Genomic DNA, 115,343 nt, shown 5'->3' with positions numbered 1-115,343 from the left:
CTTGATAGATTTAACAATTAATTTGGTTTTACCCCACGGATTGAAATACTTGTTTGGGGTTTAAAAATCACCCTGTTCTTTCATAGAAAAAGAGCAGTAATAGAAGAAAGCTGGCGAGAACAAATACCCTATACATAACATCTCGCTGAAAAATGGAAGGTCATCTACCATGAACAAAACGTTTCAAAATCACAGCTTAGAGAATTTTTTCTCGACTAACCTTGCTGCTACAGACGACGCTGTTTTCGCTGGTATCCAAGCAGAGAACACACGTCAAAACGAACAAATCGAATTGATCGCTTCTGAAAATATTGTCTCAAAAGCGGTTATGCAAGCTCAAGGCACCTGCCTAACCAACAAATACGCAGAAGGTTATCCTGGTCGCCGTTACTACGGTGGTTGTGAACACGTTGACACGGTAGAGGCTATCGCCATCGAACGTGCGAAAAAACTTTTCAAATGTGAATACGCAAACGTTCAACCGCACTCTGGTGCACAAGCAAATGGCGCGGTAAAACTTGCACTTCTTCAACCGGGCGACACAATTCTGGGTATGTCTCTAGACGCCGGCGGTCACCTAACGCATGGTGCACGTCCTGCGCTTTCTGGTAAATGGTTCAATGCCGTTCAATACGGTGTTGATCGCGACACGCTAGAGATAGATTACGATGCCGTTCGTGAACTGGCTCTAGAGCATAAACCAAAAATGATCATCGCTGGCGGTAGTGCAATTCCGCGTACCATCGATTTTGCGAAATTCCGCGAAATCGCTGACGAAGTTGATGCAATCTTGATGGTTGATATGGCACACATTGCTGGTCTAATCGCAACTGGGGCTCACCCTAGCCCAATTCCTCATGCTCACGTTGTAACAACGACTACTCATAAAACACTACGTGGCCCACGTGGCGGCATGATTCTTACTAATCACGAAGACATCAACAAAAAGATTAACTCCGCGGTATTCCCTGGCCTACAAGGCGGCCCATTAATGCACGTTATTGCGGCTAAAGCCGTGGCATTTGGTGAGGCTCTAGGTCCTGAATTTACGACTTATATCGATTCAGTGATCAATAACGCAAAAGTTCTAGCTGAAGTATTGCAAACTCGCGGATGCGATATTGTGACTGGCGGTACTGATACCCACCTAATGCTGGTAGACCTTCGCCCTAAAGGCTTAAAGGGAAACAAAGCAGAAGAAGCACTAGAACGTGCTGGGATCACATGTAACAAAAATGGCATCCCATTTGATACGGAGAAGCCTATGATTACATCGGGCATCCGTTTGGGGACGCCTGCGGGCACAAGCCGCGGCTTTGGCGCTGAAGAATTCAAACTCATCGGTAACTGGATTGGCGATGTACTGGATGGGTTGGTAGAAAACCCAGAAGGCAACGCAGAAGTAGAACAACGCGTTCGCAAAGAAGTGAAAACGTTGTGTAACCGCTTCCCTCTTTACCAATAAACAATTTAATCAAAGTTATTTTTTGGAGATTAAGCAATGGACAAAACACTGAAATTTGCAGATAGCCACGAGTGGGTACGCGATAACGGTGACGGCACAGTAACTATCGGTATTTCTGAGCACGCTCAAGAGATGCTAGGTGACGTTGTATTCGTAGACCTACCAGAAACTGAAGATGAAATCGAAGCTGGCGAAAGCTTCTCTTTGGTTGAATCTGTAAAAGCAGCGTCTGACATCTATGCACCTATCACTGGTGAAATCGTAGAAATCAACGAAGAACTAGAAGATAGCCCAGAGCTTATTAACGAAGAACCGTATGAAGGCGGCTGGATTGTAAAAGTGAAGATGTCTGATGCATCTGAGCTAGATAATCTAAAAGACGCAGAAGAATACCTAAACTCAATTGAAGACGAGTAATTAGGACGATTAGGAAGGCTGCCCCTGTTTCAGAGGCAGCTTTTTTTCAAAGTTCGGACGTATAATTAACATTATCAGTAATACCCGGACGATGGAGTAGGTAAAGGACAATGACTGAATTACTTCAAAGCCTCAGCACACAAAACGAGTTCGTTGGACGCCACAACGGGCCGAACAAATCTGATCAACAGAAAATGTTGGATGCGATCAATGCCGTAAGCCTTGACGCACTAATCGAAGAAACGGTTCCAGCGCAAATCCGTCTTGAAAAACCAATGACGCTAGCAGAAGCGAAAAGTGAAGCGGACATGCTAGTCGCGATGCGCGAGTTTGCTGACCAAAACCAGATCAAACGTACTTTCATCGGTCAGGGTTACTACAACACATTTACGCCAAATGTCATTCTACGCAACGTTCTTGAAAACCCAGGTTGGTACACAGCTTACACGCCATACCAGCCAGAGATCTCTCAAGGCCGACTTGAAGCACTACTGAACTTCCAACAGATGGTTATGGACCTCACTGCGATGGATATTGCTAACGCTTCTCTACTTGATGAAGCGACGGCGGCTGGTGAAGCAATGACGCTTTGTAAACGTGCAGGCAAGAGCAAAAGCAAAGTCTTTTTTGTTGCTGACGATGTTCACCCACAAACACTAGAAGTGGTTAAGACTCGTGCGAAATACATCGGCTTTGACGTGATGGTTGGTTCATTAGAATCTCTACCTGAGCAAGACGTATTCGGCGCACTGGTTCAGTACCCAGGAACAACAGGCGAGGTTCGTGACCTAACGGACATCATCGCAAAAGCACAAGCAAACAAAACGCTTGTTACCGTTGCAACGGATCTACTCGCTTCTGCCCTACTGAAACCAGCAGGTGAAATGGGCGCAGACGTTGTGATTGGCTCTGCCCAACGCTTCGGTGTACCAATGGGTTACGGTGGCCCACACGCAGCATTTATGGCAACGCGTGACAAGCACAAGCGTACTATGCCAGGCCGCGTTATCGGTGTATCTATCGATACTAACGGTAACCAAGCACTGCGTATGGCAATGCAAACTCGTGAACAGCACATCCGCCGCGAGAAAGCGACATCTAACATCTGTACGGCTCAAGCACTGCTAGCGAACATGGCCTCTTTCTACGCGGTTTACCACGGCGCAGAAGGCCTACGCACGATTGCTCGCCGTACTCACCACATGACAGCAATTCTTGCAGCAGGTCTAACTAAATCTGGTTTCGAATTAGCACACAACAGTTTCTTCGATACCATCACTATTAACTCTGGTGAGCAGACTGAAGCGCTATACGCAAAAGCACTAGCGTCTGACATCAACCTGCGTAAGCTACCAAGTCAGCTAGGTGTGAGCTTAGACGAAACAACAACGACAGCAGACATTAAAGCGCTATTTGCTGTATTCGGTGTTGAAGAAACGGTAAATGCCCTTTCTACTGAGATTGCAGGCAACGAGTTTGCTGCGATTCCAGAAGCACTACGCCGTACTTCTGAGTACCTGACTCATCCAGTATTCAATACGCACCATAGCGAAACTCAGATGATGCGTTACCTAAAGCAGCTTGAGAACAAAGACTTCTCACTGACTCACGGTATGATCCCGCTAGGCAGCTGTACGATGAAGCTAAACGCAGCTGCTGAAATGATCCCAGTAACTTGGCCTGAGTTTGGTTCAATTCACCCATTCGCACCAATGGAGCAAGCAGCAGGTTACTCTGCTCTAGCAAAAGATCTGAAAGAGAAGCTATGTGAAATCACAGGCTACGACGCATTCTCACTACAACCAAACTCTGGTGCATCCGGTGAGTACGCAGGTCTTATCGCCATTCAACGCTACCACGACAGCCGTGGCGAAGGTCACCGTAACGTATGTTTGATCCCAAGTTCTGCACACGGAACTAACCCTGCTACCGCTTCAATGGTTTCAATGAAAGTGGTTGTGGTGAAGTGTGATGACGAAGGTAACATCGATATGGCCGATCTAGCGGCTAAGATCGAGAAGCATGCTGAGAACCTATCAAGCATCATGATCACTTACCCTTCTACGCACGGCGTATACGAAGAGCAAGTGAAAGAAGTGTGTGAGATGGTACACGCAGCAGGTGGTCAAGTATACCTAGACGGCGCCAACATGAACGCGCAGGTTGGTCTAACATCACCTGGCTTTATCGGCTCTGACGTATCGCACCTGAACCTACACAAAACCTTCTGTATTCCACACGGTGGTGGTGGTCCGGGCATGGGTCCTATCGGTGTTAAATCGCACCTAGCGCCATTCCTACCAGGCCACATCGAAAACGGTGTTGAAGGCGAAGGTTATGCTATCTCAGCAGCAGACCTAGGCAGCGCTTCTATCCTACCGATCTCTTGGGCTTACATCGCGATGATGGGCGAAGCTGGCCTAACAGACGCAACGAAAGTAGCAATCCTAAATGCGAACTACGTGATGGAGCGTCTACGCCCTCACTACCCTGTTCTTTACCGTGGTACTAATGGCCGCGTCGCGCACGAATGTATTATCGATATTCGTCCGCTTAAGGAAGAGACAGGCATCAGCGAAGAAGATATCGCGAAGCGCCTTATGGACTACGGTTTCCACGCGCCAACCATGTCTTTCCCGGTCGCTGGCACACTGATGGTTGAGCCTACTGAGTCAGAAGATTTAGAAGAGCTTGATCGTTTCTGTGAAGCCATGATTTCAATTCGTGAAGAAATGACAGCAGTGAAAGAAGGCGCTTGGCCGTTAGATAACAACCCACTAGTAAATGCACCACACACACAAGTGGATCTAGCAAGCGAAGAGTGGGATCGTCCATACCCTCGCGAAATGGGTTGCTTCCCTTCACCTGCGACTAAGCAGTGGAAATACTGGCCAACAGTAAACCGCGTAGATAACGTATACGGCGACCGTAATCTAATCTGCTCGTGTCCAAGCATCGATAACTACGAAGATTAATTTTTGTAGATCTTAATAAACAAAGGCGAACCGATTGGTTCGCCTTTTTGTTTTTGAGTGGGTTTAGTCGTTAGTTCGATGTGACTAGTTATTCGACAAAAGTGAGTCAGCGCTTTTACTGAATTAGGATGTAACAGATTAGCTTACGTATGGCAAAGTAACGCGCCAATAAGGAGCAGATAGTGCTTAGCTTCGCTGTGTAGAGATGCAGAACTAGCATAGGGGTTGTTCTTTGCGTACTTGTATGCTCCTTACCTGATATAAAAACTTAGCGTGATAGTCTTTAGGTATTCATGGGGTTATTGATTCATGTCACCTATACTCAATTAAGTGAACCTATCACCTCACTAATGAATGGACGTCAACACGACTACACATGGGACAAGCGTCATGGCAAACATAGATACCTCTCAATTAATCGTTCCTGATTCGGTATTCAAGAGTTGGCAAGAAATCGTAGATTTAGTCGCCAAAATGACGCAATGTCCCGCGGCTCTTATCATGCGTATTCACGAAAGCGACATTGAGGTGTTCTCCAGCAGTCGAAGCGACAATAACCCCTACGCGCAAAACGCGAAGGACTCGCTTGGGCATGGTCTTTACTGTGAAACCGTGATTAGCGAGAGGCGTATGTTGAACGTCCCCAATGCGCTCAATGACCCTGAATGGGATCACAATCCAGACATCAAATTGGGCATGATTTGTTACTGCGGCTTGCCTGTGTTTTGGCCTGATGAGACTCCCTTCGGCACCATTTGTATGCTTGATAGCCAAGAGCGCTACTTTGATGAAGACGCGATGTCACTGCTTGGTCGTTTTCAAACTGCCATTGAAGGTCAACTGGAAACCTTATACCGTAAAGAAGAACTTGCCCAACTCAACCAAGAACTAGAAAATAAGGTCGCAGAAAGAACCAAGACACTCGCCGATCTCAGCAGCCGATTGCTCACAGAAGTAGAACAGCGAACAGCTGCGGAAAGCCACTTGGATTTCCACCTCCATTACGATCCGCTCACTAAGCTCCCCAACCGAATTACATTGGCGGACGACCTCGCGAAACAGATGGTCACTCTAGAAGATGATGAGCAAATCACTCTGATCTATTTCAGTTTGAAAAACTTTAAGTTCGTCAACGCAAGCTATGGTTATATGTTCGGTGATCAGATTTTGTCATCGCTGAGCCAACGGATCTGCTACAAACTACCTCAGAAGTGGAAACTGGCAAGAATTGTGGGTTCGGATTTCGTCTTAGCAGCCCAGCATCCACGTAAAGCCGAGATACAAGAACAAGTCATCGAACGCATTACCAAAGCATGCACTCAACCTTTTAACGTCAACGATATGACTGTCAATTTGCAATGTCATTTAGGGGTCGCGTTGGCCCCAATGGATGCAACAGACTCATTCAGCCTTATTCAGAGAGCATGTTCTGCGATGAGTGAAGGAAAAAATGAAGGATTGCAGGTCTCTTACTTTAATTTTGCAGCGCAAAAAGCCGCAGAAGAGCGCTTACGACTCGAATCACACCTTTCTGAAGCGCTGATAAATAACGAACTTGAAGTACATTTTCAACCGATCATTTGTTTGAAACAAGGAGGAAAAATCATCGGTGCAGAAGCGCTACTAAGATGGAATAATCCAACGCTGGGGCAAGTTTCTCCAGACCGATTTATTCCTTTAGCGGAAAGTAACGGCCAAATTATTGAAATCGGCTACTTCGTTTTGCATCGAGCACTGAAACAAGCCGCAGAGTGGCATCGCTCATCACCGCATTCGTTCAAAATGGCGATTAACATCTCACCAATCCAGTTCCGAGAGCGACACTTTGTTCAACATTTGCAAGACATCATTGATCTTTACCAATTGCCAGCAAAATGCATTGAATTGGAATTAACGGAAGGCGTTCTGTTACAAGATGAAGAGTATGCACAAAATGTACTCGCTCAGTTACGTCAGTTCGGCGTCAGCATTTCTCTTGATGACTTTGGTACAGGTTACTCTTCACTCAGTTATTTGCAGAAATATGCTTTCGATACACTAAAAATTGATCGCAGCTTTATCAATCAGTTGGAACACAATCAGCACAACCGTGAGCTGACAAGAGCCATCATCGCAATGGCACACAAACTCAATATGATGGTGATAGCAGAAGGTGTAGAAGAACGGTACCAAGAAGACTTCATTCGAACCGAAGAATGCAACTATGCTCAAGGGTTTTTGTATGGTAAAGCCGCCCCGGCTGATAGTTTCTCTCAACAATTAACAAATAGTTAGATGTCAGTATCTTGTTCAAGCTTTATATCTAGACTCGCAATCTAAAGCGTTAGATTCTCACCACAAGCTCAAATCACTTTCTTTGATAACCGCGCTCACGATTTTGCCGCGTATCGTAACTGATTTGCTTACCTACGTTCTTTAGTTGGACCCCAACTTTATTAAACGCATTTCGGATCGTTGCTGAGACATGCTGTTGGCCTTCTCCCACCAAAAAGTTTGCTCTATCTTGGTTCGTTTCAAATACGCAGACTATTTCTAAGCTTTGTGGAAAAGATGAGAACTTGACCGTATGAGTCACCCAAAGAAAACCCTCATAGCCTTTTAACGTATCTTCACAAACTTCGGTTAATACATCTCGAATTAGATTTTCGATTTTCTTATCTGTTTTACGCATAGAACAAACTTCCTATAGCCTTAATGTAACTCGCCTATCAGAGATGCTAGTAACAACATTAACTTGCTTTTGAAGCTTCGTGCTGCTCTACCATGAACGCGATCACTTCTTCATTTAAGCAAGATTTGCTGATGTATTGGCGTTGCTTACCCATATGCAGAATAAATCCTAAACCAGTTTGTTCGAGTTGGTCGATTTCTTTCCAAGCAATGCTACGGTCGATTTTACCGCTTTTGTAACCCACGCCGTTCGCATTCACTTGAAACGTCACTTTGCTACCACGGCTTGAGCTGATCGTTTGTCGCCATAGCCACCAAGTTCTCTTGCAGTAAACACTGAACGCTTCAATCACACTCAATACGATAAAGAACCAACCGACGTAGCCGTTAGGGAGCAGCTCAAACTCTAATAACACCACACCAAAAATGAGAAAGAGTATCCCTTTCAGATATGCGTGAGGAAACTTGGCAGGCTGACTAGTTTGATCATAACACTCGGCAAAAAAGGGCTTGTCGAGCGTGTATTCTGTAGTGAAATCGAAATCTTTGGACATGAACGGTTACTTTATCTCTGTGAATGAGTGTTTCATGTTGTGATTTTGCAACGCCCGCATTGTATCGTTTCTTGAGGCTTAGCTTTAGTCATTTTGATCCTGATTTGTAAATCAATAATTCCTCATCTCACTTAGACTCACTGCAATAACCGTATTGCTCTACGCCATGATCAAAAAAGGCGAACCAAATGGTTCACCTTTTCACATCATTAAAGTGTTTATTTAAGAGGATCATTGTCTGGCAGCGCACTATGAATCCACAGTGCTAATCTGTGTTTGATATTCGCACCATCAAGCTTGTTGTCAGGTAACGGTGTGATCTGTTTGGCGTCAACCAAGAATAGATAAATCGCTTTCACTCGTACGGGTTGTGGTGACTGAGGAAGTTCAAAGCCTTGCATCTTTGCCATCTTCCCGGCAATCTCAAGTGCCTTTTTAACCAGTTTATCTTCATTATGAAGCTTGGAGCTTTTTGACATAGATAGAATCCTCTTCTTCGCTTGAGCTAAGAATACATGAAGTGTCACAAAGGGCGTGTTAGTAAGCTCTCATATTGATGAGATTACACCGCATTGTCTAACAACTGATTGAAAAACGACCTCAATTGTTCATCTTCTATATCGAGTAATTGGTCTCCCACATACCACTCCAGAATAGATTGATTCGGATGAGCGGTTACTTGAGGATGACCAAACCAAATGCCCTCTTCCTTAGCAAAAGTTTTCTGAAGCTCTTTCACTTTCTCACAACTAAAAGGAAGTATAAGGTGCAACATGTTGGAATGGGGCTGGGTCGGACTCACCGATAAAGCAGGGAACTCTTCTATGATCTTATAGATCTGCTGCGTTCGTTCAAAAAGTGCAGGCAGTTTAGCTAACCTGTCATCAAACTGCATGGCAGCAGAAACAACATAAGGCGTTCTATGATATAAGTTTCCACCCTGACGCTTCATCCACATGGAAGCAAGTTGAACAAATTCTTTTGACCCAAGTAGCATAGAGCCACCTAGCCCGTTGATGCCTTTGTAGAGTGACACATACGTGGTATCAAACCCTGATGCAATTTCACGATATTCTTTCTGATAGTAGGCCGCAGCTTCCCACAACCTAGCGCCATCCATATGTAAATGAATGTCCTTTTCTGCGCAATACGCTTTGATTTCTTCAAGCTCTTGCCATGAAGGTAGCTGACCGCCAATTTCACGCATCGGTAGTTCATACAAAACCGCAGCAATTTCATCAGGCCACGCTTTTAAATCGCTGAGCTGCCATGTTTGGTAAGGATTCCCAATTGGCATAACAGTAAAGCGATTTTGCAATTGATAACCTTGTCTTTCGTGAACATAAATATGACTAGATGGGTGCATCGCCACAATAGGGTTACGCTTTTGTTTCGTCACTAACTCCAGCACCGTTGGCTGTGTCATTGTGCCAGTTACGACAAAAAGGCCTGCCTCGTAACCCAGCAGATCTGCGACCTTTTGTTCGAAAGCTTGTATCGTTTCGCCGTCTCCATAGACATCGTGACTGACTTTATTGTCCTCACACCATCGAGCCATTTTTGAAAAATGCTCAGCTGGTGAATCTTCTTTATTCCCAGGAAAGTGGGTATGACAGAGCTCTTTTAGGTGGGTACTCATCGTTCTATCCTTCGAATCTAAGTCCCAATAATGTAACGGCTTAAAAGTTAAGCGTAAACCGCACTGTCTATACTTATTTGGCGATTCACCCTATCTATCGCTACACATTTTTGTAAGCAACTCTCCAGAAAGAACATCCAATTTCTTATTTCTGTTCAATATCCACCAAAATCAAGATCAGTACAGTATCAATGAAGAGCTCATTTATCTCTTCTATAACAGTAAAACAGATACTCTCTCAAGATCGTAACTTCTTGATTCAGTTCCAACGATTTAAGCAACAAAGCCTCGAGTTAGTGGTCGATATATAGATAACCAACTGATAAGATTTATAAATAAAAATCTTTAGGATAGTAGTTTGTTTTGTGAACTCACGCCGAGCGAAGGCACATTTTGGTTTTTTTTAGTTCTTATAGGGTATGGATTTATCAGATTTTCGGTTGTTGTAAAAACAGGAAAGTGGCCGGGGGTTAGCGCAGATCACCCTACCTCGCCGAAGGTATTTAAAATTTGTGCGCTGATTGCATCACTGGTTTGGGGGTTCCTAATCGTTATGCTGATAACACAAAAGGTCCTCGGGACATGTGGGTATTAACTTGTATCTTGCCAAGATAGCCGTAATCCGCTTACTAACGCTTAGGTAAATCCAATATCGAGCCAGCGCCATAGACACTGACTCGTATATTTATCAACACACCTAATTTATGCCAACTCTCAGGTTCATTATTTACATTGTAAATCTTATATTACTGTTCAACTTTAACTCTAAAGAACAGAGCATAGAACAGTGGAATAACGACCAATGTTAAGATCGTAGCGAACAGCAGACCAAACATTATGGTCACTGCCATGCTCTTAAAGAATGGATCAATAAGCAATGGTGCTACACCCAAGATCGTGGTTAAAGCCCCTAATAACACTGGCCGCGCGCGACTGGTTGCCGCATCAATGATCGCAAAATATGGTCGCTTACCTTGGGCAATCTCTACATCTGCTTGATCCACCAGCACAATCGCGTTTTTTACCATCATGCCTATCAGACTCAAGAAACCAAGAATCGCCATAAACTCAAACGGCGTTTGGAATACAATTAAACCAACAGTTACGCCGATAACTGCAAGAGGTGCTGTTAGCCAGATCACTAAAGGTTGACGCAGAGCGTTAAACATAAAGATTACCGACAAGATCATCGCTGCAAAGCCATAGGGCGCAGAGATAGCCAATCCCTCATTGGCATCTTTTGACGCTTTGTATTCGCCATACCAAATCAGTTCGTAACCGGCAGGCAAGTCAATCGCTTCTATCTTACTTCGGACGGCATTAAACGCATCAGAAGTCATAACGCCTGGTGCTGGATCCGCTTGTACCATGATTGTAGGCACGCGATTTACTCGTCGTAAAATCGCATCTTGCCAAGCCATATCGACAGAATCAACCAACTGGCTCACTGGGATATAACCGCCAACTGTTGCGCTATAAACTTCGGTGTTTTCAACCGCTCTTTGATGGCTACGCTCATCTATTGGTGCACGAACCACAATAGGAATCAGGTCATCACCTTCACGATAAACGCCGACATTACGGCCTGTTAACGTTTGTGCAATGGCTTGGTTTATCTCTTGAGTGGTAAGGCCAAAACGCTGCGCTTTTTCTGCTGAATAAACAGGACGAAGTACAGGTACTTGCTGACGCCAATCATCTTGAACCGCAATCAAATTGCTATCTGCTTGCATGATTGCTTTCGCTTGTTCAGCTAATTGGCGCAATACGTGACTGTCTGGCCCTTTAAAGCCCGCTTCAATCTTTTTACCGCCACCACGACCCAGCATGAACTTCCACACTTTAATCGATGCATCGGGGTATTTCTGCGCAAGCTCATCCTGCAATTCAACCAATAACGGGGCGATTTTCTTATAGTCGTCGATATCAATCAGCAACTGACCATAGCTAGTGTTACGCGCTTCTGGCGAATAAGTCAGCATAAAACGTAGACCACCACCGCCAATAAAACTCGCAATATTGGTTACACCTTGTTTGACTTTCACATCTTGCTCAATGGCTGCGATCATTCGCTCGGTTCGGCTAATGTCTGAACCTTGCGGCAAATAAACGTCCACCACAAATTGCGGTCTCTGAGAGTCTGGCATAAATCCCGGAGGCACATATTTAAGGCCGTATACTGCAACGCCCATCAAGCTAACAAGCATCATCATACTCATCGCACGATGCTTCAGAACCCAAGCAAGTAACGCTTTATATATCGTCATCATTTTACTCGGTTTCGCTTCACCTTTATTCGCCTTAATCTTTAGAAAATCAAAGCAAAGCATCGGGGTGATCGTCACGGCAAAAACCCAACTTAGCAGCATCGAGTAGAGAATCACCCAAAACAACGATCCCGCATATTCCCCCATATCGGAAGGCGATAATCCAATCGCACTGAATGCACAAATCCCCACTACCGTGCCACCAAGTAGAGGCCATTGCGTAGCACTGACAACGTCCGAAACAATCGTTTCTTTGTCATCTTCCGGGGTTTGTTGCAGTCGAACCAAAATGCCATCAGTCACAACAATCGCATTATCAACTAACATCCCTAACGCAATAATCAGAGCGCCCAGTGAGATACGTTGCATTGCGATATCTTCAATGAACATGATGCACAGTGTCGCGGCGACAGTCAGCAGCAGTACAAAGCCAATTATGATGCCGGAGCGAACCCCCATGAAAAGCAACAGGACAACAAATACAATCGCGACTGCAGCAATCAAGTTATCGATAAAATTAGCAACGGAAGCACGAACAGAATCAGACTGCATTGAGATGACATGCAGATCCATACCTAATGGTCGTTGATCTTCAAGCTCTGCTAAACGCACTTTAACTGCGTCACCCATATCAACGACGTTACCACCAGTAACATTCGAGATACCAAAACCAACTGCGCGCTCACCGTTGTAACGCATCAACATACTTGCAGGCTCTTGATAACCTCGCGTAACTGTAGCGATATCACCCAGTCGCATCACTGTATTCCCGCTGCCTAACCCTATTTGTAGGTTACGCAAATCGTCAAAAGAACGAATATTCGAGTTCGGAATAACTGGGATACGCATGTCCTTCGTTTCGATTGCGCCCGCAACCGTCACCATATTTTGCTTTTGAAGAACTTGAAATACTTGCTGCGCAGAGACGCCAAACTTTGCTAAACGCTCACTGGATATTTCAACGAAAATGGTCTCCTGTTGTTCAGCCAACGTTGCCGTTTTCGCCACTCCCGGAACAAGTACAAGTTGACGCCTTAAACCATCAACATAATCTTGTAGCTGCTTATCACTATAATCTTTACCCGTAACAGCAAAGAACAACGCGTAAACATCTGAGAAGTCATCATTAACGATTGACGCTCCTGCGCCCGGTGTTAGCTGACGCTGAACATCGGCCACTTTTCGTCTAAGTTTGTCCCAAACTTGTTGCAGCTCCGCTGAGCTTTTTGCAAATTTAAGTTTGATCTCTACCGTGACTTCTGACATCCCTTGTTTAGAGACCGATTTAACCTCTTTAAGCTCTTGTAATGACTGAACCGCTCCCTCGATGAGATCGGTGACTTCATCAGAAACCTCTTGCGCAGTCGCGCCAGAATAAGGGGTATTGATCACCGCTTGACGAATCACAAACTCTGGGTCTTCAAAACGCCCCAATTTAAGGTAACTGATATACCCACCAAGCAAAATCAGAGCAATCAATACCCACACACTGGTACGTTTAGCGATGGTATAACGTGCAATGTTCATCACAGAGTCTCGCTCGTACTGTTGCTCATTGGACGAATTTCCATACCTTCTTGCAAACTCGACATACCCGCGATGACCACCTTGTCTCCAATCGCAAGATTATCGTTGATCACAACGCGGTCACGGCTCAAAGCGCCAACATCAACATAACGTCTAGTGACTCGATCTCCCTCACCCACAACCCATACAAACTGCTGGCCTTGGTTATTTGGAACAACCGCTGTAATCGGTAGAGTGACGATTGATCGTTCAATCTGGCTGTCTTGCTCGGCTGGTACTACCTTCACTGTCATGCCAGGCAATACGCGATAACCATTTATGTTCTCAAAGCCTAATACCACCGCATAGGTTTGCGATACAGGATCCGCCTGCGTCGCATAAGAACGTAATGTTAGATCAAACAAATGATCCGCAATTGCGCTCACTTCCGCTTTTGCTTTCGTACTGTGTAAACCAGAAAGCATCACGCTATCTGGAATGTGAATAACCACCTCTAAGTCACTCAAATCATGCAATGTAAACACTGGCGTGTTTGCTTGGATTTGCACGTGATTATCAACCAGCTTTCGACCTATGATCCCACTGAAAGGCGCTTCGATACGGGTGTAATCCAACTGGCGCTGAGCCTCATCACGGCGGTTTTTGGCTAAGTTATAACGAGTTCTCAACTCATCTAAACTGCTTTTTGAGATCGCTTTGCTCTTTTCATAAATCGCCTTGGCTCGCTCATATTCCACCTGAATATTGTTGAGTTCCAGTCGCGCAGATGCCAATGCAATTTCAGCATCATGAGAATCCAACGTCGCCAGCAGTTGCCCCTGCTCCACACGATCCCCCTCTTTCACCAAAATACTGGTCAATCGACCACTCATTCGAAAAGAAAGGTCGGCACGCTCAGCTGCTCGAATGACACCATTGAACATCAAATGATCATTACGACTCGCCGCCACTGTTTCGGTCAATACGGGTCTAACGGTTTGCTTTACAACAGGTGCTTTCGCCTCGACACCACAGCCAGTTAGCGTCATACCTGAAATCGATAATCCAATCGCCAACATAAACGACTTTGATCTCACAAAATTGGCTTTAGCGTGCAATGTATTCACATTGTTCTCCTAAGAAACAAAGGTTGGGCCGACACCACGTCAGCACACAAGTAAACTCATGAGTTTATTTTTCGGATTCTATGCGAGCACTCTCTCAAAGTAAACTCAAAAGTTTACCTACAAGATCACTATTGTTAGACTAGATTGACACCAAAGGAGAAAGATAATGACCCGCTCAGAACAAAAGCAATTAGCGATCATCGGAGCAGCAAAGGAAGAGTTCATTCAAAATGGATTCCTAGCGGCTAATATGAACAATGTCTGTACCGCAGCGGGGGTCTCTAAGCGAACACTTTATCGTTACTACGAAAGCAAAGAACGATTATTTGAAGAAGTACTGGTGAAGATTCAGGAAAGTGTCACTCGCACTATTGAATATCCGTTTGATGAACACAAATCGATTGAAGAGCAGTTACGCACTGTCACTTTGCGAGAAATTGATGTGATGTACAACATCTATGGCATTGCACTCTCAAGAACTATTGTGATGGAATTTTTCCGTCAACCGGAACTGGCGAAAAGCATTACTCAACGTTTATACCGAACACGTGCGGTCAGCAGTTGGTTCGAAAAAGCACTCGCCAGTGGAAAACTTGCTGCGCCGGATATAGAAACTATTACCAATGTCTATGTCAGCATATTTCAAGGTCTATTATTTTGGCCTCAAGTTTTGGGAATTTTACCTATGCCAAATGAAGAAGAGCGCGAACATCAGGTTTCTATTATTGTAAATACCACATTACGTGCTTTTTCTGCTGAATCGATAAAGTAACCCTATTAAAAATATATATTCGAACGAGTCACTCATAATTTTCAATGCCAACATATTGTACTTAAAAATATTCAAACTCGCCAAAAATATTAGAATGATTCTTATTTAATTAGACATTTAAGTGTTATTAACGCCCTCTTAAACATATGCAACAAGATTATATTTATAATATTTTCGCTTATTGCATATGCAACTCAATTCCTTTAATTGAATAAGGTTTATTTAAAAAATAGTCCGTTAGTACTAGATTCAATTAGTTAGAACTAAATGATTAATGTGATCAACATTCCAGTTATTTATATATTACATAATTAAGAGCAAAAACATTTTTAAAAATTATTAATTGAATATATTTTAATCAGAGCGATAAATAGTTGTTTCATTACATTTTTTGTCGCAAATATAAGAATTAAGTAAATTCACGTAACCAATAATAGGGAATACCATGGATAAGATCCTTAAAGTAGCTGCTCTTTCTATCTTCACACTTTCTGCTACTAATGTACTGGCCGCAAGCGACACATTTAATGCAACATTGGAAGTTAAACAAGCAATCTCGATGAGTAAAACATCGAACCTAGACTTTGGTATTATCACAACTGACCAAGCAACAGATGTTGTTATTGCTCAAGGTGATGCCGGTGCTGCAGCATTTAACATTACAGGTGGTACTGGCGAAGTAGTCACAATTGCCATTTCAAACACCAACCTAGTCAACGGTGGTAACAACGTTGCTGCAGAATTTGACTTCCCATCAACACTAACGCTAACAGGTGGTACTGGCGAACTTAAAGTAGGTGGTACAGCTCGTGTTGCTAGTGCAACTTTAGTGGCAGGTACTTATTCTGCAACTGTACCAGTTAACGTAACGTACCAATAATTCATTGATGAATTGGTTTGATCAGTAAATCTATGGCGGTGATTAGCCGCCATGTTTAAAACAAATAATACAATGCCGTTCAAACTCGCTTTTTATTTAGGGTTATTTTTATTCCCTATACATTGTTATGCATTAAAAATAATTCCAGAGAATTTAGAAGTAAACTTCCCAGGACTCCACTTAACTGGTGTTGGTAAAAATGTCGTCTCTAAACCCGATAATAACCAGCTCTATGTCGTAAGGTTTCATGTCGAAGGAACACCTGGAAAACGAATTTTCGTTTCGGTTCCTAATGATCAATATCTACAACATGAGACAGACTCTAGTCGGGTAAAAATACGTCGTATATTCTACGGATGTGGGCTATCTAAGCGAGGCCGAACAAAAATAAAAAGTGATGGTAAAAGTAAAATGTTGTGTATCGGAGCCAAAGTCCGCCTTGGCAAAAATCATTCAGCGGGTCGTTACTCCGGAACTATTCCTTTTGAGGTCAATTACAAATGAAACGCTTTTCTTTATTTATTCTAAGCTGCATATTTGCCGTCCCAGTATTTGCACAACTGCTTATTGCTCCAACTCGTTTCGTTTTAGATGCAGATCGATCTATCACTGAGAAAATAGTGGTCGAAAATAGTTCAGATCAACCTTTGAGACTGGAAATAAAACCTGTCTATAGACCCATTACTTCTGCGGGCGTAACTCGTTTAACACAAGATATACAGCAAACCGAGAATATTGCTAACTGGATTCAAGTCTCTCCTCCTGTGATTCGCGAACTAAAACCAAATCAACGTCGTACTATCCGACTCAGGTTCAACGCCCTTCCCAAAGATATGACAGATGGTGAATATCGTGCATATTTATGGTTCTCTCCTATCGCAACTGGTCAGGAGCAAGCTAAAGATTCCAAGCAATTATCTGGTCCCGCTTTTGAGCTCGACTTTCGTGTAAATAGCTACATTCCAATCTATGCACAACGAGGAAAGGTCACTCAAAATGTTGATATTCAATGTCAAAAAGATGCCATCCATATTCAAAACAACGGTAAGTACCAGTTTAATGCAACACTAAACATCAACGGCCAAGATGAACGATTAGTACTACTACGAGATTCACAGCTGATTAAGCCAGTCGCAGCAAAAAGCCACGCGACTTTGCTTCAAGATCAGAAAAAGATCCATGAATGCTTCTTTTAAATAACTAGCGTTTATCCCAAACCCTCATGTTTGTTCGAGTTTTTATCCTCTTAGGGGTATTCACGGCTTCACTTTTTTCAGAAGCCATAGCCCGTCAAGCAGAAAGCACAGACCTATTCCCTGCCCATATCGAAGTTCGATTGGGCAATGTGGGGGATGGGTTTTATCGGGTCATGATGGATGAAACAGAAACCCCATACTTACCCGTAGAAAAAACTCTTTTCTATCTGCTAGAGGTGACAGGAGGCTGCTATGAACCACAATGTGAAGCCTTTTTGCCTCAAGATGCCACTCACGAATCTCCACCTTTCCTTGTCGATTTTGCACAGAGCCAATGCTACCGCTCTACCTCTCAGCCTCAAGCAATTAAGCTTCTGAACATTGAGGGGGAATGGTTCATACATTGGTATAGCTTGCATGCCTGCCTACCCATTGAGTTAGATTGGTATATTGATGACTATCGACTAACGATTAAACGACACTTTAAGTCTCAATCAGATCTTGAAGAAGAGATCCAAAAACTCAGACGGGACTCGCGAGAAAAAGCAAAACAACTGGAGAAATTGCGTCAACAACAGACGGTTGAGCCCTTAGATAAAATCGGATTTTCGACGCGAGTCTCGACAACCGCAACCTACGACAACGAAAATAATGGCACGTTACACCTGCTATCGGATTCATTGCTGAGTACCGAAAATACACTTTCTCGCGTATCGATAGATTCACGTGAAGAAAATCCTGTGGTCTATTACAACCTCGCTATGAATACCAACAATGAGCTAGGCACACTAGAAGTTGGTCACGTATTACTTGATGGGGGGCTCTATTCAAAGCCAGTCAGCCTTGAACACGGTTTCTACTACACGAACAGAACCAAGGCACCCGAGTTTGGTACCTTACAGTTAGAGCGTACCACTCAGCCCAACATCAGCGTTGATGTATTAATAAACGGTATTTACCGCCGTACTTATCAGTCAGATGATTTTGGTTACTTTGTCATTGAAGAAACAAACATAACACCCGGTGACACAATCACGTTTCGTTACTATCTAGCCAAAGGCGTTTGGCAAGAAGAAGAGATCGTCGTTGCTGGCTTAGAAGACTCCTTTTTACCACAAGGCCAATGGCGTACCGAACTGATCGCGAAACTGGATGGTGGTAAAGTTGGCGCAACAAACCTTGAGTATGGGATGGGAGATTACTTTACGCTCGGCGCGACCTTACTCACTTCTGAAGAAGAAAAGTTACTAGGCCTTCAAGCGCGCTACTTACCGGCACATTGGATGGCATGGAATATAGGCTGGATACAGCAGACTCGGCGTATACCAATCGAAATTGACGCTCTGCTAAATAACAGACAGTCGCTGATCATTGAAATAGATAAAACTGATAATTTCACGACCGATGCAGCTGTCTACGATGCGATCAATTATAATTTTTCTTTGGGCCGTTATACTTCCAATATCAATTTTCGCCGGGAAAAAAGCCAGTATCTGACCTCTGCAAGAATAAGCACCAAAATTGCCAATAGTCTGTTTCTCACCGCCGAATCCGACTATACCTATCACAGGAAAAATCATAATAAAGAGATGCGTTCTAGTCTCGAATTGGCTAAAAGTGGCTTTGCAGATACCTCGTGGAACCTAAGAGGAACGTGGGATCAAGATGGCGACCTCGAACACGCTTCAGCTTCCTTACGAAATATCTGCAGAGATTGTTGGCTCAATTATTGGCAATACTTTGATGAGATCACCTCCGATCTTTCGGCCAATTATCGAAGCAACTATTTTGATTTATCCGCTTCTCTAGAAGCCAGATTCAACTCTCACCTACGCATGAAACTGTTCGGCTCGCTGGATACCTATGGTATGGAATTTACCGGTGAATTCGGAGCGCGTAGCCATTTTGACCAAGATGTTGGTCAGTGGCTAGATTGGAGCAAATACAGCTTTGCCAAAGTCACGGGGAAAGTAACCGATCAACAAGGTCAACCGATCGAAAATGCGGTATTGCAGGTGTTAGATCAATACGCCACCAGCAACGAACATGGTGAGTTTGTCTTTGAGCAAGTACCGGCGCGTGACAACCTTTCTATTTATATTGATGAAGGCGCACTTGATCTCAACCTAACTCCGAAACGAAACCCCATTCTTGTAAATACCCGCCAAGCAGGAATTACTCGAGTCTCTATTGTGTTAGTCGCCTCATTTGGTCTGGATGGCACTATCGATGGACCGATTCAACCCAACAGCTATATCCATTTCAAACATATAGGCAAAGGGTTAGAGTATTCCAGTTCAGTTGAGAGTGATGGATTCTTTATGGTCGAAGGGTTATTGAAAGGGGCTTATATCATCACTCTCGAAAACGGTGATAAGAAAACAGTCATGCAAGCCTATCTGACCAGCGAGTTTTGGCTCAGCAACCTTGAATATCACGTGGACGATTTCCATTAAAAAAACAAACCCCAGTAACTGGGGCTTTGCATCTTGTGATCTCTAAACCAAAGCCATTAACTCTCTCTGGTTGAAGTCACGATCACACTAAAGAGAATCAAACCACCGCCTAGCAGCTGCATCATGTTTAGAGATTCTTGTAACCATACCATAGCAAAGATCGCTCCAAACAAAGGTTCGCTACCCATTAATAACGACACACGAGTTGGCGACGTTCTTCGCACCGCATAATTCTGAACATAAAACGCAAATAATGTGCAAAACAAAACGAGGTAAGAGAGCGTTACCCAAAACTCAATGCTGGTTGGAATGACCACTTCTGAAGCCGGTAGATAAGTCACAGCACATACTATCGCAACCGTTGCAACCACTAAGGATTGAAGAGAGGTCAACGTTGAAGTGGTGATCTCTTTACCTTCCGTAAAGCGCTTGGTTAAGGTGACCATCAATGCACGTAACAGAGCGGCAGTTAAAATAAAGTAATCACCGGAATTGAGAGAAACATCAAACCCTTGATCACCGGTAAGAAGTAATACACCAACGACGCTACATACCGTCAGCATCCAAAGCGTATTACTCACTCGTTTTTTGTTAATGATTAATTCTGCAAACGCAGTCAAGATCACCGATAAACTGATCAAGAATGCGGCATTCGATGCTGAGGTTTGAGAAACCCCGAACACTTCGCAGAAAAAAATCGCCGATAGGATAAAGCCGGTCGGTATTGCTATCTTCCAATCTTTATTCAGTCCTCGGCGAAAGTCTCGAATCACCACAGGTAGCATACATAGAAAAGTGATTGAGAAACGTATGGAAATGAAGACCAACACACTGGTATACACTAAGGCACTTTTGGTAAGCCCGTAACTGGTTCCCCAAAACACTGCAACGAGTAATAGTAGACTCTCAGTAATAGGAAACTTAAAACTCCCTTTCTTTAACGAACTTGCTGCCGTAGTCATGTTAGTTAGTCCTCCATTTTTGTAAAAGCGATCACGAGTACATCCCTGTACGCGCATTTATCTGAATTTTCTGGTCGAATCGGCGATACTTGGTGCATGGTTTTTTCATCGTTCGCCATCACAATATCAAACGACCTCTCTAGGGTAAGTGTTTCCAACTCATTCTTATCAGCGTCTGTCAGTGTTGTTTCGCCACCCTCAACATTAGTCCGATTAATCATCATCGAGGCAATATAAGTGACACCATCACGATGCAAACCTTCTGGTGTCGGCTGTCCCCACTCCAAATCATCAGCAACAATGCGATATGGATGCAGACGGATGTTCCACTTGGTCGCTTTTCCTTCAGCACCATCGTAAATATCACTCATCAACTGCAGTAATCTTTCTAGGATTGGAGAGGTCACAAACCGATCGGTTAAGGGCTCGAAATGACGCTCAATATCGCCATTCAACGAGTTTATATAAGCAGGCTGAACGTAAGGTTCATGGCAAAGCATCGTGATTTCAGAGGTATGAGGCAGCTTGACGAACTGACCATAGCGTCGGTAACGATAAGTCCCCCCATCCGCCATATATTGATCGCGTTCTAAGTGATTCCAACAATTACGAAAACGGATCACTTGATCAACATTAGTCTTGAGCAAAGCGGTCATCTGTTTACCACTGACAAAAACATACTGATTTTGTTTTAGTAACTCCGTGATGACCGAAGTGTTTTTTGACGTTACTTGTTTAACCATCTCCATCAAATACAACTCCCTACTACACTGTTTGTCTGGTTTGTTCTGATATACCATGGCACGCGAGAGAACGAGTCCCTCGCTCTTTTGCCACCTGAATTTCCCAGGTATCTCTATCACATAGATAACGGGGATTATCCGCTACAATACTTGTCGCTAGAACCGTTCCTCTAGTGAGATTGAATAGAACACTGCCAGAAACGAATTCCGCAGTGTGGGCAATGAACGCGTAGCTCGAACTTTGCATCATGCTGCCAAAGCGACCTTCAACGGCCTCTTGGGTCCACATTTGATTGTGCATTGCTTTTGCTTTGAGGACATCGGTAGGTAACGTTGCTGTTTCCAACAACTTATAAGCCTTCATCAAGAGAGTGGCAGCGGGTGCTTCTCGTACCTCTAATACCTTCTCGTCTTGATCGAGATGGTCAAACCCTACAAATCGACCTATCTCATACGCGCCAACGTGGTTGTTAATGAAGGTTATTAACTCGAGTAAATTGATCGGTAGATCATTCAGTGTTACTGGATAACCCTGTTTAAAACCGATCTTAATTTGATTTTTTTCTAACTGTTTCTCGGGCTGCCAACGAGACCAAGTAAACAAAGATTCAGATGCAGTAAAGCACTCTGGATTGTCTAGGGCGCCTGACTCAAACTCGCGGCACCATAAATTCGAATCGCCACTCACACTTCGGTTTTTAAAACCCACTAAGCCTGAGTGGAACAACGCCTGAGACTTGTCTTCACGAGAAACCGCGGAGTATTCATAAGGCGAGCCGTAAAAACCCTTAAACCCAGAGCGCTCAATTGCGCCATTTAGTCGACGCAAACTGTTTTGAGACTGATTAGCCGTATGGATAATGGCATCACACTCCAATATTTCCGCTAATTCTACGGCTTTCTTTACAATAATCGGACGAGAAAGAGACGAGCTCACTGGATAGTCACCAAGATATAGAGCTTGAGCCTGGATTGCTGAGACCAAACTGTGTTCAACAAACTCTTGCTGCGCGTCAATAATCTTTAAATCAAAACCATAATGATCGGTGATCAACTTCAATTTAGATTCATCAATGTCATCGCCTAGGTCGACAGCAAGAGCTGTTACCTTCGCTGAGCTATTTTTTAAAATTTCCAAAATGTATGAGCTATCTAGCCCGCCACTGAATAAGGTCAAAATATGCTTAGAGACATTGGCAACTGCCTGAACATCTTCGATGCTTCTGATCTTCTTCATGCTTCACGTCCTTGATTATTGTTGTTGTCAATTGACTTAATTAGTATCCATTAGTAACTTAGACGAAACAATATAGCCATTATGCAAAGGATAATTGCGCCATGGACACAAATAAGCTTATTCCTCTCCTATCGGAGATGGCAATCTTCGTTAATGTCGTTGAATCGGGTAGCTTCTCAAAAACCGCAAAGAAACTTGGCGTGTCTCCCTCTTCTGTCAGCCGCTCAGTAACGCGACTAGAAAATGCGCTAGAAGAGAAGCTCCTAGAAAGAACCACTCGCCAGATGCGTTTGAGCTCTACAGGGCATGAGGTTTATAGTTTATGTAGCGATATGATGAACTCTGCGAAAATGGCCGTATCCGCTGCTCAAGTTGATAAAACGGATGTCTCTGGATCTTTGCGAGTTGCAGCGCCAAAGGCGCTTTCCCGTCAGGTATTGATGCCCATCATTCTCGACTTTATTGATCAGTTCCCAAGTGTCTCACTTCAGTTAAAAGTCGCCGATCACTACATTGATCCTATTGGTGACGAAGTGGATGTCATCATCATGATTACTGACAAGCCTACAGAAGGATTAATCGCTAAACCTCTAGGGCAATGTCGTCTGGTTTTATGCGCAAGTCCAGGATATTTAGAGAAATTTGGAACGCCGATTCACCCAGAAGATATCGCACATCATAATTGTTTGTGTTTGGGGGAGAATCCCCGAGATCGTATTTGGGAGTTTTCAAACAATAATAAAAAACTTTCGACGAACGTCAGTGGCTCATTCACCGTAAACCACAGTGAAATCCGCAGAGAAGCCGTTTTGAGAGGTGTTGGCATCTCTGTTTTTCCAGAGTTTGCTATCCAGTCTTATTTAGATTCCGGAGAGGTTGTTGAAGTATTACGAGATTGGCATGTAGGGGGAAACTATCAAGGTAAGATCGTCGCACAGTATGCGCAATCAAAATACATCCCGGGGCAAATAAAAACCTTCATTGAGTATTTGCAGCAAAGACTCGTGTAGTTGAGAGATGAAAAGTGAAGGATTCGCTTCACTGTTCTGGCTCATCAATAGAAGCGACTAAGTCCACTTTAGCATTCGAACTTCATTGCCCTCTTCAGGCTTTTTCGGAATATTCAGGGACAAAGTCAACGAGACTAAGGCCATTGCCGCCCCAATGAAAAAGACCGCAGATGGCGATACTAACCAGATTAAACCAAAGCTGACTGGAATAAATACTGCCGCAATGTGATTGATGGTAAAAGCAACACCCGCTGTAGACGCCATATCAGCAGGATCAGCAATTTTTTGAAAATACGTTTTGATTGCTAATGCCAAAGCAAAGAACAGATGATCGACAACATAAAGCGCAGCCGCCCATTCTGCTGAATCGACAAATGCATAGCCGACAAACACACCAATCAGGCCTACATATTCAAAAACCAAAGCTTTACGCTCACCCACTTTGCCGATGAAACGCCCAATTCGTTTGGCAAACAAAAAGTTAAACAGGTAATTAATAAGAAAAAGTAAAGTGATGTCAGCCGCAGAGTAACCAAACTTCTCAACCATCAAGAAGCCAGCGAAGACGGTAAAGATTTGACGACGCGCACCACTCATAAAAGTAAGTGCATAGTAGAGCCAGTATCGCTTGCGTAGTACCAGCTTCTTATTCTGCTGAACTTCCGTTTTAAACTCAGGAAATGCAAAAGCCATCCAAACAACAAGCGCGAAACCTACTCCGCCAAATATTAGGTATACCCATTTAAACCCGAGCTGGACAATTTCCAGACAAAACCACAAGGCCCCATAAGTACAAAGAGAAGCCAGTGCCCCGATTGAAATCAGCTTGCCGAGCATCTCTGGTGCTTCTTCTTTTGAAAGCCATTGCAATGACAAGGACTGCTTGAGTGTTTCAAAGTAATGAAAGCCTGTCGACATCAAAAGTGTGGTCATTAAAAGCCCAAACAGAGAAGGAAAAAAGCCTGTAATCATGGTGCCTAACGTCAGTGCGGCAAGTGAAAGCAGCATGAATTTTTGTTCTCGGATAAACAGCAATACAAAAACGGCGGTAAAGGCTAAGAAACCAGGAATCTCTCGTACACTTTGCAACAAACCAATATCAGCACCATCAAAATTCGCCTTTTCAATCACGAAGTTATTCAATAGGGCCATCCAGCTTGAAAAAGCAATTGGCACAACAATGGAAACAATGAGCAAAAAGTTTTGCGGGGTTTTCCATGATGGAGCAGCAGTGGTCATCAATCCTTCCTTGGTTAATAAATAACGGTAAATCGCCTTCCCTTATTAAAAGCTCTGAAAGCGAACTCCATCAAAATGTGAAAAATATAAGCAGGCGTAATATTTTCGACTCTAACACGTTATTCACGTTTTATCCGTCTAATTATTAACCCCAATGCGTATCATACCCAATAGTCATTCAACCTAGTGGGCATTCCAACTAACACCTCACTTATAACAACAAAAATCCCCATTCGGCATTAAAGCGCAAATGGGGATTTCATCGTCATAAAATCGTGATATTGGCGAAGATACTTCCTACCAACACCAACTCATTAATATGATGTTAAACTATTTTTCATCCAGCTGTTTCAACAATGCTTCTACAGCCACTTCTAATTGTCGATCTCTGTTCTTTGCCACATCTTCCGGAGACTTATAAACTAAAATATCTGGCTCGATTTCTTGGTTCTCAAACCAGTTACCTTCATCGTCTTTAAAGCCTAACTGGGGAACACCATAGTTGATTCTTGGCTCTTGCAAGCTTGGCCAAATAACAGCGGTCCCTGTTCCTGGTACGCGTTCACCGACTAACTGCCCCAGACCTTCTCGTTTATAGAAAAATGGCGTAATAGAACCATCTGAATAGCTATTGGCATCCGCTATCATAATGCTCGGTTTAGCCCAGCGTCTCTCAGGGAAAGAAGTCAGTGTGTAACCATCACGTGTTTCGATGGAGCTATGGCGTACACCCGATAAAATTTCCATTAACTGACTAGTGAGGTTGCCCCCTCCATTGAAGCGAACATCAACAACTACCGCTTCTTTGTCTCGATACTTACCAAACAAATCGTTTTGCATCCGTTCGAAACTATCAGGCCCCATTTCTGCAAGATGCACATAGCCTAAACGACCATTTGATAGCTTTTCGGTAAGAGCTTGTCTCTGCTCAACCCACTCATCGTAAGCCAATACGCCTTCTTGCCTTAAACTGATCGGCACAATTTTAAAGTCTTGCGCTGACTCCTCTCCTGGCTTAAGAACACTGAGTTTGGTCATTCGACCTTTTTTGAAATTAAGCAGTGGATAGATATCTTGCCCTGGGGAAACATCCACACCATCAACAGAGTAAATAATGGCGCCTTTTTTGATCGGCGATCCATACGTATCGGCTGGTCCACCGGCTAACACCGACTTCACCCTCACCCCTTTTCCTCGGTATTGATCATCATAATAAAGACCCAGTGAGGACGGCTCTTCCCAAGTATTCACGTAGTCATCAAAATCAGAACCTGTATGGGAAGCATTCAGCTCGCCTGCTAGCTCACTGAGTAACTCAGCAAAATCGATGTAATTGTGTATCCCAGACAATTGCTCTCGGTAAAGTTCACCATATTGCTCCCAATTGACGCCATGCATATTAGGATCATAAAACTTAGATTTAGTTAGCTGCCAGACGTGGTCAAACATATAACGAACCTCACCCGAGAAGTCGTAATTGGCTTGAGCGGCATAATCAATATATTCGCTGTCGTTTGTCACAACGTTAAGCTTCTCGATCCCCTGATCTCCAATAATGATTAACGTCTCATCATCAGATGACATCACCGCTGCTCGTACATCAAAATAGCTACGGGTAAACAAGTGTGTTTGTTCACCTGTTGTGAGGTCGATTTCTGAGATCTCTGCATTGTCACCATCAGAACTAATGATCACCATATAGCGGTTATCTGATGATAAATGGAAAAACAGTGGCCACAGTGAACTTGAAGTTACCCTCTCAGTTCGATGCTTAAACCCTTTTTCTTCAACAAGGGTAGGATTAGGCGGTGATTGATCATCATCACTCTCTCTTCCTCCTGCGATTTCTTCATCCAACCATTTTTGTTCGTCACTTTTGTTCGCATCAAATTGGGCTTGCTGGTTCAAGTAGGTAATATAGATATCTTGCTGATTCGCAAACCCATCAATCCCATAGCTAGATTTCGCATTGCTTAACCAATAAACCGCTTGGCCGTCATGAGAAAACTTCGGTCTGTTTTCAGTAAAGCCTGTATTTGTTACCTGAATAGGCGCCTGACTACCATCCGATTTAAGCAAAATAACATCACTATCTAGCTCTGAATTATTGCGTGTTACTACATACTCGCTATCAGGAGACCATGAGTAAGTTAGGTCGCCATCCATATACGAATAGAGTGCTTGGCTGTCCAATAAGGTGTACGTTTGATCCTGCTCCAGGTCATAGACTTTTAGAGTATTGCGGTCTTCACGGTAGATGACCTTCTTACCATTCGGCGAGTACAGTGGTTGAAACTCATCCGCTGGCTCATCAGACAGTTGCTCTTCTTTGATATCAAACGAAGTCGAGAAACTTTTCCCTGTATCATTTACATAACTCTGGAAAATATCCCAATTACCGTTTCTCTCAGACGCATATCGAATTACATAGCCATCTTTTGAAAACGAGATATCACGCTCTGCGGCAGGCGTGTCAGTGATTCTCTTCGTCGCTCCTGACAAGAGTGAAACCACATAAACATCACCACGTGCGACAATAGCGACTTCAGGCGCATAAGGAGAGACCGCTATTTCTGTGGCTTCGTGATTGAGGGTGACAAATCGGCGCCCTGTATTGAGTGAAGTCTGGCGGATGAAAACATTAACGGGCTTAGATGCGTCTTGATTCGACTTTTTCAGCCAAATTTCACCATTGTAACCATAGGCTAAATCGCCAGATAAGCTTGTACTTAAGAAACGCACCGGTAGCGTGTCATGTTGCGTTACTTGCTCTGGTTTCGCACCTTCGATGAAGCTTTTTTTCCAAACGTTAAACGAGCCAGATCGTTCTGAAAGATAGTAGAAACTTGAGCCATCTTGACTCCAAACCGCATTTCTATCCTCTCCACGAAATGACGTGAGCTTCTGGTGTTTCTGTGTTTGCGAGTCATAGCGCCAAATATCGCGTGTCGCGTCAGAAATGGCTCTCTTTCTCCACTCCTGCTCGAATGAAGGCTCGTCAGTATAAAGGTAAGCACTGCCATCCGGTTTCACAGAAAGAGCACTGACTGGGTTCGATAACAGTAGTCTCTCACGCCCTCCTTCACTAGACACCGAGTAAAGATGTTTACTGCCGTTACCCATGAAACCATTGTTCAGCGTTGCCTCGCTATCACCTAACCTTCTAGAACTAAACAGAACTTCACTTCCATCTGAGCTGAATGCATAAGGGACGTCGGCACTCGAGTGGAATGTCAGCCTTTTAGCTTGACCTCCTACGCTTGGCACAATAAATACATCACCAGCCCCAAAGCGTTTAGATTGAAAAGCAATAGATTTTCCGTCCGGGGACCAAATTGGATGATCACTATATACATCATTACTTGTAAGTGGTGTCGCTTCTCCACCGGTTGAGTTGACCAACCATATTTGCCCAGAATAAGTAAACGCGATCTTCTGACCATCTGGAGAAATAACAACATCTCTCATCCATTTAGGGCTACGCTCTGACTCATCAGCCTGAGTCGGAGCCGAAACAGCAGCATTGGGTAACGCTATTAACAGTGAAAGTGCCAGCGCACCTCTCCTACAACGTGTTAGTAACATCAGCATTCCTTTTAACTTCTTTTCTTTAATCTAAAGCAATAAAAACTTATCGTATTACGATAAGTTTTAGCGAGCAAGCATTGATTTAAAAAATATTTTATAAAACAGATATAAGGTAAGGGAATTTCACTAAAATAGAAACCAACAAGCAGCAAAAGAAACTCGTGGTATAGCAAAGTAAAACACTTACTTAGTAAGCTTACGTCACGGCTTTCCCCCCTCTAATTAAGAACTTTTTTTCCATTCAAACACCCATCAAATCTCTATCCTTGCAAAAGAGAAACTTATCTATTTTTAATTAATTAAAATCAGGGCTTTAACTCGCATTAATTTCTCGTTATGGTTGAGTAATGTTCAACCAGTCGAGAGAGAAATATATGGAAATTATTATTCGCCCTACTCTAGCAAGCGATGCGGCCGCGTTATGTGAAGTTTACTCACAACCTCTAGCTCAACGTGAAACCCTTCAATTGCCGAAGCCGTCTGTTACCATGTGGACGCAACGACTGGAAAACATACCCACCGGCGTTTATAGCTATGTTGCAGAAGTGGATGGGAAAGTCGTGGGGAATATCGGTTTTCACCACTCTCAGCGCCCTAGAACAAGCCACTGCGCAAGTTTTGGGATTGGTGTACACGATGATTATCACGGCCTAGGAATCGGCAGTAAGCTAATTGAGACGATAATTGAACTTGCTGACAACTGGCTACAAATCAAACGAATTCAACTTGAAGTCAATGCTGACAACGAGAAAGCCATTGCGTGCTACAAGAAATTTGGTTTTGAAATCGAAGGGGAATGTAAGGCGGGCTCATTCCGAGATGGTGAGTACATCAATACCTATTATATGGCGCGAGTGATAGCTTAATTGGCGTCCCTTAAACGAATAGGCTTACCTATCTGGGTAAGCCTTAATTTGTTCTAGAGCTTTGATCGCTAGTCCTTCAGTATAAGGATTTATTTTCCAATGTTCTGGACTCCAGCCTTTTACAAAACGGTGAAAGTCAGCCCAGGCAACAGCAAACAACGGTCGCCAACTTTGCTCAATATGTTTGGCATCTAAATCCGGACGAAATAATCTCAACGCCTGCTTAAGGTGTTCAAAATATTCATCCAATATCCAATTCTCTTCTTTTGTACATTGCTCTGGCGATACAGCACTGCTCATAAATAGTGCGACATCTTTCATCGCGCAGCCCTGACCAACATATTGAAAGTCTACTGCCGCTGCAAACTTGCCATCAGAAGTAAAACAGAAGTTAGCCAACTTAGCATCGCCATGAACCAAGGTTTGGTAAGGAGCTTGGGTTAAGATCTTATCGATCTTTTGAGCTGCGCACCTTAGGTCCTCATCTGCCAGTGCCTCAAGTTCATCTGGCCTCGTGTCCAAGTGCCAATAAGTACCTTTATCCCATAGCCCCTTATGTGGGCTTTCAATATGTTGCGCATGAAAATAGGCCAACCAACGAAGTGAAGCGCTTATATGGGTAGATTGTGCCTTGTCCACCACATCGACGTAGCCTAACTGGTGAAGATCTTCCATCACCAAAAGCCATTCCGAACCATGCTGTTTTACTAGCAAAGCCTTAGGAGCAGGACTATTTGAGCTACAAAGGTTGGCGTAAGCTTGATAGAAGTTCAATTCCACATGATAGGAGTGGAGCTTACGCTGATGAGAACGGTTGGTATTCCATCCTTTGGGGTGATGTTCTGGTTTTGGCAAACGAATATGCTTAATCACAATCGAGCTATCATCGACAGACAAGCGAACTAACTCGCCATACCCACCCCATAGAATTTGTAATACGTCGACTTGGTGAATCGATTCAAAACCTAGTTCTTTAATGATCGGAAGATAGTCTAGATGATTCATATTATGCAAGTAGATGGGCCCATTGAGGATTACGATTAAAATAGTGCACCACGTAACTGCAGACGGGCTTCACTTTTACAGCCATTTTCTCTAATTCAGGTAATAGCGCTTCCATCATGACTTTGCCATAACCCTTGCCTTGCAGTTCATCAGGAACACGAGTTGAGGTAATAACATAGACATCCTGTTCTATCGAAAATTTGATCACAGCGTATTGGTCAGACTCGAGGTGTACGCGAAACTGGTTCTCATTTGGTTCAAAAAGAAGCGAATGTGACATAATAACTCCTAGAATTGATAAGTAGTTCAAATAAATTATTCCATTGGGATTTGAACAAATAGTCATGCATAAATAGAATTTATAACAGTCTGAGCATTTAGACTTTAAGATTATCGATCCCTGCAAATAAAACATAACATGCAGGAATAACGGAGGCTAGATGGGAACCCAGGCAGTAGCGATGAAGGATCAGACTTTAAGTCCTTATAATAAACAAAGAAATGTCCTCTCAATTAACAGTGTTGACGCTCTTGCTATGATCGAGCACGGCGGTGAATTCACCATGAGTGTCGCCACCCCTGTCGGTCAAACTTTTCGATGTAAAACTGCATTTATTGGAACACACTCTGACAGCATCATTTTAGCTGAATTGCCTAAAGTCTCTGACGACGACCTCAACTTTTACTTCCAAGAAGGGTTCTGGATAACCGTACGGGCTATTTCGCCACGAGGTGAAGGGGCAATCATCCATTTTCGCAGTCAAATACAACACATACTGAAAGAACCAGTACCTATCGTCATGCTCTCTGTGCCGCAAACGATGCAAGTGTCTCAATTGCGTAAAGAGCCGCGCTTTGATGTCAACCTTGATGCTAAAGCTTGCGCTGACAATAGAAAGCTAGATTGTGAAATTCGAGACCTATCCAAAAGTGGTTGTCGATTTATTACTCCACCACTTAGCCGCTCATTTCAAGTTGGCGATGAGATTGCGCTTGTCGTTCAGCTAAAAACAGCTAAACAAATACAGTTTGAGCCTCTGTTTGGCACCATTTGCAACTTACAACGTTCAATGCATTACGCTAAATATGGTGTTCAATTTAATGAACCGGGTAAAGGCAATGCAAAGCAGCTTCTTGCACATCTCAAATTCGACGGCACTAAGCTCACCCTTCGTTGATTCGAATTAGTTGTTCAAATAAACAAAAACGCCCTGCTAATCTTAGCAGGGCGTTTTTCTTTTCAACTCTACGTTATCCGATAAAGGAGATGTAACCTTGTAGAATAATCAGGTTTACAATATCAATGAAGAACGCGCCAACAATTGGCACCACCATGAAAGCTTGTGGTGAAGGACCGAACTTATTGACCAAAGAACCCATGTTCATCACAGCCGTCGGCGTTGCACCTAAGCCAAAACCACAATGGCCACCTGAAATAACGGCTGCATCATAGTTTGACCCCATAACCTTGAAAGTAACAAAGTATGAGAAGATACCCAACACAATTGACTGCACGACTAAGATCACAAGGAATGGAATCGCCAAGTCAAAGATATTCCACAACTTTAAGCTCATTAGCGCCATCGCAAGGAAAAGCGAAAGAGAAACTGTACCAAGAATATCGACCGTTTCAGCATCCACTTTATGAGCTTTCGTTACCTCAAGCAGGTTAGTGATAAATACCCCAATAAACAGAGCATAAACAAAATCAGGGATCATTAACCAGTCGATTTCATAGCTCGATACCCATTGTTCAAGATACTTTGCACCCGTGACACAGATAAGCAAAATGAAAAGGACTTCGATAACCTTTTTAGCGGTTACTTTGTCTTCTTCATATTCGTTGTATGTCACCAGTTCAGGGAACTTTTCGTGTGTCTGTGTACCGCGACCATATTCCGACTCAAAGCCATTTTTATCGATCAGCTTCTGTGCAACAGGACTACCAATAATACCGCCAATAATCAGACCAAACGTCGCAGAAGCCATCGCAATTTCTAATGTATTGCTAATACCGTAAGTTTCTGAAAATGTCTGAGACCAAGCCGCACCCGTACCGTGTCCACCAGACAGAGTGATTGAACCTGCGATTAACCCCATAAGAGGGTCAAGCCCCAACGCCGTTGCTAGGGAAACGCCCACGCCATTTTGAATGACAATGTAGAATGACGCTACCGCTAAGAAGATAAAGACCTTAGCCCCACCTTTCATTAGCTGAGTATAATTGGCAGCCAAGCCAACAGTGCTAAAAAACATCAGCATAAATGTCTTCTGCAGTGGCAGAGAAAACTGAAGATCGATCCCCTTAAAATGCATAGCTGTAATGACAACAGCCACAATCAATCCACCGACAATGGGTTCAGGTATGTTGAACTTCTTCAGGACGGGTAGTTTAGAATTTACAAAGTGACCCAAGAATAGAACGCTGATAGCGATTAAGAAAGATTCTAGTGGTCCAATTGAAATTATCTGATTCATATAACCTCTTAATTGTTTGTCACTCATCTTCCCTAACGAGTTAGAGCCTTAGTTTAGGCTCGCGCTTTAGTCGAGAATAGTCGCCTCTCGGCGGCAGTCTCCAGCGCAATTAGTCACATTTCTCTATTGAAAAATTTCCTCAATACAGTGGGCTACCCCACTCCATGTCACAGCAAATCCCTATAAATTTCGATAGGGTTCCGAAAAGAAAGCGGCCATTATTAATAAAAATGGGGCGATTTGTCGAGTATAGGCTGAAAAAACTTGTTTCAGCACAGTGTAAAGATAAATGTATCGAAGAGTCGCAACACTATGACAAAGGAGACAATTGGCTGCGTTTGTTGACCTAAACTCAAGGCAAAAAAATAGCCAATCGCAAAGTAGGCGATTGGCTTATATATTGTGTGAACAAATTACATTCACTAACAACGTCAGTTGGCTAGGTGACCCTCGGCTTAAGAAGGGTCGATTTATATTAAGCAGGAAGCGTGCCAACTTATAAAGGGCCTATTCTGATGATTTAGTCGCATTTTATAAGTGGTTTTTATTACCACAATGCAAAATGAAAATCGCAATTTGCAATTAATTGCAAATATATATAAAACTGCATTCTTATAAACACTTCTATCAGTTTATTTTTTCGTACTTTTTTATAGCCAGAGTAGATATACTCTCCCCACCTAAATTTACCAACTAAGTAGCATGAACTATTTTTCGACTTTTCTGAAAGGAATGGCGATGGGCGCCGCTGATGTCGTCCCTGGAGTCTCTGGCGGTACTATCGCGTTTATCACAGGCATTTACGACACATTATTAGAGAGTATTCGCCGTATTAACCCTAGCGTGCTAGGCATCTGGAAACGTGAAGGATTCAAAGCCGCATTCAACCACATAAACGGGTTTTTCTTGATTGCGCTGTTTGGTGGCGTATTAACCAGTATTGCAACATTAGCTAAGTTAATTTCTTGGCTGTTGGTTACTCACCCGATTCCAATCTGGTCATTCTTTTTTGGTTTAATTCTAGTTTCAGTGTTCCATATGCTGAAACAAATTGAACAACGCTCCATGAGCCGTTTGGTGTTCTTATTACTTGGTGTCGCATTCGCTTATAGTATTACGGTTCTTCAACCACTGCAGATGGACCCAACTAGCATCAATATTATCTTGGCTGGTGCTATCGCAATTTGTGCGATGATTCTCCCAGGTATCTCTGGTAGCTTCATTTTGCTATTGATTGGCATGTACACACCCGTATTAGGCGCAGTGAAGTCACTCGACATCCCTGTCATCATTTTGTTTATGTCTGGCTGTGTTATCGGTCTACTGAGCTTTTCACATGTACTCTCTTGGCTACTCAAGCGCTTTAGAGATTTTACTTTGATTTTCTTAACCGGTCTGATGATTGGCACACTGCCAAAGATCTGGCCTTGGAAGGAAACACTTACATGGCGTACAAACTCTAAAGGTGAGCAGGTTCCTCTAATCGAACAGAACTTGTCACCGTTTAATTTTGAGTCCATCACATCACAGCCAGCTCAACTTGGGATTGCCGTTGTGATGATGCTATGTGCAATCGCTCTAGTACTAGGTTTGGAGAAGTTTGCGGAAAATCGTGATATCTAATCTTCAGCAATAGATTCCAACAAAAAAGGCAATACCTAGGTATCGCCTTTTTTATTAGATTTATCTAAAAGGGCAATGATGCCCCTTTAACGCTTAAATTTACTCGTCATCCACTTTCGGTGCGACTTTCTTTTTCGGGATAAACACGCTGTCACCCACAGCCACATTTTGGTGGAAACTCTTATCACGCTTAACCGGTTTTTTCGGTGTCTTCTTCGCTTGAGGCTTAGCCGCTTTTGCTGTTTTCGCTTTGCCGCGGAAGTCAGGTTTACGCGGACGCAGGCCTTTAAACTTACCTTTTAGACCGTCTAGCTCAGAGAAACTCAGATCTTGCTGAAGATACGTTTCAACGCGTTTAAAGCTATCCCAGTCTTTAGGGCCAACTAACGAAACCGCATCACCTTTGTTACCTGCACGACCAGTACGACCCACTCGGTGTACATACTCTTCTGTGTGTTTAGGCATATCAAAGTTAATCACGTGCGTTACGTTTGCGATATCAAGGCCACGAGACGCTACATCTGTCGTCACAAGAATCTTAAATACCGCACGCTCAAATTGACTCATAATGGTATTGCGCTGAGTCTGATTCAAGTTACCACTTAGCGCGATCGCTTTAAGCTTTTTCTCGTTAAGCATATCAGTCAAACGATCGGTATCAGCACGAGTCGCAGTAAAGATAATCACCTGCTTGTATTCGGCCTCTTGAATTACGCGCTCAAGAATCGCCTCTTTGTGATCTAAGTGATCACACAAGTAGAATTTTTGCGTAATATCTTTGTGCTCTTCATTCGAAACACCTACGGCAATACGTTTTGGTGCATTCAGCATTTCAAATGCAATATCGTTCACTTCAGCATGATCCAATGTCGCTGAGAACATTAATGTTTGGCGACGACGGTGCTTAGCTGCATTGTGAATACGACGAAGTTCAGGAGCAAAACCCAAATCCAACATGCGATCCGCTTCATCTAGAACCAAGGTTTCTAAACCTTCTAGAAACAAAGAGCGATGTTCTAAGTGATCCGCTAAACGACCAGGAGTCGCGACGATAAACTTAGGGTACTTACGCAGTGCTTTCACTTGATCATTAAAGTTTTCACCACCAACAATCAAAGTCGCGTCATAAGACAGGCCAGCCAGCATAGTACGCAGCTCACCATATACTTGCTTTGCAAGTTCGCGAGTTGGAGCAAGAATCACAGCACGAGGATCTTTTGCAGAAAATGCCTTGCTCTTAAGTGACTTGTGCAGCATAGGAAGAACAAACGCAAGCGTTTTGCCAGAACCAGTCTTTGACGAGGCCAACAGGTCTTTACCAGCAATAGCTACTGGGATCGCTTTTTGTTGGATCTCTGTAGCTTTCTTAAAATCAAAGTGTTTCAAGGTTTTAAGTAAGCGGTTGTCTAAGCCTAAATCTTTAAAATGCAAAGTATTCTCCATCTGAGCGACAAGTATTTCCATTGGCTATGTTTTAACCAGCTGGAACATAAAAAATTAAAAACAGGCTATGATACCTACATTTGTCCAAAGTAGATAGTGATCACAGAAAATATAAGAATCATGGCCTATTTGCGCTTGATTTAATGACGGTTTATTGTGCAACCATTTCTCTCACTGATGAGACATAGGTCTACTTATTCGATAATTACTTAATTTTTTGGATTTTTTTGACTTTATACTGCTTTTGGAAGAATAGAATAAGCACTACACTATCCTCGTCACTATACGCAATAGAAGGTATAGGACAATTTATTGATACTTATTATGCAAGGAGTTCAATTATGAACAAAATGTTGATCGCAGCTGCAGCGTCTTCTGTACTATTACTAGCTGGTTGTGCTTCAGGTCCAGATGAAGCAACTACAGCTAAAATGGATGAGCTAAGCAACCAGGTTAGCCAACTAAGCCAAGACGTTCAAGCTCTTCAATCTGAAGTTCGTAAGTCTGGTGATGCAGCTATGTCAGCTCAAGAAGAAGCAGCACGTGCAAACGAGCGCATCGACAACATTGCTCAGTCTTACACTAAGTAATTACGTCCGCCTTCTATAAGAAAGGGTCTGCAAATGCAGACCCTTTCTTTTTTAATAATCTAAACGTTAAATTTCGTCTATAAATGTCGGGGCCACAATCTCTACAGGCACTCCGTTTTGAGCCAGAATCACCGCTTTTGCTTTAACATCCGAATGATCAAACTCTTCCAACCACCAACTCAGTTCTTGTGGAAGCGCTAAGCTTTTCTTCGAGCCGTCACTGCGTGTCAAAGGTTCATGAGCTTCAACAAAGACACTACGATCCGGTTCTAACGACACTTTAATTGGTTCATTGATCACTCTTACTTTTTCACCGAGTGTCACCTTCGGAAATAGCCAATCAATGTCTTTCGGATCCATTCGAATACAACCAGAACTCACCCGAAGACCGATACCGAAATCTTTGTTCGTACCATGAATCAGATAATCACCCGCACCATAGGCTAGGCGCAGTGCATATTCACCAAGTGGATTTTCTGGTCCGGCAGGTACAACCGCGGGTAGCTCAATACCTTTTGCCAAATACTCTTTACGAATCGATGCTGGCGGAGTCCAAGTCGGATTCGGACGTTTCTGGCTAATGGTCGTGGTCATTTCTGGCGTATCGCGCCCTACACGACCAATTCCGACAGGGAAAATATGCACTAAGTTCGAATCTGGCTGAAAGTAATATAAACGCAATTCAGCCAAATTAATTACGACACCTTCACGCTCAACATGAGGAAGAATGATCTGAGTGGGTATCGTTAGTACATAGCCCGCTTGCGGCAGAAAAGGATCAACCCCTTTATTCGCAGCCATCAAAGAAAGAAAACCTACATCATATTGCTTAGCAATCTCCGCAAGCGTCTCTCCTTCATCCACTTGGTGATACTGCGTACGTCCTACAATATTGCTGCCCTCGGGCGGGAGCTCATAGCTAGCTGCAAAAGCTTGAAAAGTAAAACAGCAGCTCAGCGCAATGAGTTTACGTAGCATTCATAATATCCTTAGCATCTTTGTAATTGGCTAAGGTTATCTCTCTTTGAACCTTGTGATCAACTATTGGCGACGGATATGACGCCTCTTTTACACGATTCCACTTCATTGGTTGATGAATATACTTCGCAGGTACATCGGCCAGTTCCGGTATCCAGCGGCGAACAAAGTCACCACTAGGATCAAATCGCTCTCCCTGTGTCGTAGGATTAAAGATGCGAAAATAAGGCTGGCCGTCGCACCCCGTTGATGCACACCATTGCCAACCTCCATTGTTTGCAGCATATTCACCATCAATCAGTTTACTCATGAAGTAAGCTTCACCAATACGCCAATCAACATGAAGATCTTTAATCAAGAAACTCGCAACAATCATTCTAAGACGGTTATGCATCCAGCCTGTTTGGTTCAACTGGCGCATTGCTGCATCAACAATTGGGTAACCTGTCTTGCCTTCCTTCCAAGCTGTAATGTACTCATCGCGATTTGGCCACATTAGCCTCTCTCCCCAAGAGAGAAAACAGCGACCTTTGCTTAGCTTGGGTTCAAAATGAAGCAGGTGTTGATAAAACTCACGCCAAATCAATTCACTTTGCCAAGTCTCCCTCCCTGCACTTAACGGTTGTATTTGTTGATACTCCACACGAGCCAAACACTGCCTAGCCGATAATGCGCCAATCGCCAAATAGGGAGATAAGCCACTTGTTCCCGATACCGCTGGGAAATCTCTTTGCTGCTTATAGTCGTCGACACCATCTTGTACAAACGAACGTAAGCGCCTGATGATGGATGTGCTATCTACCGCGAACTCCTCACTTGAAATACGCGGATATGAAAATGCAGAGTGCTCCCCAAAAGTATCTTTGCTGGGTAAATCAACCATAGGAACAGTCACCGCCTTGGCTTTACGTACGTGTAAAGGCGTTGTCTGCATAGCTTTCAGGTACGCCTTTTTAAATGGCGTAAAGACTTTAAAGTAATCGCCTTTCTGGTTAACCACATCGCCCGGAGCCAAGTGGCATTTATCATCATGGCGATGCAAAGCGATGTTGCTATTAGAAAGCAGTAATTCAAGATGATTGTCTCGCTGGATCTCATCCCATTCATACTCTTTGTTAAGATGAACAGCTGTGATTTGCAAGCAATCAACCCAATCAGAAATCTGAATCGCGCTCGAAGCGTAATCATCGACTTCTGCATACAATAGCGGAATGTTAAGTTGCTCTAGCTCTGCTTTTAAACAAAATAATCGACGATAGATGAGATCGGCTTGTATCGGTGCAAGATGATGCTCGCGCCAAGTTTCAGGCGTAGCAATAAAAGCAGCCACAACACGCTCACCAGATTCAATGGCTGAAATCAACGCGGTGTTGTCGTCGACTCGCAGATCTCGTCGAAACCAAATAAGCCTCATAACGGTCAGGTTCCTGAGTTCAACAAGTCACACAACAAAACTTCACCATCAAATTGCTGCTTTAACTGCTCAATTTCAAGGTATTGCTGTTCGCCAATAGGACGAGAACTATAAATAGCAATCGACGAATAAAGTCCTGTTAGCTCAAACTTTACCAGACCAGCAAGGTCATCAATGTTGTCTAATATGGCCACGCTCCAGCCATCTTCTGATAGCGTCGCTGCCCAAAGACGGCCGTCGATATCTCTATCGTTGTCCATATTCAGTAACATACATTGCCCAAGGTGTGCCGCCTTGTTTTCAGCGTCAATAATAGATTCCAACTTGCTGACAAGTAATCCGATAAACAGAGACATTTGCAGAGACTGTTGGCTTCGTTTAACCAACCTTAATGACGACATTGCAGGCCGAACGAACTGTTTGATCACCACCTCTAACGGGTACTCTTTGACTACAGCATGAATCACAGACTCTGCCTGCGGTTTGTGCAGACGAGATAAAGCAGTTAACAGTGGCTCTACCTCTTCAAGTTGAGAATTCACTATATCTTGTGATGTGAGCTCATCATTTTCAGCCCGCAATAGCCCCTTCACCTTACCAATCGAGACGCCTTTATTTAGCCACGTTTGTACAAGGCGTATGGTCTCTATATCTTCATCACTATATAGACGGTGGCCTTTCTCTGTTCTCTGCGGCTGGATTAAATTATAACGCCTTTGCCAAGCTCTCAGCGTTACAGGCTTTACCCCAGTGGCTTCTGACACTTCTCTGATCGCATAATACTTCTTCTCACAATCCATAACGTAACCGCAGCTCCTGAGGATAAGGTTGGAAAAATTTTTGTTGTTGTAAATAACTGTCTGGATGACTAGATAAATAGTGTCGTATCAAGGTTAGCGGCGCTAGCAAAGGCAATAACCCCACGCGGTAATCATCAATCACTTGGCGGAGCTCTGCTTTGCTTTCTCGATTTAAATCACGCTTAAAGTAACCTTGTAGGTGCATTAGTACATTGGTGTTGTTCTTTCGACTCGCTCTGTGGGCCATTGCCTTCATTAACCCTAAGCGATACAGCTGGAAAAACTCTTGCAAATCGTACTCTTTAATATTGGCAACCAAACGCCCAAGTTCTTTGTACGATACAGGGTGGTGCGCCATTAGGGTTAACTTATAGCGAGAGTGAAATTCAACAATCGCGCCTCGAGTGATATTTTTACCCACCGATTGATAGAAGTCGTGCAAAGTGTAGATACGAGTAATGAAATTCTCTTTGAGCACCGGATCATTCAATCGCCCATCTTCTTCAATAGGAAGCCAAGGCATTTGCTTCATTAACTCAGCGGTATAAAGACCAATACCGATATTTTCAGCCCCTTTCTCCGTGTAGACTTTCACCCGCTCCATTCCACAGGTTGGTGATTTGGCACACACAATGTAACCACACAGCTCTTCGTCACTGAGCTGTTCTACCTTGCTTCTTGAATATTCGAGCATGGCATCAGTATGACGAATTGAGTTCTGCTTTGTTTCAACAAGTTCGATACGTTCTTCGTTAGACATCAAACGAATCGTTGGTCGGGGTACAGGCATACCCATACCCACTTCAGGACAAACTGAAACAAACTCAAAGTAGGGAGAAAGTTCTTTAACGACAAATTTACTCTGCTTGTGTCCGGAGTCGAACCGTACTTGCTCACCAACCACACAAGCACTCACTCCAATCTTAATTTCATTGTTCATTGTTCAGTCCTCTAAAGTAGCTGTACAAGATTTTAATTTGTATAAGTATTAGCATCTTTTTCATTACTTATACAAAATATATTTTTGTACACGTCACCTTTGAGTACGACAATAATAAATATTTCGATCACTTTGAGTAAGCAATCGTTTTTCCGAATCGATTGCATTACCACTTTCAACAAAAAACGTTATCAATAGTCACTAAAGCCGTGCATCAGGCTACTTTTGTGACATACTTCTCATGGTCAATGGGCTTATCTAGCTAGTATTGCCTCAACAGATTAAACAGAATCAACAAAATTGGTAATCAGCATTCTGACTAACCAATAAACTTGGAGTAACAACTATGGCAACCCCACATATTAACGCTCAACCAGGTGATTTCGCAGAAACTGTACTTATGCCAGGCGACCCGCTTCGTGCTAAATACATCGCAGAAACTTTCCTGGATGATGTAAAACAAGTTTGTGACGTTCGTAACATGTTTGGCTACACAGGTACTTACAAAGGTAAGAAAGTGTCTGTTATGGGCCACGGTATGGGTATCCCATCATGTTGTATCTACGTTCACGAGCTAATTGCAGAATACGGCGTTAAAAACGTAATTCGTGTTGGTAGCTGTGGTGCTGTACGTGATGACGTTAAACTGATGGACGTTGTTATCGGTATGGGCGCATCAACGGATTCTAAAGTAAACCGCATCCGTTTCAACAACCACGATTTCGCAGCAATTGCTGATTACGGCCTACTAGAAGAAGCTGTAAACCAAGCTCGAGCTCAAGAAGTACCAGTAAAAGTTGGTAACGTATTCTCTGCAGACCTTTTCTACACACCTGAAGCTGACATCTTCGAGAAGATGGAAAAACTAGGCATCCTAGGTGTTGATATGGAAGCAGCTGGTATCTACGGTGTTGCAGCAGACCTTGGTGCTAAAGCGCTAACTATCCTGACCGTATCTGACCACATCATCCGTGGTGAGAAGCTAAGTTCTGAAGAGCGTCAAAAATCATTCAACGATATGATGAAAGTTGCTCTAGAAACAGCAATCAACATCTAATTTTATCCATATCGCTGCCGAGCCTCTGCTTGGCAGCCTGAATAATCCCGAGGGGGAGAATAGTGACAACTGGCAAACTGCCTCAGGAAGCGGATGGTTTACAGCTCAACTTTTGTAAAACATTGGCGTGTGACAACTTTGGATTGAGTGATGCACATCGTTACATCGTGCAACACGCGAACCCTAAGCGACCTGCGATGGTATGCCGTGAATGTGGCGCTTTCCCCCCCTTACTTAACAACCAAGAGGTTCTTAACGAACTTCATCGGTTGAGACACCTACACAGTGATGGCCTTCCTGCTTGTCGCAATGACGAGTGTGAAAACTTTGGCTTATCTGTTCATACCCACAAACACCTCTACCATGCTTTTGGCTACAGCGGCGATCGTCAACGCTATCGCTGTAAATGCTGCCAATCGACGTTTGTTGACAAATGGTCTGGGGCTAACAAGAAACTTCAATTCCAAGAAAACCTACTTGGTTTGCTCTTTATGGGTTACTCCGTAAGAGAAATCTGCCGCAAGTTAGAGATCAATCCAAAGACGTTTTATGACCACCTAGATCATATCGCTAGCCGTTGTCGTCGCAAATTGGCCATGTTCGATGCTCGATGGGTCAACCATGCGCAAAGCTACGAATTCGCGTCGCATTACATCCCACTGCAACCACAAAGTAACAATGGCGTGCTTTGGATTGCGACGGGCGAAGCGTACAGTGGCTATATTTTGTGCCAGCACGTGAACTATTCTGCTAAAGAAGAGCCAGTGGGAAGTGTCGATCACGACCCATACCAATTCCCAGCGCGTTTTGTATCACGCGAACATTCATCTGAAGCAAACATGCCGGTACCGCCTCCCTCTTCGATCCTGAAAGAAAGAATCGATCAGCAGTATCAAACTATCTTAGCTCGCGGCAATGTCGAAGACCCAATGGGCAATTTGTCCGTCTTTAACTACCCATCAAAAGGCGCACTCATTCGTCCTCCGTATACCTCTTACGCACACTTCTTACACGTATTGGATATGTGTCAAGAAGAGAGCCAAGTCTCTATCTTTCTGCCACAAGACCCGGTTTTACGTTCTGCAGCGCTCAGTGTCTGCTTACCACGCATTAAGCGCCAAAATATCGACTTAATGTACGTAGAAGAAGACAAAAACTGGCAGAGTGACAACGAGATCGACAAAATCGATATCGTACATATGGGATGGTGGCGAGACCGCTGGGCTATTAGTACCCAAGGTAATACATCAAAAGGGATTTGTTACCTCGCCGGAGAACATAACCAACCTAAACAATGGCTTCGTAAGGCATCTATTCAAAAAACGGCCTTCTATCAACAACGCTTTCAAACGCTATTTGAAAGCTTTATCAATGAACCTCGTCGTAAACTGCGCCCTGGTGGGCTCATGCCGATGCTAGATATCTTCCGCGCGTGGCACAATTTATGCTACCAAGATAAAAGCGGTAAGACAGCGGCACAGAATCTTGAGCTTACGCAGTCTCCTATGACACTTAGAGAGCTGCTTTCATAATTGTCAGTAATGTGACGAGTGCCCATAAACCGCTTGAGTTTTAATACTTTTAGTAGAGTTAAATTAACGGCTATTCTTATAATACCATTAGGGTTATAAATAGTGTTGCGGTAAGGGATTGATTCATTGGATAAAAGCCAAAAACTGTTAGAAATAGAGATAGATCAACTAAAGTCTCGCATCGAACAAGAGCCTGATAAGGTTCGTGCGATTGCTGAACAATGTGCTATCCGCTCTGCACAGATCCTCTATCCAGAAGGTGAAATCCAATGCTTGGTCATCATGTCTCGTTGTGCATGGAATACCATGGACTATCGCAAAGGTCTGAGGTTCATTAAAGAAGCTCATAGCAAACTCAATGCGCTAGACACCGACGATCTACTTCCAGAGATATTGCACATCCACGCACTCCATTATTGGGGACAAGCGAAATATTATTCAGCCCAACAATTCTGGATTAATGCTCTCGAACAGTCTGCGCTTGTCGATGAGGTAGAAATACAGCTTGAGGCTCTCATTGGCCTTGGTAACGTTTGGCGTATCACCCACGAATATCAACTTGCCAAAAGTACCCATGAGTTGGCCGTCACGGTCGCGAATAATACTAGAGTCAACTGGTTGGAAGGCAAAGCACGTATACTCCTTGCTTGGGATCACTACCTTCTCAATAATTACGTCGAGATGCTTTCCGTACTTGATGGCGCTGTTGAAGCACTAAAAGATCATCATGACAATACTTGGCAGGCGGAGATCTGGGACTTTCGTGGTTTAGCACTACTTGGATTAGAACGCTTAGAAGACGCGGAAGAGGCAACTAACAAGGCGCACTCGCTGGCGGTCAAGCACGACCTTCTGTGGATGAAAGCCCACTCTTACATCAGTCGAGCTAGGTTGGAGCTACTCAGAAAAAATCCGCAAAAAGCCTCTGAGCTTCTCAAAAATGCGGAGCAATCTGCAACAACGTTTGATAATGGCGAACTACTTTCTCAAATCTGCTTCCAGCAATCTCGCGTTGCAGAAGAGTGCGGTGAATTTAAAGTCGCTCTACAAGCATTTAAAAAATATCGTAAGCACTCCACTGAAATGTTGCGTGAGCAAACCGCAAGAGTCAGTAATGACAAAGCGCGCGCATCTAAACGCCAGTTGGAACAGCGTGCAAGAAAACTGATTAATCGCATTCGTGGACAGCACGAGTTCGACCCGGAAAAACACCTTAGCCAAATGGTGTCTGAAACCTATTGGTGGGAACAATTGGTCCTATTCAAGACGGAACTGAAGCGATCTAACCACGCCATAATCATGATTCAACACGCGGATTCTGGCTATTTAGATGTCTGTGCAGAAATTGCTCACTCACTATGTAACAAACAAGATTTACTCTCCCGTCTAAACAGTGAGCGGCTCGGTCTGCTGCTCGCTGATAAAGGAGATGAAGCACTCAACGTCTTCCAAGTATTGGCGAAAATGATCGAAATTTACCCATGGCACCGCAAAGGGCTCAATCAATCATTACCTAAAGTGATTTATCAAGACATTCTCTCGTTCCCATTCACTTTGGAACAACTCGAAGAAAACCAGCGACAGGAAGAGCAAAATGGAAGTTCTACTTAATAAGATTTCCGACTCCGGCTTAGATGCTTCCTCAGTCACTGGTGAAGAAGCGCTTATTTTTTGGAGCCACGTTCGTCAACATGTAGCCTCGACATCACAAGAAAAGGCACAATGTTTAATCATTAGTGCAGAGTTTCGCAGTGAACTTAAGCAACCAATGACCAGCATTGAAGAGCTAAGGGAAGCGCTTGGCTTACTTACGCTACCAGAAGACGCAGAACTCATTCTTGAAGTACGCAATAGCCTTGCTGATCGCTTGGTTGAAAGTGGTGACTACAGCGGAGCGCTAAACGAATATATCTCGTCATCAACAATCGCTGTCGACAATAGTTTTATAGATGAGTATGTTTTGGCCGTCTTAGGTATGGGTAATCTGTGTGATGCTTATGGCGATCATAACCGCGCTCTACGCTACTACCAAAAAATAGACAGTATTGATCACGCAATCAGTAGCCGTTCACTTCGCCTTCGTTATAAGCTTTACATGCTCTCTTGCTATATAGAGCTAAACCGTTTTACCGCAGCGCAGGATTTGATTAAAGAGTGCGAAGAGCTGAGTATTTTGGTCAGTGACAAAGTACTCGCGGGCCAAATCCTTCTCTATCAAGCAAAACTATACCGACACGAAAAGCGTGTGGATTTAGCGATGCAATCTCTTGGCAATGTACAGTATTCGTCAGGAAACATTCACTCTGTTTGGCTATCGAATATGATTCGCCTAGAGCTTGCTCATTGCTTGACTAAATGTGACAAGGCACATTGGGCGAATTGGGTTTTAGAAGCGGCTCATCGAAGAATCAACAAATACGCTTCGCCGATCTTAAACTTGCAGTTATGTAATTCTCTGGCCGAGATATACGAACAACAAGATGACTATGCACGCTCGCTTGATTACCAAAAACGGGCTTTTCGAATTGAAAGCGATCTAATGAAACGCGTGCCAATTGGTGAACTTGGAGCGAGCCAACTACGTCGCCTTTCGCGCTTTGAACTGCAACTCAAACTGATTCTATCAGAAATCGAAAATCGCGAGTTGAAAGAAACAACAGAGAATCAAAAGCATACTGTGGCGCAGTTACAGCAAGACGTCTTTACTGACCCGTTAACAAAACTGCACAACCGCCGTTGGCTTGACGTCAAACTAAAAGATCTCTTGCTGCATGATGTGCCATTTGCGCTTATGGTTATCGACATCGACCACTTTAAGTCCATTAACGATGAGTTAAGTCACTTAGTGGGGGATAAGGCGATCGTCAATGTTTCTTCTGAGCTTTCAACTTACTTCAAATTTCGCGGGGCATCTTGCGTCCGCTTTGGTGGAGAAGAATTTTTGGTCATTCTCGAACGTTCCACCATAGAACAAGCAGAAATGCATGCTGAAACGTACCGCGAACGAATCTTTAATTTCGGCTGGCGAGATATCCTCGGTGAGCGTGGTTTAACCGTAAGTGTCGGGATTACATTACACCGTGAAGGTGAAAATACTCAACGTACTTTCTATCGTGCAGATAAAGCCCTCTATCGAGCCAAAGCCAACGGTCGAAACCAAGTTTGTACTGAGTAAAATGTGGCTTTCCACTTAAGAGCATCACTTATAAGTGATGCTCTTATTCATTGAATAAAGAATAAAGATATCCCACCAATTGCCGCCAATGTGCCCAGTGCACTTTTTACCGTGACCTTCTCACCTTTAAACAAATAAATTAACAACATGAACAATGGACTTGTAGCGATAAGTGTTTGAGCGATTGCTGGATTTGCGTGCTTAAGGGCGATTTGCTGCAACCACAACGCCAAAAATGTTCCAACAAAAATCGCAGCGAGTAGCCATAAGAAAGAGGGGCGAGTGAGTTCCCGTACATGCTGTTTTATATCAGCAAAAGGGCGTTTTTCAATAAACTGAATAACCACAGCCACAGCGAGTACACCAACAGAAAGGCGAATCAAAGCACCAAGCAATGGCGGTAGATCGCCCGCCACCAGCGCATAGTGAGAAATAACCACACCCGAAGCTTGGCAAACACTGGCGAGTAATCCGTAGCCTATACCCACCCAATTCGCCTTACTTGGATTCACCGCATCTGGCTGAAAGATGACGAATGTCACGGCTAACGTAGTGATCAAAACACCTAACCAGCCCTGCATTGATAACACCGAACCCAAAGCAACTAGAGCTAGCACACCAGAAAGAGGGGGTGCCAATGATTCTAATAATAAGGTTTTGTTCGCCCCTATCCGTTTGAGTGAGGCGAAGTAGGCGCTGTCACCAATCGCAATACCAATCACTCCAGAAATGGCTAGAACCACTAAATGCGTTGTTTCTATCGAGGATTCCGGCATTGCACCAAACGGTAAAACCACTAACATCATCAATGAAGCAATACACCCCTTGAGTATGTTGAGCTGCATAGCTGTAAACCGATGGCTAAATTGGCTGTATATCCATGTTGCTAGTGCCCAGACAATTGCCGCACAAATGGCTGCTATCTCTCCTTGAAATGCCATATTGCCTCTCTGTTAATGATTAAAATATTAATTGAGAAGTGTAACCAAAATTTGTCTAATTTGTTGTTTTTATTTCTATACTTTACCAGCAAAGCACCGTACGATTTAATTTCTGGATATTCACAACAAGGATGTAGCTATGTTTTTGGATTACTTCGCGCTCGGTCTACTGGTTTTTGTTGCGCTAGTTATCTTCTACGGCATTATCGTCATTCACGATATTCCCTATGAAATAGCAAAAGAACGTGAGCACCCCCATCAAGACGCCATTCATTATGCTGGCTGGGTTAGTCTCTTTACACTTCACGCCATTTGGCCGTTCCTATGGATTTGGGCCACACTCTGGCGCAAAGAGCGTGGCTGGGGCTTTCAAAAGCTCGAAGAAGAGCAGCATGATATTCATCATCGTGTCGATACTCTTATCGACCAAGTGTCACAGTTACAGCAAGAAATCGCACAACTAAAGGCAGACGCAGCGTCTAAACCCTCCGTTGCGCCATCATTAAATGTCGATCGTCACGAGGAGGAGCAGTAATGGATTTACTATTAATTCTGACGTACGCCGCTCTGTGTATCACTATATTTAAAGTCTTCAATATTCCACTCAACAAGTGGACAGTTCCAACTGCCGTTTTAGGTGGTGTTGTACTCGTGGGTACAATGATCTTATTGATGAACTACAATCACCCTTTCACTCAAGTCGGTAACCAAGTTTTCTCATCTACTCCTATTGTTTCTGGTGTGCGTGGCAAAGTTATCGAAGTACCGGTAGAGGCAAACAAACCACTACATAAAGGCGATGTTCTGTTCAAGATTGACCCTATTCCTTATGAAGCCGAAATCTCAAAACTTGAAGCTCAAATCAAAGAAGCGAGCCAAGGTGCATTAGGATTGGAGTCGAAACTTCAGGCAGCAAAAGCGACAGAAATCAAAGCCATAGCAGAGCGTGATAAAGCGCAGCGAGAGTTTGATCGCTACCAACGCGGATTTGATAAGGGCGCATTCACTGAGCAACAACTAGATACGCGTCGCCAAGCCTACAAAGCGACTCAAGCTGCTGTAGAGTCAGCCAAAGCAGGTGTAGAGCAAGCTGAACTCGCGTTAGATTCAGAAATTGGTGGCGAAAACACCACCGTAGCTCGACTCCTGGCTGAACTCCGTAAGGCTGAGTTCGATTTAGATCAAACGGTCGTACGAGCGCCAACCGATGGTTTTGCTACTCAACTTGCTTTACGTCCTGGGGTAATGGCCGTCCCTCTCCCACTCGCACCCGTGATGACCTTTGTCCACACGGAAGAGAAAATCTATACCGCAGCCTTCAGACAGAACTCGCTCCAGCGTTTAAAACCAGGCTACGAAGCAGAATTCTTATTCCGAGCATTGCCAGGTAAAGTATTCAAAGGTGAAGTCATTGACGTATTGCCTGCCATTGGTGAGAGTCAGTTCCAAGCACGAGGTTCACTACTAGGCACAGAAGCCTTACGAACCAGTGGTCGTGTCTTTGTCACTCTTAAAATCACCGATGATTTAGCTGAATACAACCTTCCGATGGGAACGGCGGTAGAAGTTGCGGTTTACTCAGATAGGTTTACTCATGTCTCTATTATGCGCAAAGTGTTGATTCGCATGAAGAGTTGGCAAAACTATCTCTACTTAGATCACTAATACTCTCAACAGGCCTCATTCGAGGCCTGTTTTTTTTCCTCCAAGAGCCCCCATTTCACTGGAAAGTTTCTTATACATAAAATCTTAGCCATCTAGATAGTTAGCTTTCCAATAGACAACTCAAAAGGTATAATCTGCGCCTTGTTTTCATTGGTGTATAAAATTCAACCAAAATAAGCACCTGTGAATATGTTCTTTAAAGATTTTATTTCCATTCTGCTCGCTGGTACCAAGCTTACCTGGGTTAAAAGAGTGGCTGCAATACAAAGGGTTATCTATGAATCTTTCTGCAAAAACTGTCGTCGTTATTGCGATTGGCGCTGCACTGTACGGAATTGGCGGTCTACCTATGTTTGGTATTCCCGTTTTTGCTAATACGACTCTAAAACCAGCTATGGCGGTTTTGGCGCTATTCTCCGTATTGTTTGGCCCAATTGTTGGCTTCCTTGTTGGCTTTATTGGCCATTGGGTTACGGACCTATTTGCAGGATGGGGCGTTTGGCTGACTTGGGTACTCGGCTCTGGCATCGTGGGCCTTATCATGGGATTCTACCCAACACTAACCAAAAACCGCCTAGAAAAAGGCCAACTAAACCGCAAAGATTTCTTCCTATTCGTTGTACTTGCTTTAGTAGGTAACATTGTAGGCTACGGTTGCTCTGCATTCTTAGATACCCTCTTATACGCAGAACCTTTTACTAAAGTCTTCACTCAGCTTTCAATTATTGCTGCGGGTAACACATTGCTGATCGCTGTTGTTGGCTACTTCATTTTGAAATCTGTTGCTAAGCGTAATGCACAAAGCCGTAATTTAACTGAGGCTTAATTATCAATGACAATTGAATTTTCTGACTTCTCTTTTAGATATGAGTCGCTGGACAAACCGACGCTAAAACATATCAATCTAAGGATAGAGAAAGGAGAGAAAATCGTCATTATCGGTCCAAGTGGTAGTGGAAAATCTACCCTTGGCCAATGTCTAAATGGACTCATTCCTCATTCGGTGAAAGGCGAAACATCTGGCCAACTGTCTATCAATGGTCATAACTGCGCCCAGTTAGAACTTCATCAAATGACAGAGCAAATCGGAACCGTACTGCAAGATACCGACAGCCAGTTTGTCGGTCTAAGCATTGGTGAAGATATTGCTTTTGCCCTAGAAAACCAGTTGATGTCCACTATCGACATGTTCCCAATCGTTAAGTCCACGGCTAAAATGGTCGAGCTAGAAACCATGCTTGACCGCTCCCCTCATGATTTATCTGGTGGACAAAAACAACGAGTTTCGCTGGCCGGAATTTTGGTTGACGATGTTGATACGCTGCTTTTTGATGAGCCACTAGCAGCACTCGATCCTAAAACTGGTCGCCGCACGATTGAAATCATTGACCAGCTACATCAGGAATCCGGTAAAACTATCATCATCATCGAGCACCGCTTAGAAGATGTGCTACATCGCCCAGTTGATCGCATTATTTTAATGGAGCAAGGTGAGATTGTTGCAGACATGACACCTGATGAACTGCTGGCTTCTCCTCTACTCGCGAAACATGGTATTCGCGAGCCATTGTACCTATCAGCAATGAAAGCGGCACAATGCTCATTGAATAGCACAGACAAAATTGCAGATTTATCGAAGATTTCATTGGAACAATTTAAGCCTCAATTTAGTCAATGGCAGGTAGCTACTAACTTAGCTTCGCATCATGATGTTAACGAAACACTCATTGATGTCACAGATCTGACCTACTCTTACGATGGCGAAAAAAATGCGCTAGAGGATGTTAATTTCACCATTCAGCGCGGCGAGTTTGTTTCTATCTTAGGTAAGAATGGTTCTGGTAAATCAACCATTACTAAACTGATCATGGGTGTGATAGAGCCTGATGCTGGTAACATCCACTTTGCAGGTCAGAACCTTCAACAACTTTCTATTTTTGAGCGTAGTCAGAAGATTGGGGTAGTCATGCAAAACCCTAACCACATGATCTCCCATCATATGATTTTTGATGAAATAGCGTTTGGTCTACGTAATAAAGGATTGAGCGAAGCTGAAGTGACACTAAAAGTTGAAGCGACACTTGAACTGTGTGGTTTAAGTAAATACCGTAATTGGCCAGTAGAGGCGTTAAGCTATGGTCAGAAAAAGCGAGTTACAATCGCCTCAATCCTTGTTCTAGAGCCAGAGCTTCTCATCCTTGATGAGCCGACCGCAGGCCAAGATTATCGCAACTACACGGCGATGTTGAACTTTATTCAAAAGCTCAACAAAGAATTGGGTATTACCGTCATTATCATCTCACACGATATGCATTTGGTTCTCGAATACACTCATCGCTCAATTGTGATTTCTGATAGCAAGCTGATTGCGGATGCGCCGATGACAGAAGTATTTAGCCAGCCACTGCTGCTTGATAAAGCGAATCTCACAACAACCAGCTTATATGAATTGGCAGATAGACTGGCCATCGAAGACAAAAACAACTTTATGCAGTACTTTATTCAGCTAGAGAGCCACGCCGCATGAAAGCTTCAAAGATGAAATTTGGTATCAACTATATTGATACCAAATCACCGCTACATGCACTCAATGGCATCACAAAATTTGCCCTGTTTATTGCCTGGGTTACAGTAGTCCTAACTACATTCGATCTTCGACTCATTGCTTTACTGATCATTGTAGGTCTTGGTTTACTAAAAATGACTCAAGTACCACTCAAAGTATATAAACCACTATTGATCGGCACAGCAAGTGTACTATCACTCAACGCTCTGTTTATGTTCTTGCTCGCGCCTGGACAAGGAACCGTGTTTATGGGCAGCAGTACCGTTTTACTGGAGCTACCGGCTGGGTACTCACTGACTCAAGAGACACTGTTTTATCTCGTCACGGTTACGCTCAAATACTTCAGTATGTTTCCTATTGCTCTCGTGTTTGTTTTTACTACTCACCCAACTGAGTTTGCCGCTAGCCTGAATAGAATTGGCGTACCATATAAGATTGCTTATGCAGTCAGCCTAACATTGCGCTATTTACCTGAAGTCAAAAACGATTTCGTTAATATTATGCATGCTCAGCAAGCTCGTGGTTTAGATATCTCAAAGAACACACCTCTATTCCAGCGTTTACAGAATGTAGCTAAAATTCTTGGCCCACTGATTTTCTCCAGTTTAGATAGAGCTGAAGAGATATCCAATGCCATGACATTAAGAGGATTTGGACGTCATAAAAGCCGAACTTGGTACAGCCTGAGACCACTCGCTCGTCAAGACAAATTACTGCTGACCGCCATTACATTGGTTGTCATCGCTGCGATTACCAAACGTGTAATAGACCAACAGCTATTCTGGTATCCTTTCTAAATAAAAGGCCTGACATTGAGTCAGGCCTTTTTCTTTGCGAAGACACAAAACATTAAGCAACCACAAGCATTCGAGTCCAGATAAGTATGAGCGCCAACGCAGCCAGAACCCATACGCCAGTTGCAAATGAAAGCGTCTCTACCAACGAAAATCGGAAACTAAAATAGTAAACCGCCAACAAGTAGCCAGCGTAAGGTACTAGCGAATACAAACCAAAAAGTGCCGTTTCACGAAGCGCTGCCATGTCTCTCTCAGTACCAACAATGAAATGCGCTATCAAAGCAAATGTTGGAAACAGCGGTACTAAGCCCGCGATATAGAAGTTCTTACTTTTTGAAAGCAACGCTATAAAAACAACCGCAGCTGCACCAATTAAACTCTTTAAGAACAGCGTTAACATACGTCGAACTAAGCCAGATTCAAAAACAGTTCGTCGTCTGACATGTATTTATGCTTTGGTCCAAGATTTCGTACATGCATGAACATAAAATCAGGAAAACCAGGCGCTATCAGATCATTAGGCTGCCATACAACACCACCGACAAAGACGTAACGCCCTTGCTTTTCCTCGCAGTGAAGTTCGTTATTTATCTCAGTCGATAGCTCAGGTCTGACTCCTTCGATCACACAAACAATTTGCCCCTTAGCTACCCCAACAACTCGTTTTACCAAGTTCGCTTTAATACCGCATTTCCAAGCTTGTCGAGTAGCCATTTCAAAACCATGTTTACGGACATTCTTGTGAATATTGACGATCAAATTCATAGTATTGGTCGACCCTTCTAAAAGACTACCTTCAGATTAGAGCCTGACTAAATAAAAAACGAGCGAGGATATAGGCCACTTTCTCACTAGATGAAAAACACCCTCAATGGACACCACATTACCGCCCTGCTCTCTGTAACCAATTGTTAACAAGATCTAAGTCACATGAATGGAAATAGATTGCCGTCCGGTTACACGAAATTTGGACATAAGTCCCATCAGCCTCTCTCAATTACCGATAAATTTATAAACACTAAATGACTTAAATGGGTCAAATTAAGAGAAGGCACTCGTAGAGGTATAAAATGAAAGAAGTCGATTTCAGGACAATAGACCGACTGTTTATCAAAATGTCGATTAACGATAAGTTTTGGGTAATTGTTACGCTATTTTTAATCACTGTTTCCGCGTTAGCTGGCAGCCGATACATAAGCACCCTAGATATTGCGAAACATGCTGAAGTGAACGCGGCGGAACGTCAACTAAAGACTATTCTATCCATAAGTTCACCAACGGACTTAACACAGATTGATGGACTTAAATCAACTCACGCAGTTTTACCCTCAGCGGTTAATGATGGTGTTGTCTCTGTTTATCAAACCTCAGCTGATGGCCAAGCGTATCAATTGACGGTTGACATTAACTCTCACCTCGAAAAAATCGAATCACAAGCCCTCACCACTTTCTTACTTAGCTATCTTTGGCTGATTCCTTTCGGTATTTTTTGTTATTGGGTCACCACATTTATTGGCGGTGCTCTATGGGTGCTTTACACCACAACGCAGAAGATAGGAGAAGGTGACTTAACCTCTCGCTTAGGCTTTCATCCAGGCCGTGATGAATTTGGAACAATTGGCTGCGCTCTTGATAAAGCGATGGATACGTTAAGTTCACTGGTTGACAACGTAAACCAAAGTACCGAAACACTCACTCAAACTTCCGCTACCTTCGAACAAGATATGAAGCAAAGCGAAACACAAGTTCGCAGCCAATATAGTTCTCTTGACTCTGTAGCAACAGCAATGGAGCAAATGACAGCTTCTGCACGTGAAGTATCAAACATTTCGCAACAAGCCACTCAACAAACCGAGAATGATGCTTTGCACATTGATGGCAGTTACAAACGCGTAATCTCGGCCATCAAAGAAATTGACACATTGTCCCAGTACATTGGCCAAACTGAACAATCAGTAACAAGCCTCAATGATAACACCACCCAAATTAATGAAGTCATTACCACGATTAACGCAATATCAGAACAGACGAATTTATTGGCGCTCAACGCAGCAATTGAAGCAGCGCGCGCGGGCGAGCAAGGACGAGGGTTTGCTGTGGTAGCAGATGAAGTACGAACATTAGCAAGCCGCACGCAAGCAGCAACCGTTGAAATTCAGGCCATGATTGAGAAGTTGCAGACAGAGAGCCACAGCATTGCTTCTATTACATCAAAAACCGTCTCACAAGCACAAACCAGCAGTGAATTAGTTGCAGCGATTGGTGAGGATGTTCAGTCGATTGCGAATTCGGCACAATCTCTCACTGACATGAGTATCCAAATCTCTACATCAGCAGAAGAACAGAGCGCTGTTGCAAACGATATAGCCTCTGAATTAACAGACATTCGTAGCCAATCTAACGCGTTACGTACTGTAGCGGAACAATCCTCATCGGGCGTCGAAAACCTGTCACAAACCGCTCTCTCTTTATCGCAAATACTCAAACAGTACCGTACTCAATAACAAATGCCCCCCGCGCAGGCAGGGGGCTTACTACCTACCAATAGCGTTCATAAAGAATATGACCACCCGTTTTTCGGCGATACTTTTCTAATCCCAAACTTTGCAGTACTGAAAGTGTTTCTTTGATCATCTCAGGGTTACCGCACAGCATGGTAAATGTCGTTTCTGCAGCTAAAGGTAAATCCAACTTATCTTGTAAAATACCTTGATCAATTAGCTGAGGAATTCGCCCATAAAGAGCAAAATCACTTTGTTCACGCGACACGATCGGTAGATATATCAGTCGTCCTTCATATTGCTTCACAAGTTGGTCAATTAGATATCGATAAACAAGATCTTTCTCATGTCTTACCGCGTGAACCAATACAATCTTCTCGCATCCAGGGCGAAAATTAATATCATCAAGCAGTGATAAGAATGGTCCAATACCTGTCCCAGTTGAAAAAAGCCACAAGTTTTGCGTCTGCTTTGGAATACTATTGAAAGTCAGATCACCAAACGCTTTATCTGCGACATAAATACTGTCACCTTCGCGTAGATTTTGTAATCGAGGAGAAAGCGCACCATTTGGGTTCGCTATAACTAAGAATTCCATCATGTCACTGCTGTTTAAAGGAGCATTAACAATTGAATAGGGGCGACTTATCAGCTTATTTGTTTCATCATACAACGCCAATTTAACGTATTGGCCAGCCTGAAATCGGACAGGGACACCATTAACACGTAAACTAAATAGCTCAGACGTCCAGTCAGTGCGGCGCTCAATATAAGCAAGAGAAAAACCATTGAGTGCTGTCATCACAGATCCTCCAAGTGGTTAACTATTTTTTAACTTACGCTTCTCATGCTGACAAGTAAAATCCCTAGTCAATCAAATCGTTAAGGATCACACTTTTTTAACATTTCAACAACTTACTAATACCACTTTCACTGTTATCGACTACTTTGCCCTTTAGTGATTCGCTCGCTTTACGATATACTGCGTCCCCTCATTCTGTCTCACTGATAATTTGTAATGAATAAGAGCTTACTTACCAACATTATTGCCTTAGCCCTACTTGCAGGCGGCTACCAAACCGACAACCAACTGGCTTTTTACGCAGGTCTTTTTGCCTTTTCTGGTGCAATTACCAACTGGTTAGCTATTCACATGCTATTCGAAAAGGTACCGGGACTTTATGGTTCAGGTGTGATTCCCTCACGTTTTGAAGAATTTAAAGCCGCAATAAAAACATTAATGATGGAGCAGTTCTTTACTCAAGAGAATATAGACAAATTCTTAAGCAAAGAGATGTCAGGAGGGCAATCACTCAACCTCGAGCCTATCGTCGCAAAAGTCGACTTCAACCCGACCTTTGACTCACTGGTTGAAGTCATTGGTAACTCGTCTTTCGGCGGCATGTTGGCGATGTTTGGAGGTACCGAGGCACTGCAGCCTCTCAAGCAACCCTTTGTTGAAAAGATGCAAGAGTCCATGGTTGAGATTAGCCAAAGTGATGTAATCAAAGAAGCGCTTAAAGAGCAGCTCGAAGCGCCTGCCATGATCGATGAGATAAAAACCAACGTTGAAAATATTATCGATCAGAGACTTAATGAACTCACACCTCAATTGGTTAAAGAGATTGTTCAGAAGATGATCAGAGAGCATTTAGGTTGGCTTGTGGTTTGGGGTGGTGTTTTTGGTGGTTTGATTGGTATCGCCTCCTCATTCGTGGCCTAATAGACACGTTAAAGGGAAGCCATGAGCTTCCCTTTTCTTTTTCAGCTTGTCATCAAATTACAGCTTACTGATCAAATCCGCGTTCACGCCAAAGCTGGTTTTGTGCTCTTCAATCACTACCTCGCTTCGAGTTTGAATCACACCAGGTAAAGTTCCCATCTTTGTCGACATAAACGCCTGATACGCTTTCATATCTTTCACTCTTACCTTAATCATGGTGTCAAAGTCACCTGACAATGAATAACATTCTTCAATTTCTGGCATGTCAGAAACTGCTTGAGCGAACTTATCAAAAATAGAAAAGCTAGTTTGATCGAGACGTATATGAATAAAGACTTGGACGTCTAAACCTAATTTCTCAGGGTTAAGTTCAGCATGATAGCCTTTGATGTAGCCTTCTTTTTCAAGACGTTTGACTCGGTCTGAGCAAGGAGAAGTGGTCAAGTTGACCTGTTTTGCCAATTCAACAATCGGCAGTCGTCCCTTGAGATTTAGGGTACGGAGGATCTCACGATCAATACGGTCTAAGTCCATTTAGTGCTCTTATTATTGGTTTAGATTAAGACCAATAATAAGCGAAACACCCACTAGAAACCTAGAGAGAGAGGTTTTTGATATCAGGTTTTGGTGGTTTGGTCACTTGGCTCTATGGCTAAGCAGCTTTGACACCAGAAAAATCATTGGAACTCACAATATCTGCTTGCGTATTACATACTCGGCAAAAGCTTTGTTTTTCCATCTTCATGTAATGCGCACCTTGAAATAGGGTCCCAAAAAAACAAGCTAGACTTTTCACCATCGACTGTTCATTGCCCTCACATCGCTTCATAACAACTTTGTGTGCTGTCATTTTATTGCAGCAATGGCAGTAAATCTGTGGCATCTCGCTCTCTCCCTAAATATGGTGTGGTTATTGATAGTGGACATATTTTTAATACCTTGGTTCCGAAGGCTCAAACTTAAGTTCACAAACTGTGAACCATGTTCAATAAATAGCCGCAAAATAAAAAAGCCCCTGAAACTTTATAGTTTCAAGGGCTTTCAATAACAATTTCGTAATTAGTCTAATTCAACAAGCTGTTTCTGATATTTAGCATGTTGAGCTTTAACTGACTCCTCAGGCTCACCTGTCATCAAACTCACACCGATGATTGAAAGAGTAGAGAAGATGATTCCCGGTACAATTTCGTACACATCAAACCAACCGCCACTTAGTTGCTTCCAAACGACGATGGTAATGCCACCAACGAGAATACCTGCAAGTGCACCGTTACGGTTCATACGAGACCAGTACAAGCTAAGAATAAGCGCCGGACCAAATGCAGCGCCAAAACCAGCCCACGCATATGACACCAAACCAAGAACTGAACTATCTGGAGTCATCGCCAATACAAGTGCAACAATCGAGATACCCACAACAGCAATACGACCAACCATCACAATCTCTTCTGATGAAGCATCTTGCTTAAACACTTGCTTATAGAAGTCTTCCGCCAATGCTGAAGAAGAAACCAATAGCTGGGAATCCGCTGTACTCATCACAGCCGCAAGAATCGCCGCAAGCAAGATACCCGCAATCACTGGATGGAACATTGAGTTCACAAGCAGCATGAAGATCTTCTCACCGTCATCAACGGTTACACCCGACTTAGTCACGTAAATTAGACCAACTACACCAACAAGCAGTGCGCCAATCATAGACAATGCAGTCCAGATAACAGCAATGCGACGAGCTGTTGTCAGATCTTTATTTGAACGAGAGGCTTTAAAACGCGCCAAGATATGCGGTTGACCAAAGTAACCAAGACCCCATGCAACAAGCGAGATAATCGCAATTGCTGACAATGGTTCACCTTTCGAGTCGTTCCATAGTGTCAGTAGCTCAGGGTTAATTGTTTCTAGCTGACCAGTTAGATCGCTAAAACCACCTTCCATTGCTGCAATCGGAACAATCAATAGTGCTGCCGCCATCAACAGGCCTTGCACTAAATCAGTCCAAGAGACCGCAAGGAAACCACCAAATAAAGTGTACGAAACAACACAAACTGTGCCGATAATCACCGCTGTGGTGTAATCCAAACCAAAGACTGTCTCAAACAATTTGCCGCCAGCTACCAAGCCAGAACTTGTGTAGAAAAGGAAGAATAAAAGAATGAAGAAAGCAGAGATTACCTGAATCATCTTTGATTTATCATTGAAACGACGCGACAAGAACTCAGGAAGAGTCAGTGCATCCGTCGTAATGGAGTAAGTTCGTAGGCGTTTTGCGTTGATTAACCAGTTCAACCAAGTACCAACTAATAGACCACCGGCTAGCCAAAATGCCTCAATACCCGCTGCGTATGCATAACCCGGTAGACCAAGCAGCAACCAGCCACTCATATCAGATGCACCTGCAGAAAGCGCCGCAGGCCAAGGCCCTAACGAACGGCCACCCAAGAAATAATCTGATGAGTTCTTCGTTCGTTGATACGCAATTACGCCGATTGCAAGCATCAAAAGTAGATACGCAATAAACGTAGTTGTAATAGCAAAGCTATTTTCCATGTGATTTGTCCTCTTTTTAAAGATCGCCTTCCCTATATGCCCCTATCTGTAATTGTGTAATGTTGATAGGGGCGAGCACAGAAAAGGGTTAGTGGGTTTCGCTTCCAAGTTCTAACAAGGTCGCATTACCACCCACTGCTGTTATATTTATTGTTCGCGTTCGCTCAGTGATAAAGCGAAGCGATAAGTGCGGATCATGAGCTACCGGAATAGCCGCCAGATCCGTTTCTGAAACTAGGCCAACAATGGCACCTTCACGTTTCGAGAGTTGACGGTTGATACTAAGTTCAACCTCCGGATTACCAACATAACCAACACTACGTACATCTGACTCCAGCAGCTGATGATAAGCATCTAATGAGGCAAGCTGTACTAGGTTAGTTGGTAGAGAAGACTGCTTATAAGCAGCTTCAAGTTCTTTGCAAAACTCAGCATCATCACTGCAAAGAATGACGCTGTTGCCCGCGATCAGTGCCGCTGTCAGTTGAGAAACTACCGACTTCTGGGCTTGATTTGATTGGTCATTTTGAATAACAACAGCCACACCACGGCCTGCAGTATAAAGCTCGTTGGTTTCACCGGTTGGACCAACCAATTCGTGCGTTTCTGCAAGCAATGTGGATGCTTGCTCAATGTGGTAAGACACCACTGCTGCCAAAGGAGGCTGAGTCAAGTCAAGTGCCTGTTTAAAAGCAAGTACGCACTCACTTTTAGAATCAAAGTTTGTTAGGTTCCAATTTTCCCAAGCTGAAAAAGCATCAGAAAAACGAGTTACTTGATGAACCATAATGAATCTCCTGCTTAATCTTAAGAAAACTGTGTTTGAGTAAAGCGGAACAAGTAGTGTGGACCGCCCGCTTTAGGACCAGTACCAGAAAGGCCCTGACCACCAAACGGTTGGACACCAACAACAGCACCGACTTGATCACGGTTGATGTAGCAGTTGCCAACGCGGATGTGTTTCTCAATCCAACGGTAAGTCGTTTCGTTACGACTGTGGATACCCATTGTCAAACCAAAACCCGTGTTATTGATTTGATCGACGACTTGCGCTAACTCATTCGCCTTAAAACGAACGATGTGCAAGATAGGGCCAAACTGCTCTTCTTTTAAACAAGAGATGTCGCGAATCTCAAAAGCACTTGGAGCCACGAAGTCACCATGTTGATGCTCTTCAGAGAGTGCCAACTCAGCTACTTTCTTCTCTGTAGAAGTCATCAGCTCAATATGCTTAGTGAGTTTTGTTTTCGCTGTTGTATCGATTACAGGGCCAACATCTGTTGAGTGTAGATACGGTTTACCGACTGACAGCTCCTGCATTGCACCTTGAATCAATGAAATAATGCGATCAGCAATATCTTCTTGGACGTACAGTACACGTAGCGCACTACAACGTTGTCCTGCCGATGCAAATGCAGAGCGAATAACATCACGCACCACCTGTTCAGGGAGCGCGGTACTGTCGACGATCATTGCATTCTGACCGCCTGTTTCTGCAATAAATGGCACAGGAGCAGCATCGCGTGCCGCAAGCGTCTGATTGATACGCTGTGCAGTAGCTGTTGAACCAGTAAAGGCAACACCTGCGATGGCTGGGTGTGAAGTTAGCGCAGAGCCTATTTCTGCTCCGCGACCAGGAAGAAGTTGAACCGTACCAGCAGGGAAACCAGCTTCGTTCATCAACTCCATTGCGCGAGCCGCAATCAAGCTTGTTTGTTCTGCAGGTTTAGCCACAACGGTATTGCCAGCAATAAGAGCGGCAGTAACTTGACCTAAGAAAATCGCCAGCGGGAAGTTCCACGGACTAATACAAACAAACACACCACGGCCTTGGCGCGAAATCTGACGAGTCTCACCATCAAAGCCAGTGATCGTCAACTCACCTAAAGCATCCACTTGCTTCGCGTAGTAACGACAGAAATCAACCGCTTCTCGAACTTCATCAATGCTGTCGTGAATGGTTTTGCCAGCCTCTTGATGACAAATCGCAACCAACTCAGCTAGGTGATCTTCAAGAAGGTCTGCTAATTTCTCAAGCTTATCACCACGCTCTTTTGATGGCGTAGCTTGCCAAGCACCAAAGGCAGCTTGCGCACCTTCAATCGCTTCGGAAACATGATCAAGGCTTGCAAAAGCAACCTGACCAACTTGAATACGACGATCATACGGTGCAGTAACTGCTTCTACGTTCCTTCCTTCCTTGATCATGCTTTCGGCAAAACTCTGTCCATTGATGAACGGTGCCGCTGTCCATTGCGTATCAAGGAAACTTTCCACCTGTGCTTCAAATGGCTTCGCTTCGCTTTCCACATCAACGTTGACACCGATTGAGTTTTTGCGCTCAGGGAAGACTTCTGTTGGCAGTGGAATCTGGGTGTTATTCAGCGTGTCGAATGCTTTTAGCATATCAACAGGGTGTTGAGTCAGAGAGTCAACAGGACAACGCGCATCAACCAAACGGTGTACAAATGAACTGTTTGCGCCATTTTCTAGTAAACGGCGTACTAGATAAGGCAATAAATCTTTATGGCTACCTACAGGTGCATAAATGCGGACTGATTGCTTATAAGCTGCCATCGCGTGGTTATAAAGAGAATCTCCCATGCCGTGTAAACGTTGGAATTCGTAATCTTTATGTTTAGCCATTACAGCGATAGAAGTCACTGTCTGTGCGTTGTGGCTTGCAAACTGCGGGAAGATGTTGCCGCGAACATTGTCGCTTAATAGGAATTTCGCACACGCAAGGTAGGCAACGTCAGTCGCTTCTTTACGAGTGTAAACTGGGTAGTTATCGTAACCCGCTTGTTGTGACCACTTGATTTCGCTATCCCAGTACGCACCTTTCACTAAACGAAGAGGAATCAAGTCACCTTGCTCTTTCGCCAAGCCGTTTAGCCATACTAGAACAGGCAGTGCTCGTTTGGAGTAGGCTTGAATAACTAAGCCAAATTTGCCCCAACCTTTAACAAGATCGCTACGATATACCTGTTCGAACAACTTAAGGGATAACTCAAGGCGATCCGCTTCTTCTGCATCAATGGTGATCGCTACATCAAGCTCAACCGCTCTACGAAGCAATTGCATCAAGGTATCGCTGAGTTCAGTCAAAACGCGCTGCTCATTTGCCACTTCATAACGTGGGTGCAGAGCAGAAAGCTTTATAGAAACCGATGGCGCTGGGCTGGTTTCTTTACCATATTGGTCGCGACCCACGGCTTCAATCGCCATTAGGTAGTCTTTGAAGTATTTATTTGCATCCGCAGTAGTCAGCGCCGCTTCACCTAACATGTCATATGAGTAGGTAAAACCGTTATCACGGTTAGAGCGACCATTTTTCTGCGCTTCAGCAATGCTGCGTCCCAATACAAATTGGTGCCCCATTACTTTCATCGCTTGATGCATTGCATTGCGAATCACTGGCTCAGACATTTTATTGACCAAGCGATTCACTGCACTTACCGGGCTTTGAGACTCTTCTTCAGATAGGCCAACAACCTTACCTGTCAGCATTAGGCCCCAAGTAGAAGCGTTGACGAAAACAGAGTCAGAGTTTTTCAGGTGTGATTTCCAATCCGCAACGCTGAGCTTGTCTCTAATCAAGGCATCTGCGGTTGCCGAGTCAGGAATACGCATTAGCGCTTCAGCCAAACACATCAACAAGATGCCTTCTTGCGTATCCAAGCTATATTCTAAAAGCAGCGCATCAATCATCTGGATAGATTTCTTATCTGCGCGGATAGCTTCAATTAGCTCGGTTGTCTTGCTGGCAATTTGCGCTTTCTCAGCGTCAGTTGGAATTGCCAAAGGTAACAACTGCTCTAGCCATTGTGACTCGTCCACCATGTATAGTGGCGAGATCAGTGACCAAAGTTTATCAAGCGGTTGCTCAACAAACTCAGCATTCAACACATCAGTTGCTGTAAACATGCGTTTTCCTCAATCTCACACCTGAAATTCGATCAGGTTTCCTACAATGGCCTGCAGTGTATTTTGAGCTTGAGAGGAATACTTGTCAAAAACTCCGAGTTTTTTGCTAAAAACTCTGTTTTTTAACAAAACAAAAACAGAGTCACACTCAAATAAGCAATATTATATTCGGAATATGTTTTCAGTTTTAACCAATTCGTTTCTTGTATACGGAAGGAGAGATGCCTTGAAGGCGAGAGAATGTATGCGTAAAGGTACTTTGACCAGAGAACCCTGTTAGCTCTGCAACCTGCCCTAGTGACAAGTTACCTTGTGCAATTAATTGCTTTGCCATATCAATACGCTTACCCAATACATATTGGTGAGGTGTAATACCCATTTGCTCTTTAAACAGGTTGTGAAATTGACTTTCTCCTAAAAAGACACTGCCCGCTAGTTGAGCAACTGAAATTTTGTGGCTTAAGTTTTGTTCGATGTAACGATCAATCGCGTCCAAATCAAAGCGAGACTCTTTACGTAAACTATCAAAAGCCGACATGTGACGATGCAATAGCGCGATCACCGTATCGTTACATGCACGACTCAGGAGCAAATCTTCAGGGCTCGATTGCATTTCACAAACCAGCATTTGAATCAGCTTTTGAATTTGGCCATCAAGCTGAAAATAGGTATCACGCTGATTGAGCTCGTTAAGTTTGTGCAACATCAGCGGGTCGTCATCACTCGGTCGCGGCATGTTAAGTACCAAAATGTCAGACTGACCGATAACCCCACCAAACGCGTGTCCGGAGCCTGAAGTAACAACACACCCCTGCCCTGGCCCAACCAAGTTCCCTTGGCCATTAACCTCAAATTCCGCATGTCCTTTAAGCCCAATGACCACCTGAGTATAACTGTGATCATGGCACTCCATATAAGAAGGTAAGGTGATCAACTCTGCTGGTTTCGGTGACAAAACATTCGCTGCATCAGGAGTAATTAGTGGCTTAGGTGGAAGATTCATAGTAACCCACGCGGAAGAGTAGCAATAAAGGCAAATGGTATAACAAAATTATAGATTATCGAAACAATACCCTCCCATAAGGAAGTCCATGCATATTAGCTTCTGACAACTTTTTGTTGAGAAGCAGTCACTTAATCGTTGCGGCTTGTTAACAACTCCGTCCGGAAGAATGATCAAGTGCACATTATTTACGGTCAATGTCACTTCTATAGGCGAAGTTATTTACAGAATCGGATTTCTTACTTGAATATTTCGGCAATACGCACAGAATGACGGGAGCACTTTCCTTATTTTCTCAAAACTTGTGATAGAATCGCAGGCTGAATTTAGCCAAGCGTGCTAAAAAGGACGAATAGATATCTCTGAAAGGCAACTAGCACAAAGGAGTGTCAACTGTTTGTCTTTGACATCGACCTATCGTTTTAGCCAACGGACTGATTAAATAGACCGAAAGCGATAGTTTGAGTTTTAGAGATTTGTGAATTAAATATTATTTGTTGCAGGGACTTATGAACAAACGTCGCATCCCAGCGTTACTATTAGCGCTAGCCCCTTTTTGGGTATCGACTTCAACATTTGCGGAAGAATCTGCCTCGTCAGACCCTGTTACCGCAATCGAAAGTAAAATAAAACATAAAGAATCTGAGCTTGATTCCGTTTCGACCGAATACAGCTTAGAAGCAGAACAATTACTGCAACTTCAGAATGAACAGAGCCGACTACAACGTAGTGAGCAAGAACTGATCAATAAACGTGATCGCGCTAAAACCGCACTGGACACCCAATATACTCGTCTTCTTGAAGATCCAGAGATTGATTTAGCGTCCTACCAAACGGAATATCGCCAGTCATGGGCAGCAGTGAAAGAGACGCAAAAATCTCTACTGGAAAACAAGCAAGCCATTTCGGAGAACGAAATGCGCGTGTCAAACGTTAAGCAAAAGCAAGCTCGTTTGAAATCAGAGTTTTCTTACTTAAAAGAGCAAAAAGTCGATGCTCGTGTTAAACGCCTTGATCGTGAATTACGTGATAGCAGCGTTCTGGAAACCAGCTATACGACAACTTGTTCAGCAACAATGACGCTTGGTGAATGTTCTAACCAAGGCCAATATCTTACTAAGCAAAAAGCCGTTAAGATCTTCAAATCTCAATTGCTCGATAGTTTGACTGAAGCTCATGTAGCAAAACAGTTTGCTAAAGATGTACAACTAAACGTCATCGTACAAGAGTCTCAAGTTGTCCGCTCTAGCTTTGAAGGAACTAACCAGTACTTCACTCAAATCCAAGCGCAGTTAAGAGCTCGCCCAGATAAAACCACGGCATGTAAGCTATTGAACGTGTCTAACCGTTACTGTTTGAAGAGTGCGAAGAAGAACAGTAATAAAAAAGTAGATAAAAGCTGGGTTAACGTGACCGTTCGTTCAGACCAATATGACGACGCAGTTACCATCAATGGTATTAGTTACGGTAGTACTCCAGTTGAAGTGGTACTACCAAAAGGTCAGCACCAAGTGACTGTTTCAAAGAATGGTTACCAGTCATACAACCGAATTATTACCATCAATTCGAACGATACTGTTTGGGTGAAGCTTCGTCCTAATGGATAAAACTGTCTAAAAGACCAACATATTTCACAAAGATGAAGAAAAACGCCACTTTGGCTCGAAGTTATCTAATGATAATTTGAGATCAAAGTGGCGTTTTCGTTTAGAATGAGTCAATTAACATAATTTTGGATGTAGAAGAAAGACAATGCGATTCGGTTTCTCGACCCTTTTGCTAGCATTATCTCCAAGCTTGATGGTGTCGTATGCTGTAGCACAAGAAGCGCCAAAATCATTGATGGAAATCGATGATCAAATTTTTACTAAGCATTCGGAGTTAGTGACTTTTGAGCAGTTCAGGGATGGACAACAAGATTTAGTCATTCAACAGCAAAGTGAAATTAAACGCCTAAAATCTGAGGCGGGCACACTCACAGCTAATTTTGATGCCGCAAAGGCGAAGCTCAAACGCGATTATCAGCGAATGATCAACGATCCTAATATTGACATCGCTACCTCTCAGCAAGCTTATCAAGACGCTTGGCAAGCGGTTAAAAACAACCAAGACCAAACACTTTCTGCTGAGCATCGTTTAACTGAGCTTGAAGCTGACCTTGCGACTAAGAAAGCTGAAATCAAAACCATCAGCCGATTAATTGAAAATCTTGAGTCTGCCAAGTATCGCGCGCGCGCAGAGCGTTTGGCTCAAGAGCTGAATCAATCGAAAAAAATCTCTGTTAGCTTCACAAATCGCTGTGCAGATTCAATGACGTTAGCTCAGTGTGAAAACCAGACTAAAGAGCTCGCATTGCAAAAAGCGGTGAAAGAGTTCCGTCTATCACTGCTTGAGAAGCTGTCAGAAACCAACGTTGTTAAAACCAATCTGCACAAAGCGTCTATCAACATCCACGTGTTGGATCACCAAACTCTTGAGAGTGGCTTTAGCGATGGTATGCGCTACCGCAGCTTAATGGATGTTGAGATGGAGTCTCGCCCAGGCAAAACAACGTCATGTCGTTTACTGGGACTTGATAAAAAATACTGTTTGAATGAAAGCCAAAACGCATCTAAACCTGCAATGCAGCAAGAAATCGCGTGGGTCAATGTATCAGTACGCTCTAATCTCTATGATGACCAAGTATTGATTGATGGTGTGTCCTATGGTTCAACCCCAGTAGAAGTTATGCTACCTGTCGGTGAACACACAATCTTGGTTGAGAAAGAAGGCTACTATCCATTTAGCAAAAGTGTCGATGTTGGCTCTGATTATTCACTACGTGCTGAGTTAAAAGAACGAACCAACAAACCACGTTCTGGTGATAAGTTTGCTGACTCTCTAGCGAACGGTGTCAAAGCACCTGAGATGATTACCGTTTTACCGGGCCAATACAAAGTCGGCCTCAATGCATCACAAAGTGTTAGCCTTGATCATGCTTTCGGTATTGGTGCTACGCCAGTTACGGTCAATCAATTCAAATCATTCGTTGAACAGACTAAATATCAAACGGACGCCGAGCTCAAGAAGACTTGTACCGCATTAGTAGATGGCGAAGTAACACCACTGTCGAAAAGCAGTTGGCAAACGCCTGGCTTTAAGCAATACCCGAATTCACCTGTAGTTTGTGTGAGCCAAAATGATGCGAAATCCTATGCAAAATGGCTGAGCAAACAAACGGGAGCGAAGTATCGCTTACCAACGGCTCAAGAGTGGGAAATTGCCGCTCGTGCTGGCAGCCAAGCTAAATATTGGTGGGGCAATAGCTTCGAAACAGGTAAAGCTAATACCGGTTGGAGTGGTACACCATGGTCTAACATCAGTACCGCGCCTGTTAGCGCATTCGCACCAAACAAACTAGGTATGTACGACGCGGTTGGTAATGTTTGGCAGTGGACGAATGGCTCTAGCGGTATCGCTAAAGGCGGTGCTTGGAACTTCTCTCCAGATATGGCGGCAGCGGATCAACAATTGATTCTCTCGACTTTCACAGCCTCTAACTACCTTGGTTTCCGAGTCGTTCGAGAACTGAACTAACTTCTAGCAATATTTCACTCAATTCATTGTTTACAGGGGGGATTTCCCCCCTTTTTTATTTCTAGTATCCACGTAATATCTCCTTAGAGTCGCTCAAATGCGAGCACTCGGTATCTATTGGTACCTCTATGCCCTTTTGGGTTATAGAACCTCTTCTACACGTCGACAAGAGTAATCTTGTGTTTGCCAGCCACCTTAGTGCCTGGCATTTTTTTATCGTACACAATAGAGCCTTTCGCTAAAATACCCAAGGTTGTTCCATAAGGCACATATAAAAAGTGAATCCGCATTTAGTCTCTCTATTTAGCCAGCTTCCAGGCTACTGGGGCTGTAAAGACCAAAACTCTAACTTTGTTTACGCTAATTTGGCATATGCTCAACTTATTGGATTAGATTCTCCTGAGCAGTGTACCGGGCTCAGTGACAGAGAAATGCCAAGTCCAACCTCGCGTTGCGCAGACGAGTTTCGCAACCAAGACAGTTATGTGATGGAAACGCAAACCGATCTGAAAGTTCTCGATATTCACCCGTATCCAGATGGTCGCTGGCGAGCCCACATTTTTACCAAAACCCCCTGGTATGATGATCACGGCAACGTTCAAGGGACGATTTTCTATGGGCAAGACTTATCAGATACCGCTATTTTAGAAGTTGGCCATTGGATATGCCGGGCAACAGGCCTGCCAAGTGATGAGAGGTTACAGTTAAAACCTAATAACAATACTTCGGCTCAAAAGCTCACTCCACGTGAATCTGAAGCACTCTTTCTGTTGTTGTATGGGAAAAAACCGTACTTTATTGCTCAGGTGATGAATATTTCGATTAAGACTCTAGAAAGCCATGTTGCGAGGTTAAGAGCTAAATTTGGCGCGCACACGAAAGCGCAGCTGATTGATATGGCTTTGGAACAAGGTTACGGTTCTTCTATTCCTCATACTCTGCTCAAGACACAAATTTCTGTTGCCCTAAATAGCAAATACGCCGCTTAAAGCGGCGTATTTATTTTCATTATGGAGCAAGGCGGTCAATGTGCCACTCTTCTTGTTCTTTAGAGAATAAGAACCGGTCGTGTAGGCGATGCTCGCCCCCTTGCCAAAACTCAATCGACGTCGGCTTAATACGAAAGCCCCCCCAGAAAGTAGGAACAGGAATTTCACCTTTTTCGAACTTCTGTTTCAGCTCTAAGAACTTACCTTCAAGCACACCACGAGCCGAGATTCGGCTACTCTGCTTACTTGCAATTGCAGCAAGTTGACTCTCTTTAGGTCGTGATGAGAAATACTTCATGTTCTCTACCACAGAGAGCTTCTCAGCAACGCCAGTGATATGAACCTGACGCTCCATCGGATGCCACGGGAAGTGCAGGCTAACTTTCGAGTTCACACCAATCTGTTCCGCTTTACGGCTACCTAAATTGGTATAGAAAACAAAACCCTGTTCATCAACATGCTTTAGGAGCACAATACGCTGAAATGGTTGACCAGTACTATCGACCGTCGCAACAGTCATGGCGGTCGGATCCGTGAGATTGACACTGATCGCTTGTTTTAACCAAAGGTCAAATTGAGCAATAGGATCGAGCAGAAGATCTTTTCTTCTCAGTCCACCTTTACTGTACTCTCGGCGAATATCTTCAAGTTCCATCTTATCTCCTGACGAATTTTTTGCTGATTGTGCGCTCTAATTCACTAGAACTCAAGTATGAACAGCGTTACAAAAGCTACACTCAATCTATATGCTGCTTTACTATCAAAAGTGAAAGGCTCAGAATGCGATTATTACAGCAAATTCTTAACATTTGTACCAGACAGTAATAAAATCAATAAAATAACTTCAAATTACAAGGATCACCAATGAGTAAGAGCAGTTATAACAAGCTTACTCCCACAGAGTTGGATTATGTCGATGATAAAACCGCGGCATTACTGCTGAATACCCCGAATAGTGCTCGAATCATGCTATGGGTAATGGTGATCTTTTTCGTTCTAGCGGGCGTGTGGGCCTCTTGGGCTCAAATTGATAAGGTCACCGTAGGCCAGGGTAAAGTGGTACCCTCTTCACAAATTCAAGTGGTACAAAACCTTGAAGGTGGTCTGATTAAAGATATCTTGGTCCGTGAAGGTCAGAAAGTCGAAAAAGGCCAGCAACTGCTACTAATTGATGACACACGTTTTCGTTCAGATTTTCGCGAACGTGAACAGCAAGTGGCCAACTTAACCGCGAGCGTTATGCAGCTCTCCGCTTCTATTACCAGTGTGGTGATCAACCAAGATTTCAACAATAAAAACTGGCAAAACAACGTTCAACTGAATTTCAATAAACTCGCCTTTCCTCCGCAATTGTCAGAACTCAAACCTAAACTGGTGGCTCGTCAACGTGCAGAGTACAAGCAAGACCTCAATAAGCTTAGCAACCAAATTTCAGTTATTGACCAACAAGTTAAACAAAAACAGCAAGACTTAGTTGAAATTCAAGCTCGGGTACGAAACCTTCGTGACAGCTACAACTTTGCAAAAAAAGAGCTGGATATTACCAAGCCTCTCGCGGATGAAGGTGTCGTCCCAAAAATTGAATTGTTGAAACTACAGCGCCAAGTCAACGATACGCGCAGAGAGTTAACCTCAAGTGAGCTAAAAATCCCTGTACTTCGGTCTGCTATACGTGAGGCGATGCTAAGCCGTATCGACGTAGCAGAGAAGTTCCGCTCAGAGCAGCAGGAAAAGCTTAACCAAGCGCAAGATAAATTGTCAGCGATGACAGAGTCTGCTGTTGGGTTAGAAGACCGCGTAAATCGTACTATCGTGACTTCTCCTGTGACAGGCACAGTCAAAACTCTCAACATCAATACGGTCGGAGGTGTTATTCAACCCGGTATGGATATTGTTGAGATTGTTCCCAGTGAAGATACGCTTTTGGTTGAAGCGAAAATTGCCCCACAAGATATCGCATTCTTACGCCCAGACTTAACCACTATCGTTAAATTTAGCGCGTATGACTTTACAAAATATGGCGGTCTTGAGGGAACACTTGAACATATCAGTGCGGATACAACCACAGATGAAGAAGGCAATAGTTTCTATGTAGTTCGTGTTCGCACTAAGGAAACCAGCCTAAATAAAGATGCCTCATTGCCTATAATTCCAGGTATGACTGCGTCCGTCGATATCATTACTGGCAAACGTACAGTGATGGAATATCTACTAAAACCAATTCTTGGTGCGCGTGATAACGCTTTGAAGGAGTAAAGTTCAATATCCATGAAGAACATGTTTTTGTTACTACAGTCGAAGCTTAGTCTGCATTGATGAAATATATCCTCGCAGTGCTGCTCATGCTGATCGCCTCAACCACTTCGTTTGCTCTGAATACCCAAGAGCAACGTTGGGTTGAGGCTGTGCGTAAAACATATGGCGATAGAGCCGCGCGACGTGTTGAAACATGGCGCAAAGAGATCTCTGCGTACAGATCACTCAGTGAGCGACAACAACTTACGGAAGTGAACCGCTTCTTTAATCAACTCAATTTCGTTAACGATGACAGGCTTTGGGGAAAAAATGATTATTGGGCTACACCTCTTGAGTTTCTCGGAAGTAATGCAGGAGACTGTGAAGACTTTACGATCGCTAAATACTTTTCGCTGTTAGAGCTTGGTGTCTCTGATCGAAAGCTCCGTTTAGTCTATGTAAAAGCTATCGAGCTTAATCAATTTCATATGGTTCTCGCCTATTACTCTAAGCCAAGCGCAGAGCCGATACTACTCGATAACATCAACCCAGAGATAAAACGCGCCTCGAAGCGCCGAGATCTGTTACCGATCTACAGTTTTAACGGTAAAAACCTTTGGTTAATGAAATCGAAACAAGGACAACTGGCAGGAAAATCATCCCGTTTAAGTCTATGGAATGATCTTCGTGCTCGCGAGAAATCGCTCAAACTTAATAAACCAATAGTCAATTATGATGAGTAGGCAATATGACGTTATATAAACAACTTGTCGCAGGAATGATTGCTGTTATCTTGATGCTACTAATATCCGTTTTTATCATCGAGTTTAATACCACGCGAAACAACTTGGTACAGCAACAACAGTCCGAAGTGAATAACACCATCAACACGGTAGGTTTGGCACTCGCCCCCTATCTTGAAGATAAAGATACGGTCGCCGTTGAGTCCGTGATCAATGCACTTTTTGACGGCAGTAGCTACTCGGTTGTTAGACTGATATTCCTTGATAGCGGTGAGGAAATACTTCGCTCATACCCAGTTAAGCCCAACAACGTGCCTAAGTGGTTTACTAACCTGCACTTATTCGACAAAATCCATGATCGCCGCGTCGTGACGAGTGGATGGATGCAACTCGCCGAAGTTGAAATTGTCAGCCACCCTGGAACTGCCTACGTCCAGTTGTGGATGGCGTTTGAACGCTTAGTCATTGCATTCTGTCTGATTATGTTGCTTGGTTTATTCTCTATCTCGTTCATCCTGAAACGAGCTCTTCGTCCACTTAACCTAATTGTGACGAAAATGGAGCAAGTCGCGCGCAACCAATTTGGTGACCCACTTCCGCGACCAAATACGCAAGATTTGATCTACGTCGTTGATGGCATCAATAGCATGTCAGCTCAGCTTGAAAAATCATTCAAAGCCCAAGCAAAAGAAGCCCAGCAACTGCGTGAGCGCGCCTATGTTGATCCGGTATCAAGCTTAGGTAACCGTGCTTACTACATGAGTCAATTGAGCTCTTGGCTAAACGAAGGTGGCTTTGGTGGCGTCGCGATTCTCGAAGCGAGCTTCATTCGTGAACTATACGATGAAAAAGGTTATGAGTTTGGTGATGGCATGGTCCGCGAATTAGCTGACCACCTAAAAGTGTCACTCACTTCACCGAATGTGACCCTTGCCCGTATCTCAACAGAAGAGTTTGGCTTCATCTTACCAAATATGGATGACACTGAACTTAAACTGATCGCCGACAGTATTGTCACCTACGTACAAGACATCAACTCAGATCCAACCGGCATGGCAACGTCTAGCATCTCACTCGGGGTTGTTCACAGCGAGACAGCGATGAACACAGGTGAAATTCTCACCATGCTTGATAACGCCTTAGCGACAGCTAAATCGAACCCTGAGCTCTCTTACGGCTACGTTTCAAGTGCCACTAGCGATAATTTGATGGGTAAACAGCAATGGAAGAGCTTGGTGGAAGAAGCCATCAGCAATGATTGGATCACTTTCCGCTTCCAGGCTGCCAACAACTCTTGGGGGCAAACTTATCACCGCGAAGTCTTTTCTGCGATTGAGAAAGACGATGAACGTTTCAGTGCTAACCAATACTTGTTCGCGCTAGAACAGCTCAATGCGAGCCACTTGTTTGATGAATACGTCATTGAGTCTATGGTGAAACGAATCAAAGAGGGTGAGATTGCAGAACCCGTTGCGATCAACATTTCACAATCGAGCATTTCGCAGCCAAGCTTCATCCGTTGGGTTACCCAGATCCTCAACAAAAACAAAGCGTGTGCTTCACTACTGCACTTTGAGATCCCAGAGAACTGCTTCATCAATGCCCCGCACCATACAGCGCTATTCTGTAATGCGATTCGCACCGCAGGCTCAGACTTTGGTGTTGATAACTATGGGCGTAATTTCCAGTCTTTGGACTACATTAACGAATTCCGTCCAGCTTACGTTAAGCTCGACTACCTATACACGCACCACTTAGATGATGAGAAGCAAAAATTCACGCTAACGTCGATCTCTAGAACTGCGCATAACTTAGGAATTAAGACCATTGCCTCACGTGTTGAAACTCAAACTCAGCTCGACTTCTTGTCTGAGCACTTTATTGAAGTCTTCCAAGGCTTCATTGTAGATAAATAGGATAAAGGCATAGCATGCAGGACCCGCTATTAAATTCGCTTATCTACGTGAGCCGCTACTATGGCTTAGCAAACTCACCAGAGGCTTTAATCAACGGCTTGCCATTAGCAGATGGCAAGCTGACTCCATTTCTTTTCCCACGCTCCGCTGAGCGTGCTGGCCTCGTTGCTAAAGAGAACCGTGCGCCACTGAACGAAATATCCCAACTTGTACTACCTGTCGTTTTACTATTAAAAAGTGGTGACGCCTGTGTGCTAAACAGCATCAGCGAAGACAAGACAGAAGTCGAAATCGTGACTGGCGATTCTGGGCTTGTACCCGTATCAATCAGTTGGAGCGACTTAGAAGAGCAGTATATTGGTCGCTATTTCCTGGTGAAAAAGCAGTTTCGTTACGACGAACGCTCTCCAGAAGTATTGAAGACCAAAGAAGGTCACTGGTTCTGGAGCACCATTTGGCAATCCAAGCACATTTACCGCGATGTGTTAATCGCCTCGATTCTGATTAACCTATTTGCAGTTGCCGCCCCCATGTTTACGCGCTTGGTCTATGACAAAGTGGTACCAAACTTAGCATTTGAAACCTTATGGGTTCTCGCCAGTGGTATCTTTGTTATCTTCCTATTCGACTTAGTGCTCAAACTAATGCGAAGCTACTTTATTGATGTTGCAGGGAAAAAGTCAGACATTCTGATCTCTTCCAAGCTGTTTAGTAAAGTAATGGGCATTCGAATGGAAGCCAGACCACCATCGGTCGGTGCATTTGCAAGGCACCTACAAGAGTTTGAATCGATTCGAGAGTTCTTTACTTCAGCGACCATTGGATCACTGATCGATTTACCTTTTGCGGTTCTATTCCTTGTCCTCATTTGGCTTATGGCCGGCAATCTGGTTATCGTACCTATTGTTGGTGTTCTGATTTTGGTGGTGTATTCGCTACTGATTCAAGGACCACTACGCCATACCATAGAAGAAGGCTCGCGTCTTGCATCGCAAAAGTACGCTAACTTAATTGAAAGTTTGGCTGGCTTAGAAACGGTCAAGCTGTTTGGCGCTCAAAGCCAATTCCAGTTCCGCTGGGAAGAGGCTGTTGCTCATATGGCGAACTGGAATATTAAGAGCCGCCGTATTACCGATGGCATTCAAAATACCGCTGGATTTGTTCAGCAGGCCTCAAACATCGGCATGATCATCTTAGGTGTCTACCTCATTGCGGAAGGTGAGCTCACCATGGGTGGTCTTATCGCAGCAACCATGTTGAGTGGCCGTGCGATTGGTCCGATGGTGCAACTCTCTTTACTATCGACTCGCTACAACCAAGCTAAGTCGTCAATGACCATCATTGATCAAGTGATGTCGATGCCTGACGAACAGGAAGAAGGTAAGCGCTACATCCACCGTCCAATCGTACACGGTAAGATTGAGCTCGATAAAGTGACCTTCCACTACCCAGACTCTCCAGTAGCCTCAGTACGAGATTTGAGTTTAACCATCAACCCAGGTGAAAAGGTAGCCGTCATTGGCCGAATTGGTTCTGGTAAAACGACCTTGGAACGCCTGATAATGGGTCTCTATCAACCGACGGAAGGCCATGTTAGAATTGATGATACCGATATCAAGCAGCTACACCATATCGATATCCGCCGCAATATTGGTTGTGTCCCTCAAGATAGCCAACTGTTCTATGGTTCGATTCGAGACAATATCACGCTAGGCCGCCCACTTGCCGACGACCGAGATGTCATGGATGCCGCCAACCGCGCGGGTGTCACAGTATTTACTCAGCAAGATCCTGCCGGTTTAGAACGCCAAGTCGGTGAAGGTGGTCAGTTACTTTCTGGCGGCCAACGTCAAGCAGTATCGATTGCTCGCTCATTGCTAGGGCGTCCACCGGTATTGCTGATGGACGAGCCAACCAGTGCAATGGATAACCGTTCTGAAATGCACATCAAGCAACAGTTAGCGCAATTGAAACCAAGTGAAACCTTGATTCTCATTACGCATAAAACATCAATGCTCGATGTTGTAGATCGTGTAATTGTAATGGAGAAAGGCTGCATCATCGCTGACGGGCCTAAGTCGGAAGTTTTGAATAGTCTGAAACAAGGTAAAGTTAGAGCGGTAAACTAACCTAACGATTCAAACAATTTCTAGTAAAACTAAAAAAGCCATTCAGAACTCTGAATGGCTTTTTGTTATTTGACTAGTGGAAGATTAGTTAGTCGAGCAACTTGCAGGACCTACTTCTTTCCACACTCCCCATTGACCTGACTTAGTTGGGTCGTCACCTTTAGTCCACCACTTCGCTTCCCAAACTTTACCAGCCCAAGAAACTTGGTTACCACCAGTGTAGACTGTGGCTGTATCCCAAAGGTCGCTACACAAATCAGTACCGGTTGATTTCTTAGCAACAACTACCGTCGTTGACGCAGATGCCGTTGCTTTACCATCACTTACTGTAACCGTAAAGGCTAACGAAGTATCTTGCGTATACTCAGCTGCAACGAAGCTTACTGTTGCGCCATCTACCGTTGCATTGATACCAGTAGGTACATCCCATGAATACGTCAGTGCGTCGTTGTCTGCATCTGTCGAAGCCGAAGCGTCAACAACCACTACATCACCCGCATTTACATTTGCAGGAGCCGTAATAGCCGCAACTGGCGCTTGGTTAACTGGCGGAAGATCTTTTGGATTCACCGTCACTGTAACAGTATCCGATGCCGTCGCACCTTCATTATCCGTTACCGTCAACTTAAAGCTTAATGTCTCAGCTTGAGCCACTTCCGCCACGTCAAAGCTCGCAGTTGCGCTTGCTGCACCCGTTAGTGTAACAGCCGTGCCCGCGACTTGAGTCCATTGGTAACTTGCAATTGAACCATCAGAGTCTTTCGACGCACTGCCATCTAGCGAAACTGAAGCAGGACCAACAACCGTTACATCCGCACCTGCATTGGCAGTAGGGACACGATTTTGCGGTGGACCACCAGCAAGACCTTCATGCATCGCATTTAGGATATCACCATTGTCCGCATCAATTTCCCAAGAGAATAAACCTGCTAAGCCAAGTGAACGTACATACGCCCCTTTCGCTTTCACAGAACGGTCATCATCAAAGGTAATCAACTCACCTGTTGAACGATTCCAGACCCAAGCCGCTTCAGCTTGATCATCATAACCATATTCAAAGCCGTTAACGCCTTGTTTATTGTCACCCAGCATGAAAGTTTTCACGCCTTTGTAATCAATAACGCCATCTTCCCAAACGCCTTGTTCAGTCGTACCCGTAAGTTTACCCGTACCCTTACCTGTCATTGGGTCGCTAGGATCCGTCAGCGTATCAGGCGTAACACCTTCCCAACCGCGGCCGTACATTGCTGCGCCTAAAACAAGTTTGTTCGCCGGAACACCCTGAGCTAGCAGAAGCTGAATACCGTTGTCAGACGTGTACGCTGGTCCTTTATACGGTTCACCGTTCTCATCTAGACCAGTACCATCACACTGACCAGGGCGCATAAATGAACCACAGTACAATGCAGTTTGGTGCCCTACTACGTTATTCCAACCACCGTAAAAATCGTATGTCATTGCAAAGATGTAATCCATGTATTGAATCGCTTCACCATAGTTCACATCTTCAATTTTATCGTGACCAACACCAATCGCAGATGTCAGTTCATAAGTACGACCGGTTTCCGCTTCTAACCCATCAAGCATCACGCGAAGCTCTTGCATCAAAGCGATGTATGCTGGGCCATCATTTACTGGGTCGCCTTTGTCTGCAGCAGCACCGCCACCACCAGGGAATTCCCAGTCAATATCAACACCATCGTAGAACTTCCAGGTTTTAAGGAACTTCTTCACTGAGGCAACAAATGTGTCACGGTTTGCCTTATCAACAAAATCGTAGAATGGATCAGACAGTGTCCAACCACCGATAGACGGGATGATTTTGAGATCAGGATTGCGCTGTTTTAGCGCCATCATCATTGCGTAGTTACCTTTAATTGGTGAACTATACTCATGACCAGCTTGAGCAAAACTCTTCTGATAAGCTGCCCAAGGGTCATGAATGACGACTTCATAGTCCGCCACACCCTGACAAGCCGTTTGCAGTGCATTGAAGCTATTACCACCAACTGACTTCACTGATTCGTTCGGGCCACACACAGGAATAAAGCCATAAAGAATGTGAGTTAGGTTATCAGCTGGAAGATTATCAACTGTGTAGTCACGGCCATAAATACCCCATTCAACAAAATAGGTACCCACGACAGTGTTTGGATCCGTGTTGTAGGATTTGTTGTTTGGATCCACATTCATGGTTAGCGGTTTAAGGTGAGAGCCATCCGTATCGGCAACCACAATTTCAACTGGCGCACTCGCACTACAGCCTGTTGCGTCACAAGCCTCAATCGTCATCTGGTAACGACCACCTTGGCCATATGTGAAGTTAGCAGCGGTTTGACTACCCGAGATTGGGCCACTCGCCACTTCAACACCATCAAAAAGGATTTTATAAGTATCACCAGTCGAACCACTCCACTGATTAAACTTAACGGTGATGTTTGCTTCGTCGAAGTATTTCACCATCTGGTTGTATCCAGAGGTGGTTTCCATCGCGAGTTCTATTTTTGAAAACTGTAGGTTATTCGAGCCATATACGTCGACGCTTGGCGCGGTAGGTGCTGCAATCGATGCGCCTGAAACGGCCATCGCAATGCTAGCGGCACACAAAGTAATACGATTCATATCTATTTCTCTCGTTCCTTGAAGTTCACTCTAAAGTCAGAGTTAAAGCTGTTCTTCTAAACTAACGAAGAACATCCCTTTCAGTATTTAAGAGACTTTTTTTTAGATGAAAAAAATAAAAGTGGTTTACGAGCCAAAGTCAGAATTCATATCTGTGTTAGCATTTTGTTGCATTGTAAATAGGATATTGAGTCAGACTTTATAAACTCATAGCACGACAGAAGAAACCGCAGACTTTGAGAGAAGGAACAGGATCTGTAACTAAATGAAAGCTCCTTGATAAAATAGATGACTGCTTCCTACCAGATGGCAGAAAGCAGTGATTTGAGTTTACTCAATCGACATTGTGACTATTTCGCTTTGAAGCGTGCAGTAAAGTGACGAAGAACCGGTGGCTCGTAGTCGAACGTTAACCCTTTAAGCTCATGTGCGCTCTCTTTCAATGCGATAATCGCATCGGCGATGTAGTCCATATGGTCATTGGTATAAACACGGCGTGGGATCGTCAATCTCATAAGTTCCAGTTCGGAGGCTTTTTGCTCACCGGTTTCAGGATCGCGACCAAGCAGCAAAGAGCCTATCTCTACCGCTCGCACACCAGCTTCTAGGTAAAGCGCATTACACAGCACTTGCGCAGGGAATTCATCGGCTGGGATATGAGGTAAGATTTTTGCTGCATCGACAAACACAGCATGGCCGCCCGTTGGGTACTGAATCGGGATACCAGCTTCACGTAAGCGTTCGCCTAAATATTGAACTTGGCTAATGCGATAATGTAGATAGTCTTCATCTGCCCCTTCATACAAACCGCGTGCAAGAGCTTCCATATCTCGCCCAGCCATACCGCCATATGTCACGAACCCTTCCATAGGTACACAGCGTGTCTGCACAGCTTGGAACAGTTCTTTGTGATCGCGGATACAACACATACCACCAATATTCACCATTGGGTCTTTCTTCGCAGACATGGTCAACATATCACCGTATTGATACATTTCGCGGATAATTTCTAAGATCGACTTATCTTGGTAACCTTCTTCACGCTGCTTAATAAAGTAGGCGTTTTCACAATAACGAGCAGAGTCAATCACGACTGGAATATCATTCTTAGTTGCGATCTCATACACCGCTCTCATATTTTCCATCGAGACTGGCTGACCACCAGAACTATTACAAGTCACTGTAGTTATAATGGCGCAGATATTCTTAGAGCCATACATATCAATGGTCTCTTGCAGCTTTTCTAAGTCGAAATTACCTTTCCAATCATAGGGTGTAGTGGTATCAAACGCGTGCTTATCGACCACATTGATCGCTTTACCGCCATTGAGCTCAATATGTCCCGCCGTGGTATCGAAGTGATAGTTGGAAATAAAGACTGGATCGGTGCCTCCACGGACTGCTCGCATACGCTCAATCAAAGCAGGGAATAGGATCTGTTCAGCACCGCGGCCTTGGTGAGCTGGCACAGTTAACTTGTAACCGAAGAAATGTTCAACGGCATCACATAGGTTGTAGTAGTTACGGCTACCCGCATATGACTCATCCCCCATCATTATGCCGGCCCACTGATTATCACTCATTGCACCTGTACCGGAGTCAGTCAGTAGATCGATATAAACATCGTCACTGCGTAATAAAAATGGATTTAAACCCGCTTCATTGAGCGCTTCGACACGATCTTGATAAGTGGTCATTTTGATCGGTTCAACCATTTTGATGCGGAAAGGTTCAGGGATACGTTTCATTTTAATTTCCTTTAAATAGCGCTATTTCTGCAGTTCATCTGCATAGGGATTGATTTCATTGATTCGAAAAGCGTTGGTGCGTGCACACCGAAGAAATTAAGAAGAGTGAGATTCTTTGCTCTGTAGAGAAAGGCAATAATCTAAGTTGTACCATGACGACAACACAGCTCGGCTGTCGTGCATCCATGTGCAATTCATCGCGTTGTCCTTATGTGAGTGCATAAACAAGTTTATAACATAAACAATTATCTTAGCCTTTAACGTGAAGCATAGCCCAAATTAAACAACCCTGCGTTCCGCTTACTTACGTCATGATGTGGTTAAATCTCAACGATACGACTGCCAGAAGATTGCATTCTTTATAGGAGCTAGGCAAAGTACAGCTACTACAAATCAGATGGCACTAACTATGAAAATCAAAGCATCTTTATTTGCGCTTGCAGCCCTAAGTACAAGTGGAATGGCACTCGCTGATGTCACTATCTCAGTACCCGACACGGTGGAAGTTTTACTCGCTAACGAAGCTAAGCCGAACATCAGTGGTGGCCTATTTGCTTCCCATAATACGCTAACGTTACCAGATGGCGAAAACCAAATTCTGTTCTTATACAAGCCTTACTTTACTCAAGGTAGTGATCGTATCATTATCGAAAGCGATCCTATCGTTGCTAAATTTATAGCCAACGACACTGAGCTCACTTTCGATTTCCCGACATACAGAAACCAGCGTGATGCCAAACAAAACATTAAATCAGCGCAGTGGCAGTTTTTAGATCAAGACAACCAAGCTGTTCAAGTTAAACAGGAGCAGTTGGCGAAAGAAGGCATGCAAATTGGCCGTAATTTCAAGCTAGAAATTGCTGAATACAATCGACATAACGGCGTTGCATCATTGAACAACACTGTAACGGCAGTCACTCTACCAGCCAATGTTGCTAGCGAAGATTTACAAGGTGAAAACACCGCAGAGCAAATGCTGCATTTTTGGTATGAAAAAGCTGATGCTGAAACCCAAGTTCGCTTTAAGCAGTTCTTGTTAGAACAGTAAGATATGACAAAATAAGATGTAAAATAGAACAGCCAGTTTTTAAACGCTGGCTGTTTCTTTTAAACTCTCGCCAATAGAAATCTGATAGCACTCGATGTCATGCTGCTGAAGACAATCAAACACAGTTGGATCTAACTTACCGTCTTCCACTAACTCTCCGAGAATCATCATCGTCTTAGACAAGGGCAATCCTTCTCGATACGGGCGTGATTGCGTCATTGCTTGAAACACATCAGCAACCGCAACGATGCGACTTGGTAAATCTAACTCCTGTGCCATTTTACCTAACGGATACCCTGAACCATCTAGTCGTTCATGATGATTTGCTGCCCATTCTATTACTTGGCGGCAATGGAACATTTTCAATAATGCTTGGCGCGTATCTGTCGCATGACGACGAATACAGACGTATTCTTCCTCCGTCAATAAATTGGGCTTGTGCAGAACATCGATCGGGGTTTTGAGTTTTCCAATATCATGCACTAACCCCGCTAAATAAAGCATGCGTTGAAAACGTTCCGAGTAGCCCAATTGGTGACCCAAAAACTCCGTGAGTTTTGCGACATTGCGCGAATGCTCAAAAGTAAAGGGACTTTTTGCATCTACAACTTGGGCAAAAAGTTCAGCCACAGATATGGTCTCTTCCAACGTTAAGTTCGCAGAGAAAAATGGAACAACAGGAAATCGATGCGCCAAGCTTTCAATATACCGAGAGTCCATTGAAAACCAAAAATCATCACTATCCAATAACTCAACCATATGTTGCACTTGGTTCGATTCAAACATAGTCGACGTATTCGCTAATAACTCGCTAGAGATAGTTTCACGACTTCGTTGAGTTACGTTCCCGAAATTATCTGGATAATAGTTGGCGTGAAGATAATCCACTCGGTCAGATAAAAATAACAGCGCCGCAAACTGCTTATCTTCATCAGAAAGTTCATTGTTTACTTCAAGTTCACACCACCAAGTATGGTGATACAAAATTGGCAGAGCTAAGGAAGACAGAGGCTCGCATGCTGTAAGCAGCTCATATCCTTTCATACAATGGCTAACTGTGTCTTTGGGCACCATAGTACTCAGTAACGCACTGCGTTCTTCTCGTTGAGTCACGCCGCAATCATGAATTAGCCCAAGAGAAAAAACGATTTGCGCTTGTTCTTCACTCCATCCCATGCGCTGAGCACAACGGTAAGCAATATAGGCAACGCGATGACCGTGATGTATGTCATCAACCCCGACCGCATCCAATGCACTTGCCATTTCAAACAACACCTGACGTAAGTCTATACTGACGTTATCAAGTGACACTTCCATATTATCCCGCACTAAGTAACCATTTATGAGTAATTATTAATAGCTAGGCGAGAGTAAACTAAAGCAGTAGATAAAAACCACATGAATGTGACGGTTATTTACAAAAGTGTGATTTATATAACGAGACTCAGTAATTACGTGCCACATCAATTGCCGCTATTTCGCTAGGGCATGGTCTTGCTAGACTAAGTTTGATAGTTTGATGTTTCATAACCAATCAAAAGGATTGTCATGTTTACTATTGCCATTGATGACGAACTCAAATTAGCACTAGTTCAAGAGTCTTTCGCGCCACATTACGTTGAGTTGTTATCCGAACAAAAAGAATACTTATCCCAATGGTTAGCTTGGCCTGCCTTTTGTCAATCCGAGCAAGACTTTAGACTTTTCATTCAGCGAATGCTACAAGAATATGCCGATGGTAAGTCGATGACTTGCGCGATTGTCTATCACGATAAAATCGTAGGCAATTGTAGCTTCAATACCATCAACCATGATACCAAGTGCGCCGAAGTGGGGTATTGGCTATCTAACGAGTATCAAGGCAAAGGTATTGTTACTCGCGTAGTAACAAAGCTAATCGGCATCGCTTTCAATGATCTTATGCTTGAAAAAGTCCAGCTTTCAGCCGCCAAAGATAACCTCGCCAGTCGTGCGGTTGCAGAACGGTGCGGCATGATCCTTGAGGGCATTGTCACCAACCGTGAAAAAATCGGCGAACGTATTTTGGATCATGCCATTTATGGAATACACAAATCCAATAGGCCTTAGTTTTTGATTTGACCGCCAGCACAGAATTATCTGTCGTCTCATGTATTTATCATGGCTAGATGTTAGGATTGCGACTTTATAAACTGACAGAGACTACCGTGCCTTCGTTTATTAAGATTGCGCTGATTGCTGGCGCACTAGCGACCGGTTTTTTCGCCGGAGATATCTACCAGTGGTTTCAAAGCCAACCAACTCAGATATCACTCGATGACTATTGCTTACTTTCAACTCAGCCTTGTACCCAAGATGACATCCGTATTGTTGTTGATAGAGACATCAGCCAGCCCCTTATTCCTACACAAATGACGGTGAATTGGCCAAGCACCGATTCTGAGCAACTGTTCCTCACTTTGAAAGGATACGAAATGGAGATGGGAACAGCGATTTTTAAATTGGTTAAAAATGATGCTGGCCAGTTTAGTGGCGAGATCATGTTACCAGTTTGCACATTAGAAGCCATGACATGGGTCGGTGAGCTTTCAGATGGTACGCAAACAATGAATGCAGCACTAAGGATGGAAAGATGAGTAAAAACTGGATACTAACCTTAATGGCAGCCTTCGTTTTAGGGTTTGGGATTAAAAGTTATTTTGATGCTCAGTCAACAGCCAAACGAAACACAGTTGGCTCAGAACAAACGATTCTGTTTGGAGAAGCCAATCGAGCAGTCGACATTTTTGATCTGAAAGATAACCGAATTCGAGTGGTCTACTTTGGCTTTACCCGCTGTCCAGATGTCTGTCCGACTTCTCTCGCCATGATGGCAGGTGCGCTTAACCAAGTTGATGATGAAACCAAAGCTCGTTTTCGTCCTATGTTCATTTCACTCGATCCTGAACGTGATGCCGCAGCGGACTCTTACAAATATGCTCAATATTTCCATCCTATGATAGAAGGGCTATCTGCGCCTCTTGACGTAACCGCCCCACTGGCTCATCGCTATGGTGTCATTTTCAGAAAAACAGAACTTGAAAACTCAGAATTAAAATACACCCTTGATCATAGTTCCTATTTTTACTTTCTAAAACCAGATGGCACACTCATAACCAAAGTGCCACACACGTTAACACCAGCACCTCTGGTTGAAGCGTTCAATACCATTACTTCAGAAGGAAAATAACATGAAGTTGAAAGCACTTCTTCTTGCCACTTTGGTACTTAGCCCAATTGCCCACGCTAAAATGGATATCATGGCGCACCATGCTTATGCTCGTGCAACCCCACCAAATGCGGCAACTAGCGCCGTTTTTGCTGAAATCATGAATCGTGGTGATAGCGATCGCTTTATTGTCTCTGCAACAACAGACGCCGCAGAAAAAGTTGAGTTGCATGATGTAATTAAAGAAGGCGATGTAATGAAGATGCGCCAAGTAGACCGAATCAAAGTTCCAGCTAATGGAAGCGTTGAACTTAAACCAGGCAGCTTACACATCATGCTGTTTGACTTAAAGAAACCATTAGTGGAAGGTGAAAAGATTGACGTTCAAGTTACCTTTGCCAATGGCCAAAAACAAACATTCGCAGCACCAATCAAGAAAGTGATGAGCGGAATGAAACATAAGCATTGATCTTCCCCGCTTTAAATAACAATAAAGGGAGCTAAGGCTCCCTTTATTGTTATTTAAAGAAACAGCAAAACAACATAATATTCACATCACATATTAAATCTTAATTTTTCCTGCTAATTTTCAATTAAATCTAGACACAATATTTCATCACGCTAGTATACCTTGCTCAGTTTGAGATAACTGAAATCACTATAATTCTATAAATTGATTCATTTCAGGGATAACTATGCAACACAACTCACTTTTTGCTCGTCTCGCTCGCGGCAATCTGGTTTTGCAAATCCTAGCTGGTATCATTCTTGGTGTCGGCTTAGCGATTATTGCTCCAGAGTCTGCGAAAGATGCGGGAATGCTTGGAAGCTTGTTCGTCGGCGCACTTAAAGCAGTCGCTCCTATCTTAGTTTTTATTCTGGTCGCGGCCTCAATCGCAAACCAAAAGAAAAACCAGCATACATATATGCGCCCAATCGTGGTTCTTTACCTTTTCGGTACGCTTACCGCAGCTTTGACTGCTGTCGTACTTAGCTTCCTATTCCCAACCACATTAACGCTAGTATCTGGTGCTGAAGGCACGACCCCACCACAAGGCATTGCTGAAGTCATGAACACACTTCTGTTCAAACTTGTCGATAACCCTGTGAATGCACTGATGAGCGCGAACTACATTGGTATTCTTGCTTGGGCTGTTGGTCTTGGTCTTGCGCTTCACCACGCTTCTGCAACAACCAAAGCAGTATTTGAAGATCTTAGCCACGGCGTTTCTCAGATCGTTCGTTTTATTATTCGTTTAGCACCGTTTGGCATCTTTGGCCTTGTTGCATCAACACTCGCAACAACGGGCTTTGATGCACTAGCAGGTTATGCACACCTTCTGGCAGTGCTGCTTGGTTCAATGGCCATAATTGCCCTCGTGGTCAATCCAATCATAGTATTGGTGAAGACAGGCGAAAACCCTTACCCATTGGTATTCCAATGCCTGCGTGAAAGTGGTGTAACGGCATTCTTTACTCGTTCAAGTGCCGCGAACATCCCAGTAAACATGGCATTGTGTGAAAAGCTAAAGCTAGATGAGGATACTTATTCTGTTTCTATTCCTCTAGGCGCGACTATCAACATGGCTGGTGCTGCGATCACGATTACAACGCTAACACTAGCGGCTGTGCACACCATGGGTATTGAGATTGATCTGTTGACGGCTCTACTGCTTAGCCTAGTAGCAGCGGTGTCGGCATGTGGTGCATCTGGTGTGGCAGGCGGTTCTCTACTGCTTATCCCACTGGCATGTGGCCTGTTTGGTATTCCAAATGAAATCGCGATGCAAGTTGTGGCGGTTGGCTTTATTATCGGTGTGGTGCAAGACTCAGCCGAAACTGCACTCAACAGCTCAACAGACGTTGTATTCACTGCAGCCGTTTGTAAGTCTAAGCAAAAGCAAGCTAAAGCTTAATCTAACAGAGCAATGTATGAACCTAAAAAAGGCCTCTAAATTAGAGGCCTTTTTTTAATGCTTGTCCATTGGAGATTGACTGAAATCGACTTTCTCCGCCACCACTTCAGATTTGGGGCTTTCTACTAGGGTTTCGGAAGTCTCTTCACCACTCGTCTCCATCGGCTGTTCGTTTGTAGCAACTGATTGTTCCAATAGTGGCACATCACGCTTGTATAGCTTATTTAGTGCTTTAATGATGGAGTGTTTTCCGACTTTATTCTCTCTAATCTTCTTCATCATTGGTTTGCTGAGGCCTTGTAACCCCACAACTGTATCAACGCCAATATTCAAAGCGACTCTATCTCGCAGTCCTTTGGCGCGTTCATAGCCCAATTGACTAGCAAGAAACAGCCATATATAAGCAATGGCACTACCATTAGGTCGAAAATCCATCCATGCTTCACCTGCTGCATACATGGCTTCAAGGTGACCTTTCTCAGCGGCCCTTTCGAGCCAATAACATCCTTTTGCGTGATCAGCAGAAACACCTAAACCGTTAATGTAGCTCAAACCCAACTTCATTCGGCCTTCATTGCTACGGAGCTGCGCTGCGACTCGGTAATACTCAATCGATTTAGTCGCATCCACATGAGAGTTACTGTCTGATATCCACCAATCCCCCAAAAACAGCATCGCATCAATATAGCCCTGTGCAGCAGCTGCTTCCATGACCTGAATGGCTTTAAATTGGTCTTGCTCTGTACCGCGGCCATGAAAAAGCGCTACACCCATTTCAAATTTATGTGGCAGACTGCCTTCAATCGCTGCAATACAGGTTTGCCAAAACTTCGACTGTTCTTTAAGTATTAAGTCTTGCTTCATTTTCGCACTGATCCGCACGATTCCGTACATCCCAGTGACATTGTCTAGTTTTGCAGCCTTGGTATACCAATATAGAGCTTCTTTAGGCTTAGTACGCTCAGCTTCTTTCGCTAGATAAAGAATCGTTGGAATGTGTCCACCTTCAGCTTTATAGATCCGCTCTTCTCTTTCTTGCTTACGATTTTTTTCTATCGCTTTACGATAGGCAATTTCTCGCTCTTTTCGTTCTTGTTCTAAACGTTTTTTGCGCATAGAAAGGGCTAACATCCACAAAAACATGCAGAGAAGCAGTAGCCCAGTAATACCTATTGCAATACCTATAATATTCATTCAGTTTTCTTTTATTTTTCTCAACGTTTCTTTATCGGCCAAGCACTCAATCAGTTGAGTTCTATCATCATACCTCATTTAGAAACCATACACCTGACCATAAATTCAAAGTTTGCGCTAACAGCTGGGTTTGTAACAACTATTGCTAAGCCTTGCCTCAAAAATCATAAATTTAACCGCGAGAATTAATGACGAGACACAAGGTTAAACTTCTAGAAAAACCCGTTACGACAACGATTAAATGGACTAGTGTTAAGCTAATCTCAAATTTATCGAGAAAATTTGACCAAAAACAATAGAAGATCGCAAAGACTTATTTTATAATGCGAATTAATGTTTCAGAGCATCACAAATTCTAATATTAGGGGCAAAAAATGAGACTTATCCCGTTAAACCAAGCAGCACAAGTAGGTAAGTGGGCAGCAGCGCACATTGTTAAGCGCATTAACGATTTCCAACCAACTGCTGAACGTCCATTCGTTCTAGGTCTACCAACTGGTGGTACACCTCTAGCGACTTACAAAGCACTTATCGAACTGCACAAAGCTGGCGAAGTTAGCTTTAAGCACGTTGTTACATTTAACATGGATGAGTACATTGGTATCCCTGCGGATCACCCAGAATCATACCGTACCTTCATGTACACAAACTTCTTCAACCACATTGATATCCAAGAAGAGAACATCAACCTTCTTGACGGCAATGCGGAAAACAACGAAGTTGAGTGTCAACGTTACGAAGACAAGATCAAGTCTTACGGTCGCATCAACCTATTTATGGGTGGTGTTGGTAACGATGGTCACATTGCGTTCAACGAACCAGCATCTTCTCTGTCTTCACGTACTCGTATCAAGACACTAACTGAAGATACACGTATCGCTAACTCTCGTTTCTTCGATGGCGACATCAGCCAAGTACCAAAATACGCACTAACAATCGGTGTTGGTACACTACTAGATTCTGAAGAAATCATGATCCTAGTAACTGGTCACAACAAAGCACTTGCTCTAGAAGCAGCAGTTGAAGGCAGCGTAAACCACCTATGGACTGTATCTGCACTTCAGCTACACCCTAAATCAGTGATCGTATGTGATGAGCCAGCAACTCAAGAGCTAAAAGTGAAGACTGTTAAGTACTTCTCTGAGCTAGAAGCTGAGAACATCAAAGGCTTCTAAGCCTAATTAGGGCTTACTTGCTCTAATGACTAAATACAAAAATCCGAGCTATTAGCTCGGATTTTTTACTTTCAAAGGTTCTTAACTCTCTGGAAATTCAGAGCGGCGCACATTGTCATCAGAATGAGCACTCCAATGCTCATTAGGATCAAATGCTTCGTCACATAGGTCTATTGAATAGCCCATTTCAAGCACTTCTTTAATCGTTAGATTATCGGCAACTTGAGTGACTTCACCTTTTTCATTACGTAGTTCCATACTGCCCTCTCAGTGTCAGCTCGACTAAAACTTTCACTACCAATAAGTATAGTTCACTCCTTTCAATTACGTGGGTTCCAAAAACTACAAGGTAAACTTTTGCTGCAACTGGCAGAAATTCAGTTTCTCAATAAGAGAGCTGACATACGCAACACTCTGCTCTTCAAATTTCACACCATATTTCTTGTATTGATTACTCTGGCTGACATTTTTGACAACGGCATGTAAGAACCGTGCAGGTTCATTGCTCTCATCCTCAAGAATCTGCAAACTAATACAATTGCCAACACGATAATTACTCGTAGAACGATCCAACACAATCAAGCAGCCCGATTGAGATATATCCCGAATCTGACATAGATACTTCTGCCTCTCGGGATCAAGCAGCGCATCAATCGACAGTTCTAAACGCGCATTATCTCTCAGACCAACTACAACTTGAGTAGCTTTAGGTAAGGTAACCAGCAATAGGCTCGTATTCCCCCCATTAAGAACATACTCAATTTTGCTCTTAAAATAGATCCTTGAACCCTCGCCTTTTGAGTTCAAAACACAGACTTGAAGAGGGTAGCCTCTCTGCATAAAAACGGCCGTTTCTTTTACTGAAATATCCGGCATTTCCAACAAAATAATATTGTTTGAATGCATACCGATGTAACGCGTTTTGCACCTCAGCAATTTTTTAGTGGGCGTCGAGACAATACATGCGACTTCACAAAGAGGAGACACATCAGCAAAGGCATCTTCACCATATTTTATACTCGCATTGGGTTCTTCTGCTTTATGATTAGAGTCAAGTTGAAGCTCATCCGCTTCTTCCAATTTCGTTGCAACGTCCATAGCACCTCAAATAAGCAACCAGTCCCATAATTTAGTTGTAGGCGTAATTCACTAATTTGCAATGTAGAAAGCAGTAAAAACAAAAACGGCCAGCATCAAGCTGACCGTTTTGTGATATTAATTCAAAACCAATTATGGCTGCTGTTTAGTTGGTGCTAGCGCAATTTCACGAACACAAACATTTTGCGGTTGGTTGTAAGCGAATTCCACTGCACGTGCAATGTCATCTGCTGCAAGTACACCACCCATGTCGACTTTCCAATCGTCATAACCATCTTTTATTTCTTGTGATGTGGTGTGAGAAAGAAGTTCCGTCTCTACCGCACCTGGAGCAATGGTGGTAACGCGTACATTTGATGCCGCTACTTCTTCACGAACATTTTCAGAAATTGCGTGTACCGCAAACTTAGTACCACAGTAAGCAGCGTGATTTGGGAACGTTTTCTTACCAGCAATTGAACTGATGTTGATAATAGTGCCGCTATTATTTTCCATCATTGGAGTTAAGACAGCTTGCATACCATTGAGTAGTCCCAGTACGTTCACGTCGAACATACGCTTCCACTCAGACGCATCTTGAGTATCAATTTGACCAAGTAGCATCACACCAGCATTGTTAACTAAGCCATCAACCGGGCCAAACTTTGCTTCCGCTTTTGCAATCGCAGCATCAAACGTTGCTTTGTCTGTTACATCAACTTGTTCACACAATGTATTTGGAAGGTTAAGCATTTCTAGACGTTCAACACGACGAGCGAGAAGCAATAAAGGGTGACCTGCATTACTTAGGCGACGAGCGATCGCTTCACCAATACCTGAACTTGCGCCTGTGATTACAATTAATTTTTTCATTTAGTTCTTCCTCTATCTTTCTGTCTTGTTGCAGCCTGTATTGCTGCGATGGAGGTATACTAAGAAAAAACCTTTTGTTGATATATATCACTTTAGTTGAAACACTGTTGTCACGGTGCAACAATGGAAGCAACACTTTTTTGCGGAGTCATCATGCTCAATCAAATCAACCTCGCTGATATTCGTTCTTTTGTTCTCATCGCTCAACTTGGTAATTTCACTAAAGCAGCGGAAGCACTCGATGTTTCTCGCTCGCATGTATCTCGCCAAATTAGCCAGTTGGAAAAACAAATGGGGGTGACTCTTCTCATCCGAACCACCCGAATGCTCAAATTGACTGAGGCTGGAAAAGCTTTCTACATTCAATGTGAAAAAGCGCTCAATGAGATCGATCAAGCGCTCATTGCTGCTGTAGAAGATATTGAAGTATTGCAAGGCGAAATAAAAATCAACTGTGTCGGTGGCTACTTGGGGGAAGAGCTTATTGCTCAGGTCGCCAGTGAATTTATGCATCAACACCCACAAGTAACGGTCAACCTAGATTTCAGCAGTCATCGAGTTGACCTGATAGAAGATGATTTCGATATTGCATTTCGTATGGGCAAACTCGACGATGCCGGATTTATTGCTAAGAAGCTCATGCGAGTCGACATGGGCACGCTCGCAAGCCCAAACTACTTAAACAAATTCCCAAGCATAGAGCACCCTAAACAGCTAAATAACCACCAATGCCTAACTGGTTCAGTAAAGCGTTGGAGCTTTGAACACTGCAGCACAAAGCAAACATTTGATGCTTCTATTTCTGGTCATTTGCACTGTAAAAATGGGCGGGTACTGGTTAAAGGCGCACTAAATGGCAATGGCATTATTCGTGTCCCAACCATTTATTGTCAGCAAGAGATCGATGAAGGGCAACTTGTCGAGGTATTTAAAGAGTGGCGAGTACCAAGCGTTGATTTTTCGATGATTTACCACCGAGACCGATATCAACCCAAGAGGCTGAAACTGTTTATTGAGTTTGTCAAAATCTACTTTGAACAACATCCGATTTGACGAAAACAGTCGCTGATACGCAAACTAAGCGTATCAGCTCATTTCGTTCTCAACGTATAAACAATTTCCCCAATGCACTCTCGGCCAGTTTACGAAATTTAAGCAATAGCCGGCTTCGAGGTAACCAGCTACTGGTGTGCAGCACGGTTTTGGCCTTAGAAAACGTCAGGAAACCTTCTTTACCGTGGTAGTGGCCTAAACCCGATTCGCCAATTCCGCCAAATGGGGCATCTTCTGCAGCCACATGAAGTAATGTATCGTTAATGGCTACCCCACCACTATGTGTCTGCTCAATCACCTGTCTCTGCAAATTCTTATCATCAGACATCAAATAAAGTGCTAACGGCCTTGGCTTGCTATTGATATAGGCGTAAACCTCATTGATGTGTCGATAGCCAATTACAGGTAGAATTGGGCCGAAGATCTCCTGCTTCATCACGAGCATATCTTCTGTGACGCCGGTAATTAGATGAGGCAGCATTCGACGACCAGAGACTTCAACACCTTCAATGGTATGAATTCCAGCTCCGTGAGCTTTTGCATCCTCTAATAACTCATTTAATCGAGCGAATTGGCCATCATTAATAATTTGGCTTACCGAGTCCGCTTGTCCTTTTTCAACATACAGAGATTGGAACCGCTCCAAGTAAAGGCGGATGAAAGCAAGCTCTTTGCCTTTTGGTACCAATACGTAATCAGGTGCAACACAGATCTGGCCAGAGTTCACTGACTTACCCAGCATGATCGCATCGACTGCGCGTTTTAAATCGATTTCATCATCAACGAGCGTCGGTGACTTACCACCAAGCTCCAACGTAACCGGTGTAAGATTCTTTGCTGCCGCCTGTGCCACAAGTCGTCCAACGGCTGTCGAGCCCGTAAAAATTAAGTGATCAAATGGGAGCTGCGAAAAGTAGCTCGCAATGTCTGATCCACCTTCTACTGGGTATATATTCTGATCGATTTGTTCAAAGACTTGACTCAATACTTGGTTGGTCTTTGGGGTGTGTTCGCTGAGCTTGACCATTACCCGGTTTCCGGCTGCAATCGCAGTTACGATAGGCGCGATACTGAGTACTATTGGAAAGTTCCAAGGTACAATTACACCAACAACGCCAAGGGGTTGATATTCAACTTTGATACGAGAAGGGGCTAACAACAAACCAGACGAACGTCGGCTCGGTTTCATCCATTTTTTAAGATGCTTAATAGTGTAGTTAATGTGTGAAACCGCAGGCAATATATCGCAAATCAGGCTATCAAAGCGGCTCCGAAAGCCATAATCCTGATTTAGCGCCGAAACTAACTCTTCTTGCCTTTCCAATAACGATTCCTTCAATATCTGAAGGCGTTCTATACGAACATCATAATCAGGAAAAGGTTGCGATTTATAGCATGCACTAACTTCGGTGAACAACTGTTTGAGCTCTTGCTCTGACTTGATGTGTTCCTTTTGCCATCGATTGAGGTCTACGACTCTTTCCATACTCTAGCCAGCATAATGATTCAATTCACGGATAATATTAGTCTCAAATAACCGCAAAGTCTTCTAACTTTACTCATCATCGAAGCAGTTTGTTACTCATTCCCCGCAAATAAAGGCTTCAAGACAGCACTGATTGGTCAGTTCGTGGGGGTGTCAGGAGCATGAGCCCAATCAGCGCTGAATATGGCTTGAACCACGAAGTTAGAATGCCATTTAATAGGAACAACAAATACAGTCAGATTAAATTTTCCTTATTCCTGTTTTAAAGTTATTTGCTGGAAATTTAGCTTTTCTATACTCAAAAAGGATAAAATAAGGAACAATTAAGAACTTAAATCATCACAATTTTGGAGAAAAGATGTCTGATTTGACGCTTCTACGCTACTACACTCGCCTTGAGCCACTTGGCGTTGGCAAAGAAATCAAAACAGCTTTGCCCATGATTGCAGAAGTACTATTTACCAGCCCACGCCATGCTCGCAATCTATTAAACGACATGCAAAAGCTAGATTGGTTGCAGTGGAAGCCGAAAGTCGGGCGAAATCAACGTTCGACTCTTTACCTCAATACAACTCTATTGGAGTTAAAAAAGCAGCTTGCCGCTATTAGGATCAGAGAAGGGAAATATGAGAAAGCCCTATCGATTCTAGATGATGACGAGCGTACTTTCGGGCAACTGCTACAGAAGACTTCAGGAGCATCACTCAGAGAAGGTCGATTACACATTCAGCTCACCTACAAACGGCCATTTGAGTATTTAGTGCCACATCACTTACAACGTTCGAGTGAACGATATCTTTTACGCCAAATATACTGCTGCCTCGTTGGAAGTAACAATGAAGGCCAGCTCGAACCGCAACTAGCTCATCACTGGCAACATGACAATCATTATCAAGAGTGGACCTTTTATTTAAGGCCAGGACTGCGTTTTCACAATGGTGAGGAAATCAATGCAAGGGGTGTGGCCGAGCTATTCAACAAACTCAAAAACCTATCTCATTATCGAAGTGAGTTAGCCCATTTAGATGATGTGAAAGCCCCACTCAACAACAAGGTTGTTTTCACGCTCTCTATTCCTGATCAAGGCTTTGGTGGACTTATCTCCGGCGTCAAGTATGGTATTCAGCCAGCAAGCCAACTTGCAACACAAGGCACTCCATTGGTGATCGGAAGTGGCCCATTTTTAGTCACTGAGCATGCGAAAAACAGGCTCTGTCTAGAAGCGTTTGAACACTATTATGCTTGTAGAGCACTGACCGATCAGGTCACCATTTGGCAATTAGATGAGAAGGAGCTCATCGAAAAACAGATAGAAACCAATCAGCCTGAAGCACACGATAGCAACTGCAACTATTATCTTTCTCACGCCGTAGATGCGCACACTCGCAAAGACACCCAACAATCACGAACAGAAGATGGCTGTCTATTCATTTTATTCAATCAAAAACCCAATCACGCTCTAAATGATGCACAGCGCCGCTACCTTTCCAGTTTCATCACCGCTGAAAAAGTGCTCAATTGCCTTAAAGAAAATCAATCTTTGTTTGGCTGTGAGACCGCAAATAACTTGCTACCAATGTGGCATAACATCGTTCGCCCACAAGCCCCAGAAACGCCATTACCGGAACAAATATCTATTGCGGTATACAACTATACGGCTCTTAAAAGCTGCGCCGAAGCTGTGAAAAACATCCTTGAACATCAAGGGACACAAGTCACAATTAACAGCTACTCTTTTAGAGAACTCAACCAGTTATCAATGGATGGTGAACTCAGAGAATCCCTGATCATTACCAACATTAACCTTGATGACAATCGTCACGCTTCTGCGTTCAATAGCCTCTACCATAACCCCGTATTACAAAGCTGTATTGGTGACGAAGCGAAACTTTGGCTCACTCAGTCTTTAGACACTCTACGCTCTGAAACTTCTCTTTCAAACTACTTACATGCCTTAGAACCCATTGCCTCCGCACTCATTAATCAATACTGGTTAACACCACTCTTTCACCACAGACAAACACTTCGATTTCACGGTGTCTTGAAAGATGTTGAACTTACCAACTGGGGATGGCCAGAAATACGCAATGTTTGGTCTGCCGACTAGACCACACCAATACTTCGAACTCAAACCATCCTGCCAACTAATCTGTATAAGCCACATAAAAAATGGTGATTAAGACAGCATAATCTCGTCAAAATAACGCAATTTCTTACAAAGTTTGCATTTTAACAGTGTCACACCTCTAAAAATTTAATTTGAACTCTAACCATTAAATCTCTATTTTTAAAGAGCATTCATTAAAAAGGGAAATTATGATGAGAGTAAAAACGGCAGCATTGCTAGTGATGAGCGCTACAGCTCTAAATGCACAAGCTGGCGAGTGCGGCAAAGTCACTATCGCAGATATGAACTGGAACTCCGCAACAGTCATCGCCAACATAGACCGATTTATTCTTGAACACGGATACGGTTGTGACGCTGAATTGATCCCTGGTGATACAATGCCAACGGGCACATCCATGATCGAAAAAGGCCAGCCGGACGTTGCTCCAGAGTTTTGGAGTAATAGTCTTAAAGACGCGCTAGACAAAGGTGTCGCTGACAAACGCCTTCGTTTTGCCGGAAAATCACTGGTAGATGGTGGTGAGGAAGGCTTCTGGGTTCCAGCTTCTTTAGTCAAAGAGTACCCTGAAATCGCGACTATCGAAGGTGTTAAGAAACACGCTAAGCTATTTGAACACCCAGAAGACCCTGATAAATCAGGATTCTACACATGTCCAGCAGGTTGGAACTGTCAAATCAGTGCAGGTAACTTGTTTAATGCTCTTGAGTTAGATAAATCTGGCTTTTCCATTGTTGATCCTGGGTCAAGTGCAGGTCTTTCTGGTGCCATCGCTAAAGCCAACGAGCGTGGTGAAGCTTGGCTTGGATACTACTGGGCACCAACAGCCGTACTTGGCAAATACGAAATGGTTAAGGTCGACTTCGGTAGCGGTGTCGATGAAGCCGAGTTCGTAAACTGTACCACTCAAGCAGAGTGTGCCGACCCTAAACCAACCATGTACCCACCTTCACCAGTTCATACCATCACAACAGAAGAGTTCGCGACTCGTGCTCCGGCAGCGTATGACTACTTCACAAAACGTGGCTTTACCAACGCAGATATGAACCAACTTCTCGCCTGGATGGAAGACAATCAAGCCGATGGTGAAGAAGCAATGTTCCACTTCCTAGAAGATTATCAGCGTGTTTGGCAAGCTTGGGTTTCTCCTGAAGTGGCAAGTAAAATAAAACAAGCTCTTTAATCCTCAATAGCGCACGACGCACTATTCTAAAGATGTACTCCTTCGTCAGCTGTCTATTCTGACGAAGGAGAATAAAAGGAATTTATAGATGTCTATCGAAAACTGGTTCAGCAGCTTTCCTGAAATGGATCGCTCTGACCTAAGAGCTATCCGCAAAACACTTGATGGCGCTTACCGAGATTTCTCTCGTGAATATGGCGACATGATCGAATCTTTCTTTGACCCACTTCTTTCGTTTCTTGTCTGGTTCGAAAAACTGCTAATTTCGACACCTTGGGTCATTATTCTCGCAGTCTGTACCGCCCTCGTTTACCTTGCCAGCCGCTCATGGAAACTTTCTCTCGGCTGCTTTGTTTCTTTAATACTGATTGGTTATTTCGGTATGTGGGAAAACACCATGCGGACACTCAGTATTATCACCGTCTGTACCATGCTTTCCATCATTCTCGGTATACCAATAGGCATCGCAATGGCGCGCTCAAATCGAGTGCAATCTATCGTAACTCCTATGCTGGATGTCATGCAGACCATGCCTGCGTTTGTCTATCTGATTCCCGTCGTAATGCTACTCGGCATCGGTAAAATCCCCGGGCTAATTGCGGTGGTTATTTACGCCATCCCACCGGTAATTCGATTAACTAACCTTGGTATTCGATTAGTCGACAAAGAAGTGCTCGAGGCTGCTACTGCATTCGGTGCCAGTGCGAAACAACGCCTATGGGGTGTTCAGCTACCCCTGGCGATGCCAACTATTATGGCCGGGATCAACCAAACCATCATGATGGCACTTTCAATGGTTGTTATTGCTTCCATGATTGGCGTTAAAGGCTTAGGTCAGCCAGTACTCAAATCAATCACCAACCAATACTTTACTTTAGGTCTACTTAACGGCTTCGCGATTGTCGCTTTAGCAATCTTGTTTGACCGCGCGTCACAAGCCTATGCGAAACGTACTCAAGCCCACTTAGGAGATCTAAAGCATGACTAAACCTCTTATTGAAATCAGTGGCTTGTATAAAGTCTTTGGCCGCAAACCTAAATCAGTGATGGAGCGAGTCAAACAAGGTGAAAGCAAAGACCAAATTCTTGCAGACACCGGCCATACCGTCGGGCTTAAAGAGATCAACCTTAAAATCAACAAAGGTGAGATTTTCGTCATCATGGGCCTATCTGGTTCAGGTAAGTCTACACTGATCCGTCACTTTAACCGCTTGATTGACCCAACCGAAGGGCAAATCTTGGTTGAAGGTACTGACGTAATGCAGCTGAGCCAATCTGATCTTGAAGAATTCCGCCGCCATAAAATGTCGATGGTTTTCCAGCGTTTTGGTTTATTGCCACACCGAACCGTTGTAGATAACGTCGCTTATGGCCTTGAAATTCAAGGGATTGAGAAAAGCAAACGCCTAGAGACCGCTAACCAGTGGCTCGAAACAGTAGGGTTGAAAGGGTACGAAAACCAATATCCATCTCAATTATCCGGTGGTCAACAGCAACGTGTTGGTTTAGCGCGAGCACTGTGTACCGACGCAGAGATCCTACTTATGGATGAGGCCTTCTCCGCACTTGACCCCTTGATCCGTAGCGAAATGCAAGATCAGTTGATAGAACTCCAAGAGAAACTGCACAAGACCATCATCTTTATCACACACGACCTTGATGAAGCACTACGTCTTGGTGACCGAATCGCTATTTTGAAAGATGGCGAATTGGTTCAACAAGGCACACCAGATGAAATCTTGCTCCATCCAGCCGATGATTATGTCGAAGCCTTTGTTAAAGACGTTAACCGAGCGCGTGCGCTAACAGTAGAAACCGTCATGAATCCACCAGCTTCTCGCATCACCGCAAACACGATTCAAGAAGCGATCGCTCAGATGAAGGGGATAAAGCAGGATTACGCTTACCACGTCACAGAAGAAGGCTATCAGGGCGTGTTGACGAAAGAAGGCCTACTCGATGCAGCGAAGCAAGATTCGCAAGAGGAAATTCATGAGGAAATCTATGAAGAAGTTCCTGCAATTTCTCCAGACTCCGCCATTGAAGAGGTTCTAATGGAGAGTATTTCGAGTGAATTCTCTCTTCCAGTTGTTGATGAGGAAGGAAATCTTCAAGGTGCGTTAGAACGCAGCGCCGTCGCTGAAATATTTGCTGATAATAGCGAAGGAGAAATATCGCTGACCCAAAGCTGAATAAGGCTTCATAAGCCATTCTATAGAGAATGACCCTCCCTAAAAACGCTGGTTTGCACCAGCGTTTTTTCATTAGTACACATCACAATTAATCGTGTGATTTTCAAACCATTTCGGTCTTATTTGTGATCAAACTTTAGTTTATTACTCTTTTCTGATAACCTTGCCGCGAAATTTTGTTTCGAACTCTAAATATTTGCGAGGATAAATGAGTAGTACTAAGGATAGGTATAGTATCGAGAATACCGATTACACAGTCGGTCAAGATAATGTTCAGAAGTGGGGATTCGATGTCCACAACCCAGTTTTTGGCGCGAGCGCCGGACTGATTATCTTGTTCTTGGTCGCCCTTCTTGTCGTCGATCCTGCGACAGCAAAAGCGTCACTTGACGGTATCAAGTGGCAAATCATCGGTAGCTTTGACAACCTTTTCATGTGGTCTGGCAACCTATTTCTAATTTTCTGTATTGGTTTGGTTCTTTCTCCTTTTGGTAAAATCCGTATCGGCGGCGTCGACGCAAAACCAGATCACTCCAACCTTTCTTGGATCGCAATGTTGTTCGCGGCAGGTATGGGTATTGGCCTTATGTTTTGGGGCGTAGCCGAGCCTGTTGCATACTTTACAGGCTGGTATGAAACACCACTTGGCGTAGAACCATACTCTGAAGAAGCTGTTCGCGTTGCTCTTGGCGCGACTATGTTCCACTGGGGCCTGCATCCATGGGCAATCTATGCGGTTGTGGCATTAGCAATGGCCTTTTTCGCATTCAACAAAGGCTTACCTCTCTCCATCCGTTCTGTCTTTTACCCATTACTAGGTGACCGCACTTGGGGTTGGTTTGGCCATATCATTGATATTCTTGCGGTACTAGCGACACTGTTTGGCTTAGCAACATCATTGGGTCTTGGAGCTCAACAAGCAGCAAGTGGTATCGGCCATGTTTTTGATATTGAGACAGGCCTTGGCTTACAACTTAGCGTGATTGCTTTTGTAACATCACTGGCGGTCGTATCTGTTGTGCGTGGCATTGATGGTGGCGTCAAAGTTCTGAGTAACACAAACCTTATTGTTGCTTTCGCTCTACTAATATTCGTGATCTTGGCTGGTTTAGCTGCTGCTTTGGGCTCTATTCCAGATACATTGATCGGCTACGCTGAAAACATCATTGCTCTAAGTAACCCACACGGTCGTGAAGATGAAGCTTGGATGCACGGCTGGACAGTCTTCTACTGGGCTTGGTGGATTTCATGGTCACCTTGTGTCGGTATGTTCATTGCCCGCGTATCGAAAGGGCGTACTGTGCGTGAGTTTGTGACTGCGGTAATCCTCATCCCAACCAGCATTACTCTGGTATGGATGTCAGCCTTTGGTGGTATTGCGATTGAACAGGTCATCAACAAAGTCGGTGAACTTGGCGAGAACGGCTTAAGCGATATTACGCTTTCTCTATTCTACGCTTATGAAGCAATGCCAATGAGCTCAATCCTATCTTTGATCTCAATTGTATTGATTATGGTCTTCTTCATTACTTCTTCAGATTCTGCTTCACTGGTTGTAGATAGCATTACGTCTGGCGGTAAAGTCGATGCACCAATCCCACAACGTATCTTCTGGGCATCGGTTGAAGGCGCTATTGCTGCTGTTCTACTTTGGGTAGGCGGCACAGAAGCCATTCAAGCACTGCAAGCCGGTACCATTTCAACGGGGCTTCCGTTCACTGTTATCCTGCTGGTCATGTGTGTCAGTTTAGTGATGGGGATGCGTACAGAGCTACAGCATCACAGAGTGAGCTACGCTTAACTCCACCTATCTAGATATTAAAGGTCCGGTCTTCCGGGCCTTTTGTTTATCTCCTCCTGACACTCTTTCTTATTCTTAAATACATTAGCTAGTGCTTCGGCTTCTATGTTCTCTGAGTCCTCGTAGACTCGAAAGGCGTCTCCATCCTTGTATCCCATAATGTGCATCACAGACTGTAACGCGCAGGTAAAAAACGCCATAACAGAAGCAAGAAACATAAATATCCCACCAACGTCTAGTTGCATCATCAACAAGGTAAAACCAAATATAATTCCTGCTGCTATTGCCTTATTTTTACTGTTCATATCTCACCCTTAACTCTTTGTTCTCATTGATTTTATAAATAGTTAAGCGCGCATTTATTGCGTTTAAACCCAAATTGTTCACGAGTTAATTATATGTCACTCAACAAAAAGCCCCTGTATTTCTACAAGGGCTCTGTGACTACATAAGCTCACTTACACTTTATTTAAATGTAAAACCTCTAATATGGCTCCTGGTTTCACAAAATCTATCGAAAATGTATAGAGGCCTTTATCTAACTTAACTTCTAGTCCTTCGACTTGTTGCGTAGTGCCATCTGTACCATGAATTGGGAAACTCATGCTGAACAGGTCATTGATAGATAAGCTGCACGAAGACTGTGCTAACGCATCTCTCTCATACCTCATTGCTGCTTGGCACCGATAAATGCCAGCTTCATTTACAGCGATATCAAAGGTTACTTGAGTCGAGGCATTCAGCTCCATCGGCCTATTGGCAACATAAACAGTTTGAGTTGGTGTTTCCTCAACAAGCTTTGTCGCTTTCGGTTTAAATGTCTTAATCGGTTCATACGCTTCTAATGGTCTTTCCATCACTGGCGCATTTATGATGAATCGACAAATATTCATCGCACTTCGCTGTAGCTCTCCGAGAGTCAACCTTCCCTCATTCAATGCCGACAAGGTGTCATCTTGCATCGCATTACGCTCAGCCCCATCATTTTCAACTACCATGTAAAGGTCATTCTGTGCACGCAACATATATGAGGTGAAGGTCTTACTCTCTTCGCCCGCCTCTATTGGATCGTTCATTTTCGCCCACCAGTCCGTCATCACTATCCCACTGAATCCCCACTCTTGACGCAACAATGTTGTATTCAAGTCATAGTTAGACGCTGCCCAATGGCCGTTCACTGGATTATAAGAAGTCATGATTGTGCTGGCTTTGCCATGTTTAACCGCCATTTCAAATGGCTTCACATGAACTTCTCGCAATGCACGTTCAGACATGATGCTATCCACATCCACTCGAGCAGTTTCTTGATCATTCGCTGCAAAATGCTTAATCGTTCCTGAAACTCCGGCTCGCGCTAAGCCAACTGTTTGAGCAGAAGCCATGATGCCCGTTAAATAAGGATCTTCAGAGAAATACTCAAAATTTCGACCATTTAAAGGGTGACGATGAATGTTAATGCCTGGGCCAAGTAACGTATCAATATGATTGGCTCTTAGTTCCTGACCGATCAAATAGAACAGTTCTTCGTTTAACTCTCGGTTCCAAGTACAGCCTAGCAATGTTCCAATAGGCACTTGAGTTGCTTTGTGGCCGCTGTCCATTCGAATACCAGACGGCCCATCTGCAGCAGCCGCAATAGGAATACCCAACTGAAATAGACCATCTGAAACACCACCAAATGCAGCCGCTGTACCCGGCGTGACTTTTGGGCTACACATGCCTTCTCCACGCACTAATGTAGCCATTTGCTCTGGTGACATTTGGCCAACAAAACCCTCAAGTGAAGCTGATCCTGAATAGACATCAGCCAGCTTGATTCCGACATCCCCTGTCAATTCTAGCGCTTGCGGCAATGAAGCAATAACTCGGTCAGCTAAGTCAACACGACGCTGTGGCGTAACTTCAAAACCAGCTTGATAGCTGCCTTGATCGTTTCTTGATGTCGGCTTAATTCTTTCAAAAGACTGAATTGGCGCACATGCTTCTTGGAGCTGCTCAACCACTTGAATATGAGGAAGATGCCATGTCGCGTAAATAGGCTGGGCTTGGTGTACGCTTCCACCGCTATAAAAATGATAGTCGCCAGCTTCAACTACGTAACAACTACGATGGTCAGTCACCCCACTGTCGTCGTATGACGCTAAGTGGGAAATAGGGACCGTTATGCTGATCAACTGAGACTCACTAGGCGCAAGTTTCTTAGTTTTTGCAAACGCGATCAGCACACGGCTAGGCTTACCCAATTTACCTTGTGGAGCCTCTAGGTAAAGTTGAACTACCTCTTTCCCGCTATAGAGATCGCCGATATTGGTCACTTCAATATCAAACTCGAATTGTTTGCTACCTTCGTGATCTTTAACTCGGTGTTCGACTAATTGCTGGTTAAATTGGGTATAAGATAGCCCTGAACCAAACTCAAATTGGACTTTTTCTGGTGCAAAGGTTTCAAAGTAACGATAACCAACATAAATATCTTCTTGGTAGACGTTGTATTTTTTGTCACCAAAGTTTGCCGAAGAAGGATAATCTTCAATTTGATAAGCAATCGTGTCAGTGAGTCGGCCACTTGGTGATTCCTCGCCAGATAGAATATCGGCCAACGCATGACCTGCTTCCATTCCTGCTGCCCAGTTGTACATGACCGCTTTTATAGATTGATGACCTTCTAGCGTATTAAGCCAAGACATATCCATAATATTGGTAACGTTCATGACGACAATTACGCACTCAAAATATCGGCAAACCTTAACGAGCATTGACTCTTCTAGCTCAGTCAAACGGTAGCTACCCGCAACGTCTTTATTATCTTGGTCTTCACCCGCAGTTCGTCCAATAAACACAACCGCCTTATTTGACGTGTTCGCCGCAGACTCGACTAACTCATCACTTAGCGGCATCTCTTTTTGAAACCAAGGTTCAGCAGCCCAACCGCCACCGCCATCATCAAATGGGTGCTGATTTACCCAGTCTTGATAAATAGAAACCAATTGAAGGTTGATGGTAATCGATGGATTAAGATCAATACCCTCTAGAGCACTCACCGAGTACGGAACATTTACAGCTCCACCGGAACCCGTTCCACTGCGATATGTATTAATCTGGCATCGGCCAAACAAGGACACGCAATCCTCAGGTAAGAGTGGCAAACTATTATTATCATTTTTAAGTAATACAATCCCTTCCGACGCCGCTTGACGACTGACTGGGGCCAACTGAAATTGAGCTTGTTGAATTTGATCGTTTTGCATAATCAACCACACGATGAGTTAAAGACAAGGCGACTGAGCCATTCGTTATGAATGATTCACTGTGCTTTCAATAACAAAAATAGTATGCTCAATTTCTTCGCTATTCTCCTAATAAAGCGACAATTAGAAGGAAATTAACGACATGACTGTGCGATATAGACTCCGCTCACATCAGCGTCATCAGCACTTAAGTTTTGCGTTTGTCGATGGTGACCACCAATCAGACTTCGCTCTACACAAACATGACTTTTCCGAATTGTTTCTGGTTGTTGAAGGAAGCGGAAAACATCTCGTTTCAGACTACGAATATCCATTGACAGCTGGTGACGTGTTTGTCATCAATGGTGAAACTGAACATGGCTTTAAAGACGTCAAAGGCCTCAAGCTGATCAACTTAATGTTTGATGCAACCGCACCATTTTTTGAGCTCCCTTCAATGCGGGCGCTATCTGGCTACCATGCCCTGTTTAAGATCGAACCAATAGCACGGCAGACCAGCGAATATAGGGCTAAACTAACCCTCACCCCAGACCAGCTGACTAGAGTCAAATTGATGCTTGAATCTATTAGAGTCGAGTATGAAACGGGTGATGTTGGATTTGAAGTCATGATCAGTAGTTTGATGCAACAACTTATTGTCACGCTGGCCAGGACGTATGCTGAGCAAAAACAAGATGAGCCTAAAACAGCTCTCGCCCTAAGCAGAGCTATGGTCTATCTGGAGCAACATTATACGCGTTGCGACCTATCTTCCGAACAAGTTGCACAAGCGGCTTTTATCAGTCAGCGTCAGTTAGAAAGACTGTTTAAACAATACTTAGATTCTTCCCCTAATCACTATCTTCGCCAATTACAATTAACCTACGCTCGCAATTTGATCACCAAAGAAAAGCTGTCCTCTGTGCAAACTATCGCGGAGTCGTCAGGTTTTAGTGACAGCAATTACTTCTCTAAATGTTATAAACAGCGCTTTCAGATCACACCAAGAGATGACATAAAAAAAGCCGCTAATAATAGCGGCTAAGGTGATAAATAGGAGCAAACCCTTTATCAGAGGAAAATGTGTGCCTGAACAGTTGCAACACAAAAGGATATAATGAAAAAAGGAAGGTATCGGCACTTGGCCACAAAATACCTTCTTAGTTAGCGCTCGTTAGTCAATTACCACCACATGTCCGCTTGGATACCTACGATGAAGTCTCCATCCTTACCGTTACCATCACGATCTTCACCATCTAGGTAAGAGGCAAGTAAGCGGATTTCTGGATTAGGCCCGAAACCAGAACTCACCACCATCGTTGGAGCGATAGTCAGCTTGTAATCGTATGAGTCAGCTTTCTCGCCGTTACGATCTTCGTAGTTAAACATGTAGCCTGCTTCTGTCGCGATAAAGAAGTTATCAGAGATTGGGAACGTTGGACGAACCATAGCGGAAACCCAACCATCACTCGCGCCATTGTCAAAATCATTGTATTGCGTTTGAATAGAGTGGAAGACGTTCACGCCATTTTCAAAGAAATAACCACCCCAAGCTAAAGCACGGAAAGAAGTGTCATTGTCTTCAACAGCCTTAACACATGATGTGCCACAACCAGTACCCGTTGTTAGCCAGCTTTGGTAGTCGCTGCCCGGCTTGTAGGTGTTGTAAGTGGTAATCGTACCGCCTAATAAGTTGCCAGAGCCAAGTCCTTTACCCGCTTGCGCAATGTATTTCGTGAAACCCTTATCAGAAAGGCCAAACACGGAATCCGAATGCACGATAGCAGTCATTTCATAGCCATTCTCAGCAAATGATTCTTCACCAGCGCCAAAGCCTAAATCCACCATATTGTCTGGCATGAACTTCGCCATTGCATGTAATTCAACGCTACCAAAGTTCACACCTGCGTGAAGAGCGTGCATGATATTGTTACCATCACCCCAGAAACCTGTGTCCCCAGAATCATCACTTGCGATATAAGCGAAGTCCCATTTGTTTCCGCCTAACTCAACACCCTCAATACCTACACCTGTACCTGACATATCCGTGTAGAAAAAGTCAGTCATGAAGATGTAGTTATCTTTACCGTAAAAACGCTTACCACCCCAAACAACACCGCTATCTGTTACACCTTCAAATTCAACAAAGGTTTCAGCCATACCGATTTCGCTGTTTGTTGCATCCGCGTTCGCCCCTAATTGGTTGGTTGCGTATTGAGCGTTATCCGCAGCAGCACGCGTTTTAATACGAATCTTTTGGCCAGCATCGTTCACAAAATTCTTTTGCAGCGCCAACTCAAAATGGCTATCAGACTCAACGCCCAAACGACCTAGACGCTCCTTTGATGCAGGAAATTTTGCACGTTTAAAATCGTCGTTTTTGCTATATAAAACGCCAGCACGAAAGTAACCGTGGAATTCAAATCCTTCAGATTTCTCAGCAAATGCAGGTAATGAGGTGACTCCAGTCGTTGCGATAAGGCAGGCAAGAGTAAGCTTAGACAGTTTCATAGTAACTCCATGTTATTTACGCGCCCAAAGAAAGCGCTTTCTTTTATTGTGATTAAAAAATCCAAAGACAAGCAGCATTCAAGGTGTAGGGAATTCAGAAGAGCTTAAAACGACTCTTTTGAAGACGGGGTTGCTAATCATGTTCGGATTGACGCTAGAATACTCATCAACAACCCATACATAAAGTTAATTAGATCACAAAGAAACCGCTTTCTTTGTGGATTGATCACAGAATGCATACGATCATTGAACAAAAAAATACCGCGCTAGATGCGCGGTATAGGCCAAAGTATTATTCTTCGCGTTTTGCTACTTGCTCATGCGGATGTTATCCAAAGAAAACTCCATCGCGCCTGTTGGCTCAAAAACCAGTAAGTTATTAATATTGGCGGGATCTGCACTTCCTGATACATAGCGATTCCCTCCAGCAATAATATCGGCAACAGACAACGATACGGTTTGCCACTCAGACGTATTGTTCAAAGGAACGGTCATGTCACTAGTCGCTGGCCAGCCGCTATCCATTTTGATCACCAGTTCAACACCTTCTGCTATTTGATCAACTTTGATATCAAAACTGAGTTGACCCGAGTCTAACCAATGGCTGATATCTGTCGTAGGAGAGCGGAAATAGATATTGCCGCCACCATTTTGTTTCGAGATAGACAATACTTTTCCGCGGCCTGGCTCTTCAACCTCTTGATATTCAACAATATCGGTTGGATCATAACTGCCATAGGCAAGGCTTCCATTGAGTGAGTCCATAAAAACGTTCAGCTCAGGGCCATCGGCATAACTGTCATCTTGAACCAAAATAGCTGGAGGCTGATTACCTTTAACCAAGGTCGCTTCTTCCGATTTCGCGCTGCAGCCTTTGCCTTTCCAACGATCAACCGAACAGCGGTACGCTTTCACATAATCGACCAACATTGTCTGAGGGAAAATATCGGCATTCACGCCTTTTTCATTCGCATTAGCCGCCCAAGATCCACCGACAGCAACATTCAGTAGCAAATGGAATTTCTCATTGAATGGCGCCAAACTATCTGCATTAACGAGCTGTCCTTCTTGCTCGAATTGAGAGTACCAACCTTCGTGAGTCTGTGTCGCGTAGTGAATGTTATCGACATACCATCTGATTTCGCCCTCTTCCCACTCTATTGCATAAGTATGGAAATCATCCGCTGGGTTGATCCCATTAGGCAGCGTCACCCCCAAACCACTACTCGCATTATCTGGCCAGGCTTTACCATAGTGTAAGGTAGCGTGGATGCGGTTTTCTTCCTCTCCCGGTTTTGCTCCAGGTGCATCAGACTGAGTTTTCAGGTTTACAGCTTCCAGAATGTCAATTTCACCCGATGCTGCCCAAGTGCCATATTTGCTGTCTGTTGGTAACATCCAAATAGCGGGCCAAGTACCTTGTCCAGAAGGAAGCTTAGCGCGAACTTCAAAGCGTCCATATTTTTGGTCGCGCTTTCCTTTGGTTCTTAATCTCGCCGACGTATAAGGAAGTGTTTTGCTTGCTCCACCCTCTACGCCTTCTGGGTTGTCAGGGCCCGTAAAAGACTCTTTTCTTGCGACAATATGGAGCAAACCATCTTTCACGAACGCATTCTTATCGCTATCGGTATAGCATTGTTGTTCGTTGTTTCCTCCTCCCCAGCAGTTTTGTTCAAATGACCAGTAACGCGGATTAATTCGATCGCCTTCAAAATCATCTTGCCAAGATAGTTTCCACTTATCGCTTGGTGTTATTGGCGTTTGCTGTAACTCTACTGGCTTTTTACCGGTTATAAATGAGGCATCCGTGGTATCTGCAGTACTTGCGCAGCCTACAAGCATCACCCCTGATAGGCTGGAAAATACAAGCTGCGAAATCAGTGTCTTGTTCAACATAATAGTCCTTACTTTGACTGCGATAAGGTAATCCCCATCGCGGTCACTTGGTTAGTTGTTATTTCGAGTAGTAGATATTGCTCACTTCGACAGATACCCCATCAGGAATGTAGTTTTCTCCTGCTCCATCCACTTCACCAAGGAAGAACATCAACGCCACAACGGCATTTAGATCCATCTGTTCATAATTAGCCAAAGCCGAGAGTGGAATAGAGTAAGTTTGTGTTTCTGTGGTAACCGGATAGGCAGTAGAACCACCGACTTGAACGAAATGATTCACTGAGCCCGAAGAGCCGGTTTGCATTCCGAGTTTGAACGTTACATCAGATAAAGCTTGCGTTGCTTTAATATCAAAGTTGAGGCTACCTTGCTCAAAACCTGTCAGGTTTGCTTGAACGCTAGGTTGAACACCAGCTCCCCACCAGCCAGGAAAACTATCCGACCCACCAGTAAGCATAATTGTAGAACCCGCATCATTTAAGTAGATACCTGAATTGCCTCCCCACCAATAGAGATTTACGCCTTCAGACAATGCATCACCAATTACCGTATATTTCTCACTGTTCACTGGCGCTTCTTTATAAGGAGGCAGTTCAACATCTAACATTAATGCGTCAATATTACCGTCATAGCTTTTGGTGATTTGAATGTCGTTGCCCTCACCATCTTTGCCTCTGGTTAACCCGGTAAACGCTCCTTGATCAACCAAATCCCAAAGTAAATACTTTGCCTGTCCGTTTAAATCAATCATGCCAAAATGTTTTTCGGAGTGGTTCTCGTCCGCCTGTTCCCAACCGGCTTTCCATTGCTCATCAAAGGCTTCGAAGAAGAATAGCGATGCACCAAATTCATTTGACCAACTTCTCAATGCGTCATGGTAAAGCTTCTGTTTGTATTCATCCGCCGCTTTTGTTCCTGTTACGCTAAACCCATCACTTGATATCGTAGACCAACCAGTTTCACCAATATGAATTTGTTTCGTTGGGTCGATGGCGTTGACGTTGTCCTGAACTGCTTTCACTTGACTTAAAAAATGCTCTTTTGCACGAGCCATTGCAGATTGAAGTTGTTCTTCTTTCGTTAACTCTTGCTCATCCAAAGGCACAGACCAAAACTCGCCATTCCAATGAGTATCATGGAATGGGTAAGAGTGGACGGAAACATAATCAACCGCTTCAATAAGCGCTTTGTAGTCATCTCCGGCATAGTCACCTTGTCCAGCCCAGACTGCGAAGTTATCAGAACTTGTAATCCAAGTGTCCACCGGAATTTCATCCACTAAATCGTCGTAACCTTTAGTAAAGTCGTTCGTTTTTAAGGCCTGAAGTTGATTGATGTAATTCGTCACTACAGCAGGTGAGACGTGGTAGCCGGCCCAATGAACCATTGACTCGTTCCCGACCGCCATCACTTTAATGATTTCTGGGTATAAATTAACGAGCTCGATCGCTTTATCCATCTCCGCTTCACTTGTCGCACTGCCTTGGGTTCGATCTATTTCCCCTCCTCCCCAAGAATTGACGGCATCAACCCAGATACCGAGCATAACGAACATTTTAAACCCTTCTCTGTATTCGACAGATGTCGGATTCATAAATGCGTCAATCGCAACCAACAGACGCTCAGTATCGATATAGTCTTGCGTGTGATAAGTGCGAATTACCTTGATACCCATTGCTTCCATCAGCAATAAATCTTCTTTGATCTCTTCAACCGAAGGTGCGTTATCGACACTATCACGCACTGTTTGACGAAATGAGCCATAGGATATAGCTTGGAAATCAGGGTTCCCAAGCAGGAAGTCATTTGTCGTTGAACGGCTACTGTTAACATCATAACCAAGTACATTAGGGTATGGAGCAACAGGTGCTGGCTGATCGACAAGCACTACCCCTTCACTTGGTGATGCACCGTTAGTCGTTGGATCTTCTATTTTCTCTGAATCACAACCAATCAGTAACAGAGGCAGACAGGTTAAAAGAGCATGTTTATTTATTTTTAGTCTATTCATAGGGAAATATGTCCGTATTATCTCACTCAATTAAGGAAGCGCTTTCTCTAAAAAAGAAAATAGTTGCACTCCTATGCAATTCCGTTTGGTAATCCATCGCCTTTCTCAACTATTACGGCATTTTATTGATCAAGAGCTTCACTATTACGCTGGAACATGGTGATAATGCCAACGAATAACCCCTACAAAATGAGATTCAAATCAAAAGGAAAGCGCTTTCTTTAGTTTGTAATCACATTTATGGGGTAAAATGGAGATAAATGTGGAGTCCTGCTAGGAAAGCGAGTAAACAGTAGAATAACAACAGGTTGTTAGATGCTACCTCCCCCTTAAAGATGAGTTAATGCCTTGATTACGATTAAAGAAGTCGCTGAGTTAGCTAAAGTGTCCCAAGCTACCGTATCTCGCGCAATCAATAACCACCCGACAGTCAAAGACGCAAACCGTAAGAAAGTTTTTGCCGCTATTGAGCAACTAGGTTACAAGCCGAATGCGTTTGCTCAAGCATTAGCATCAAGCCGCTCAAACAGTATCGGAATGTTGGTAGGTTCACTGGATGGTCCATTTTATGGGCCGCTAATGCATCATACTGAAGACACTATTCGTCAAAACAACAATCATCTGATCGTCACTAGCGGCCAGGAGTCACACACCAAAGAAAGAGATTCCATTGAGTTTCTTCGTTCTAAGCGTGTCGACGGATTTATTCTGCATTCAGACAAACTTTCTGATGACGAATTGATTGATGTGGTTAAAAATACGCCTGCAACGATCATTCTTAATCGCTATATCCCTGATATTTCAGATAATTGTATTTATATTGACAACGAACTGGGTGGCTATCTGGCAACAAAGCACTTACTCGATCACGGTCATAAGAATATCGCTTGTATTACAGGTCAACTGAGTAAAGGTGATAGCCGAGAACGCTTACAAGGTTATCGCTTGGCGTTGGCAGAAGCGGGCATCACTTATAACCCTTCCTATGTGATAGAAGGACGCTTTGACCACGATGGCAACCATGACCGAACCCGACGATTACTTGACCGCGCGCCAGACATTACCGCAGTATTCTGCCAAAACGACAATATTGCGCTCGCAGTTTATGACGTCGCAGCAGAGAGAGAAATCATCATCGGTAAAGAGCTTTCTGTCGTTGGTTTCGATAATGACTACCACAGCGCTCATATAAGACCGCGTTTAACGACCATTAACTTTCCTGTTGAAGAAATGGGGAAAGAAGCAGCCAAAGGGGTGTTGGCCATGGTTCAAGAAACTGAAGTTAAAATCAAACAGCAGCTTCACCCTAAACTGATCGATCGCGATTCCGTCGGTCGAGTCTAATATCAGTTACCATAAAAAAGAGCAGGTATCACCTGCTCTTTTTTGATCTTACTACTAGGGCGTGCTCTACTTCTTAACGTTATTTAAACTCAACTCGAACATAACTTCGTAGCCAGCCGGCAATAATGGATTTTGTAAAGTGAGCTTCTTGCGACTGTCTAACTTAGCTTGCTCTATCACCGAACCGTAATGCTGATCGAATAGAGAAGAAATCTCGGTTTGTTTCGCTTCCCACTGCTCACACAAGCGTTCTGCCAACATTGGTTGATGTTGGTTTAGATAAAATACCAATGGAAACGGGTAATAAATAGCGAGCGTTGGTTCAATGACTAGATCAGATCGATTCACTGTTTGCCTCGACAATATATCTTCCGCCTCATTCGCTCCCAAAGTAATAAAATCGACCGTACCATCGGCAACCCAACCTAACATATCATCCAACGTCCCTGCTTCTAGGACATCAAAACCGTTAGCACGAAAGAGCTCGGCATCAACCCAAGTGTCAGGTACACCCACTCTTTTTTGCTGTAATTCCCGTAAGGATAACGAACAAAATTCATCCACTCTTTTTTGAGCGACGATACATAACCTCCAGCCCAGCAGACCACGGCAAAGCGGCTGTTTGATTTCAATCAAACGTTTACCCGCAAACTTGCTGTTTCCCGCCACTGTCACAAGGATGTCCGCACCTTTATCTAACACAGCCCCTTCATCTTCCGCGCAAGGATAGTCGGTAACATCGTTGTCTATCAGTTCAAACATACCGGAGTTTTCAAACAAGCATTCTAGCAAGTCATACTCATATGCTTGCCTCGCTGGAGATTTATTCCCATTCCAAAACTTAATCATATTTCCCCCTGAAATCATCCACCCTTTTGCAAGAACTTTACTCTTCACCGCTCCCAAAGAAAGCGGTTTCTTTTCTTTTGGCTATTTTTGTGAACACAAGCAAATAAATTATGTGGAAAAGAGTGATCGAGCTCTAAAGATCGAGCGTTATTCAGAAAAAACACCTAGGTATTTGCTCTTTACATACACAAACAGCATTATTACCAGAAAAACCAAATTTAATTATAAGTACATGAAATATAAAATTTTTATTCCCAAAAAATCAGTTTAATACCCGTTTATTTGCGAAATTGGGAACTGTGATCTATCGTCTGTTTTTAAGACAAAATTTTGAAGTATCCCTACGAACAAGATAAAACAGAATCAAGAAAGCGCTTTCTTATAGAATTCGCTTCCGGGGGATGAATAAAAATGACTAATTTAACAAGGACAATGTGATGCTGAAGAAAACTCTTATCGCGACACTTGCTACTGGATTAATCTGTTCCACTGCGGTTGTGCAAGCGGAAGGTATCAAGCAAGGGGGCACGCTTACGGTTCCTATCGTAAACACCGGCTTTGTCGACAACTACAACCCATACACAACGAAAGATCTTCTACATGGCATCATGTTTGAGCCTCTTATGGTTTTCAACAACATGACGGGTGAAACGGATTTTCGTTTAGCTGAGTCTTTCGCTTTTTCAGACGACCTAAAAACACTGACGGTTAAAATGCGTAATAACCTAAAGTGGTCTGATGGTACACCTCTTACTGCTGAAGATGTTGCGTTCAGTTTCCTACTAACAAAAGATGTTCCAGCCTTCGATCAAAAAGGCATCTGGTCTGGTAAAAACCTAAAATCAATCACAACACCAGATGAAAAAACCGTCGTATTTGAACTAAACGAAGCTGATTCTACGTTCGCTTGGAACCTAGAGCGTTACCATATTGTGCCAAAACACATCTGGTCAAAAGTTGACGACCTTACTACCTTTACCAACCCAAATCCTGTCGGCAGCGGCCCAATGACTGAGGTTAAATTCCTCAAGCCACAGCAAATGGAACTGTGTCGCAACCCAAATTATTACTTGGAAGGTCGTCCATACCTTGACTGCGTGAATTTCCGTTCTTACAACGATAACTCACAAATTCAACCAGCCTTAATCAAAGGTGAGATTGACTGGGGTTCAAACTTTATTGCCGATGTTGAAGCAACATTTGTAGAAAAAGACAAAGCGAACAACCATTTCTGGTATCCAGCAAATGACGCGATTCACCTTTACGTCAATACCAAGAAAGCACCATTCGATGATCTTCGTGTTCGCCAAGCACTTTCTATGGCTCTTGATCGCGAAACGATTGTCGATATCGCAGCTTATGGTTACCCAACGGTCAACTACAACGTAGGCGGCATCGCGGAACTATATAAGAGCCACATAGACCAAGGCGTCAATAAGAAATACGGCAACCTAACCCAATACGATGCAGATAAGGCAAAAGCACTGCTAGATGAAGCGGGTCTGGTTGATAAAAACGGTGATGGCTACCGTGACAATCTTGATGGTTCAGATATCTCTTTTGATATCGAAGTAGTAAACGGTTGGACAGACTGGATTCAAGTCGTTCAAATGGTGACAGAATACTTCGATGAAGTGGGTATTAAAGCGAACGTGAAGACGGTTGACTGGGCGGTTTACGATAAAAACCTGAAAGAGAGTAACTACACCATGTCAATCAACTGGTCACTTGTTGCAACGCACCCAATTCTTGCTTACCAAGAGTACTTTTCTACATCAAGAATCGGTAAAACTTGGCACGCGGGACACGGTGTAAACTCACCTGAGATCGACAAGCTAATCGACACATTCGGTAAGATTGGCGACCCTCAGAAACAAGAAGCAATCATCTCTGAATTGCAAGAATACACAGCAGAGAATATGCCATTTATTCCACTGTTCTCTAACGCGACTTGGTTCCAATACAGCACTAAAAAAGTGGTGGGTTGGCCTAGCGAGAAAGACCCATACGTTCAACCAGTATGGTACGACGGCGGTAAGCGCGTAATTATTCTTAACAACCTACACCTTAAATAGTCTTTATCACTAGCAAATACACGGAGCCTAAACTTAGGTTGGGCTCCTAGATTAAAAAGGTTCGTTATGTCGTTTTTAGTTCGCCGATTTGGCTTTTATTTCACCGCATTTTTAATTGCGATATCCTTCAACTTTATGCTGCCACGTTTAATGCCGGGTGACCCTGTCGATGCGCTATTTGCTGCTGCGCAAGGCCGAATGGATCCAGCACAAATGGATGCCGTCCGTGAAATGTACGGTTTCGTTGATGGCAACATTTTCGAGCAATACTTCGCTTACATTAAGAGTGTTTTCACTCTAGACCTTGGTCCTTCAGTCCTAATGTTTCCTGTTAGTGTTTCTGACGTTATCGCTAACGCACTACCTTGGACTATGTTCCTCGCATTGGGCTCTTTGATCGTGGCACTTATTATTGGTGTCAGTATCGGTACTTATGCCTCTTACCGACGCGAAGGCTTCTTCGGTCAGGTTGTCCCACCAGTATTAGCTTTTATCAGTAACTTCCCTTATATCGTTACTGCACTTCTACTGTTTTATTTCTTCGGCTTAAAGCTGGAAGTATTACCCCTAGCGTATACCTACGACCCTTCACTCGATCCTGGGTTTACGTGGGAATTTATTTCCAGTGTCGCTAAACACGCCGTTTTACCTGTTGGTTCTATGGTCATCGTTGGCATCTCAACTTGGGTATTTAACATGCGTAACGCGATGATCAACGTACTGGGTGAAGACTACGTCACAATGGCGGAAGCAAAAGGCTTAAGCACATACCGCGTAATGTCTCGCTACGCAGGGCGCAACGCGATATTGCCAGTTGCAACTGCGATTGCCATGGCGATTGGTTTTTCCTTTGCTGGTTCAATCATGACTGAAGTGGTCTTTAACTA

General features: G+C 43.7%; 92 protein-coding genes (1 of these 92 cut by a window edge). 49 read left to right on the top strand and 43 right to left on the bottom strand.

Annotation, left to right across the window (positions count from 1 at the left end):
- Positions 1-169 precede the first annotated feature (169 nt).
- The 4 genes from GVO60_RS04065 (at position 170) to GVO60_RS04050 (ending at position 7,131) form a co-directional block, all read left to right on the top strand.
- Positions 170-1,465, top strand: coding sequence for a serine hydroxymethyltransferase (locus GVO60_RS04065; protein ID WP_159651305.1), 1,296 nt, complete (start codon positions 170-172; stop codon positions 1,463-1,465).
- Between the two features lie 36 nt (positions 1,466-1,501).
- A complete protein-coding gene (gcvH, locus tag GVO60_RS04060; protein WP_126572434.1) occupies positions 1,502-1,882 on the top strand; it encodes a glycine cleavage system protein GcvH in 381 nt (126 codons plus the stop codon).
- Positions 1,883-1,992: 110 nt separating this feature from the next.
- Positions 1,993-4,857: an aminomethyl-transferring glycine dehydrogenase gene (gcvP, locus tag GVO60_RS04055; protein ID WP_159651304.1), complete on the top strand. Its 2,865-nt coding sequence runs from the start codon at positions 1,993-1,995 to the stop codon at positions 4,855-4,857.
- 390 nt (positions 4,858-5,247) lie between these two features.
- Complete coding sequence (locus GVO60_RS04050) at positions 5,248-7,131, top strand: bifunctional diguanylate cyclase/phosphodiesterase (RefSeq protein ID WP_174855860.1); 1,884 nt, start codon at positions 5,248-5,250, stop codon at positions 7,129-7,131.
- Positions 7,132-7,204: 73 nt separating this feature from the next.
- On the opposite strand, the gene GVO60_RS04045 is transcribed toward GVO60_RS04050, so the two are convergent.
- From GVO60_RS04045 to GVO60_RS04020, 6 genes are all read right to left on the bottom strand, one after another.
- Positions 7,205-7,528 carry a Fis family transcriptional regulator gene (locus GVO60_RS04045; protein WP_159651302.1) on the bottom strand — a complete coding sequence of 108 codons (324 nt, stop codon included), beginning with the start codon at positions 7,526-7,528 and terminating at the stop codon, positions 7,205-7,207.
- Between the two features lie 58 nt (positions 7,529-7,586).
- Positions 7,587-8,081: a YcxB family protein gene (locus GVO60_RS04040; RefSeq protein ID WP_159651301.1), complete on the bottom strand. Its 495-nt coding sequence runs from the start codon at positions 8,079-8,081 to the stop codon at positions 7,587-7,589.
- Between the two features lie 218 nt (positions 8,082-8,299).
- Entirely contained in the window at positions 8,300-8,560 is a 261-nt protein-coding gene (locus tag GVO60_RS04035; protein WP_159651300.1) for a DUF5062 family protein, read from the bottom strand.
- Positions 8,561-8,643: 83 nt separating this feature from the next.
- Complete coding sequence (locus GVO60_RS04030) at positions 8,644-9,720, bottom strand: threonine aldolase family protein (RefSeq protein WP_159651299.1); 1,077 nt, start codon at positions 9,718-9,720, stop codon at positions 8,644-8,646.
- 746 nt (positions 9,721-10,466) lie between these two features.
- Complete coding sequence (locus GVO60_RS04025) at positions 10,467-13,514, bottom strand: efflux RND transporter permease subunit (protein ID WP_159651439.1); 3,048 nt, start codon at positions 13,512-13,514, stop codon at positions 10,467-10,469.
- Positions 13,514-14,572, bottom strand: coding sequence for an efflux RND transporter periplasmic adaptor subunit (locus tag GVO60_RS04020; protein ID WP_159651438.1), 1,059 nt, complete (start codon positions 14,570-14,572; stop codon positions 13,514-13,516). Before GVO60_RS04020 ends, GVO60_RS04025 begins: the two co-directional genes overlap by 1 nt.
- Before the next feature lie 214 nt (positions 14,573-14,786).
- Here GVO60_RS04020 and GVO60_RS04015 point away from each other — a divergent pair, with 214 nt between their 5' ends.
- The 5 genes from GVO60_RS04015 to GVO60_RS03995 all read left to right on the top strand — a co-directional run bounded on the left by GVO60_RS04015 (position 14,787) and on the right by GVO60_RS03995 (position 19,924).
- Complete coding sequence (locus GVO60_RS04015; RefSeq protein ID WP_159651298.1) at positions 14,787-15,392, top strand: TetR/AcrR family transcriptional regulator; 606 nt, start codon at positions 14,787-14,789, stop codon at positions 15,390-15,392.
- A 445-nt stretch (positions 15,393-15,837) separates the two neighbouring features.
- Positions 15,838-16,272, top strand: a complete 435-nt coding sequence (locus GVO60_RS04010) for a DUF4402 domain-containing protein (RefSeq protein WP_159651297.1) — start codon at positions 15,838-15,840, stop codon at positions 16,270-16,272.
- A 51-nt stretch (positions 16,273-16,323) separates the two neighbouring features.
- Positions 16,324-16,776 (top strand): DUF4402 domain-containing protein, encoded by a 453-nt coding sequence (locus GVO60_RS04005; RefSeq protein ID WP_371862424.1) that lies wholly within the window; start codon positions 16,324-16,326, stop codon positions 16,774-16,776.
- Positions 16,773-17,468: a fimbrial biogenesis chaperone gene (locus tag GVO60_RS04000; RefSeq protein WP_159651296.1), complete on the top strand. Its 696-nt coding sequence runs from the start codon at positions 16,773-16,775 to the stop codon at positions 17,466-17,468. The genes GVO60_RS04005 and GVO60_RS04000 overlap by 4 nt, the downstream gene beginning before the upstream one ends.
- A 26-nt stretch (positions 17,469-17,494) precedes the next feature.
- The gene (locus GVO60_RS03995; RefSeq protein ID WP_225874892.1) at positions 17,495-19,924 is read left to right on the top strand and encodes a carboxypeptidase regulatory-like domain-containing protein; all 2,430 of its coding nucleotides are present in this window, start codon (positions 17,495-17,497) and stop codon (positions 19,922-19,924) included.
- Between the two features lie 56 nt (positions 19,925-19,980).
- On the opposite strand, the gene GVO60_RS03990 is transcribed toward GVO60_RS03995, so the two are convergent.
- From GVO60_RS03990 to GVO60_RS03980, 3 genes are read right to left on the bottom strand one after another with little or no spacing between them, the layout of a single operon-like run.
- Positions 19,981-20,886, bottom strand: a complete 906-nt coding sequence (locus tag GVO60_RS03990) for a DMT family transporter (RefSeq protein ID WP_159651295.1) — start codon at positions 20,884-20,886, stop codon at positions 19,981-19,983.
- Between the two features lie 5 nt (positions 20,887-20,891).
- On the bottom strand, positions 20,892-21,635 hold the full coding sequence (locus tag GVO60_RS03985; RefSeq protein ID WP_159651294.1) for a 2OG-Fe dioxygenase family protein: 744 nt from the start codon (positions 21,633-21,635) through the stop codon (positions 20,892-20,894).
- A 16-nt stretch (positions 21,636-21,651) separates the two neighbouring features.
- Positions 21,652-22,866 carry an argininosuccinate synthase-related protein gene (locus GVO60_RS03980; protein WP_159651293.1) on the bottom strand — a complete coding sequence of 405 codons (1,215 nt, stop codon included), beginning with the start codon at positions 22,864-22,866 and terminating at the stop codon, positions 21,652-21,654.
- 101 nt (positions 22,867-22,967) lie between these two features.
- Here GVO60_RS03980 and GVO60_RS03975 point away from each other — a divergent pair, with 101 nt between their 5' ends.
- On the top strand, positions 22,968-23,876 hold the full coding sequence (locus tag GVO60_RS03975; RefSeq protein WP_159651292.1) for a LysR family transcriptional regulator: 909 nt from the start codon (positions 22,968-22,970) through the stop codon (positions 23,874-23,876).
- A 57-nt stretch (positions 23,877-23,933) separates the two neighbouring features.
- Here the strand turns inward: GVO60_RS03975 and GVO60_RS03970 are convergent, their stop codons facing one another.
- Both GVO60_RS03970 and GVO60_RS03965 read right to left on the bottom strand, forming a co-directional pair.
- On the bottom strand, positions 23,934-25,115 hold the full coding sequence (locus GVO60_RS03970) for an MFS transporter (RefSeq protein WP_159651291.1): 1,182 nt from the start codon (positions 25,113-25,115) through the stop codon (positions 23,934-23,936).
- 330 nt (positions 25,116-25,445) lie between these two features.
- Positions 25,446-28,700 (bottom strand): S41 family peptidase, encoded by a 3,255-nt coding sequence (locus GVO60_RS03965; protein WP_159651290.1) that lies wholly within the window; start codon positions 28,698-28,700, stop codon positions 25,446-25,448.
- A 377-nt stretch (positions 28,701-29,077) separates the two neighbouring features.
- On the opposite strand from GVO60_RS03965, the gene GVO60_RS03960 reads away from it, so the two are divergent.
- On the top strand, positions 29,078-29,569 hold the full coding sequence (locus GVO60_RS03960; RefSeq protein ID WP_159651289.1) for a GNAT family N-acetyltransferase: 492 nt from the start codon (positions 29,078-29,080) through the stop codon (positions 29,567-29,569).
- Between the two features lie 24 nt (positions 29,570-29,593).
- On the opposite strand, the gene GVO60_RS03955 is transcribed toward GVO60_RS03960, so the two are convergent.
- Both GVO60_RS03955 and GVO60_RS03950 read right to left on the bottom strand, forming a co-directional pair.
- Positions 29,594-30,574 carry a phosphotransferase gene (locus GVO60_RS03955; protein ID WP_159651288.1) on the bottom strand — a complete coding sequence of 327 codons (981 nt, stop codon included), beginning with the start codon at positions 30,572-30,574 and terminating at the stop codon, positions 29,594-29,596.
- Between the two features lies 1 nt (position 30,575).
- Positions 30,576-30,854, bottom strand: coding sequence for a GNAT family N-acetyltransferase (locus GVO60_RS03950; protein WP_159651287.1), 279 nt, complete (start codon positions 30,852-30,854; stop codon positions 30,576-30,578).
- A 160-nt stretch (positions 30,855-31,014) separates the two neighbouring features.
- Between GVO60_RS03950 and GVO60_RS03945 the strand changes: the two genes are divergently transcribed.
- On the top strand, positions 31,015-31,752 hold the full coding sequence (locus tag GVO60_RS03945; RefSeq protein WP_159651286.1) for a flagellar brake protein: 738 nt from the start codon (positions 31,015-31,017) through the stop codon (positions 31,750-31,752).
- Between the two features lie 73 nt (positions 31,753-31,825).
- Here the strand turns inward: GVO60_RS03945 and gltS are convergent, their stop codons facing one another.
- A complete protein-coding gene (gltS, locus tag GVO60_RS03940; protein ID WP_159651285.1) occupies positions 31,826-33,052 on the bottom strand; it encodes a sodium/glutamate symporter in 1,227 nt (408 codons plus the stop codon).
- A 702-nt stretch (positions 33,053-33,754) separates the two neighbouring features.
- On the opposite strand from gltS, the gene GVO60_RS03935 reads away from it, so the two are divergent.
- A complete protein-coding gene (locus GVO60_RS03935; RefSeq protein WP_159651284.1) occupies positions 33,755-34,675 on the top strand; it encodes a polyprenyl-phosphate transporter in 921 nt (306 codons plus the stop codon).
- 99 nt (positions 34,676-34,774) lie between these two features.
- Here the strand turns inward: GVO60_RS03935 and GVO60_RS03930 are convergent, their stop codons facing one another.
- Entirely contained in the window at positions 34,775-36,118 is a 1,344-nt protein-coding gene (locus GVO60_RS03930; RefSeq protein ID WP_159651435.1) for a DEAD/DEAH box helicase, read from the bottom strand.
- Between the two features lie 341 nt (positions 36,119-36,459).
- Between GVO60_RS03930 and GVO60_RS03925 the strand changes: the two genes are divergently transcribed.
- Positions 36,460-36,708 (top strand): Lpp/OprI family alanine-zipper lipoprotein, encoded by a 249-nt coding sequence (locus tag GVO60_RS03925; RefSeq protein ID WP_126572928.1) that lies wholly within the window; start codon positions 36,460-36,462, stop codon positions 36,706-36,708.
- Between the two features lie 66 nt (positions 36,709-36,774).
- On the opposite strand, the gene GVO60_RS03920 is transcribed toward GVO60_RS03925, so the two are convergent.
- From GVO60_RS03920 to GVO60_RS03905, 4 genes are read right to left on the bottom strand one after another with little or no spacing between them, the layout of a single operon-like run.
- A complete protein-coding gene (locus tag GVO60_RS03920; RefSeq protein WP_159651283.1) occupies positions 36,775-37,686 on the bottom strand; it encodes a L,D-transpeptidase family protein in 912 nt (303 codons plus the stop codon).
- Positions 37,676-39,100 (bottom strand): deoxyribodipyrimidine photo-lyase, encoded by a 1,425-nt coding sequence (phrB, locus tag GVO60_RS03915; RefSeq protein ID WP_159651282.1) that lies wholly within the window; start codon positions 39,098-39,100, stop codon positions 37,676-37,678. The genes GVO60_RS03920 and phrB overlap by 11 nt, the downstream gene beginning before the upstream one ends.
- Positions 39,101-39,105: 5 nt before the next feature.
- Entirely contained in the window at positions 39,106-39,900 is a 795-nt protein-coding gene (locus tag GVO60_RS03910) for a MerR family transcriptional regulator (RefSeq protein ID WP_159651281.1), read from the bottom strand.
- Positions 39,890-40,840: a YbgA family protein gene (locus tag GVO60_RS03905; RefSeq protein ID WP_159651280.1), complete on the bottom strand. Its 951-nt coding sequence runs from the start codon at positions 40,838-40,840 to the stop codon at positions 39,890-39,892. Before GVO60_RS03905 ends, GVO60_RS03910 begins: the two co-directional genes overlap by 11 nt.
- A 346-nt stretch (positions 40,841-41,186) precedes the next feature.
- Here GVO60_RS03905 and deoD point away from each other — a divergent pair, with 346 nt between their 5' ends.
- From deoD to GVO60_RS03885, 4 genes are all read left to right on the top strand, one after another.
- Positions 41,187-41,897: a purine-nucleoside phosphorylase gene (deoD, locus tag GVO60_RS03900; RefSeq protein ID WP_053439710.1), complete on the top strand. Its 711-nt coding sequence runs from the start codon at positions 41,187-41,189 to the stop codon at positions 41,895-41,897.
- A gap of 62 nt (positions 41,898-41,959) precedes the next feature.
- Positions 41,960-43,429: a lactate dehydrogenase gene (locus GVO60_RS03895; protein WP_159651279.1), complete on the top strand. Its 1,470-nt coding sequence runs from the start codon at positions 41,960-41,962 to the stop codon at positions 43,427-43,429.
- A 126-nt stretch (positions 43,430-43,555) separates the two neighbouring features.
- Positions 43,556-45,040: a tetratricopeptide repeat protein gene (locus GVO60_RS03890; protein ID WP_159651278.1), complete on the top strand. Its 1,485-nt coding sequence runs from the start codon at positions 43,556-43,558 to the stop codon at positions 45,038-45,040.
- On the top strand, positions 45,024-46,604 hold the full coding sequence (locus GVO60_RS03885; RefSeq protein ID WP_159651277.1) for a GGDEF domain-containing protein: 1,581 nt from the start codon (positions 45,024-45,026) through the stop codon (positions 46,602-46,604). The genes GVO60_RS03890 and GVO60_RS03885 overlap by 17 nt, the downstream gene beginning before the upstream one ends.
- Positions 46,605-46,651: 47 nt before the next feature.
- On the opposite strand, the gene GVO60_RS03880 is transcribed toward GVO60_RS03885, so the two are convergent.
- Entirely contained in the window at positions 46,652-47,545 is an 894-nt protein-coding gene (locus GVO60_RS03880) for a DMT family transporter (RefSeq protein WP_159651276.1), read from the bottom strand.
- 139 nt (positions 47,546-47,684) lie between these two features.
- On the opposite strand from GVO60_RS03880, the gene GVO60_RS03875 reads away from it, so the two are divergent.
- The 5 genes from GVO60_RS03875 (at position 47,685) to GVO60_RS03855 (ending at position 52,573) form a co-directional block, all read left to right on the top strand.
- On the top strand, positions 47,685-48,080 hold the full coding sequence (locus GVO60_RS03875; RefSeq protein ID WP_159651275.1) for a DUF3302 domain-containing protein: 396 nt from the start codon (positions 47,685-47,687) through the stop codon (positions 48,078-48,080).
- Entirely contained in the window at positions 48,080-49,210 is a 1,131-nt protein-coding gene (locus GVO60_RS03870) for an HlyD family secretion protein (protein ID WP_159651274.1), read from the top strand. Before GVO60_RS03875 ends, GVO60_RS03870 begins: the two co-directional genes overlap by 1 nt.
- A 277-nt stretch (positions 49,211-49,487) precedes the next feature.
- The gene (locus GVO60_RS03865; protein ID WP_159651273.1) at positions 49,488-50,036 is read left to right on the top strand and encodes an ECF-type riboflavin transporter substrate-binding protein; all 549 of its coding nucleotides are present in this window, start codon (positions 49,488-49,490) and stop codon (positions 50,034-50,036) included.
- Positions 50,037-50,042: 6 nt separating this feature from the next.
- Positions 50,043-51,737 carry an ABC transporter ATP-binding protein gene (locus GVO60_RS03860; protein ID WP_159651272.1) on the top strand — a complete coding sequence of 565 codons (1,695 nt, stop codon included), beginning with the start codon at positions 50,043-50,045 and terminating at the stop codon, positions 51,735-51,737.
- Entirely contained in the window at positions 51,734-52,573 is an 840-nt protein-coding gene (locus tag GVO60_RS03855) for an energy-coupling factor transporter transmembrane component T family protein (RefSeq protein WP_159651271.1), read from the top strand. The genes GVO60_RS03860 and GVO60_RS03855 overlap by 4 nt, the downstream gene beginning before the upstream one ends.
- Positions 52,574-52,625: 52 nt before the next feature.
- Here GVO60_RS03855 and GVO60_RS03850 read toward each other — a convergent pair whose 3' ends face one another.
- Positions 52,626-52,973 (bottom strand): GlpM family protein, encoded by a 348-nt coding sequence (locus tag GVO60_RS03850; RefSeq protein ID WP_159651270.1) that lies wholly within the window; start codon positions 52,971-52,973, stop codon positions 52,626-52,628.
- A gap of 8 nt (positions 52,974-52,981) precedes the next feature.
- Complete coding sequence (locus GVO60_RS03845; RefSeq protein WP_159651269.1) at positions 52,982-53,338, bottom strand: acyl-CoA synthetase; 357 nt, start codon at positions 53,336-53,338, stop codon at positions 52,982-52,984.
- 305 nt (positions 53,339-53,643) lie between these two features.
- Here GVO60_RS03845 and GVO60_RS03840 point away from each other — a divergent pair, with 305 nt between their 5' ends.
- A complete protein-coding gene (locus GVO60_RS03840; protein ID WP_159651268.1) occupies positions 53,644-55,077 on the top strand; it encodes a methyl-accepting chemotaxis protein in 1,434 nt (477 codons plus the stop codon).
- Between the two features lie 34 nt (positions 55,078-55,111).
- Here GVO60_RS03840 and GVO60_RS03835 read toward each other — a convergent pair whose 3' ends face one another.
- Positions 55,112-55,876, bottom strand: coding sequence for a ferredoxin--NADP reductase (locus tag GVO60_RS03835; protein WP_159651434.1), 765 nt, complete (start codon positions 55,874-55,876; stop codon positions 55,112-55,114).
- A gap of 216 nt (positions 55,877-56,092) precedes the next feature.
- Between GVO60_RS03835 and GVO60_RS03830 the strand changes: the two genes are divergently transcribed.
- Positions 56,093-56,797 (top strand): DUF445 domain-containing protein, encoded by a 705-nt coding sequence (locus GVO60_RS03830; protein WP_159651267.1) that lies wholly within the window; start codon positions 56,093-56,095, stop codon positions 56,795-56,797.
- A 57-nt stretch (positions 56,798-56,854) separates the two neighbouring features.
- Here the strand turns inward: GVO60_RS03830 and GVO60_RS03825 are convergent, their stop codons facing one another.
- The 5 genes from GVO60_RS03825 to GVO60_RS03805 all read right to left on the bottom strand — a co-directional run bounded on the left by GVO60_RS03825 (position 56,855) and on the right by GVO60_RS03805 (position 64,274).
- Positions 56,855-57,331 (bottom strand): Lrp/AsnC family transcriptional regulator, encoded by a 477-nt coding sequence (locus GVO60_RS03825; RefSeq protein WP_159651266.1) that lies wholly within the window; start codon positions 57,329-57,331, stop codon positions 56,855-56,857.
- Positions 57,332-57,856: 525 nt separating this feature from the next.
- The gene (putP, locus tag GVO60_RS03820) at positions 57,857-59,344 is read right to left on the bottom strand and encodes a sodium/proline symporter PutP (protein WP_159651265.1); all 1,488 of its coding nucleotides are present in this window, start codon (positions 59,342-59,344) and stop codon (positions 57,857-57,859) included.
- A gap of 88 nt (positions 59,345-59,432) precedes the next feature.
- Positions 59,433-60,131, bottom strand: a complete 699-nt coding sequence (locus GVO60_RS03815) for a 1-pyrroline-5-carboxylate dehydrogenase (protein ID WP_159651264.1) — start codon at positions 60,129-60,131, stop codon at positions 59,433-59,435.
- Positions 60,132-60,151: 20 nt separating this feature from the next.
- The gene (gene putA / locus GVO60_RS03810; RefSeq protein ID WP_159651263.1) at positions 60,152-63,271 is read right to left on the bottom strand and encodes a bifunctional proline dehydrogenase/L-glutamate gamma-semialdehyde dehydrogenase PutA; all 3,120 of its coding nucleotides are present in this window, start codon (positions 63,269-63,271) and stop codon (positions 60,152-60,154) included.
- A gap of 187 nt (positions 63,272-63,458) precedes the next feature.
- Positions 63,459-64,274 (bottom strand): AraC family transcriptional regulator, encoded by an 816-nt coding sequence (locus GVO60_RS03805; protein WP_159651262.1) that lies wholly within the window; start codon positions 64,272-64,274, stop codon positions 63,459-63,461.
- A 509-nt stretch (positions 64,275-64,783) separates the two neighbouring features.
- Here GVO60_RS03805 and GVO60_RS03800 point away from each other — a divergent pair.
- From GVO60_RS03800 to GVO60_RS03790, 3 genes are all read left to right on the top strand, one after another.
- Positions 64,784-65,881: a PEGA domain-containing protein gene (locus GVO60_RS03800; protein WP_159651261.1), complete on the top strand. Its 1,098-nt coding sequence runs from the start codon at positions 64,784-64,786 to the stop codon at positions 65,879-65,881.
- A gap of 145 nt (positions 65,882-66,026) precedes the next feature.
- Positions 66,027-67,850: a formylglycine-generating enzyme family protein gene (locus GVO60_RS03795; RefSeq protein ID WP_159651260.1), complete on the top strand. Its 1,824-nt coding sequence runs from the start codon at positions 66,027-66,029 to the stop codon at positions 67,848-67,850.
- A gap of 278 nt (positions 67,851-68,128) precedes the next feature.
- Positions 68,129-68,839, top strand: coding sequence for a helix-turn-helix transcriptional regulator (locus GVO60_RS03790; RefSeq protein WP_159651259.1), 711 nt, complete (start codon positions 68,129-68,131; stop codon positions 68,837-68,839).
- Positions 68,840-68,858: 19 nt separating this feature from the next.
- Here GVO60_RS03790 and pdxH read toward each other — a convergent pair whose 3' ends face one another.
- Complete coding sequence (gene pdxH / locus GVO60_RS03785) at positions 68,859-69,494, bottom strand: pyridoxamine 5'-phosphate oxidase (RefSeq protein WP_159651258.1); 636 nt, start codon at positions 69,492-69,494, stop codon at positions 68,859-68,861.
- 209 nt (positions 69,495-69,703) lie between these two features.
- Between pdxH and GVO60_RS03780 the strand changes: the two genes are divergently transcribed.
- From GVO60_RS03780 to GVO60_RS03765, 4 genes are read left to right on the top strand one after another with little or no spacing between them, the layout of a single operon-like run.
- Positions 69,704-71,095, top strand: coding sequence for an HlyD family type I secretion periplasmic adaptor subunit (locus tag GVO60_RS03780; protein WP_159651257.1), 1,392 nt, complete (start codon positions 69,704-69,706; stop codon positions 71,093-71,095).
- Positions 71,096-71,154: 59 nt separating this feature from the next.
- Positions 71,155-71,817, top strand: a complete 663-nt coding sequence (locus GVO60_RS03775; protein WP_159651256.1) for a transglutaminase-like cysteine peptidase — start codon at positions 71,155-71,157, stop codon at positions 71,815-71,817.
- A gap of 5 nt (positions 71,818-71,822) precedes the next feature.
- A complete protein-coding gene (locus tag GVO60_RS03770) occupies positions 71,823-73,733 on the top strand; it encodes a bifunctional diguanylate cyclase/phosphodiesterase (RefSeq protein WP_159651255.1) in 1,911 nt (636 codons plus the stop codon).
- Positions 73,734-73,747: 14 nt separating this feature from the next.
- Positions 73,748-75,862, top strand: coding sequence for a type I secretion system permease/ATPase (locus GVO60_RS03765; protein WP_159651254.1), 2,115 nt, complete (start codon positions 73,748-73,750; stop codon positions 75,860-75,862).
- Positions 75,863-75,946: 84 nt separating this feature from the next.
- On the opposite strand, the gene GVO60_RS03760 is transcribed toward GVO60_RS03765, so the two are convergent.
- Together GVO60_RS03760 and GVO60_RS03755 are read right to left on the bottom strand one after the other, a co-directional pair.
- The gene (locus tag GVO60_RS03760; protein ID WP_159651253.1) at positions 75,947-78,484 is read right to left on the bottom strand and encodes a glycosyl hydrolase family 18 protein; all 2,538 of its coding nucleotides are present in this window, start codon (positions 78,482-78,484) and stop codon (positions 75,947-75,949) included.
- A 350-nt stretch (positions 78,485-78,834) separates the two neighbouring features.
- Positions 78,835-80,232 (bottom strand): tryptophanase, encoded by a 1,398-nt coding sequence (locus GVO60_RS03755; RefSeq protein WP_159651252.1) that lies wholly within the window; start codon positions 80,230-80,232, stop codon positions 78,835-78,837.
- Positions 80,233-80,641: 409 nt separating this feature from the next.
- Here GVO60_RS03755 and GVO60_RS03750 point away from each other — a divergent pair, with 409 nt between their 5' ends.
- Positions 80,642-81,280 carry a DUF2057 family protein gene (locus tag GVO60_RS03750; protein ID WP_159651251.1) on the top strand — a complete coding sequence of 213 codons (639 nt, stop codon included), beginning with the start codon at positions 80,642-80,644 and terminating at the stop codon, positions 81,278-81,280.
- A 39-nt stretch (positions 81,281-81,319) separates the two neighbouring features.
- Here GVO60_RS03750 and GVO60_RS03745 read toward each other — a convergent pair whose 3' ends face one another.
- The gene (locus GVO60_RS03745) at positions 81,320-82,597 is read right to left on the bottom strand and encodes an HD-GYP domain-containing protein (protein ID WP_159651250.1); all 1,278 of its coding nucleotides are present in this window, start codon (positions 82,595-82,597) and stop codon (positions 81,320-81,322) included.
- A gap of 231 nt (positions 82,598-82,828) precedes the next feature.
- On the opposite strand from GVO60_RS03745, the gene GVO60_RS03740 reads away from it, so the two are divergent.
- From GVO60_RS03740 to sstT, 5 genes are all read left to right on the top strand, one after another.
- Positions 82,829-83,368 (top strand): GNAT family N-acetyltransferase, encoded by a 540-nt coding sequence (locus GVO60_RS03740; RefSeq protein ID WP_159651249.1) that lies wholly within the window; start codon positions 82,829-82,831, stop codon positions 83,366-83,368.
- Between the two features lie 98 nt (positions 83,369-83,466).
- Entirely contained in the window at positions 83,467-83,895 is a 429-nt protein-coding gene (locus GVO60_RS03735) for a hypothetical protein (protein ID WP_159651248.1), read from the top strand.
- The gene (locus GVO60_RS03730) at positions 83,892-84,488 is read left to right on the top strand and encodes an SCO family protein (RefSeq protein WP_159651247.1); all 597 of its coding nucleotides are present in this window, start codon (positions 83,892-83,894) and stop codon (positions 84,486-84,488) included. Before GVO60_RS03735 ends, GVO60_RS03730 begins: the two co-directional genes overlap by 4 nt.
- A gap of 1 nt (position 84,489) precedes the next feature.
- Positions 84,490-84,936 carry a copper chaperone PCu(A)C gene (locus GVO60_RS03725; protein ID WP_159651246.1) on the top strand — a complete coding sequence of 149 codons (447 nt, stop codon included), beginning with the start codon at positions 84,490-84,492 and terminating at the stop codon, positions 84,934-84,936.
- Positions 84,937-85,162: 226 nt separating this feature from the next.
- A complete protein-coding gene (gene sstT / locus GVO60_RS03720; protein ID WP_159651245.1) occupies positions 85,163-86,383 on the top strand; it encodes a serine/threonine transporter SstT in 1,221 nt (406 codons plus the stop codon).
- Positions 86,384-86,437: 54 nt separating this feature from the next.
- Here the strand turns inward: sstT and GVO60_RS03715 are convergent, their stop codons facing one another.
- Positions 86,438-87,577, bottom strand: coding sequence for a tetratricopeptide repeat protein (locus GVO60_RS03715; RefSeq protein ID WP_159651244.1), 1,140 nt, complete (start codon positions 87,575-87,577; stop codon positions 86,438-86,440).
- A 374-nt stretch (positions 87,578-87,951) separates the two neighbouring features.
- Here GVO60_RS03715 and nagB point away from each other — a divergent pair, with 374 nt between their 5' ends.
- Positions 87,952-88,752 carry a glucosamine-6-phosphate deaminase gene (gene nagB / locus GVO60_RS03710; RefSeq protein WP_159651243.1) on the top strand — a complete coding sequence of 267 codons (801 nt, stop codon included), beginning with the start codon at positions 87,952-87,954 and terminating at the stop codon, positions 88,750-88,752.
- An 81-nt stretch (positions 88,753-88,833) separates the two neighbouring features.
- Here the strand turns inward: nagB and GVO60_RS22405 are convergent, their stop codons facing one another.
- The 3 genes from GVO60_RS22405 to GVO60_RS03700 all read right to left on the bottom strand — a co-directional run bounded on the left by GVO60_RS22405 (position 88,834) and on the right by GVO60_RS03700 (position 90,702).
- A complete protein-coding gene (locus tag GVO60_RS22405) occupies positions 88,834-89,010 on the bottom strand; it encodes a hypothetical protein (protein WP_167522325.1) in 177 nt (58 codons plus the stop codon).
- 84 nt (positions 89,011-89,094) lie between these two features.
- On the bottom strand, positions 89,095-89,850 hold the full coding sequence (locus tag GVO60_RS03705; RefSeq protein ID WP_159651242.1) for a PilZ domain-containing protein: 756 nt from the start codon (positions 89,848-89,850) through the stop codon (positions 89,095-89,097).
- A gap of 132 nt (positions 89,851-89,982) precedes the next feature.
- Positions 89,983-90,702: an SDR family oxidoreductase gene (locus GVO60_RS03700; protein ID WP_159651241.1), complete on the bottom strand. Its 720-nt coding sequence runs from the start codon at positions 90,700-90,702 to the stop codon at positions 89,983-89,985.
- A 153-nt stretch (positions 90,703-90,855) separates the two neighbouring features.
- Between GVO60_RS03700 and GVO60_RS03695 the strand changes: the two genes are divergently transcribed.
- Positions 90,856-91,755, top strand: a complete 900-nt coding sequence (locus tag GVO60_RS03695) for a LysR family transcriptional regulator (protein WP_159651433.1) — start codon at positions 90,856-90,858, stop codon at positions 91,753-91,755.
- Between the two features lie 49 nt (positions 91,756-91,804).
- Here GVO60_RS03695 and GVO60_RS03690 read toward each other — a convergent pair whose 3' ends face one another.
- Positions 91,805-93,241: a coniferyl aldehyde dehydrogenase gene (locus tag GVO60_RS03690; protein WP_159651240.1), complete on the bottom strand. Its 1,437-nt coding sequence runs from the start codon at positions 93,239-93,241 to the stop codon at positions 91,805-91,807.
- A 358-nt stretch (positions 93,242-93,599) separates the two neighbouring features.
- Here GVO60_RS03690 and GVO60_RS03685 point away from each other — a divergent pair, with 358 nt between their 5' ends.
- From GVO60_RS03685 to GVO60_RS03665, 5 genes are all read left to right on the top strand, one after another.
- A complete protein-coding gene (locus GVO60_RS03685) occupies positions 93,600-95,348 on the top strand; it encodes an SgrR family transcriptional regulator (protein WP_159651239.1) in 1,749 nt (582 codons plus the stop codon).
- A gap of 212 nt (positions 95,349-95,560) precedes the next feature.
- Positions 95,561-96,550: an ABC transporter substrate-binding protein gene (locus GVO60_RS03680; RefSeq protein WP_159651432.1), complete on the top strand. Its 990-nt coding sequence runs from the start codon at positions 95,561-95,563 to the stop codon at positions 96,548-96,550.
- A gap of 88 nt (positions 96,551-96,638) precedes the next feature.
- Positions 96,639-97,538 (top strand): ABC transporter permease, encoded by a 900-nt coding sequence (locus GVO60_RS03675; protein ID WP_159651238.1) that lies wholly within the window; start codon positions 96,639-96,641, stop codon positions 97,536-97,538.
- Positions 97,531-98,742: a quaternary amine ABC transporter ATP-binding protein gene (locus GVO60_RS03670; RefSeq protein WP_159651237.1), complete on the top strand. Its 1,212-nt coding sequence runs from the start codon at positions 97,531-97,533 to the stop codon at positions 98,740-98,742. The genes GVO60_RS03675 and GVO60_RS03670 overlap by 8 nt, the downstream gene beginning before the upstream one ends.
- 208 nt (positions 98,743-98,950) lie before the next feature.
- Positions 98,951-100,543: a BCCT family transporter gene (locus tag GVO60_RS03665; RefSeq protein ID WP_159651236.1), complete on the top strand. Its 1,593-nt coding sequence runs from the start codon at positions 98,951-98,953 to the stop codon at positions 100,541-100,543.
- A 17-nt stretch (positions 100,544-100,560) separates the two neighbouring features.
- On the opposite strand, the gene GVO60_RS03660 is transcribed toward GVO60_RS03665, so the two are convergent.
- Positions 100,561-100,848 carry a hypothetical protein gene (locus GVO60_RS03660; protein ID WP_159651235.1) on the bottom strand — a complete coding sequence of 96 codons (288 nt, stop codon included), beginning with the start codon at positions 100,846-100,848 and terminating at the stop codon, positions 100,561-100,563.
- 153 nt (positions 100,849-101,001) lie between these two features.
- Entirely contained in the window at positions 101,002-103,791 is a 2,790-nt protein-coding gene (locus GVO60_RS03655) for a glycoside hydrolase family 3 protein (protein WP_159651234.1), read from the bottom strand.
- Between the two features lie 142 nt (positions 103,792-103,933).
- On the opposite strand from GVO60_RS03655, the gene GVO60_RS03650 reads away from it, so the two are divergent.
- The gene (locus GVO60_RS03650) at positions 103,934-104,815 is read left to right on the top strand and encodes a helix-turn-helix domain-containing protein (protein WP_159651233.1); all 882 of its coding nucleotides are present in this window, start codon (positions 103,934-103,936) and stop codon (positions 104,813-104,815) included.
- A gap of 137 nt (positions 104,816-104,952) precedes the next feature.
- On the opposite strand, the gene GVO60_RS03645 is transcribed toward GVO60_RS03650, so the two are convergent.
- From GVO60_RS03645 to GVO60_RS03635, 3 genes are all read right to left on the bottom strand, one after another.
- Complete coding sequence (locus tag GVO60_RS03645; RefSeq protein ID WP_159651232.1) at positions 104,953-106,281, bottom strand: carbohydrate porin; 1,329 nt, start codon at positions 106,279-106,281, stop codon at positions 104,953-104,955.
- Positions 106,282-106,590: 309 nt separating this feature from the next.
- Complete coding sequence (locus GVO60_RS03640; RefSeq protein WP_159651231.1) at positions 106,591-108,177, bottom strand: glycoside hydrolase family 16 protein; 1,587 nt, start codon at positions 108,175-108,177, stop codon at positions 106,591-106,593.
- A gap of 58 nt (positions 108,178-108,235) precedes the next feature.
- A complete protein-coding gene (locus GVO60_RS03635) occupies positions 108,236-110,188 on the bottom strand; it encodes a glycoside hydrolase family 17 protein (RefSeq protein ID WP_159651230.1) in 1,953 nt (650 codons plus the stop codon).
- 348 nt (positions 110,189-110,536) lie between these two features.
- Here GVO60_RS03635 and GVO60_RS03630 point away from each other — a divergent pair, with 348 nt between their 5' ends.
- The gene (locus GVO60_RS03630; RefSeq protein ID WP_159651229.1) at positions 110,537-111,532 is read left to right on the top strand and encodes a LacI family DNA-binding transcriptional regulator; all 996 of its coding nucleotides are present in this window, start codon (positions 110,537-110,539) and stop codon (positions 111,530-111,532) included.
- Positions 111,533-111,598: 66 nt separating this feature from the next.
- Here the strand turns inward: GVO60_RS03630 and GVO60_RS03625 are convergent, their stop codons facing one another.
- A complete protein-coding gene (locus tag GVO60_RS03625) occupies positions 111,599-112,381 on the bottom strand; it encodes a type 2 periplasmic-binding domain-containing protein (protein ID WP_159651228.1) in 783 nt (260 codons plus the stop codon).
- Positions 112,382-112,818: 437 nt separating this feature from the next.
- On the opposite strand from GVO60_RS03625, the gene GVO60_RS03620 reads away from it, so the two are divergent.
- Together GVO60_RS03620 and GVO60_RS03615 are read left to right on the top strand one after the other, a co-directional pair.
- Complete coding sequence (locus GVO60_RS03620; RefSeq protein ID WP_159651227.1) at positions 112,819-114,456, top strand: ABC transporter substrate-binding protein; 1,638 nt, start codon at positions 112,819-112,821, stop codon at positions 114,454-114,456.
- 66 nt (positions 114,457-114,522) lie between these two features.
- Positions 114,523-115,343 carry the 5' portion of an ABC transporter permease gene (locus GVO60_RS03615; protein WP_159651226.1) on the top strand. It continues 154 nt past the right edge of the window, so the window shows 821 of its 975 coding nt (coding positions 1-821); its start codon is at positions 114,523-114,525; its stop codon lies off the right edge, out of view.

Source organism: Vibrio atypicus (assembly GCF_009811315.1).
GTDB classification, from domain to species: domain Bacteria; phylum Pseudomonadota; class Gammaproteobacteria; order Enterobacterales; family Vibrionaceae; genus Vibrio; species Vibrio atypicus.
Note: the sequence above shows the minus strand (reverse complement) of the source record. Positions and strands in the feature narration are given on the sequence as shown.

Excerpts from the sequence above, each read along its gene's own strand:
- GVO60_RS03930 (WP_159651435.1), bottom strand. The coding sequence starts at position 36,118 with ATGGAGAATACTTTGCATTTTAAAGATTTAGGCTTAGACAACCGCTTA.
- GVO60_RS03685 (WP_159651239.1), top strand. The coding sequence starts at position 93,600 with ATGTCTGATTTGACGCTTCTACGCTACTACACTCGCCTTGAGCCACTT.
- putP (WP_159651265.1), bottom strand. The coding sequence starts at position 59,344 with ATGGAAAATAGCTTTGCTATTACAACTACGTTTATTGCGTATCTACTT.
- GVO60_RS03905 (WP_159651280.1), bottom strand. The coding sequence starts at position 40,840 with ATGAACAATGAAATTAAGATTGGAGTGAGTGCTTGTGTGGTTGGTGAG.
- sstT (WP_159651245.1), top strand. The coding sequence starts at position 85,163 with ATGCAACACAACTCACTTTTTGCTCGTCTCGCTCGCGGCAATCTGGTT.
- GVO60_RS03750 (WP_159651251.1), top strand. The coding sequence starts at position 80,642 with ATGAAAATCAAAGCATCTTTATTTGCGCTTGCAGCCCTAAGTACAAGT.
- GVO60_RS04015 (WP_159651298.1), top strand. The coding sequence starts at position 14,787 with ATGACCCGCTCAGAACAAAAGCAATTAGCGATCATCGGAGCAGCAAAG.
- GVO60_RS03730 (WP_159651247.1), top strand. The coding sequence starts at position 83,892 with ATGAGTAAAAACTGGATACTAACCTTAATGGCAGCCTTCGTTTTAGGG.
- GVO60_RS03950 (WP_159651287.1), bottom strand. The coding sequence starts at position 30,854 with ATGTCACATTCGCTTCTTTTTGAACCAAATGAGAACCAGTTTCGCGTA.
- GVO60_RS03995 (WP_225874892.1), top strand. The coding sequence starts at position 17,495 with ATGTTTGTTCGAGTTTTTATCCTCTTAGGGGTATTCACGGCTTCACTT.
- GVO60_RS03830 (WP_159651267.1), top strand. The coding sequence starts at position 56,093 with ATGAATAAGAGCTTACTTACCAACATTATTGCCTTAGCCCTACTTGCA.
- GVO60_RS22405 (WP_167522325.1), bottom strand. The coding sequence starts at position 89,010 with ATGGAACTACGTAATGAAAAAGGTGAAGTCACTCAAGTTGCCGATAAT.
- GVO60_RS03955 (WP_159651288.1), bottom strand. The coding sequence starts at position 30,574 with ATGAATCATCTAGACTATCTTCCGATCATTAAAGAACTAGGTTTTGAA.
- GVO60_RS03645 (WP_159651232.1), bottom strand. The coding sequence starts at position 106,281 with ATGAAACTGTCTAAGCTTACTCTTGCCTGCCTTATCGCAACGACTGGA.
- GVO60_RS03855 (WP_159651271.1), top strand. The coding sequence starts at position 51,734 with ATGAAAGCTTCAAAGATGAAATTTGGTATCAACTATATTGATACCAAA.
- GVO60_RS03825 (WP_159651266.1), bottom strand. The coding sequence starts at position 57,331 with ATGGACTTAGACCGTATTGATCGTGAGATCCTCCGTACCCTAAATCTC.
- GVO60_RS03970 (WP_159651291.1), bottom strand. The coding sequence starts at position 25,115 with ATGACCACTGCTGCTCCATCATGGAAAACCCCGCAAAACTTTTTGCTC.
- GVO60_RS03885 (WP_159651277.1), top strand. The coding sequence starts at position 45,024 with ATGGAAGTTCTACTTAATAAGATTTCCGACTCCGGCTTAGATGCTTCC.
- GVO60_RS03780 (WP_159651257.1), top strand. The coding sequence starts at position 69,704 with ATGAGTAAGAGCAGTTATAACAAGCTTACTCCCACAGAGTTGGATTAT.
- GVO60_RS03840 (WP_159651268.1), top strand. The coding sequence starts at position 53,644 with ATGAAAGAAGTCGATTTCAGGACAATAGACCGACTGTTTATCAAAATG.
- GVO60_RS03935 (WP_159651284.1), top strand. The coding sequence starts at position 33,755 with ATGAACTATTTTTCGACTTTTCTGAAAGGAATGGCGATGGGCGCCGCT.
- GVO60_RS03975 (WP_159651292.1), top strand. The coding sequence starts at position 22,968 with ATGGACACAAATAAGCTTATTCCTCTCCTATCGGAGATGGCAATCTTC.
- GVO60_RS04030 (WP_159651299.1), bottom strand. The coding sequence starts at position 9,720 with ATGAGTACCCACCTAAAAGAGCTCTGTCATACCCACTTTCCTGGGAAT.
- GVO60_RS03920 (WP_159651283.1), bottom strand. The coding sequence starts at position 37,686 with ATGCTACGTAAACTCATTGCGCTGAGCTGCTGTTTTACTTTTCAAGCT.
- GVO60_RS03635 (WP_159651230.1), bottom strand. The coding sequence starts at position 110,188 with ATGAATAGACTAAAAATAAATAAACATGCTCTTTTAACCTGTCTGCCT.
- GVO60_RS03725 (WP_159651246.1), top strand. The coding sequence starts at position 84,490 with ATGAAGTTGAAAGCACTTCTTCTTGCCACTTTGGTACTTAGCCCAATT.
- GVO60_RS03980 (WP_159651293.1), bottom strand. The coding sequence starts at position 22,866 with ATGAAGAAGATCAGAAGCATCGAAGATGTTCAGGCAGTTGCCAATGTC.
- GVO60_RS03795 (WP_159651260.1), top strand. The coding sequence starts at position 66,027 with ATGCGATTCGGTTTCTCGACCCTTTTGCTAGCATTATCTCCAAGCTTG.
- GVO60_RS03805 (WP_159651262.1), bottom strand. The coding sequence starts at position 64,274 with ATGAATCTTCCACCTAAGCCACTAATTACTCCTGATGCAGCGAATGTT.
- GVO60_RS03835 (WP_159651434.1), bottom strand. The coding sequence starts at position 55,876 with ATGACAGCACTCAATGGTTTTTCTCTTGCTTATATTGAGCGCCGCACT.
- GVO60_RS03755 (WP_159651252.1), bottom strand. The coding sequence starts at position 80,232 with ATGAAACGTATCCCTGAACCTTTCCGCATCAAAATGGTTGAACCGATC.
- GVO60_RS03875 (WP_159651275.1), top strand. The coding sequence starts at position 47,685 with ATGTTTTTGGATTACTTCGCGCTCGGTCTACTGGTTTTTGTTGCGCTA.
- GVO60_RS04005 (WP_371862424.1), top strand. The coding sequence starts at position 16,324 with ATGTTTAAAACAAATAATACAATGCCGTTCAAACTCGCTTTTTATTTA.
- GVO60_RS03680 (WP_159651432.1), top strand. The coding sequence starts at position 95,561 with ATGAGAGTAAAAACGGCAGCATTGCTAGTGATGAGCGCTACAGCTCTA.
- GVO60_RS03800 (WP_159651261.1), top strand. The coding sequence starts at position 64,784 with ATGAACAAACGTCGCATCCCAGCGTTACTATTAGCGCTAGCCCCTTTT.
- GVO60_RS03880 (WP_159651276.1), bottom strand. The coding sequence starts at position 47,545 with ATGGCATTTCAAGGAGAGATAGCAGCCATTTGTGCGGCAATTGTCTGG.
- GVO60_RS03715 (WP_159651244.1), bottom strand. The coding sequence starts at position 87,577 with ATGAATATTATAGGTATTGCAATAGGTATTACTGGGCTACTGCTTCTC.
- GVO60_RS03655 (WP_159651234.1), bottom strand. The coding sequence starts at position 103,791 with ATGCAAAACGATCAAATTCAACAAGCTCAATTTCAGTTGGCCCCAGTC.
- GVO60_RS03945 (WP_159651286.1), top strand. The coding sequence starts at position 31,015 with ATGGGAACCCAGGCAGTAGCGATGAAGGATCAGACTTTAAGTCCTTAT.
- GVO60_RS03695 (WP_159651433.1), top strand. The coding sequence starts at position 90,856 with ATGCTCAATCAAATCAACCTCGCTGATATTCGTTCTTTTGTTCTCATC.
- GVO60_RS03665 (WP_159651236.1), top strand. The coding sequence starts at position 98,951 with ATGAGTAGTACTAAGGATAGGTATAGTATCGAGAATACCGATTACACA.
- GVO60_RS03675 (WP_159651238.1), top strand. The coding sequence starts at position 96,639 with ATGTCTATCGAAAACTGGTTCAGCAGCTTTCCTGAAATGGATCGCTCT.
- putA (WP_159651263.1), bottom strand. The coding sequence starts at position 63,271 with ATGTTTACAGCAACTGATGTGTTGAATGCTGAGTTTGTTGAGCAACCG.
- GVO60_RS03760 (WP_159651253.1), bottom strand. The coding sequence starts at position 78,484 with ATGAATCGTATTACTTTGTGTGCCGCTAGCATTGCGATGGCCGTTTCA.
- GVO60_RS03910 (WP_159651281.1), bottom strand. The coding sequence starts at position 39,900 with ATGGATTGTGAGAAGAAGTATTATGCGATCAGAGAAGTGTCAGAAGCC.
- GVO60_RS04040 (WP_159651301.1), bottom strand. The coding sequence starts at position 8,081 with ATGTCCAAAGATTTCGATTTCACTACAGAATACACGCTCGACAAGCCC.
- gltS (WP_159651285.1), bottom strand. The coding sequence starts at position 33,052 with ATGAATCAGATAATTTCAATTGGACCACTAGAATCTTTCTTAATCGCT.
- GVO60_RS03640 (WP_159651231.1), bottom strand. The coding sequence starts at position 108,177 with ATGTTGAACAAGACACTGATTTCGCAGCTTGTATTTTCCAGCCTATCA.
- GVO60_RS03650 (WP_159651233.1), top strand. The coding sequence starts at position 103,934 with ATGACTGTGCGATATAGACTCCGCTCACATCAGCGTCATCAGCACTTA.
- GVO60_RS03815 (WP_159651264.1), bottom strand. The coding sequence starts at position 60,131 with ATGGTTCATCAAGTAACTCGTTTTTCTGATGCTTTTTCAGCTTGGGAA.
- GVO60_RS03870 (WP_159651274.1), top strand. The coding sequence starts at position 48,080 with ATGGATTTACTATTAATTCTGACGTACGCCGCTCTGTGTATCACTATA.
- GVO60_RS04050 (WP_174855860.1), top strand. The coding sequence starts at position 5,248 with ATGGCAAACATAGATACCTCTCAATTAATCGTTCCTGATTCGGTATTC.
- GVO60_RS04035 (WP_159651300.1), bottom strand. The coding sequence starts at position 8,560 with ATGTCAAAAAGCTCCAAGCTTCATAATGAAGATAAACTGGTTAAAAAG.
- nagB (WP_159651243.1), top strand. The coding sequence starts at position 87,952 with ATGAGACTTATCCCGTTAAACCAAGCAGCACAAGTAGGTAAGTGGGCA.
- GVO60_RS03690 (WP_159651240.1), bottom strand. The coding sequence starts at position 93,241 with ATGGAAAGAGTCGTAGACCTCAATCGATGGCAAAAGGAACACATCAAG.
- gcvP (WP_159651304.1), top strand. The coding sequence starts at position 1,993 with ATGACTGAATTACTTCAAAGCCTCAGCACACAAAACGAGTTCGTTGGA.
- GVO60_RS03845 (WP_159651269.1), bottom strand. The coding sequence starts at position 53,338 with ATGAATTTGATCGTCAATATTCACAAGAATGTCCGTAAACATGGTTTT.
- GVO60_RS03865 (WP_159651273.1), top strand. The coding sequence starts at position 49,488 with ATGAATCTTTCTGCAAAAACTGTCGTCGTTATTGCGATTGGCGCTGCA.
- GVO60_RS03925 (WP_126572928.1), top strand. The coding sequence starts at position 36,460 with ATGAACAAAATGTTGATCGCAGCTGCAGCGTCTTCTGTACTATTACTA.
- phrB (WP_159651282.1), bottom strand. The coding sequence starts at position 39,100 with ATGAGGCTTATTTGGTTTCGACGAGATCTGCGAGTCGACGACAACACC.
- GVO60_RS03960 (WP_159651289.1), top strand. The coding sequence starts at position 29,078 with ATGGAAATTATTATTCGCCCTACTCTAGCAAGCGATGCGGCCGCGTTA.
- GVO60_RS04065 (WP_159651305.1), top strand. The coding sequence starts at position 170 with ATGAACAAAACGTTTCAAAATCACAGCTTAGAGAATTTTTTCTCGACT.
- GVO60_RS04020 (WP_159651438.1), bottom strand. The coding sequence starts at position 14,572 with ATGTTGGCGATTGGATTATCGATTTCAGGTATGACGCTAACTGGCTGT.
- pdxH (WP_159651258.1), bottom strand. The coding sequence starts at position 69,494 with ATGGAACTTGAAGATATTCGCCGAGAGTACAGTAAAGGTGGACTGAGA.
- GVO60_RS04000 (WP_159651296.1), top strand. The coding sequence starts at position 16,773 with ATGAAACGCTTTTCTTTATTTATTCTAAGCTGCATATTTGCCGTCCCA.
- GVO60_RS03625 (WP_159651228.1), bottom strand. The coding sequence starts at position 112,381 with ATGATTAAGTTTTGGAATGGGAATAAATCTCCAGCGAGGCAAGCATAT.
- GVO60_RS03775 (WP_159651256.1), top strand. The coding sequence starts at position 71,155 with ATGAAATATATCCTCGCAGTGCTGCTCATGCTGATCGCCTCAACCACT.
- GVO60_RS03860 (WP_159651272.1), top strand. The coding sequence starts at position 50,043 with ATGACAATTGAATTTTCTGACTTCTCTTTTAGATATGAGTCGCTGGAC.
- GVO60_RS04010 (WP_159651297.1), top strand. The coding sequence starts at position 15,838 with ATGGATAAGATCCTTAAAGTAGCTGCTCTTTCTATCTTCACACTTTCT.
- GVO60_RS03705 (WP_159651242.1), bottom strand. The coding sequence starts at position 89,850 with ATGGACGTTGCAACGAAATTGGAAGAAGCGGATGAGCTTCAACTTGAC.
- GVO60_RS03670 (WP_159651237.1), top strand. The coding sequence starts at position 97,531 with ATGACTAAACCTCTTATTGAAATCAGTGGCTTGTATAAAGTCTTTGGC.
- GVO60_RS03985 (WP_159651294.1), bottom strand. The coding sequence starts at position 21,635 with ATGGAGATGGTTAAACAAGTAACGTCAAAAAACACTTCGGTCATCACG.
- GVO60_RS03765 (WP_159651254.1), top strand. The coding sequence starts at position 73,748 with ATGCAGGACCCGCTATTAAATTCGCTTATCTACGTGAGCCGCTACTAT.
- GVO60_RS03745 (WP_159651250.1), bottom strand. The coding sequence starts at position 82,597 with ATGGAAGTGTCACTTGATAACGTCAGTATAGACTTACGTCAGGTGTTG.
- GVO60_RS03770 (WP_159651255.1), top strand. The coding sequence starts at position 71,823 with ATGACGTTATATAAACAACTTGTCGCAGGAATGATTGCTGTTATCTTG.
- GVO60_RS03620 (WP_159651227.1), top strand. The coding sequence starts at position 112,819 with ATGCTGAAGAAAACTCTTATCGCGACACTTGCTACTGGATTAATCTGT.
- GVO60_RS03850 (WP_159651270.1), bottom strand. The coding sequence starts at position 52,973 with ATGTTAACGCTGTTCTTAAAGAGTTTAATTGGTGCAGCTGCGGTTGTT.
- GVO60_RS03660 (WP_159651235.1), bottom strand. The coding sequence starts at position 100,848 with ATGAACAGTAAAAATAAGGCAATAGCAGCAGGAATTATATTTGGTTTT.
- deoD (WP_053439710.1), top strand. The coding sequence starts at position 41,187 with ATGGCAACCCCACATATTAACGCTCAACCAGGTGATTTCGCAGAAACT.
- GVO60_RS04025 (WP_159651439.1), bottom strand. The coding sequence starts at position 13,514 with ATGAACATTGCACGTTATACCATCGCTAAACGTACCAGTGTGTGGGTA.
- GVO60_RS03965 (WP_159651290.1), bottom strand. The coding sequence starts at position 28,700 with ATGTTACTAACACGTTGTAGGAGAGGTGCGCTGGCACTTTCACTGTTA.
- GVO60_RS03990 (WP_159651295.1), bottom strand. The coding sequence starts at position 20,886 with ATGACTACGGCAGCAAGTTCGTTAAAGAAAGGGAGTTTTAAGTTTCCT.
- GVO60_RS03740 (WP_159651249.1), top strand. The coding sequence starts at position 82,829 with ATGTTTACTATTGCCATTGATGACGAACTCAAATTAGCACTAGTTCAA.
- gcvH (WP_126572434.1), top strand. The coding sequence starts at position 1,502 with ATGGACAAAACACTGAAATTTGCAGATAGCCACGAGTGGGTACGCGAT.
- GVO60_RS04045 (WP_159651302.1), bottom strand. The coding sequence starts at position 7,528 with ATGCGTAAAACAGATAAGAAAATCGAAAATCTAATTCGAGATGTATTA.
- GVO60_RS03700 (WP_159651241.1), bottom strand. The coding sequence starts at position 90,702 with ATGAAAAAATTAATTGTAATCACAGGCGCAAGTTCAGGTATTGGTGAA.